At 57.9% G+C, this 111017-nt stretch carries 94 protein-coding genes and 1 tRNA gene; 43 read left to right on the forward strand and 52 right to left on the reverse strand.

All coding sequences use genetic code 11. The features are described 5' to 3' along the window. The first annotated feature begins 265 nt into the window (after positions 1-265). Positions 266-2209 carry a DUF3604 domain-containing protein gene (locus tag ACR0J2_RS21820; RefSeq protein ID WP_480813837.1) on the forward strand — a complete coding sequence of 648 codons (1944 nt, stop codon included), beginning with the start codon at positions 266-268 and terminating at the stop codon, positions 2207-2209. Positions 2210-2515: 306 nt separating this feature from the next. Here ACR0J2_RS21820 and ACR0J2_RS21825 read toward each other — a convergent pair whose 3' ends face one another. After that, positions 2516-3550, reverse strand: a complete 1035-nt coding sequence (locus tag ACR0J2_RS21825; RefSeq protein ID WP_321249202.1) for a LacI family DNA-binding transcriptional regulator — start codon at positions 3548-3550, stop codon at positions 2516-2518. Positions 3551-3757: 207 nt separating this feature from the next. On the opposite strand from ACR0J2_RS21825, the gene ACR0J2_RS21830 reads away from it, so the two are divergent. The 5 genes from ACR0J2_RS21830 (at position 3758) to ACR0J2_RS21850 (ending at position 11717) form a co-directional block, all read left to right on the forward strand. Continuing rightward, entirely contained in the window at positions 3758-5980 is a 2223-nt protein-coding gene (locus tag ACR0J2_RS21830; RefSeq protein WP_480813838.1) for a DUF1989 domain-containing protein, read from the forward strand. 36 nt (positions 5981-6016) lie between these two features. Next, positions 6017-6988, forward strand: a complete 972-nt coding sequence (locus ACR0J2_RS21835; RefSeq protein WP_170615789.1) for an ABC transporter substrate-binding protein — start codon at positions 6017-6019, stop codon at positions 6986-6988. A 65-nt stretch (positions 6989-7053) separates the two neighbouring features. Then, a complete protein-coding gene (locus tag ACR0J2_RS21840) occupies positions 7054-8103 on the forward strand; it encodes a quaternary amine ABC transporter ATP-binding protein (RefSeq protein WP_480813839.1) in 1050 nt (349 codons plus the stop codon). 10 nt (positions 8104-8113) lie between these two features. Then, positions 8114-9631: an ABC transporter permease gene (locus tag ACR0J2_RS21845; protein ID WP_480813840.1), complete on the forward strand. Its 1518-nt coding sequence runs from the start codon at positions 8114-8116 to the stop codon at positions 9629-9631. A 331-nt stretch (positions 9632-9962) separates the two neighbouring features. Further along, positions 9963-11717, forward strand: coding sequence for a caspase family protein (locus ACR0J2_RS21850; RefSeq protein ID WP_480813841.1), 1755 nt, complete (start codon positions 9963-9965; stop codon positions 11715-11717). A 109-nt stretch (positions 11718-11826) separates the two neighbouring features. Here the strand turns inward: ACR0J2_RS21850 and ACR0J2_RS21855 are convergent, their stop codons facing one another. From ACR0J2_RS21855 to rpsJ, 14 genes are all read right to left on the reverse strand, one after another. After that, on the reverse strand, positions 11827-12447 hold the full coding sequence (locus ACR0J2_RS21855; protein WP_480813842.1) for a 2OG-Fe(II) oxygenase family protein: 621 nt from the start codon (positions 12445-12447) through the stop codon (positions 11827-11829). Between the two features lie 51 nt (positions 12448-12498). Next, complete coding sequence (locus ACR0J2_RS21860; RefSeq protein ID WP_480813843.1) at positions 12499-13047, reverse strand: amino acid synthesis family protein; 549 nt, start codon at positions 13045-13047, stop codon at positions 12499-12501. Between the two features lie 159 nt (positions 13048-13206). Then, entirely contained in the window at positions 13207-13620 is a 414-nt protein-coding gene (gene rplP / locus ACR0J2_RS21865) for a 50S ribosomal protein L16 (RefSeq protein ID WP_170615802.1), read from the reverse strand. 12 nt (positions 13621-13632) lie between these two features. Further along, positions 13633-14343, reverse strand: a complete 711-nt coding sequence (gene rpsC / locus ACR0J2_RS21870) for a 30S ribosomal protein S3 (protein ID WP_008758042.1) — start codon at positions 14341-14343, stop codon at positions 13633-13635. Next, positions 14343-14723: a 50S ribosomal protein L22 gene (rplV, locus tag ACR0J2_RS21875; protein ID WP_039538267.1), complete on the reverse strand. Its 381-nt coding sequence runs from the start codon at positions 14721-14723 to the stop codon at positions 14343-14345. Before rplV ends, rpsC begins: the two co-directional genes overlap by 1 nt. A gap of 3 nt (positions 14724-14726) precedes the next feature. After that, positions 14727-15005, reverse strand: a complete 279-nt coding sequence (gene rpsS, locus ACR0J2_RS21880) for a 30S ribosomal protein S19 (RefSeq protein ID WP_005980699.1) — start codon at positions 15003-15005, stop codon at positions 14727-14729. A gap of 3 nt (positions 15006-15008) precedes the next feature. Continuing rightward, entirely contained in the window at positions 15009-15851 is an 843-nt protein-coding gene (gene rplB / locus ACR0J2_RS21885; protein WP_008757664.1) for a 50S ribosomal protein L2, read from the reverse strand. Between the two features lie 207 nt (positions 15852-16058). Next, positions 16059-16580, reverse strand: coding sequence for a hypothetical protein (locus ACR0J2_RS21890; RefSeq protein WP_480480352.1), 522 nt, complete (start codon positions 16578-16580; stop codon positions 16059-16061). Beyond that, positions 16580-18052: an HD domain-containing protein gene (locus ACR0J2_RS21895; protein ID WP_480813844.1), complete on the reverse strand. Its 1473-nt coding sequence runs from the start codon at positions 18050-18052 to the stop codon at positions 16580-16582. Before ACR0J2_RS21895 ends, ACR0J2_RS21890 begins: the two co-directional genes overlap by 1 nt. A 209-nt stretch (positions 18053-18261) precedes the next feature. After that, positions 18262-19296 carry a fatty acid desaturase gene (locus tag ACR0J2_RS21900; protein WP_480813845.1) on the reverse strand — a complete coding sequence of 345 codons (1035 nt, stop codon included), beginning with the start codon at positions 19294-19296 and terminating at the stop codon, positions 18262-18264. A 170-nt stretch (positions 19297-19466) separates the two neighbouring features. Further along, positions 19467-19763, reverse strand: coding sequence for a 50S ribosomal protein L23 (locus ACR0J2_RS21905; protein WP_170806952.1), 297 nt, complete (start codon positions 19761-19763; stop codon positions 19467-19469). Further along, entirely contained in the window at positions 19760-20377 is a 618-nt protein-coding gene (gene rplD, locus ACR0J2_RS21910) for a 50S ribosomal protein L4 (protein ID WP_170334382.1), read from the reverse strand. The genes ACR0J2_RS21905 and rplD overlap by 4 nt, the downstream gene beginning before the upstream one ends. Continuing rightward, the gene (gene rplC / locus ACR0J2_RS21915; protein ID WP_170682218.1) at positions 20374-21099 is read right to left on the reverse strand and encodes a 50S ribosomal protein L3; all 726 of its coding nucleotides are present in this window, start codon (positions 21097-21099) and stop codon (positions 20374-20376) included. Before rplC ends, rplD begins: the two co-directional genes overlap by 4 nt. A gap of 15 nt (positions 21100-21114) precedes the next feature. Further along, positions 21115-21429, reverse strand: coding sequence for a 30S ribosomal protein S10 (gene rpsJ / locus ACR0J2_RS21920; protein WP_008756422.1), 315 nt, complete (start codon positions 21427-21429; stop codon positions 21115-21117). Positions 21430-21706: 277 nt separating this feature from the next. Here rpsJ and ACR0J2_RS21925 point away from each other — a divergent pair, with 277 nt between their 5' ends. Then, positions 21707-23428: an amidohydrolase gene (locus ACR0J2_RS21925; RefSeq protein WP_480813846.1), complete on the forward strand. Its 1722-nt coding sequence runs from the start codon at positions 21707-21709 to the stop codon at positions 23426-23428. A gap of 196 nt (positions 23429-23624) precedes the next feature. Here the strand turns inward: ACR0J2_RS21925 and ACR0J2_RS21930 are convergent, their stop codons facing one another. Further along, a complete protein-coding gene (locus ACR0J2_RS21930) occupies positions 23625-24287 on the reverse strand; it encodes a hypothetical protein (RefSeq protein WP_480813847.1) in 663 nt (220 codons plus the stop codon). Between the two features lie 224 nt (positions 24288-24511). Here ACR0J2_RS21930 and ACR0J2_RS21935 point away from each other — a divergent pair, with 224 nt between their 5' ends. Further along, positions 24512-25354, forward strand: a complete 843-nt coding sequence (locus ACR0J2_RS21935; RefSeq protein WP_480813848.1) for a hypothetical protein — start codon at positions 24512-24514, stop codon at positions 25352-25354. Here the strand turns inward: ACR0J2_RS21935 and ACR0J2_RS21940 are convergent, their stop codons facing one another. The 9 genes from ACR0J2_RS21940 to ACR0J2_RS21980 are packed head-to-tail and all read right to left on the reverse strand — an operon-like array spanning position 25355 to position 40067. Continuing rightward, positions 25355-26557, reverse strand: coding sequence for an ABC transporter permease family protein (locus ACR0J2_RS21940; RefSeq protein ID WP_480813849.1), 1203 nt, complete (start codon positions 26555-26557; stop codon positions 25355-25357). Then, on the reverse strand, positions 26554-27306 hold the full coding sequence (locus ACR0J2_RS21945) for an ABC transporter ATP-binding protein (RefSeq protein ID WP_480813850.1): 753 nt from the start codon (positions 27304-27306) through the stop codon (positions 26554-26556). The genes ACR0J2_RS21940 and ACR0J2_RS21945 overlap by 4 nt, the downstream gene beginning before the upstream one ends. Before the next feature lie 3 nt (positions 27307-27309). Beyond that, positions 27310-29265: a vWA domain-containing protein gene (locus ACR0J2_RS21950; protein WP_480813851.1), complete on the reverse strand. Its 1956-nt coding sequence runs from the start codon at positions 29263-29265 to the stop codon at positions 27310-27312. Beyond that, positions 29262-30326, reverse strand: coding sequence for a hypothetical protein (locus ACR0J2_RS21955; protein WP_480813852.1), 1065 nt, complete (start codon positions 30324-30326; stop codon positions 29262-29264). The genes ACR0J2_RS21950 and ACR0J2_RS21955 overlap by 4 nt, the downstream gene beginning before the upstream one ends. Beyond that, complete coding sequence (locus tag ACR0J2_RS21960; protein WP_480813853.1) at positions 30323-33046, reverse strand: virulence factor SrfC family protein; 2724 nt, start codon at positions 33044-33046, stop codon at positions 30323-30325. The genes ACR0J2_RS21955 and ACR0J2_RS21960 overlap by 4 nt, the downstream gene beginning before the upstream one ends. Positions 33047-33073: 27 nt before the next feature. Beyond that, positions 33074-36226, reverse strand: coding sequence for a virulence factor SrfB (locus ACR0J2_RS21965; RefSeq protein WP_480813854.1), 3153 nt, complete (start codon positions 36224-36226; stop codon positions 33074-33076). Further along, on the reverse strand, positions 36226-37512 hold the full coding sequence (locus ACR0J2_RS21970) for a hypothetical protein (protein ID WP_480813855.1): 1287 nt from the start codon (positions 37510-37512) through the stop codon (positions 36226-36228). The genes ACR0J2_RS21965 and ACR0J2_RS21970 overlap by 1 nt, the downstream gene beginning before the upstream one ends. 9 nt (positions 37513-37521) lie before the next feature. Beyond that, positions 37522-39387 carry a S1C family serine protease gene (locus ACR0J2_RS21975; RefSeq protein WP_480813856.1) on the reverse strand — a complete coding sequence of 622 codons (1866 nt, stop codon included), beginning with the start codon at positions 39385-39387 and terminating at the stop codon, positions 37522-37524. After that, positions 39387-40067, reverse strand: coding sequence for a hypothetical protein (locus tag ACR0J2_RS21980; RefSeq protein ID WP_480813857.1), 681 nt, complete (start codon positions 40065-40067; stop codon positions 39387-39389). The genes ACR0J2_RS21975 and ACR0J2_RS21980 overlap by 1 nt, the downstream gene beginning before the upstream one ends. A 204-nt stretch (positions 40068-40271) precedes the next feature. On the opposite strand from ACR0J2_RS21980, the gene ACR0J2_RS21985 reads away from it, so the two are divergent. From ACR0J2_RS21985 to ACR0J2_RS22015, 7 genes are read left to right on the forward strand one after another with little or no spacing between them, the layout of a single operon-like run. Continuing rightward, positions 40272-41321, forward strand: coding sequence for a patatin-like phospholipase family protein (locus tag ACR0J2_RS21985; RefSeq protein WP_170806943.1), 1050 nt, complete (start codon positions 40272-40274; stop codon positions 41319-41321). A 55-nt stretch (positions 41322-41376) separates the two neighbouring features. Continuing rightward, positions 41377-42444, forward strand: a complete 1068-nt coding sequence (locus ACR0J2_RS21990; RefSeq protein ID WP_480813858.1) for a response regulator transcription factor — start codon at positions 41377-41379, stop codon at positions 42442-42444. Next, positions 42441-43850, forward strand: coding sequence for a sensor histidine kinase (locus tag ACR0J2_RS21995; RefSeq protein WP_480813859.1), 1410 nt, complete (start codon positions 42441-42443; stop codon positions 43848-43850). The genes ACR0J2_RS21990 and ACR0J2_RS21995 overlap by 4 nt, the downstream gene beginning before the upstream one ends. Positions 43851-43853: 3 nt before the next feature. Continuing rightward, positions 43854-44411, forward strand: coding sequence for a hypothetical protein (locus ACR0J2_RS22000; protein ID WP_480813860.1), 558 nt, complete (start codon positions 43854-43856; stop codon positions 44409-44411). Then, a complete protein-coding gene (locus tag ACR0J2_RS22005; protein WP_480813861.1) occupies positions 44408-46519 on the forward strand; it encodes a caspase family protein in 2112 nt (703 codons plus the stop codon). Before ACR0J2_RS22000 ends, ACR0J2_RS22005 begins: the two co-directional genes overlap by 4 nt. Continuing rightward, on the forward strand, positions 46509-47147 hold the full coding sequence (locus ACR0J2_RS22010) for a hypothetical protein (RefSeq protein ID WP_480813862.1): 639 nt from the start codon (positions 46509-46511) through the stop codon (positions 47145-47147). Before ACR0J2_RS22005 ends, ACR0J2_RS22010 begins: the two co-directional genes overlap by 11 nt. Continuing rightward, on the forward strand, positions 47144-50518 hold the full coding sequence (locus ACR0J2_RS22015) for a CHAT domain-containing tetratricopeptide repeat protein (protein WP_480813863.1): 3375 nt from the start codon (positions 47144-47146) through the stop codon (positions 50516-50518). Before ACR0J2_RS22010 ends, ACR0J2_RS22015 begins: the two co-directional genes overlap by 4 nt. A gap of 74 nt (positions 50519-50592) precedes the next feature. On the opposite strand, the gene ACR0J2_RS22020 is transcribed toward ACR0J2_RS22015, so the two are convergent. From ACR0J2_RS22020 to ACR0J2_RS22030, 3 genes are all read right to left on the reverse strand, one after another. Beyond that, a complete protein-coding gene (locus tag ACR0J2_RS22020) occupies positions 50593-52041 on the reverse strand; it encodes a peptidoglycan-binding domain-containing protein (protein WP_170682199.1) in 1449 nt (482 codons plus the stop codon). 214 nt (positions 52042-52255) lie between these two features. Next, complete coding sequence (locus tag ACR0J2_RS22025) at positions 52256-53542, reverse strand: peptidoglycan-binding domain-containing protein (protein ID WP_480813864.1); 1287 nt, start codon at positions 53540-53542, stop codon at positions 52256-52258. A 303-nt stretch (positions 53543-53845) separates the two neighbouring features. Beyond that, positions 53846-55381, reverse strand: a complete 1536-nt coding sequence (locus tag ACR0J2_RS22030; RefSeq protein WP_480813865.1) for a formylglycine-generating enzyme family protein — start codon at positions 55379-55381, stop codon at positions 53846-53848. Between the two features lie 238 nt (positions 55382-55619). Between ACR0J2_RS22030 and rfbC the strand changes: the two genes are divergently transcribed. The 4 genes from rfbC to rfbA are packed head-to-tail and all read left to right on the forward strand — an operon-like array spanning position 55620 to position 58952. Further along, positions 55620-56186, forward strand: a complete 567-nt coding sequence (rfbC, locus tag ACR0J2_RS22035; protein WP_170615854.1) for a dTDP-4-dehydrorhamnose 3,5-epimerase — start codon at positions 55620-55622, stop codon at positions 56184-56186. Then, positions 56183-57232, forward strand: coding sequence for a dTDP-glucose 4,6-dehydratase (rfbB, locus tag ACR0J2_RS22040; protein ID WP_321249115.1), 1050 nt, complete (start codon positions 56183-56185; stop codon positions 57230-57232). The genes rfbC and rfbB overlap by 4 nt, the downstream gene beginning before the upstream one ends. Next, the gene (gene rfbD, locus ACR0J2_RS22045) at positions 57229-58083 is read left to right on the forward strand and encodes a dTDP-4-dehydrorhamnose reductase (protein ID WP_170615858.1); all 855 of its coding nucleotides are present in this window, start codon (positions 57229-57231) and stop codon (positions 58081-58083) included. Before rfbB ends, rfbD begins: the two co-directional genes overlap by 4 nt. Beyond that, entirely contained in the window at positions 58080-58952 is an 873-nt protein-coding gene (gene rfbA / locus ACR0J2_RS22050) for a glucose-1-phosphate thymidylyltransferase RfbA (RefSeq protein WP_170615860.1), read from the forward strand. Before rfbD ends, rfbA begins: the two co-directional genes overlap by 4 nt. A gap of 60 nt (positions 58953-59012) precedes the next feature. Here the strand turns inward: rfbA and ACR0J2_RS22055 are convergent, their stop codons facing one another. Together ACR0J2_RS22055 and gph are read right to left on the reverse strand one after the other, a co-directional pair. Then, entirely contained in the window at positions 59013-59873 is an 861-nt protein-coding gene (locus ACR0J2_RS22055) for a DUF5672 family protein (protein ID WP_480813866.1), read from the reverse strand. A 536-nt stretch (positions 59874-60409) separates the two neighbouring features. Next, positions 60410-61084, reverse strand: a complete 675-nt coding sequence (gene gph, locus ACR0J2_RS22060; protein WP_480813867.1) for a phosphoglycolate phosphatase — start codon at positions 61082-61084, stop codon at positions 60410-60412. A gap of 223 nt (positions 61085-61307) precedes the next feature. On the opposite strand from gph, the gene hemP reads away from it, so the two are divergent. Together hemP and ACR0J2_RS22070 are read left to right on the forward strand one after the other, a co-directional pair. Continuing rightward, entirely contained in the window at positions 61308-61475 is a 168-nt protein-coding gene (hemP, locus tag ACR0J2_RS22065; protein WP_170615874.1) for a hemin uptake protein HemP, read from the forward strand. A gap of 74 nt (positions 61476-61549) precedes the next feature. Beyond that, positions 61550-61948: a hypothetical protein gene (locus ACR0J2_RS22070; RefSeq protein ID WP_480813868.1), complete on the forward strand. Its 399-nt coding sequence runs from the start codon at positions 61550-61552 to the stop codon at positions 61946-61948. 53 nt (positions 61949-62001) lie between these two features. Here the strand turns inward: ACR0J2_RS22070 and ACR0J2_RS22075 are convergent, their stop codons facing one another. The 8 genes from ACR0J2_RS22075 to ACR0J2_RS22110 all read right to left on the reverse strand — a co-directional run bounded on the left by ACR0J2_RS22075 (position 62002) and on the right by ACR0J2_RS22110 (position 72990). Further along, on the reverse strand, positions 62002-65064 hold the full coding sequence (locus ACR0J2_RS22075; RefSeq protein WP_480813869.1) for an aminotransferase class III-fold pyridoxal phosphate-dependent enzyme: 3063 nt from the start codon (positions 65062-65064) through the stop codon (positions 62002-62004). Between the two features lie 98 nt (positions 65065-65162). Then, positions 65163-66035, reverse strand: coding sequence for an NAD(P)-dependent oxidoreductase (locus ACR0J2_RS22080; protein ID WP_480813904.1), 873 nt, complete (start codon positions 66033-66035; stop codon positions 65163-65165). Between the two features lie 100 nt (positions 66036-66135). Next, positions 66136-66525, reverse strand: coding sequence for a Cu(I)-responsive transcriptional regulator (gene cueR / locus ACR0J2_RS22085; protein ID WP_170682189.1), 390 nt, complete (start codon positions 66523-66525; stop codon positions 66136-66138). Beyond that, positions 66522-69002, reverse strand: a complete 2481-nt coding sequence (locus ACR0J2_RS22090) for a heavy metal translocating P-type ATPase (RefSeq protein WP_480813870.1) — start codon at positions 69000-69002, stop codon at positions 66522-66524. The genes cueR and ACR0J2_RS22090 overlap by 4 nt, the downstream gene beginning before the upstream one ends. An 88-nt stretch (positions 69003-69090) precedes the next feature. Further along, positions 69091-69849, reverse strand: a complete 759-nt coding sequence (locus ACR0J2_RS22095) for an SDR family NAD(P)-dependent oxidoreductase (protein ID WP_480813871.1) — start codon at positions 69847-69849, stop codon at positions 69091-69093. Beyond that, positions 69846-70778 (reverse strand): SDR family oxidoreductase, encoded by a 933-nt coding sequence (locus ACR0J2_RS22100; RefSeq protein WP_480813872.1) that lies wholly within the window; start codon positions 70776-70778, stop codon positions 69846-69848. The genes ACR0J2_RS22095 and ACR0J2_RS22100 overlap by 4 nt, the downstream gene beginning before the upstream one ends. Continuing rightward, positions 70775-71677, reverse strand: a complete 903-nt coding sequence (locus ACR0J2_RS22105; protein ID WP_480813873.1) for a bile acid:sodium symporter family protein — start codon at positions 71675-71677, stop codon at positions 70775-70777. The genes ACR0J2_RS22100 and ACR0J2_RS22105 overlap by 4 nt, the downstream gene beginning before the upstream one ends. Continuing rightward, positions 71674-72990 (reverse strand): flavin-containing monooxygenase, encoded by a 1317-nt coding sequence (locus ACR0J2_RS22110; protein WP_480813874.1) that lies wholly within the window; start codon positions 72988-72990, stop codon positions 71674-71676. Before ACR0J2_RS22110 ends, ACR0J2_RS22105 begins: the two co-directional genes overlap by 4 nt. Positions 72991-73054: 64 nt before the next feature. On the opposite strand from ACR0J2_RS22110, the gene ACR0J2_RS22115 reads away from it, so the two are divergent. Then, on the forward strand, positions 73055-73717 hold the full coding sequence (locus tag ACR0J2_RS22115) for a TetR/AcrR family transcriptional regulator (protein WP_170615893.1): 663 nt from the start codon (positions 73055-73057) through the stop codon (positions 73715-73717). Between the two features lie 226 nt (positions 73718-73943). Here ACR0J2_RS22115 and ACR0J2_RS22120 read toward each other — a convergent pair whose 3' ends face one another. Together ACR0J2_RS22120 and ACR0J2_RS22125 are read right to left on the reverse strand one after the other, a co-directional pair. Then, entirely contained in the window at positions 73944-74564 is a 621-nt protein-coding gene (locus ACR0J2_RS22120; RefSeq protein WP_480813875.1) for a pyridoxamine 5'-phosphate oxidase family protein, read from the reverse strand. An 11-nt stretch (positions 74565-74575) separates the two neighbouring features. Then, positions 74576-75040, reverse strand: a complete 465-nt coding sequence (locus ACR0J2_RS22125) for a nuclear transport factor 2 family protein (RefSeq protein WP_480813876.1) — start codon at positions 75038-75040, stop codon at positions 74576-74578. A gap of 300 nt (positions 75041-75340) precedes the next feature. Between ACR0J2_RS22125 and ACR0J2_RS22130 the strand changes: the two genes are divergently transcribed. Further along, a complete protein-coding gene (locus ACR0J2_RS22130; protein ID WP_170824703.1) occupies positions 75341-75904 on the forward strand; it encodes a TetR/AcrR family transcriptional regulator in 564 nt (187 codons plus the stop codon). Positions 75905-76043: 139 nt separating this feature from the next. Next, positions 76044-77201 carry an acyl-CoA dehydrogenase family protein gene (locus tag ACR0J2_RS22135; protein WP_480813877.1) on the forward strand — a complete coding sequence of 386 codons (1158 nt, stop codon included), beginning with the start codon at positions 76044-76046 and terminating at the stop codon, positions 77199-77201. 103 nt (positions 77202-77304) lie between these two features. Here ACR0J2_RS22135 and ACR0J2_RS22140 read toward each other — a convergent pair whose 3' ends face one another. Both ACR0J2_RS22140 and ACR0J2_RS22145 read right to left on the reverse strand, forming a co-directional pair. After that, positions 77305-77829, reverse strand: coding sequence for a GNAT family N-acetyltransferase (locus ACR0J2_RS22140; RefSeq protein WP_480813878.1), 525 nt, complete (start codon positions 77827-77829; stop codon positions 77305-77307). A 30-nt stretch (positions 77830-77859) separates the two neighbouring features. After that, on the reverse strand, positions 77860-78756 hold the full coding sequence (locus ACR0J2_RS22145; protein ID WP_480813905.1) for a LysR substrate-binding domain-containing protein: 897 nt from the start codon (positions 78754-78756) through the stop codon (positions 77860-77862). A 97-nt stretch (positions 78757-78853) separates the two neighbouring features. Here ACR0J2_RS22145 and ACR0J2_RS22150 point away from each other — a divergent pair, with 97 nt between their 5' ends. Genes ACR0J2_RS22150 through ACR0J2_RS22165 form a run of 4 tightly spaced genes read left to right on the forward strand, consistent with a single transcriptional unit; the run spans position 78854 to position 84577 of the window. Beyond that, on the forward strand, positions 78854-80020 hold the full coding sequence (locus ACR0J2_RS22150) for a pyridoxal phosphate-dependent aminotransferase (RefSeq protein WP_480813879.1): 1167 nt from the start codon (positions 78854-78856) through the stop codon (positions 80018-80020). A gap of 22 nt (positions 80021-80042) precedes the next feature. Beyond that, a complete protein-coding gene (locus ACR0J2_RS22155) occupies positions 80043-82235 on the forward strand; it encodes a dehydrogenase E1 component subunit alpha/beta (protein ID WP_480813880.1) in 2193 nt (730 codons plus the stop codon). Continuing rightward, the gene (locus tag ACR0J2_RS22160) at positions 82232-83266 is read left to right on the forward strand and encodes an ACP S-malonyltransferase (protein ID WP_480813881.1); all 1035 of its coding nucleotides are present in this window, start codon (positions 82232-82234) and stop codon (positions 83264-83266) included. The genes ACR0J2_RS22155 and ACR0J2_RS22160 overlap by 4 nt, the downstream gene beginning before the upstream one ends. Before the next feature lie 39 nt (positions 83267-83305). After that, a complete protein-coding gene (locus tag ACR0J2_RS22165) occupies positions 83306-84577 on the forward strand; it encodes an NAD(P)/FAD-dependent oxidoreductase (RefSeq protein ID WP_480813882.1) in 1272 nt (423 codons plus the stop codon). A gap of 2 nt (positions 84578-84579) precedes the next feature. On the opposite strand, the gene ACR0J2_RS22170 is transcribed toward ACR0J2_RS22165, so the two are convergent. Continuing rightward, on the reverse strand, positions 84580-85281 hold the full coding sequence (locus ACR0J2_RS22170) for an SDR family oxidoreductase (RefSeq protein WP_480813883.1): 702 nt from the start codon (positions 85279-85281) through the stop codon (positions 84580-84582). A gap of 105 nt (positions 85282-85386) precedes the next feature. On the opposite strand from ACR0J2_RS22170, the gene ACR0J2_RS22175 reads away from it, so the two are divergent. After that, positions 85387-86238, forward strand: a complete 852-nt coding sequence (locus ACR0J2_RS22175; RefSeq protein ID WP_480813884.1) for a LysR substrate-binding domain-containing protein — start codon at positions 85387-85389, stop codon at positions 86236-86238. Here the strand turns inward: ACR0J2_RS22175 and ACR0J2_RS22180 are convergent. Continuing rightward, positions 86229-87131 (reverse strand): LysR family transcriptional regulator, encoded by a 903-nt coding sequence (locus ACR0J2_RS22180; protein WP_480813885.1) that lies wholly within the window; start codon positions 87129-87131, stop codon positions 86229-86231. The genes ACR0J2_RS22175 and ACR0J2_RS22180 overlap by 10 nt on opposite strands. Positions 87132-87205: 74 nt before the next feature. On the opposite strand from ACR0J2_RS22180, the gene ACR0J2_RS22185 reads away from it, so the two are divergent. From ACR0J2_RS22185 to ACR0J2_RS22205, 5 genes are all read left to right on the forward strand, one after another. Continuing rightward, complete coding sequence (locus tag ACR0J2_RS22185) at positions 87206-90418, forward strand: reductive dehalogenase (RefSeq protein WP_480813886.1); 3213 nt, start codon at positions 87206-87208, stop codon at positions 90416-90418. 128 nt (positions 90419-90546) lie between these two features. Next, positions 90547-91413: an FAD binding domain-containing protein gene (locus ACR0J2_RS22190; protein ID WP_480813887.1), complete on the forward strand. Its 867-nt coding sequence runs from the start codon at positions 90547-90549 to the stop codon at positions 91411-91413. Next, the gene (locus ACR0J2_RS22195) at positions 91410-91889 is read left to right on the forward strand and encodes a (2Fe-2S)-binding protein (RefSeq protein WP_170615926.1); all 480 of its coding nucleotides are present in this window, start codon (positions 91410-91412) and stop codon (positions 91887-91889) included. The genes ACR0J2_RS22190 and ACR0J2_RS22195 overlap by 4 nt, the downstream gene beginning before the upstream one ends. Beyond that, positions 91889-94144 carry a xanthine dehydrogenase family protein molybdopterin-binding subunit gene (locus tag ACR0J2_RS22200; protein ID WP_480813888.1) on the forward strand — a complete coding sequence of 752 codons (2256 nt, stop codon included), beginning with the start codon at positions 91889-91891 and terminating at the stop codon, positions 94142-94144. The genes ACR0J2_RS22195 and ACR0J2_RS22200 overlap by 1 nt, the downstream gene beginning before the upstream one ends. Next, on the forward strand, positions 94137-94382 hold the full coding sequence (locus ACR0J2_RS22205; protein ID WP_170615930.1) for a MoaD/ThiS family protein: 246 nt from the start codon (positions 94137-94139) through the stop codon (positions 94380-94382). Before ACR0J2_RS22200 ends, ACR0J2_RS22205 begins: the two co-directional genes overlap by 8 nt. Before the next feature lie 27 nt (positions 94383-94409). Here ACR0J2_RS22205 and ACR0J2_RS22210 read toward each other — a convergent pair whose 3' ends face one another. The 3 genes from ACR0J2_RS22210 to ACR0J2_RS22220 form a co-directional block, all read right to left on the reverse strand. Continuing rightward, positions 94410-95207, reverse strand: coding sequence for a hypothetical protein (locus ACR0J2_RS22210; RefSeq protein ID WP_480813889.1), 798 nt, complete (start codon positions 95205-95207; stop codon positions 94410-94412). Further along, a complete protein-coding gene (locus ACR0J2_RS22215; protein WP_480813890.1) occupies positions 95204-96319 on the reverse strand; it encodes a hypothetical protein in 1116 nt (371 codons plus the stop codon). The genes ACR0J2_RS22210 and ACR0J2_RS22215 overlap by 4 nt, the downstream gene beginning before the upstream one ends. A 318-nt stretch (positions 96320-96637) precedes the next feature. Next, positions 96638-97336 (reverse strand): lysophospholipid acyltransferase family protein, encoded by a 699-nt coding sequence (locus ACR0J2_RS22220; protein WP_480813891.1) that lies wholly within the window; start codon positions 97334-97336, stop codon positions 96638-96640. Positions 97337-97479: 143 nt separating this feature from the next. Between ACR0J2_RS22220 and ACR0J2_RS22225 the strand changes: the two genes are divergently transcribed. After that, positions 97480-97555, forward strand: a tRNA-Trp gene (locus tag ACR0J2_RS22225). Positions 97556-97625: 70 nt separating this feature from the next. On the opposite strand, the gene ACR0J2_RS22230 is transcribed toward ACR0J2_RS22225, so the two are convergent. Beyond that, a complete protein-coding gene (locus ACR0J2_RS22230) occupies positions 97626-98852 on the reverse strand; it encodes a tyrosine-type recombinase/integrase (protein WP_480813892.1) in 1227 nt (408 codons plus the stop codon). Further along, positions 98759-99112: a hypothetical protein gene (locus tag ACR0J2_RS22235; RefSeq protein ID WP_480813893.1), complete on the reverse strand. Its 354-nt coding sequence runs from the start codon at positions 99110-99112 to the stop codon at positions 98759-98761. Before ACR0J2_RS22235 ends, ACR0J2_RS22230 begins: the two co-directional genes overlap by 94 nt. 95 nt (positions 99113-99207) lie before the next feature. Between ACR0J2_RS22235 and ACR0J2_RS22240 the strand changes: the two genes are divergently transcribed. From ACR0J2_RS22240 to ACR0J2_RS22265, 6 genes are all read left to right on the forward strand, one after another. Further along, entirely contained in the window at positions 99208-99417 is a 210-nt protein-coding gene (locus ACR0J2_RS22240) for a helix-turn-helix domain-containing protein (protein WP_480813894.1), read from the forward strand. Between the two features lie 155 nt (positions 99418-99572). Beyond that, positions 99573-99725, forward strand: coding sequence for a hypothetical protein (locus tag ACR0J2_RS22245; protein ID WP_480813895.1), 153 nt, complete (start codon positions 99573-99575; stop codon positions 99723-99725). 112 nt (positions 99726-99837) lie between these two features. Next, the gene (locus ACR0J2_RS22250; protein WP_480813896.1) at positions 99838-100071 is read left to right on the forward strand and encodes a hypothetical protein; all 234 of its coding nucleotides are present in this window, start codon (positions 99838-99840) and stop codon (positions 100069-100071) included. A 3-nt stretch (positions 100072-100074) separates the two neighbouring features. Further along, on the forward strand, positions 100075-102372 hold the full coding sequence (locus tag ACR0J2_RS22255; protein WP_480813897.1) for a hypothetical protein: 2298 nt from the start codon (positions 100075-100077) through the stop codon (positions 102370-102372). Positions 102373-102899: 527 nt separating this feature from the next. Continuing rightward, positions 102900-103355 (forward strand): P27 family phage terminase small subunit, encoded by a 456-nt coding sequence (locus ACR0J2_RS22260; RefSeq protein WP_480813898.1) that lies wholly within the window; start codon positions 102900-102902, stop codon positions 103353-103355. A gap of 183 nt (positions 103356-103538) precedes the next feature. After that, positions 103539-103946 (forward strand): (R)-mandelonitrile lyase, encoded by a 408-nt coding sequence (locus tag ACR0J2_RS22265; protein ID WP_171175073.1) that lies wholly within the window; start codon positions 103539-103541, stop codon positions 103944-103946. Between the two features lie 258 nt (positions 103947-104204). Here the strand turns inward: ACR0J2_RS22265 and ACR0J2_RS22270 are convergent, their stop codons facing one another. Together ACR0J2_RS22270 and ACR0J2_RS22275 are read right to left on the reverse strand one after the other, a co-directional pair. Then, positions 104205-107348 (reverse strand): efflux RND transporter permease subunit, encoded by a 3144-nt coding sequence (locus ACR0J2_RS22270; protein WP_480813899.1) that lies wholly within the window; start codon positions 107346-107348, stop codon positions 104205-104207. Between the two features lie 12 nt (positions 107349-107360). Beyond that, complete coding sequence (locus ACR0J2_RS22275; protein WP_480813900.1) at positions 107361-108437, reverse strand: efflux RND transporter periplasmic adaptor subunit; 1077 nt, start codon at positions 108435-108437, stop codon at positions 107361-107363. A 171-nt stretch (positions 108438-108608) separates the two neighbouring features. On the opposite strand from ACR0J2_RS22275, the gene ACR0J2_RS22280 reads away from it, so the two are divergent. After that, complete coding sequence (locus tag ACR0J2_RS22280) at positions 108609-109250, forward strand: TetR/AcrR family transcriptional regulator (RefSeq protein WP_480813901.1); 642 nt, start codon at positions 108609-108611, stop codon at positions 109248-109250. Positions 109251-109900: 650 nt separating this feature from the next. Here ACR0J2_RS22280 and ACR0J2_RS22285 read toward each other — a convergent pair. Further along, positions 109901-110179 carry a hypothetical protein gene (locus tag ACR0J2_RS22285; protein WP_480813902.1) on the reverse strand — a complete coding sequence of 93 codons (279 nt, stop codon included), beginning with the start codon at positions 110177-110179 and terminating at the stop codon, positions 109901-109903. 63 nt (positions 110180-110242) lie between these two features. On the opposite strand from ACR0J2_RS22285, the gene ACR0J2_RS22290 reads away from it, so the two are divergent. Further along, the gene (locus ACR0J2_RS22290) at positions 110243-110917 is read left to right on the forward strand and encodes an SOS response-associated peptidase (protein ID WP_480813903.1); all 675 of its coding nucleotides are present in this window, start codon (positions 110243-110245) and stop codon (positions 110915-110917) included. Positions 110918-111017: the final 100 nt, after the last annotated feature.

Consider the following 111017-nt stretch of genomic DNA (forward strand, 5'->3'; position numbering starts at 1 on the left):
GAGCTTGCGGGCAGCAGAGCAGGCGAGATAGTCGCGCCCGACTGTCGCGAGCGGCCCTCCGCAGGTGCCGCAGAATGCAAGACCGGTCAGATGAGGCTGCTCAATTTGCTGAAACTTGTTTTGATGCCCACACAAAGGGCAGAACGGACCACGGCTCCCATAGTAGGCGCACATGTCTCACTATTAAATTTTGCTTGTCCTCCTTGACGGATCACTGCGCCAAATGCTGCCATGGGCAGGCATTCAGCTGGCCTGGGAGGCTCCAATGAGATTTTTTCTGACATCGACAGCAATTGTTTCTGTCGCATTATGTGCGACCTCTTCCAAAGCTCAGGAGTCCGCGCAAGGTGGGCAGGTCGGGGAGATGACCATATCGGTTGACGATATGCGCGAACCCGCGCCCGCAGATTTCTCGCCTTATGCCGGCCGCGACTTTCCGACTCGTCCCCTGTGGGGCGATACCCACCTGCACACGTCCAATTCGCTGGATGCGCGTGGATTTGGGGTCATCCTGAGCCCGGATGACGCTTATCGATTTGCACGGGGTGAGGAGGTCACGACATCACACGGCCTCCGCGTACAACTGTCTCGACCGCTCGACTGGCTTGTTGTTTCCGATCATTCGGATGCCATGGGGGCAATGAATGAAATCATTGCGGGAAACTCGACGCTGATGCGTGATCCAACGCTTCGAGACTGGAGCGAGCGACTTAATGCAGGTGGAGACGTTGCTCTCGGTGCGACTATGGAGGTCATTGAGACATTTGCCGGAATTACCGGGGAAGCCCTTCCCGAGGCTGTGTCGGATCGCAGGTTCGTGCAGTCCGTTTGGGACGAGTTCACGCAAACTGCCGATCATCACGATGACCCTGGTTCGTTTACTGCGTTCATCGGATACGAATGGACATCTACCGAAGCCGGCAACAACCTCCATCGCAACGTGATTTACCGTGATGATGCCATTCGCGCACGGCAAATGCTGCCCTTCACGACCGCAGAAACCTTTAATCCGGAAAAGCTGTGGGACTGGATGGAAACATATGAAATGGAAACCGGCGGTCGTGTTCTGGCCCTTGCCCACAACGGCAACGTTTCCAACGGCCTTATGTTTCCGGTCGAGACCAATCCGGAAACGGGTGAGCCTTTGACGGCGGACTACGCTGAACGGCGCGCGAAATGGGAGCCGATGTACGAGATCACCCAGATCAAGGGTGATGGGGAAACCCATCCGTTCCTAAGCCCGAACGATGAATTCGCGGACTATGAAACCTGGGATAAATCCAATCTTGGCCCGACGCCCAAAGAAGACTGGATGCTTCAGTACGAATATGCCCGCGAGGCTCTGAAGAACGGTCTCAAGCTGGAAGCGCAACTTGGCACCAATCCGTACAAATTCGGTGTCGTGGGTTCGACCGACAGCCATACCGCGTTGGCGACGGCGGAAGAGGACAACTTCTTTGGCAAGCACTCAGGCGTCGAGCCGGAGCCCGGTCGATGGCAGCATGTCGTAGGTGAATTTGACGCGTTGAGGATCCTCGGGTGGGAAATGGCAGCCTCTGGCTACGCGGCGGTTTGGGCCGAAGACAACACGCGCGAAGCCATATTCGACGCCATGGAGCGCAAAGAAGTTTATGGAACAACCGGTAGCCGCATAACGGTTCGTTTCTTTGGTGGCTGGGACTTCACAGAGGAGGACGCGCGATCACGTCTGCCTGCCGAAATAGGATATGACAAAGGCGTTCCCATGGGCGGCGACCTCTCTGAAGTGCCCGAGGGCGCGGATGCACCGACATTCCTTATTGCTGCTCTCAAGGACCCGTATTCCGGCAATCTCGACCGTGTTCAAGTTGTGAAGGGTTGGGTAAATGCCAACGGCGACACGGAAGAGCAGGTGTATGACGTGGCGTGGTCGGGAGACAGGCAACCGGATGCCGATGGCAATCTACCCGCAGTGGGTAGCACCGTGGATGTCGCAACGGGTACGTTCACCAACTCAATCGGTTCTCCGGAGCTGTTGACGGTTTGGAAGGATCCCGACTTCGATCCTTCATTGCGGGCATTCTACTACGTTCGTGTTTTGGAAATTCCAACGCCCAGGTGGACAGTTTACGATGCCGTTCGGTTCGGGGACGAACTGCCCGCAGATGTGCCTACCTCAACACAGGAGCGCGCGTACACTTCGCCAATCTGGTATACTCCAGAAGGCTGAGATGTCCGGCAACCGACTTTGACTGTGACCGAAGCCCCTTAGCTTCCAAGGCAGCGACACAAAGCGAAATCCGTCCTTTCAGGCGGTTACTTGGGGCTCGAAGTTGATTGTGGATTGAGCTGCTTTCGGCCAAGACGGTCAGACACAAAGACCGGAGGTGCGAGAAAGGCTCAATCAGCCTCTCTCGGTGGATTGTATCGCGTGTAGGAATAAGTCCAATGCCACCAACCTCGAACTTCGTCAGGTTTCGTATTCAGAGCGTTGCGGAGGCCAGCGAATGGGTATTCGCGGACGGTTTTTCGAAAGTCAGCCGTATTCGTCGAAAGCGCGCTTTCGAATCGTCGAACTTCTTTCAACCAGGTCTGCCTCTAACCTTTCAGGCTCAGGTCTCTCCTGAGTGGAAATCCAACGCGCCAATGCGATCGCTGCCCTTTCACCCATTGTTGAAACTGGAAGATGAACTGTTGTGATGGAAGGTACAGCCACGGCAGAGCTTGGCAGGTCATCCAGGCCCATTAAAGACACCTCGTCCGGGACACTGATGCCGTTGGATTGAAGACCAAACAAAACCCCTAGTGCCACAACGTCCGACAGACACAGGATCGCATCTGGTTTGACCGACCTGTTGACGATGCGTGCAGTAGCCTCGGCGCCGCCCCGGAGGCTTATTTCGGTTTCAACTGTCGTTATCTCGCCATCCCAATTCAGCTCGTGCAGCCCGGAAAGTCGGGCCTGTGTTCGGTCATTGTTGTGAACAGGGCCGTGAACAACTGCAATCCGCCGGTGTCCAAGCTTAATCAGATGCCGTAGGGCCAATTGTGCCGCGGCCTTGTTATCGTATCCAATCGTTGGAAAAGGGTTGGAGACGTCAAAGTATGATGTGACGATCGTGGGGATTCTTGTGCGCTCGATCAGGTCGTGAAATTCAGCGGCGTGTGTTGCGCCAGTAATGATCAGCCCTTCAGCCCCGATATCAACCAGCCCCTTCGCCTTTTCGGCTTCAACTTCCAGGTCTGACTCAGTTGTGGCTACGATCAGTGAAAGCCCATCTTGGGACAGTCTGCGTTCGAGCGCTGCAAGAAACCGAGCGAAAATGGCATTGTCCAACGTTGGTACCAGCGCACCCACGAAACGGGTCCGACCAGAGTTGATTGCTCTGGCGGCCGCGCTGGGGACGAATCGAAGATCCGCAATTGCTTTCTGAACTTTCTCCAGAGTTTCCTTTTTCACAACACCCGGTTCGTTCAGCACCCGGGATACGGTTGCGACCGATACGCCCGCTGCTTTCGCAACATCTCTGAGATTTGCGCGTTTTTTCAACGTCGGGTCTTTCTGTGTCACGTGGTATCGCGCCTATTTTTTCTACCTTCAACGAAAGTGTTGACATATGTAACTAGTTTCATCAACCTCTGTAACTAGTTTCATAAATGAGAATCCTACGGCAACATGCATGGTTCAGCTGTCCTACACGAGTTCACGAATGCCGGGTTTGTTAGCCCGGGACGCAGATTCCCGGGCTTTCCGAAGGCCTCGGGTGTCCGAGAATATGTGCTGGCGCCACGCGACGCGCACCGTGTTGAAGCCGCCGAGGGCGACCTGCTGTCATTTGAGGCGACATCGCAGGGTTATCCGCTGGACATTGTTGCGTTTGCCGATGGGAGGCCTGCACTTGCTCGACTGAAACTGCAAGCGAACGGAGCGGTTGATCAGGGTGCATTCAACAGCGACCCTTATACGGGTTGGATTGGTACAAATGGCGGAGATCCAAGGCAGGAAGTCGCGTGTTTCAGGCTAATGGCCTCATCAGAACCGCTGGTGTTGCGTGTCGAAAAACGCGTGACAGTTTGGTTGATCAGGCCAGCGCTCATTTCTGGCTTGGTTGAGGGAACCGATACCGGATGCGTTACGGTCTCCCATCAATGTGCAGCCTCAAACCAGCCTCAGCTGCCGCCACTTCTGGGAGATGTCCGGGACGAGTTTACTGTACCGAGAGGAACGGCGCTGGCTTACGAATTGAAAGCGGGCGAATTCGTTCAGATCATCGACGTGGAAGGGCAGCAGTGCTCGGACTTCATGGTGCTTCGTTCCGATGAGCTGCAACATGGAGTCGAATGGATGATCGACTCGACGGCGACGCGATCAATGGTGCGACGCGCCTATCCTGGCCCGGGGTTGCTGGACAAGTTCTACGATCGTGAGATGCGACCACTTCTCAATGTGGTGCAGGACACCTGTGGGCGCCACGACACTTTCGGTCTGGCCTGCACCGCCCGAGGTTATGAAGAGCGCGGCTTTCCCGGCCACGTGAACTGTTCCGATAACATGTCCAATGCGCTGGCGCCTTACGGTGTCGCGCGTCGTTCGGCCTGGCCCGCGATCAATTTTTTCTGGAACACATGGGTTGATCCGGCGACGCATCACATTCTGACCGAGGAGTCCTATTCCCGCCCCGGTGACTATGTCGCCATGCGCGCAATGGAGGACCTAGTGTGCGTTTCGACCGCTTGCCCGGACGACATTGACCCGATCAATGGCTGGAACCCGACGGATGTGCACGTCCGCATCTACCGCCCAAAAACGCCGATCCGCCGTGCGGTTGCCTATCGTGAAAAGGAAGATGCCCCGATGTCGATCAGTCAGGAATCCGCATTTCATGATCGGCTGGCCCCGTTGACCCAACAATTCGCGCCTGCACGTGATCTATGGGCACCAGTCAGCTTTCCGGCGCACGGCACCTTGGGTGAATACTGGGCCTGTCGTGAGGCCGTGACAGTTCAGGACATGAGCGGGTTGCGCAAATTCGATATTGTTGGCCCGGACGCCGAGAAACTGCTGCAGCAGGCAACAACTCGCAACGTGGCGAAGCTGCCGGTCTGGCGTGGGTCTTACACGTTGATGTGTGACGAAAGCGGCTCGGTTATCGATGACGGCACGCTTTTCCGTCTTGCGCCCGAAATCTTCCGTTGGTGCTGCGGATCCGAGGAAAGTGGTCGTTCGCTGCAGGCATTGGCGACGGATATGGGCCTGCAGGTTCGGGTGCACGCGATGCGGAACGCGATGCCAAACCTTGCCATTCAGGGGCCAAAATCCCGCGATTTACTGCGCAAGATTGCCTTCACTCAGCCACATGTGCCTTCGCTGGATCATCTGAAGTGGTTCGGGGTCACAATTGCCCGGCTCAATGATCGCGATGGTGCGCCATTCATGCTCTCACGCTCGGGTTATACCGGGGAACTGGGTTACGAAGTCTTCTGTTCCAAGACCGACGCGCTAGCGATCTGGGATGCGGTGATGGAGGCGGGTGAAGAGTTTGGGATCACACCCATGGGCTCTGCCGCACTGGACATCATCCGGATCGAAGCCGGATTGGCCGCGGCAAATGCCGAGTTTGCGCCGGGCGTCGACGCGTTCGAGGCCGGTTTGGACTTCGCGGTCGATCTGAACAAGGCGAGCTTTACGGGCAAATCTGCGCTTGAGCGAAACGCGCGAGAGCCGCGCCGCGTGCTCAAGGGATTGTTGATCGGGTGCGATGATGTGCCTGCTCATGGCGCTTCGGTCTTTGCTGGCGAACGGCAGGTGGGCGTGGTCACTTCGGCCATCCGATCACCGATGCTTGAACACGCGATCGCCATGGCGCGGCTGTCGGTCGAGCATGCCGAGAACGGCACGCAACTTGAAATTGGGCAACTCGACGGGCGGATGAAACGCCTGGGGGCAACGGTATCGGACATTCCATTCATAGACCCGCAACGCAAGCGGGCGCGCGTCTGATGGCGCATCCAACACAACGCAACGGGAGAATTTGATATGAAGAAACTGACAACACTCACGGCAACACTGGCTTTCGCCTTGGGTGCTACTTCAGCGTTGGCGCAAGACAAGGTCATGGTGGGCGAACCCAGCTGGCCCGGCGCCAAAATCATGAGCCGCGTCATCGGGCAGGTTATCGAAACGCGTTTGGGCGGAGAGGTCGGTTATGCGCCGGGAGCAAACGCCGTGATCTTTGCCGCAATGGATGGTGGGCGAGGGGACATTGATGTACACCCCGATGTCTGGTTGCCGAACCAGTCTTCCTTCACCGATGAATACGTCGACCAGAAAGGCACCGTCGCGCTGTCTTCAGGCAGCTATGAGGGCCGGGCGGGGATTTGTGTTCCCAACTACATGGTCGATGATCACAGCATCAAATCGATCTATGATCTGGCCACACCTATGGCCCAGGAATTGTTCGACTCTGACGGCGATGGCATGGGCGAAGTTTGGGTTGGCGCGTCGGGCTGGGCCTCAACCAACACCTTTAAGGTGCGTGTGCGCGACTATGGTATCGAAACGTTCCTGACTCCGACAACCGAAGATGAGACGGTGTTCTATTCCCGTCTCAAAGATCAAATCGACCAGAAAAAAGGCGCCGCTTTTTACTGCTACGCGCCACATTATGTGCACGCGCTGTATGATGTGACAATCCTTGAAGAACCCGCACACGACGCGGCCACATACAAGATGGTTCAGCCGGATCAGGACGCGGATTGGTACAACAAATCGCATGTCAGCACAGGCGAGCCTGTGAAAACCGTGACGGTTGCCCACTCCAAATCTCTGGAGCAGCGCAATCCAGCCGCAGCTTCTTTTCTGAGCAACATCAACATGAATGCCGATCAACTCAGCGGCCTGACCTACGAAGTTGTCGTTAAAGGGCGCGAAACGGATGAAGTTGTGGCCGAATGGATCGCCGCGAATGGCGATACCGTCGACGGCTGGCTGGGACTGAAAACCAACTGATACCCAGCGCCCCCAGCCAGGTTGTCGGGGGCACATTCTAAAAGCTAGACCAAGGTGGGGCCAGTATGACAGCGGATATCGCAATCGATGCACGCGGCGTGTGGAAAGTGTTCGGAGCACGCGCGCGGGACGCACTGAAGGCCATTCACAGTGAAGGGTTGAGCAAGGCCGAGGTGTTGGAGCGGTTCAACTGTGTTGTCGGCGTCGCTGATGCCAGCTTTGAGATCGAGCGCGGTGAGCTGTTTTGCGTCATGGGCCTGTCCGGGTCCGGTAAATCGACCCTTGTGCGCCACGTGAACCGTCTACTGGAACCTACCGACGGCCATATCTACCTGGACGGCGATGACGTGATGGGCCTGAACGACGACGGGCTTCGCGATTTGCGGAACCGCCGCGTCGCCATGGTGTTCCAGAACTTTGGCCTGATGCCCTACCGCACGGTGCGCGATAACGTGGCCATGCCTCTGGAAATTCGCGGTACGGGCAAGGCACGTCGCTGGGAAGAGGCAGATCGCGTTCTCGAACTGGTAGAGCTCAATGGCTGGGAAGACAAATACGCACATGAGTTGTCCGGTGGCATGCAGCAGCGTGTCGGCCTAGCCCGGGCGATCGCTGCAGACCCCGAAATCCTGCTGATGGACGAACCATTCTCGGCACTCGATCCGCTGATCAGGAAGCAATTGCAAGACCAGTTCATGGAACTCAGCCACAAGCTCAACAAGACCACGATGTTTATCACCCATGACCTTGATGAGGCGATCCGTATCGGCCACCGCATCGCGATCATGAAGGATGGGCGCATCGTTCAGATCGGCACGCCGGAAGAGATCATCCTCAATCCCGCTGACGATTATGTCGCCGATTTCGTCGCCGGGATTTCCAAGCTCAACATGATCTTTGCGCACTCGGTGATGAAACCGGTCGACGAATTCGAGGCCCATCACGGCGAAGTTCCCGATGACGCCAAAGAGGCCCATCCCGACATGGATCTGTCCGACCTGATGAACCTTTGTGTCGAAGGGCACGGAGTGGTCGCAGTCACCCAAGACGGCAAGACCGTGGGCGTGATCAACCGCGCAGGGCTTATCCGCGCCATTCAAAACAGTCAGGCCTAAGGGGACAACGATGAAACACGTTGATGCACAGCAGGTCAAACCCGAAACTGCCGACCGTCTGGAAGGTTTGATCGGTGATTTTGTCGGGCAAAGCCAAGCGTATTATCAAAAGACCTTTGCCTATATGATGCAGGCGCCGGGTTATCGGTTCACCCTGAACAAGGCTGCCGCCGTTCTCGGCCCGATCTGGTTCGGCGCGCGAGGTCTCTGGTCCTGGTTCCTGGGCTTTCTGGTGCTTGAAACACTGGCTTACATTCAAGTTGGCTTGGGTCTTTTCGGTGATCTGGGGCGGGAGTTTCGCGAACGGGCAGATCAGATCGAACAGACTCTGGCGCTGCGTCGACAGCAGATCGAGGCGGCGGAACAATCCGGCGCTGGGTCGCTGGATTCCCTAAAACGCGCGGCAGAGTCGCTGGAAGGCGCCCTGGCCGGAGCGCAGGAAGCCGCACAGAGCGCAGACTCCACCGGTATCACCTATCTGGCGGTCGGGCTTTTCCTGCTGCTAGCGGTCAAACTCCTCGCGGCGTCGTTGGCCAACTGGACGCTGGAAGGTCAGTTCGCGCGCTGGCGATCGGATTCCAGCGTGGCTCATGGATGGTCTGTGCCCCGGATGATCGTCGCGTCCGTGCTGACCCTGGTTGTCGTTGTTCTCTCTGCCATCAAGTTTGCGCAACCTGATGCGCTGTCTGTTCTAAAGACCTTTCCGACAAACCGGGATTGGCGGCTCAACGTGGGTGACGGCGTACAGGCCGTATTCGAGTGGACCAAAACAGCCGGACGCGGTTTCTTCGATGGGCTGACCTACGGAATGCGCACCCTTCTGGACTGGATCGAAGTGGTTCTGGTCGACACCCCTTGGCCGGTCGTGGGACTGGTCATAATCATGCTGGCTTACCTTTCCGCTGGCCCGCGCGTGGCAATTTTCACCGGTGCGGCATTGGCTTATCTCGGCCTGCTGGATTTCTGGGAGAAGGCGATGACAACTATTGCCCTGCTGGGAGCCGCTGCGTTGATCTCGATCACGCTGGGTATTCCGCTTGGCATTTACTGTGCACGCCGCCCCCGCGCGTTTGCCATCGTGCGGCCAATCCTGGACTTCATGCAATCGATGCCGTCCTTCGTGTATCTGATCCCAGTTGTCGCCTTCATCGGGTCCGGCAAACCTGCCGGAGTCGTTGCGACAATGATCTTTGGAAGCCCACCGGTGATCCGCTTTACCGTTCTGGGTCTGCAGCAAGTGCCGGACACCGTGCGCGAGGCTGCCCTCGCATTTGGCGCAACGCCGCGCTATCTGCTGTGGAAAGTAGATCTGCCGCTGGCGCACAAGACCATCATGGCTGGCGTCAACCAGACCATACTTATGTCACTTGCCATGGTCGTTGTTGCATCACTGATTGGTGCGAAAGGCCTGGGCGAAGATGTGCTGGAGGCTCTGCAATATGCTGCCGCTGGGCAAGGCATACTGGCGGGTCTGGCAATCCTCTTCTGTGCTCTCATTCTGGACCGCATTGTGGCAGGCAAGAAATGACCACGGCTTTCCGGTAGCACCGGTTTGGCTGCTTCCAGTTTTCGGATCTGGTGGTTCGGCATGTAGGAACAGTGATCGGTTCAGGCATTCACGGCAAGATGCTTGGTCATGTGAAAACGGACCGGTCACAGACGAGCGGCAAAATATTGATTTGTCGTTGATGTTTTCTGTTATTCGTCAAAACCAAAAGCCGTGAAATCCCTCTAAGTACCGCGTGCGCCAGCTTGACGTCGCGGGGCAGACCAGGGTGTGATAGAGTATACTCAGGTTAAAAAATCTGCTGTTACTTATGCTTAGATGCCAAACTCATCAATTCCGTCTCGGCTTGCGGATGGGTCTTTGCTTTTTCTGGGGCCTGGCACTTTGCCTGAGTATTGCGACATCAGCCGAGGCAAAGCGTGTGGCGCTTGTAATCGGCAACGCACAGTATGACCACGTTTCGGACATTCCCAACTCGGCCAATGACGCCAGGGACGTAGCCGCCGCGCTTGGGCGGATCGGGTTTGTTGTCACCGAAAAATACAACCTCGATTATCGAGAAATGCGGCTTACCCTTCGGGATTTTTCCGAGGAAACAGACGACGCAGATATGGTGCTGGTCTACTTTGCGGGCCACGGAATCGAAATCGACAATACAAACTATCTGATACCCACAAACGCGGAACTCAGAAGTGACAAGGATGTGGAGTTCGAGGCCATCCGGTTGGAGACATTGCTGAATTCAGTTTCAACGGCCAAGGGCCTGAAACTGGTTCTTGTGGACGCCTGCCGGAACAACCCGTTCGTGTCGCAAATGGTCCGAACCACGGCGACCCGGTCGATTGGCCGGGGATTGGGACGTATCGACCCGGGCGGCGTACTGGTCGGGTATTCCGCGCGCAGTGGGACGCTGGCATTGGATGGCGTGGGCCGCAACAGCCCTTACGCGCAGGCTTTGCTGGAGCATATCGAAGTGCCCGGTCTGGAATTGGGAAAGCTCTTCCGCAAAGTGCGGGACACAGTTTTTGACCTGACCGAGGGCTATCAGGAGCCGTTCACCTATGGCTCACTGCCCGGGCGCGACATCTTCCTTGTTCCTGCAGCAATCAAGGCTCCTTCAAGCGAATTAGAGCAAAGCACTGCGACCGCAGAACCCCTCCCTGTTGATGAGCGCGAAGACGCGGCTCAACGCGTCCTGCGCGAAGCACTGAAGCTGGAAGATGATAGTGTGAAGAAGGGCGCATTGGAAATGATCGCGCAACTCTATCCGAACACAAGGGCCGGACAGCACGCTGGCGAGGTCGCTGGCGCGATTGGCAATCAGGCTCAGCCAAAAACGAAGGCCTCGGATGACCAAAGGAATGCAGGCGACCTGTCCTTGATGTCGAAGAATACAGCCGACCAGGGGGGGCGGGAGAATGCGCAACAAGACATGGCGCTGGAAACCGAAACTGCGTTGAACTTAAGCCGAAGCGACTATCGAAGTATTCAGCGCGGTCTGAATGCTCTGGGCTATTCCGCCGGGCCAGTTGACGGGATATTCGGTGCGCGGTCTCGCACGGCGTTGCGTCGATTTCAGGGGCAAGGCGGTTCAGAGGGAACCGGATACCTGACCGAGAAAAGCTATGCTGTTCTGAAAAACATCGCGAAACCCGAACCGCCACTTGATAGCAATGTGCAGCCTGACAGCCGCGTTTCAGTGGCGTTGCCAAATCCCCGTGCCGAGGCGTCCAGCCCGCTGTATGGGGATTATGTCATCGATATCAGCCGACGGGCGAACCCCAATGGCAAAGACGCGGGTTCAGGCACAAAGCTGGTCTTGCGATTACACTACCGCAAGTCCGCCAACGGGTTTCAGTTGATCAGTGCTCAGGAATTCGCCAAGGGCGGAGCGTCGCGGCCCAAGAGCTATAGCGCATCGCTTTCTGATAGCGGTCAATTGCGCGTGTCCGGCCGCACGAATTACTTGTTCAAGAGTTCGATTGTTGTCGGATTCTCGATAAGTCAGAACCTGCCGCCAGATTTTTCGGCGGGAAGGTCGCTGAGCAGTACACAGGGCCGATTTGACAAAAACTGGTTTGTGGACGTCAGGATTACGAAAAGATAACGCTCATCATGGCTGGTCGACTTTATTGGCCTGCACTGTCGGAAGACGTATGCAACCGCAGTTGATACGCGGACGGGAAGGCTTTGCTGCCCCGCAATGACCTGGTTTGTTAATCCCAACGGTAATTGAAGCTGACGCTGATCCGTTCGTCCTCGGCCATGTTCATCGGAACCTCATGGCGCAGCCAGCTTTCCCACAGCAACACGTCCCCCACCTTCGGCTTTACATAGATGAACGGCTGCAACTCGCGCCGACCACCCTTGAGGCGCGTGGGGGCGGCCATCATGCGGCCGGACCGAGGGTCTTCTAGTTTCAGCGCGCTGGCGCCTTCTGGCATCGCGACGTAAGTTGTGCCTGAGATTACGCTGTGAGGGTGCAGGTGGCTGGAATGCATCCCGCCTTCGGGCAGGATGTTGATCCACAGATCCTCAAGCTTCAGTTCTCCTTCGCCCAGGTCAAACTCAAGATCCTTGGCAAACGCGGCCACGTGCTGATCCAGAACCTTGACCAGATCGGCAAATATTGGGAACCGCCATGGCAGATCGGTCAGGGAGGCGTAGCTGGTATAACCGGGATAGCCGTTTTCCTCACACCAGTCCTGTCCGGCCTCATCATCCTCGGCGATGACCAAGCAGGAATTTTCCAGCTCTTCCGGATCGATCTTCGGATCGAATTCAGAAAGGGCAGCGCGGTAGAGGCGGGTGACGAAGAGTGAATCAATCTGTGGCATGGGCCGGGCATAACCCAGCCCTTGCAGCAAGGCCAGTTAATGTTTCTGGGGTTACGTTTTAAGGGGCCCTTTGCCACAGCGCGGGATAGGGCGGCCACCATCCGCATAGGCAAGGCACAATACAATCTCGTCCGGTTTCGGCGCATCTGCTACATTCAGTGTCATCGTGTCGAAATGAGCGAAGGACCACGGGTTGTCCTTGTGTCCCAGCGGCAGATCGATCGCGCAACCTGGTGCACCCAGTTTTGCATTTGATGGGATCACAGCCTCGCCCCCGCCGGCCGCCGCGCGCATCGGGGCGCCAAGCTTGGGGTGAATCACAGCCCCGCCTTGTTCGAGATCTCCGTTTATGCCGACGATGGCCGCCTTGCCGTATGAAACCGGATCTCCGTCCAGCTGCCCAATTGCTTCGGCAGCCAGATCGGCACCAAGCGCTCCGCCGATCTCGAACAAGTCCGATAAGTCTTCTGAAAACTTGCCTGCCAGAGGGTTTTGAAAGACGGCCATAGCTGCCACGCGAACGATGGGCGGGCATGGCTGGCCCAGTTGATCTGTGGTAATCACTTCTTTGATAAGCACTTTCTTGCGCAACTGAACCATGGGAACCTCCGGCTAACTGACTGACAGCCTAGGGGTGCCTTCGTATTTCGTCGAATCCAATCACACGACCGCGAATGCAGTGCATCGTTGAAACAGAAAACCCCCGCCGGTGTCCCGGCGGGGGTCTTTTCAGTCACGAACGGGGTTGCCCCCAATCGCTTACCAGTCTTCGCGAACCACGACGCGGGTCTTGATCGGCAGCTTCATCGCGGCCAGGCGCAGGGCCTCGCGGGCGATGTCGTCATTGACGCCGTCGATCTCGAACATCACGCGACCGGGCTTGACCTTGCAAACCCAACGGTCGACGGAACCCTTACCTTTACCCATACGAACTTCGATCGGCTTTGCAGTGACCGGAGTGTCGGGGAAAATGCGGATCCAGACACGACCCTGACGCTTCATGTGACGCGTCATGGCACGACGTGCAGCTTCGATCTGGCGTGCAGTTACACGCTCAGGCTCGATGGCTTTCAGGCCGTAAGTGCCAAAGTTCAGATCAGAGCCGCCCTTGGCTTCGCCCTTGATCCGGCCTTTGTGCATCTTGCGGAATTTTGTACGCTTTGGTTGAAGCATATCTTTCCCTCCTTAGCGACGACCGCCACCAGCACCACGAGGTGCAGGGCCGTCCTGGAGTTCCTGTGCTTTACGGTCACGTGCCTGCGGATCGTGCTCCATAATCTCCCCTTTGAAGATCCAGACCTTGATCCCGATGATCCCGTAGGGGGTCATCGCTTCGGCATGTGCGTAATCGATGTCGGCACGCAGGGTGTGCAGAGGCACGCGGCCTTCGCGGTACCACTCGGTCCGTGCGATTTCGGCGCCGCCCAGACGACCTGCGACGTTCACCCGGATACCCAGGGCGCCCATGCGCATGGCATTCTGAACCGACCGCTTCATTGCGCGACGGAACGAAACACGACGTTCCAGCTGCTGAGCGATGGACTCGGCAACCAGCTGCGCGTCAAGCTCGGGCTTGCGCACTTCGACGATGTTCAGGTGCAATTCGCTGTCGGTCATACGTGCAAGCTTTTTGCGCAGAACTTCGATGTCTGCACCTTTCTTGCCGATGATGACACCAGGACGTGCTGTGTGGATCGTAACGCGGCACTTCTTGTGCGGACGTTCGATGATCACACGGGCAACACCGGCCTGCTTGCACTCTTTGTTGATGAACTCACGGATCTTGAGGTCTTCCAGCAGAAGATCACCGTAGTCCTTGGTGTCGGCGTACCAGCGGCTATCCCAGGTGCGGTTGACCTGCAGGCGCATGCCGATCGGATTTACTTTATGACCCATTAGGCTTGCTCCTCAACTTGACGCACCTTGATGGTGATCTCCGAGAACGGCTTCATGATCTTGCCGAAACGGCCACGGGCACGCGGGCGACCGCGCTTCATGACCAGGTTCTTGCCAACCCATGCTTCGGCGACGATCAGTTCGTCAACGTCCAGGTTGTGGTTGTTTTCGGCGTTCGCGATTGCGGACTGCAGGCACTTCTTGACGTCCTGCGCGACGCGCTTGTTCGAGAAAGTCAGGTCGGTCAGAGCCTTCTCAACTTTCTTGCCGCGGATCATTTGCGCAACCAGGTTCAGTTTCTGCGGGCTGGTACGAAGCATGCGCGTTTTCGCCATTGCTTCGTTTTCAGCCACGCGGCGGGGGTTCTTTTCCTTGCCCATGACTTACTTCCGCTTCGCTTTTTTGTCTGCGGCGTGGCCATAATAGGTACGGGTCGGCGAGTATTCACCGAACTTCTGACCGATCATGTCTTCCGAGACGTTTACCGGGATATGCTTCTGGCCGTTGTACACACCAAAGGTCAGACCCACGAACTGGGGCAGAATGGTGGAACGACGCGACCAGATCTTGATGACTTCGTTGCGGCCCGACTCGCGCGCTGCTTCGGCTTTTTTCAGCACATAAGCATCGACGAAAGGACCCTTCCAAACAGAGCGAGACATAGATTAACGTCCCTTCTTCTTGGCGTGCCGCGAGCGGATGATCAGCTTCTGGGACGCTTTGTTCTTGTTGCGGGTACGCTTACCCTTGGTGTCCTTACCCCACGGTGTAACCGGCGTACGGCCACCCGAGGTACGACCTTCACCACCACCGTGCGGGTGATCGATCGGGTTCATTGCAACACCACGAACCGACGGACGAACGCCCTTGTGGCGCATACGACCGGCTTTACCGAGGTTCTGGTTCGAGTTGTCGGGGTTGGACACGGCACCAACGGTGGCCATGCATTCCTGACGGACCATGCGAAGCTCGCCCGAGCTCAGACGGATCTGAGCGTAGCCGCCATCGCGACCAACGAACTGAGCGTAAGTACCGGCCGCACGTGCGATCTGACCACCTTTGCCAGGCTTCATCTCGATGTTGTGGACGATGGTACCAATGGGCATGCCCGAGAACGGCATTGCGTTGCCCGGCTTGATGTCAGCCTTGGCGGATGCCACGACTTTGTCACCAACAGCCAGACGCTGCGGAGCCAGGATATATGCCTGCTCGCCGTCTTCGTATTTTACCAGTGCGATGAATGCGGTCCGGTTCGGGTCATATTCGATCCGCTCGACGGTTGCCGCGACATCAAATTTGTTCCGTTTGAAGTCAACGATCCGGTAGAGACGCTTTGCGCCACCGCCGCGGCGGCGTGAAGTGATCCGTCCGGTGTTGTTCCGGCCGCCCGATTTGGTCAAACCCTCAGTGAGAGACTTGACCGGACGTCCTTTCCAAAGCTCCGAACGGTCGATCAGCACCAGCCCGCGCTGGCCCGGCGTCGTCGGCTTGTACGACTTGAGTGCCATGCTTTCTGTCTTCCGTTTAGCAAGTGCAGGGGATTTCCCTGCTATGTGATAGGCCCCCGTAGGTGCCAAGGGTATAGGGCCCCGAAGGTCCCCGGTTACAAATATCAGAGGCCCCGGAACGAATCCGAGGCCGTAAGATTGGGTGCGTGTAACAGGGTTGGGGGTGGGTGTCTATAGGGGAACTGATAGATCACCCACTATCCAACACTACGAATACAAAGCCTGCGGAATAGGGTTTGGAACATTAACGCTCGAGAGATCAGCCAGAAGCGACTTCGCGTTACCAACACGCAAATCTGTAGCCTTTTCCGGCTTACGTTGCGCTGTTTCACTCCAAGGGTCAGGATACCCCTCGTAAGCCAAGAAAACAGCAGTAGCGGCCAATTCCAGTTCAATTGAATCAGCCTTTGATGCAATAGTCGCGAGAGAACTCCGAGCGTCAGTACCTTCTAATTCTGGGGCCTCGTCGACTGTGTAAGTTGAATATGTGCCTCCCCAAGCTGCGTTGTCTTGGCGTTCATGCAAACTACCCAAGAGAGCACCAAACTTAGCAGAAGAAGCAAGTTGCTCGCTAAAAGGACCATAATGTTTATAAGAAAAGCGAAAGCTGTCATCGAGGCCAGTCGCAGCCAGCAAGTATGCTATTTTCTGAAGACGAGTACGGCCTACGATCTTGCCACCCGCATCCTGAATGATCTTCGCCACTTCTTGGATCTTAACATCGGACATCAGTTGATCTCCCCTTCAATGATATCTTGAATTACTTTTTGGGCTTCTTGGTCGGACTCATCATAATATGCGCGGTTAAGCTTATAGACTCTGAGAGAGTCCACAATCTCAGAACGCTGAATAATATCAATCAACTCGCCACCGTCTGTGCGAACATTGATTTGCTCGGTCTGTCCATTGCCACCGCTCGGTTTATACGGCTTTCGCTCAGCAACATCATTGATGATGCGCGGAGCGGCCCCTTTTTGCTTTTCTTGCCACTGTTGTAGCTTTAGGTACACAGAAGCGCAACATTTATCAATTTTGTCTACATCTTGATCAGCACCGGAGTTGTAGGGATCACATCTATGAGCAACCTCTGCCCGGATATCGAAACACTTGTAAAGTTTACGATTCAGCAGTCTTTCAGAAAACTTAGAAAGAACAGGGTCATCCGCTTCGCGCAAAAGATGAAGGGCACCCCAAACAACCGTATCATCCAAAGTCAAGGCTGTATCCACACTCTCAGGATCATAAGCAAACTTAACCAACGGATGGTTCGTAGGTAAGCCTGTCTTAGCGAGCGAACCGTCATTCACCAACTGCACCACACGAACCAGAATTTCTGCAAATAGCTTCTCTGCACCTCGAGTAGTCTTATGAAAATAAATTGTCGGGTATAGTTGGAACAGCCCCATTACGTAAGCTTCCGCTGCCTGTATGGCCTTCGGACCAATGACAAAAATTGGCATGGAACCAAGCTTTGTATCATCGATGCCCGTCGGAACATCAGCAATGTCTAGATTTGCAAGCAGCCAAGTCAGATCAATAGCCGAATGCTTGCTGCCGGTCATAAGTCGGTCTCGCTGCATATAATCCAAGCGATCTGCGTCAAATTGGCTGGAAACAACGGAATTATGAAGGGTGATTTGCCCTTCTTTCTTTATCATATTGGCGACATTCGATGCGAAACCCGACATTATCTCGGTATTCAAGATTTCTGCAATCTCGCCATTTCGAATAAGTTCATCACTCATCACTTCATGATCAGCCAACTTTAGATCAAGACGCTTTCCAACGGTCTCAAACGCATGACTGAACGGCCCATGCCCAACATCATGCACTAGCGCAGCAGCAAGCGCGATACCCTCCCGCGTTTGGTTGTACGGTGCCTTTTTACGAACGATTTTCATCAGCTCACGAGCAGTATGAAAAACGCCAACGCTATGTGCAAATCGAGTGTGAGTTGCGCCAGGGTAAACGAGTTCAGAAAAGCCAAGTTGCTTAACCCTACGCAGCCTTTGAAACGGCTGGCTTTGAAGGAGCCGCCAAACTACCCTTTCGAGCTCCTCACTTGTATCAAATTCGATCAGATCATGTACCGGATCTCTAACTCTTTGAATCGGGTCTTTCACGTTTCTAGTCGCCAATTTGTTCTCTTTTTGTTCTATACACTTTTCACTCAAAGTCAAGCCTACAAGCTCAACAAACATTCACAAGCCAAAGTTGTGCGACAAACTGATTCACACTCAGCTGCGGAATAGCACAAAAAAAACCCCCGCTTTCGCGGGGGCTTTTATCTCTCTCCAAAGACGGGTTCGATCAGAAACCGGAGGACACGACGATGGTGTTACCTATTTCCAGGGTCACACAGGCTATCTTAAGTCTTTCCGCTTGCCCAACTGTCCGCGGTAACTACCGCTCACCCATACAACGCCCGCGCCTCGGCAAAGGACAACAGGCGACGGCTTTTCTCATCCCACAAATGCAGGCGCGCGTTGGCGAGGCTCTCACGGATGGACATCCGGTTGCTATTTGCCAGTTCATCATGGTCGCGCAGCACTTCGGTCAGGCGGTAGAACGGGATGCGGCTGTACAGGTGGTGGACGTGGTGGATGCCAATATTGGCCGTGAACCACTGCAATATGGATGGCAGGATGTAATGCGAACTGCCGTGCAGGGCGGCCTCGTGCAATTGCCAGTCCTTGTCGGGATCCCACTGCGTCTCTTCAAACTGGTGCTGAACGTAAAAAAGCCAAACGCCAGCCGCAGCGGCAACCAGCGTTGACGGCAGAAAGATCAGCACCATCGGCATCAGGCCACCAAAATAGTAGATCGCCCCCAGCACGGTCAGAATGGCAAGGTTTGTCACCATCGCGCTGACCCAGAATTTCGGAATTCCTGTCAGGCCTAGCGGCAGGCGGTTCTGGAACAGGAACAGGTAGCCGGGGCCAAAGCCGAACAAAGTGACCGGATGACGATACACGCGGTACCAAAACTGGCTCATCGGCTTCAGTGCGCGGTATTCGTCCACCGTCAGCGTATGGACGTCGCCCATCCCGCGCTTGTCCAGATTACCGGAAGAGTTGTGATGCGTGGAATGCGTACGACGCCAGACGTCATAGGGCGTCAGGGTCAGCACACCGATCCCCCGCCCGACCCAGTCACTGACCGTCCGGTTCGTGAAAAACGCCCCGTGCCCACAATCATGCTGTATGGCAAACAGGCGCAGCAGGAACGCCGCATTCATAACCGAGATTGCAAAGGCCAGCCAGTAGCTGACAGACAAAGACGCCCACGCCAACGCCCAAAGCGCGATGAAAGGGATTATGGTGGCTCCAAGCTCGAACCAACTGCGCGGCTGGCTCGGTTCCCGATATTTTGCCAGTGTCGACACCCAATCCCGCGCAACGGTCATATCCGGGTTGTCCCGGGTCGAGAAAGAGGATTGGGTCATGCGCCTGCCATATCTTTTGTTTGTTGCATCCCAGATAGACGACCCTACCGGCATAGCAATCCATTTCTTGTCGAGACGCTGGGTATGACGCTCAATTTTTGGTGTCGCCACCTAAAGAAAAACCCCCGCTTTCGCGGGGATCTTATTGGTTTGTCCAAAGACAGTTCCGATCAGAGACCGGTTGAGATGTCGATGGTGTTGCCCTCTTCCAGGGTCACGTATGCTTTCTTGACGTCTTTCCGACGGCCCAACTGGCCACGGAACCGCTTGACCTTGCCTTTGGTCACGGTGGTGTTTACCGCCTTGACCTTCACACCAAACAGCGCCTCGACGGCCTCTTTGATCTGCGGTTTGTTGCTGTCGATCGCCACTTCAAAGACAACCGCGCCGTTTTCGGACGCCATGGTCGACTTTTCGGTGATGATCGGCTTGCGGATCACGTCGTAGTGTTCTGCCTTCGCGCTCATTTCAGACGAGCCTCCAGTGCTTCGACAGCCGCTTTGGTGAGCACTAGGGTGTCACGCTTGAGGATGTCATAAACGTTTGCACCCATCGACGGCAGGATATCCAGACCTTCGATGTTGCGCGACGCCTTCAGGAACCCTTCGTTCACGGTCGCACCGTCGATGACCAGAGCGCGTTTCCAGCCCAGGTTTGCAACCTGTTTGGCCAGTGCGGCGGTCTTGCCTTCGGCTTCGGCGTTCTCGATCACAACCAGTTCACCTGCCTTGGCTTTGGCCGACAGAGCGTGGCGCAGGCCAAGCTTGCGGAACTTTTTCGGCAGGTCGTGGCCGTGCGAACGAGGGGTCGGGCCCTTGTAGATACCACCCTTGCGGAAGATCGGCGCGTTGCGGTCACCATGGCGTGCGCCACCGGTGCCCTTCTGGCGATAGATCTTCTTGGTCGAGTAGCTGGTTTCCGAGCGGGTCTTCACCTTGTGGGTGCCGGCCTGCGCGTTGTTGCGCTGCCAACGGACCACACGGTGCAGGATGTCCGCGCGCGGCTCCAGGCCGAACAGGTCTGCATCCAGCTCGATGTTGCCGGCTTTGCCGCCGTCCAGTTTGATTACATCAAGTTTCATGCTTCACCACCTTCCGCGGGAGCTTCTTCCGCAGGTGCTTCGGTTGCAGCCGATTTCACAGCAGCCGGGAAAGGCAGGCCTTCCGGTGCTTTCTTCTTGACGGCGTCCTTGACGGTGACCCAGCCCGATTTCGGTCCGGGAACGGCGCCTTTGATGAAGACCAGACCACGGTCGGCGTCGGTTTTGACGACTTCCAGGTTCTGGGTGGTAACACGGGCAGCACCCATGTGACCGGCCATCTTCTTGCCTTTGAACACCTTGCCCGGGTCCTGACACTGACCGGTCGAACCGTGCGAACGGTGGCTGATCGAAACACCGTGCGAGGCGCGCAGACCACCGAAGTTGTGGCGCTTCATCGCACCGGCAAAGCCTTTACCGATCGAGGTACCCGAAACGTCAACCTTCTGACCTGCCAGGAAGTGTTCTGCCGAAATCTCGGCACCTACTTCGATCAGGCCATCTTCAGAGACGCGGAACTCGGCCAGCTTACGCTTGGGCTCGACCTTGGCAGCGGCATAGTGACCGCGCATGGCTTTCGAGGTGCGTTTTGCCTTGGCAGCACCTGCGCCCAGCTGAACGGCGGTGTAGCCGTCTTTGTCAGCGGTACGCTGTGCAACGACCTGCAGGTTGTCCAGGTGAAGAACGGTCACAGGGATCTGCTTGCCGTCTTCCATGAACAGGCGGGTCATGCCAACTTTTTTTGCGATAATACCAGAGCGCATTCTCATACCCTCCGATTACGACTGCAGCTTGATCTCGACGTCCACACCAGCAGCCAGGTCGAGCTTCATCAGCGCGTCCACGGTCTGGGGGGTCGGATCAACGATGTCGAGCAGGCGCTTGTGCGTGCGGATCTCGAACTGGTCGCGGGATTTCTTGTCAACGTGAGGGCCACGGAGAACCGTGAACTTCTCAATCTTGTTCGGCAGCGGGATCGGGCCGCGCACGTTCGCGCCGGTCCGCTTGGCAGTGTTGACGATCTCTTGCGTGCTGGCATCCAGAACGCGATAGTCAAATGCCTTCAGCCGAATACGGATGTTTTGGCTTTGCATATTAACAGCCTTTTATCAGGCGTTGAGGTTGAGAGGAGGACAGACGCGCATCGCCAACCCTCATCGAACCCAAAAGGCGGGAATCACCCCGCCTTGATGTTCTTGTCGAGAACTCGCGCGATCTACAGGGGTGTGAGGAGTTTGGCAAGGGGGAATTGATATCGGCTTGGCTATGGCCTTACCCACTCCGTTGCATGACAGCAGTCAGCCGAAAAGGTCGTTTTTTGGGATTGGTACACTATGATCATTTTCGAATTGTTCGTTTGGAGAGGTTGCAATGACTAAACTACTTGTTTCGGCTATCGCCATTTTTGCCAGTACATCCCCCGCATTCGCACAGTCCAATCGAAGTAACCCAACTGCCGATTACGCTCTGATCAACGGAGAGATCCATACGATGGATGCAAGCAGAAGCGTTGCAACCGCCGTGGGAATAGAAGGCGATGAAATCGTCTATGTGGGCGATGCGGCTGGATTGAAGGACGTCATCGGCATCGGTACCGAAGTCATCGACCTCAAGGGTAGAATGGCCCTTCCGGGTTTCGTTGATGGGCATATACATGCGGCCGCAGGCGGGTTGATCATGCTTGGCGTGGATCTGCAGACAGATGACAAGGACGAGCTGTTTTCCCGTATTCGCCAGGAAGCCGAAACCAACGACAACGACATAATTCTGGGCTACGGGGTCCGTTTCAACCCATGGACAGACGGAAATCCGACGGCCGCCATGCTCGATGAAATTGAACCTGACCGACCTGTGTTTTTGTGGGCAATCGACGGCCACGCGGCTTGGGTGAATTCCAAGGCGTTGGAAATGGCCGGTGTCGACAAGGACACGCCTGACACAGCGCCGGGTTTTTCGTTTTTTGAACGTGACACCGACGGCAACCCAACCGGGTGGATCGTCGAGGTGCCAGCCCAGATGCAGGTTCTGACATCGCTGATAGACATCAACCCCGAGTTCTTGGCGGACGGTGTTTCGAACTGGCTACAGCGCTTCGCTGCTGCCGGGATCACCGCAGTTCATGACCACGGCATTCAGGGGATGAGCCAGGAAGAAGGCTTTCAGATGATGGCCGATTTCGAGAAAAACGGAGATCTGCCAATACGCTTCATCGGCTCATTCTACTGGAACGACGGGACGATTGACCCCCTTCCCGGCACACAGGAGCTCAGCGACAAGTTCGACTCCGAATTGGTCAAGGCTCGCTATCTGAAGATCAATATTGATGGTGGGGACGACAAATGGAATGCGCTCTATGTGGATCCATATGCCGACAAACCCGAACTTGAGGTCGACCCGATTATTCCGATCAGATTGGTCAAAGACGCGGTGATCCGCGCCGACGCCGCAGGCTTCAACGTCACGTGTCACTGCTTTGGAGATCTGGCGGTACGAACTCTTCTGGACGCCATTGAAGCCGCAATCGAAGTGAACCCTGACCGTGAACGTGCACACAAGATAACGCATGGCACCCTGGTTCATCCCGAGGATTACGCCCGGTTCGGAGAGCTGGGCGTAATATATGACACGACCGGCGCGTGGATGACCTTTGACCCGCTCATGCAGTCCATTTCAACGTCCAGACTGGGTGAAGAGCGCGTGCAGGCGATGTTTCCGGTGAACAGGGTCGCGGACGAGGGTGGCATATTCTCATTCGGTTCGGACTGGCCTGTGTCCGGGTACGTATCCGAGTATCGTCCGCTTGCAGCCATTGAGGCAGGGGTAACACGCCAATTGCGCGGTCGCGCGGATGTTCCGCCGCTGGGCGGAGAAGAGGCCAAAATACCACTGCAACTGGCATTGGAAGCACATACGATCAACGCCGCAAAAGGTATGGCAATGGACGGCGAGATCGGAAGCCTCGAAGTCGGAAAGAAGGCCGATATTGTAGTGCTTGGGGAAAACCTGTTCGAAGTCGAACCATCAGCCATCTCGGATGTCGAAGTTGTCTACACGATCATGGGTGGCGCACTGACGCACCAGAAATCGGATTGAACCGGAGACTTCCTGAACTGCCTGAATTTCGACGACACGTCGCGGGTCGCCCCATTTGGGGCGGATGCTTCAGCTTGACGATGTGCCGAGTTCAAGCCCGGACTGTCTTTGGTCTTCGGAGAAATTCTGCCAAACGCGGGTGCCGACAGCGTGACCATCATCGCGCTTGGCGACGCACGAAAACTATCCTCAAACTTCAAGCCGGCGCACGTTCGAACCCGACCGTGGCCTCGCCTCCGGTTTCGGGCTGCAAGGTCTCGCAACTCGCCTTGCCGTTTTCCGCCAGGGCGCAACTGATCTGGCGCTGATGGATGTAGCCGTTGTCCTGGCAGGCAAGATTTCCAGGCTCGATCAGGTTCAGCTGACCTTGCGCGAATTGCGCCTGAACCGGGCCTTCGCATGTGATCCCGTCGTTCGACCGCATGACCTGCTTGCCGTTGCCATTGGTGTCGAAACACATCTGCCAGTCCCGATAGGTGCGGATTTCACCGGAATCGACGTCACGGGTGCGATAGGTGGTGTCCAGCGTCCAGCAGCCGTAAAGCATTTCCAGATCCGCCTCGTTCCACCCCTCATCGTGCAGCGGTCCGGTGGCATCGGGCGGGGCCTTGACGCATTGCAGCGCGGCCAGTTCTCTCTCCAACTGAAAGATACGGCGTTCCAACTCCAGACCGGCTGCTTTCGACACACTCAGTTGCTCCTGCGCGACCAGTTGCGTTTGCGGCTTACAGCCCGTCAGGTCCCGCAGTATCGGGATCTGCAAGGCACATGCCTGCAGGATCAGTGCCGCAGAAACACCGGCGAGGCCGACGATGCCGACACTGGCAATCATGACTGGCAGGGTTGATCTGACCGGCATATTCCTTAGCGATACCCAATAATTATCTCAAAACTCTTCTGGCAGAGTTGCGGATATTAGGCCGTTGGTCAATCCGCCCCTTGCCTGAGCAGAATGACAGTTTTCGTTATTTTGCGGGGCGGGGAAGTCGGATAAACTGAAACCTGTATTGGTGGAGTTGGGTCGTGACTGTTTTGAGCCGTCTATATCGAATTTGGTTTGTCTTGTTTCTTTTTGCCGGCACTATGGCCCACGCCCAGCATCAGGGGCACAACACAACCCGCAGCGTATTGTGGTTCAACGCGATGCCCGATTACAGCCCCGAGGTTGTATCGCGGCACCGTCAGCAAATGGCCCAGTTCCTCGATCAGTATCGCGAAGGCAAGGTTTTCAATGTCACATACGAACGGAGCCTGCAGGGTGGTGGCCTGGCGGCGGCTTTGCGGGGCGGGCAATACGATATTCTGATCCTGGACACAGCTAATCAACGCAAACGGATGAATGCTGAAGACGTGCAGGCCCTGCAGCAGTTTTACGGGGCAGGGCGTCGAACGCTGATGCTGGACGGGTCTTTCGCGATCCGGAATATCAATCATAACCCGACCACGAAGTTTCCGGGCCGGAACGGATCAAGCGGGGCCATTCTGATCAATCAGCTGTCGGCGCTGGCCGAGCGGGGCGGCGGCGTTCTGATCGGGACGGACCATAATATCTGGCAGGTCAACGCCAACGCGGCGCTGGGCGCACTGGTGCCGGGCGCGCGCTTCAAGGGGACCACCAACCCGTCAACGGACGGCGACTTCATCGGCACAACGCTGATCGGTGGGCGCGAGTCTGTGAAGGCGCTGGATTTGCTGCGGCATTGGGAATCCGTGCCCAATCAGGGTGAGGCCCCGGTCGGCACGTTTCAAGATTTCAGCGGGCAGCAGATCGTGCTGTATTCGCTTGTCGAAACAGCTGACAAACCCGGTGGCGGGCGCAAGCGGCCTTATATCTCGGCCAGCTATTACCCCGGCGACAACCGTATCCCGATCGACAGCGACGAAGAGATTTTCGACAACCTGCCTACACACAAAAGCGGCAGTTGATCAGGTCGCTCCTTCGCGCAGCACTTCAGCGGGGTCCACACGCGCAGCACTGCGAGCCGCAAAAAAGGCGGCGGCCATCACAAAGACCAGTGTCAGAACGATGATGACCAGGCTTTGAAGCAACCCCAGAACGACAAGGCCGTTTTCTTCGGTCAGGCCGCTGTCAAACAAGCGCTCGGCCAGATTGCCCGCGATCCAGAACAGTAAGAAACTGACCAGCAAGCCGATCAATCCGCTGACAAATGCCTGAACGACGGGAAACATCCACAGCCTGCGCGGGCCGATCCCCAACAACGCCAACGAGGCGAGGGTCTGACGCTTACGCGCGACCTCACCCCAGAACCCGAAAACCAGCGCGGCGGCCAGACCCAGACTGGCAACCCCGGCTGTCAGCAGCAGTGCCAGATTCAGATTGCGTCCCAGGCTGAGGACGCCGCTGACCTCGGCCGTGCGGGCTTCGGTCTGCACGCCAAACCGCTGTTCCAGCCTTGATTGCAAGGCCGCCAGTTCGGTGATGTCGCGGGCAAAGACGCGCATTCCTTCGAATTCGGGCTTGCGTGCAGCGATGTCGCGCCCTTCGGTTATTCCATGTTCGGGCAGGGCGTATTCGTCATAAAAGGCTTCGACCAGATCCAGCACCTCGATATTGGCCAGAACGGACCGGCCGGACAGCGCGGAATCCGGAAGGATCACGACAAGTTCCAGCGGCAGCATCAGTTGCCGCTTCCGTTCTGTTGCCTGCGTGAAAATCTGCACCGTGTCGCCAACGGAGAACTCGAGCTGACGTGCCAGACTGGCGCTGAGGACTACCTGGTCTGCGCCCAGTTCAAGGTCCTTTGGCAAGGTCGGGTCGCCTGTGCCCGACGGAACCAGAACAGCGTCTCGCTTGGCGACGGCCCCTTCCTTTCGGACATTGACGAAATCAAAGATCGACCGGGTTTTTGCCGTGGCAAAGGCCGTCTGTTCCCAGCCCGCCACCTCGGCTACGTCGCTTTCAACAAACGCGCTGTTTCCGGTGGTTTCGATCCGCAAGGTCGCCGGGTCGTTCAACAGCCGCCCGATCAGCGCGTCATAAACCCCGTTCTTGACGCCGAAGACCACCATGAGCGGCACCAGGACCCCGGCAAGAATTGCGACATTGCAGATCAAATGTACGCGTTGGCGCAACAGGTCGCGCAGGGCCAGCTCGATCATCAATCTCATGCCGCGTCCCCCGCTGTCGCCACGCCGGTCTGGCCGTGTAGTTGGCTGACGACGTTGGACTGGCTCGCCGGATCCACCAGTCCAAGGGCGATCCGGCGGAGCGAAAACTGGTCCAGAAGGTCCAGATCATGGGACGAGATGATTACACCGGCCCCGCCCGAAATGGCCATATCGATCAGCAACCCCATCGCGGTCGAGGCCGCCCCGGGGTCCAGCGCTGCGGTGGGTTCGTCCGCGATCACAAAGGCAGGGCGATGCGCCAGCGCACGGCAGATGGCAACACGCTGACGCTGACCGATGGACAACGCGCCGGGATAGAGCGCGGAAATTTCCGAGATCCCCAATCGCTGCAGCAACTCGCTGCACCATCCCGGATCATCCATACCGACAATCTTTTGCGACAGCGCAACATTGTCAGCCACGGTCAGAAACGGCAAAAGGCCGCCGCTTTGTGGAACGAACCCAAACATCGTCCCGCGAATTTCCGCGGGCGACATGCTGGGATTGTTCCAGATGCCGCCAAAATCCAGACCGTCCTCACCAACCCCGATCAGAAATTTCTTCGCCGTTGATGGACGCCGCAGCAACCCGAGTGTCTCAAGCAACAGGGTCTTGCCCGTGCCACTGGGGCCGGTCAGGCCTATCGCTTCTCCTGAAGTCAGGCTTAGGCCCGGAACATCCAGCGTAAACCGACGTTCCTGATCGCTCAGGCTGACCGAGACACCTTCAAGAAGCAGTTGAGCCGACACCGGTCAGGGCAACACGTCAAAGGGCATGGCAAAGACATGCTCGCCGTCAGGCGCGCCCTCGTAAAGTGCAGTCCAGACGGTGCTGTCAAACAGCCACTTCCGATATTGGGTCAGTTTCTGGCGCATGCCATCGATCACGCTGCGGCGGAACATGGCGCTTTCGGCCCAGCGTTGCTCGCTCATGCCCAGAACCTGGCTTTGATAGGGCAGACGGTCCAGAAACTCCATCGCGCCGCCCAGCGTGTCGGCGTTTGCGTTGACCAGCAGGTCCGGGTTCTGCGCCATATCCGCGATCAGGCCCCGAACCTGCGAGAAGAAATCAAGCGACTGTTCCGAGCTTTGCGCGGTTTCGCCAAAGCGCACTAGGTTGTCCAGAAACTCGGCCATGCTGGCCATCTCGTTCTTGGTCACCAGCAGGCGCGGTTCGATGGCAAGCCGGTCGGGTGCTTCGACAGCGCGATTGGACAGCCAGCCCTTGATCACGTCAGGGGCTTGCGTGCCTTTCTGCTCGCCCAGCCAGGCCAGTTGCATGGCGCGGCCCAGTTCGACCAGGCCCTCGCCGGCCTCTTCCGGGTTGAGCACCGTTTTTTCGCCCCGGACGATACGGACATGATCGGTCAGTGCGGTCACCAGCCGGGTGACGACGCCTTCGAATGCCTGTTCCGAGCCGCCTTCGATAGGGAAATAGTACTCCCGTCCGGCAAAGCGCGAAAGCTCACGGTATTTGGCGGCGGCATAAGCGTGATTGCCCTGCCCGTTGGGGGTTTTGAGGTGCAGCGTCATGACGACGATATTGCGGCCTTCGGCGTCTTTCTGCAGTTCGACGGTTCCGATCTCGGACCGAGCGTTCGGATCCCGCGGGTCCTTCGGCCCGGCGTCGGTCACAAGAATGACATAGCGCGCATCGATCTTGTCGCCGTCGCCCTTGGACAATTCCCAATCAATCGTATCAATCGCATCCTCAACGCCCGCAAGGCTGTCTTCGTTGAAACCGGGCGAATTGGCGCGGGCCACATAGGTTGCCTCGCCAATCGCAGACAAAACCGGGCTTTGATCCTGACGCCGTTCCACATCCATCAGAGTTTTGGTGCGGTATTCCAGCTCTGGCACAGCTTTGGTGTTGTCGCGAAATCCGATCACTCCGAAATTGACCAGCTTGCCGATTTCTGTGCCCTCAATCTGGCGCACTGTGTTTTGCAGAACGCGCTGTGTGGCCGCGATGTAAGGTTCCATCGACTGTGTCGTGTCCAGAACAAAGACGATGCCCACATCAAAGGCCGCGGGATCGCCCTGCAGTTCCTGTGCGCCAGCCGTATCCTCTTGTTTCGGGACCGAGGCCACCTGCATCAGCAGGACCTCGTCATATGTCAACGGATGCAACGCCTCGGTGAAATCGAGGATCGGCATCAGATACAGTTCGTCGCGGATATTGACGAATTCCTGTGGTTCGACCGAGACGACACCATTCTGACCGTCAACAACACCGGCCGAGGCTTCGGCGACCAGACGCTCCTGCACATCGCGCAGCGCTTCGTGGTTCATCAGCCAATCCAGGTTCTGCTGCGTGTCGAATAGCAATTGGCGGCTGCGACCGGCGGAATTGGTAAAGGCGCCGACAATGTTCTGCTTCCAGGGTACGGTGCCGGGCTCCTGCACCCATCCTTCGGGCGCGATATTCGGGCTTGGGCCGACCTCAAGCCAACCGTCTTGCCGTGCAAAGACATAAAGCGGCTGAAAGGCCGGATAGGTCGATTGCGCAGGGCCGTTTGCCGACGGGTGAAGTGTGGTGCCCGGGCGGGTCAGGACCCGCTCATAGATGGTTTGAGTTCCTTCAAGTAGCAGGGGTTTGCGTTGCTGTGCCTCCGCACCAGCCGCCCCGAACGCCCAGAGCAATGCAAAGAGGGCAACGAACCGGAGTATCAGGGCAGGGTGCATGGTTTTCAGGATCCTCTGGGTCACTGGCAATAATCTTCAAACGCGCTTTTCGACAGGGAATCGGACTTGATCCGCAGACGTGTACAGACCGCTGCCAGGCGATCCGCTGCTTCCTGGGAGCCGGCCTTGACGGCCCTGTCGTAATACTCAGCCGCCAGGGACGGCTTATCAGGGAATGTCAGGCCGATCTGACCTTCGATAACGTCATCCGTGACGCCGCTGTCGTAAATCGAGCCGAACAGGGCAAGCGCCTGGGCATCTCCGGCAAGGGCCGCTTTTTCGACAAGACCCAGTGCGTCATCGGCCGACAAACTGCCACCGCATTCGCGCATTTTGCCTGCCACCGCGTCGAAACCTTGCGACGAGAGTTCGGCAAGCTGAGACATGGCGCAGGCATTCTGTACCGGGTCCGGTTCAGGTTCGGGCGCGGGTTCCGGCTCAGTCACTTCGACCGGGTCATCTTCCGGCGTGGTGCCCGGCATCAGGAACAGATAGGCCAGCGCGCCAAGGACCGCTGCAACCACGACCCCGCCAATAATCAATCCGGTCTTGCTGGATTTTCCTTCGGATTCTTCCTCTGACGTATCTGACGGGGCGACGCTGCCCTTGCCTTCCAGATTGCTGTCAGGTGACTTTGCGTCCCCATCATCGCCCACGTCGACACCACTCTCGGCATCGTCGGTCTGCGGTTGCGCCACCATTACGGTTGGTGCTTTGGCTTCGGGTGCCGTGCCGGTGCCGCCGATGCCGCCAATGACGGCCTCGTCCGGGCCTGCATTGATATCGTCAGGCCAATAGGTGTCCCAACTGCCGCCACCCACTTCGATCCGAACGGGTGTATCTTCTTCGATGTGGTTTACAACCTCGGGTCCGACGACCAGTCGCAGCGAGTCGCCGCCCTGTTCGGCGATGCGCGCCGGGATACTCGCTCGGTTCGGCTGCCAGCCATCCGCGCCCAGCCATTTCTGCTGATAGCTGTTGAACACCGCGACGCTGACCGGATCATCATCAGCGGTCGCACCGGATATGGTGATTTCGGCAAAGCCACCGCGAGGATGTTTGGGATCTGGTTTGATCTCGATCACGAGGGTTGCTCCGCGTTGACTGTCAGCTCGTTGAGGACGCCGCCCAGTTTGATGTTCTGTTCAATATTTACCGTGCCGGCATCACCGTCCTTGGCGTTTTCTACAAACAGCGCGTCCAATGCGAATACCCAATCCGTCCAGGTATCTGTCGCGGCTGCGCGCGGCACTTCCGGCAGGCTTTCGGCAGTATCTGCGCCCTTGTGTTTTTCGAACGCTTTCCTGCTGGCCCCTTCGCCAAGATCAATGTCCAGACCCTGTCCATTAAACATGTCGCGGGCGCCAAGCGTAGTGACAAAATTATTAATTCGTTCCGAGCAGACAATGGCGGCAGACGGCGCCTGCTTGTCGACGGTCAGGCTGTAAGAAATGCTTCGCAGCAGTTCCATAATGCCGCTCTGGACATTGGTGCGCGAGAAACCGTGCACCATTTCATTCACCAGATCGCCGGCTTTTTCCGGCGTCAGTTGGAATATGGCCAGCCGTTCTTCATCCTCACGGAACCGGTTCAGGCCCTCGACCCAGACGGAAATCGCGGTATCTGCCTGAAAGGTTTCGGGCGTCATGGTGCGGATTGATTTTGTCTTTGGCTTGTCATCCTCGGCCTCGGCAGTTTCAGGCGGGGCTGCATTGGCCTGCGAGGTCGGGGCCGATGGTCTGGCCGGTGCGCCGGGACGTAACGGTGCGCCGGGGCGCGCCGGGCTTGGTGCGCTGGTCGCGGCGGCAGGCGTTACTGCGGCAGGTTTGTGCGCTTCGTTCGCAACCGCGTTCGTGATGCGGATTGACGACGGCACCCGCGAAATCCGGTCCTGCACCGCATCCTGATCCACCGACAACGCATTCAGGAAGGCACCGAACCGGTGGTTGGACAAGGTCAGTTCAAGACTGTCGATGATACCGGCGGCGGCCAGTCTCTTTTCCTCGATCCGTTTTTCGACGTCATCGGAGATGTAGAACTGGGCCAGTTCCTGATACAGGTTGGCTGCGACCGCTTCGACCTGATTGCTGATCTGGCGCAATTTGCTTTCGGGTTTGCAGACTTTCGTCAGTTCTTCGATCAGATAGCTGACACCACCATCGTTCAGGCCCAGGGCCGCTTCCCATGCCCGTTCGGGATCCTTGAAGTGCTTTTGCACCGGTTCCGCCTGAAGGCAGCCCGCCTTGAGTTCGGCCAGGCGGTTGACCTTGTCGGGGATGATCTCGACCTCGCGCTCATCCTCGTATTTGATCAGCGCTTCGATCGGATAATAGGGGTTTCGCAACCAGTAGCAGTTGGTGAACGGTTCGGTCCCGGCCCATTTGTGAACCCAAGACGTTGGCACCTTGCCGAACCCTTTCAGCAAGGACGCATCCATGCGCCGCTCGAACCGCTCGTAATCCTCGGCGCCCGAGGCGCTGTCGATCAGGTGTTTGTCGAACTTGGTCATCACGAAGAACAGAATACAGTCGTTCTTGGCCCGTTCATCCGGGGTCGCGCCGTGGGTCAGCTCGATCCACTGCTCGACCAGTCCCGGCAAGCTGAGCGTTTCCATGTTGCTGTCAGGCACACACAGCAGCATCGAGGTGATTTCCTGGTTCGAAACGTAGCGGTCGAACAGATAGGCCACCTTGCCGCGCAACAGCATGTTGGTCACGGCTTCTTCGGGATTGCGAAGGGTGACTGACAGCGGTGCCTCAAACCGGTTGCGGGCACCGGGAAAGTCCAGCAGATCGGTTTCGGCAAACAGGGGTGATGGCTGTTCTTCCATCGGAAAGACCAGTTCCGCCGCCAGCGCGGTTGTCACCGCCCGGTTCAGCTGACCGTTTTGCCCGGCGGCGGTCTGGATATTCAGCATGTCCTCGCCCTCCGGTCCAAACAGACCCGACAGGGTGTTGACGTCGATGATTGAGGTCTCGCGCGGCTGCAGCGAATCCAGCGAGGCGTAGATCACCTCGGCATGGTTGATCGTCGCCAGCGCTTTAGACAGTTTGATGTACAGGTTGGTCAGCGGCTCGTACCCGCCCCACAGAATTGACAGGAACTGACCCCGGTCTTCAGGTGTCAGGCGCGGTGCCAGTTCGGCCGCTTCGTCCCAGAATCCGCCAAGATTGAAGGCGTATGACGATTTGCTGACCCATTTCTGGACGTAATCGGCAATCTCGTAGACTTCTTCATAGTCGATCCCGCCGGTGGGTGCTGGCTGCGCCTTGCCTGAATGGGCCGAAAAATGAGCCCCCAGCAATTCCGGTGTCGGCGGCTCTTCGGACAGGTCGCCATCCTCGTAGAAGCTGTTGATCAGGGTGCGTGCGATGTCAGCCTCGGTCAGCAGGTTGAGCTGGATCGGATACCCGTCCGGCGTCGGGGCCTTGGTCATGGTGAACCGCGTCACCAGCCCGGTGGACTCGCCGTCGCCTGCCGGATTCACCTGGCTGATATAGTCAAGCTTGCCGCCCGGGCCGTTGAAATCGGCCACCAGACGCCCCTCGTTCGGGCGAGCCAGAACCGAGACCAGAAAGGACTTGCCGGCTTGCGAGGGGCCAAAGACACTGACGCTCATCTTGGTTTGCGAAGCGCGCCCCAGTCGTTCGGCCCGCCTTGCAGCTTTGCGCAGAACCTTGGGCAGATGGGCGACGCGGCCCTCGACGGTCTGCGCGTTCTCGGGATCATTGATCCATTCCAGCGCGGCGCGGGACAAGCGGGCGACATCGGTGCAGCGGTTGGTAAGGGCGTCTTGTTGGCTCATATCATCGTCTCACATCTTCAAACCGGATCAGACCTGGAACACGCCAGTGTCAATCCAGTATTCATCTTCGAACCCAAGGGTGTGCAGGCGCAGTATGACATCACTTGATTTCATCGCGCCGCCTTCGCCGTCTTCGACCTGATCGATCTCGAAGGCCTCGCGCATGGATTCCCGGCGCAGCTTGTCTTCGCTGGTTTCCCCATCGCTGTCGTCAAAGTCCGTCTTGCGCAGTTCGACCCGGATCGGCAGCGGGCGCGACTGGTTGCCGGTATCCGCAAAATCCAGCCGGAACAGCGGCGTGGTTGTCCAGCGGTCCAACGGTAACTGCCGCGATCCGATATAGACTGGCGAATAGAGGTTCACGGTCGCGGTGTCATTGCTGGACCCATCCGTGTCCAGATCGACATCCGAGAACAGGATGCGTTCGTCCGGGATCTGGCCGTTGATGTCCATCTCACCGACAAACCGCGCGGTCGAGCGCATCTGGAACGCGCCGGTCGTGACCTTGAAATTCGGGATACGGTTTTCCGAAAGAGCAATCAGCATACCGCCGACCGCAACGGTCGATTTCGGATCGCCGATCTTTTGCGAAACCGGATCCCGGAACGGGTACCAGCGCCCGGTCTTGTACTGGTGCATCGATATCAGCCGGTGCGGTGACACAACCAACATTTCCTCCACGATCGAGCGGATGGCCGGCAGGCGCGAGGGCCGTCCGGTCAGCAGCACAACGTCAACGCCCAGATGATCGATCACCTCGCACATGTTGCCCAGAACACGCTGGAACACCTCGCGGCTGATCGCGTCCACATCTTCGCGCGAGCTGGTCAGGACCAGATCGGCCAGCCTCCAGTCGCGTGCACCAAGGGCAGCCGCCGCGTCTTCGACATATGACAGGATGTCAGAGCCGACTTCGCGGCCGCCATTCGCATCGGGTGTCGGTTCGGTTGTTGGTGCTTCCGCTACCTCTTCTTCACCGTCAGGCCGATCTTCGGGATCAACCGGCTCGGGCATACCCAGAATGCGGGCCACAGGGAGGTCAAACCGGTCGAACTCTTCCGAGGTTTCGCAGTGGGCCAGAGTTGCCTCGGCCAGTGGCACAAGCACGCGCAGCGAGAATTGCCGGCGTCGCTGAACGGCCTGCTGATCCTGCCCGCCGATGTCGCCGCCGAACAGCTCGCGCAGCTTCTCGGCCACGTAGACGCCGCCTGCAGCTTCGATGGATTCCTGAATGCGCGGAATGATGATGGCGCTGACCACTCGGTGAACCAGGTCATCACCCGCGATGCGGAACCCCTCGCGGAACGTCTGTTCGGGGTGCAGAACCCGGTTGGCTTCATTCCGGTAGGTGGTGATCATCAGGTCGGTTGTGCCACCACCCACATCAATGCTGGCCAGTCTCAACGACGGCTCCTCGGCCCCCGACGGGGACATGCGGGGCTTGCCCTTGAGGTTGATGAACGTATCGATGCGCCCGTCGAATTTCTGTGTCAGCTCGCTGTAAAGGTAAACAAGCTGGGTACACGACGCTTCGTCCCAGTCCACCATCACCTCGGGCTTGGTCGAATAGGGCTTCTGAGCGCTGTCCAAACCCAATTGCTGCCAGATCAGGCCAAGCGCACCTTGCGTGCGCGAACGGATGATGGCCTGTTCCTTGATCGGTGTGGCGGTTGGCAGGCTCAGGATGATGCGGTTCAGACGGCGTGGCAGATCCGATTGCGCCCGGCGGGATCGCCCGGCGGGATCGTTGATCTGGATCAGCGCGTGCGCAATGATCTCGCCCATCATGAACCCGAACAGCGAACTGCGCGAGAAGCGTGGCCGGATGGCCGGAGTGCTGGGTGTCTCGCCCCGGCGGCGCAGGCGTTGTTCTTCCTCATACCTGACCTGCTTCATCACGTCGCCCGCCTCATTGAGGTGGCGCATGGCAGATCGCACCGCCTTGGGCAGGTTGTTTGGGTCCATGTGATTGTGGAACCGCCAGTCCTGCTGCACGGCGGCGCTGTCCCATAGGTATCGTTTCGGTGACGACAGACCGGACAGGGTTTCCGTCCCTTCCTCGCCCTGAACCAGCCGCACGGCCTCGGGGCCGATGCGCACGAAGCTGGGCCACAGGAACGCGTTGCGCCGTCCCGAACGACTGGCATAGCGATCATCGCCGAACCGGACATCGGAAAACTCGACCCGGCTGGGGAACAGACCGCTGTAGTAGAATTCCGGCTTGCTGAGATCGCGGATTTCCAGCGGGAAGGACCGCGCCAGATCGACACGTGTTTCACCCGGAAACTGCTCGATCAGAATGCCGCAGGTACGGCTGTTGCCGACGTCCAGAACCAGATCGACATTCACCGGTGTAACAGCGTCCCGCTCGCTGACGGTATTGGCAAAACGGACGGTCGGCGGGTTCGCGGTATTCTGTACGACCTGCAGATAAGCCAGGTATCGTGCCCAATGTTCGAACCGGTGCGGCAGGTCCTCTTCCGCGAAACGGCGTCCGGGCCGTTCAGCGCGCTTGAAGTTGATGAACAGTTCCTTAAGCCACTCCGACACCCAGCGCTGATGATCCAGCATGTTGCCGTCTTCGTCCGTTTCGGGACGGCGCAGGAACCATCTCATGTCGTTGGGTTCGGTCACCAGTTTGAAATCGCGGGCCTTTTCGGCATCCGATTTCTCAGGCGCGACGTAATTCATGTCCTGCTGATGATCCACCAACGTGGTGTCCAGCGCGATCTGGATCCTGTGGGTATGCCCGGTTTCGGCGTCCGGTTCGGCCAGTTCGACGGTTCGCATACGCGCCCAGCTGGACGGGCCGGGGTCGAACTGCAATTCACCGGCATGGCCGCGCTGGCTTTTCTGACGCAGGAAAGGCACCGGCACCCATTTGTCCAGAAACGGGTCCAGCGCCGCAGTTGGCCGAACCGAATATTCGTCGTCATCGTCTCGCCGCGCGTCCAGGATTTCGGCGTCGCGCGTGTCATCGCCGGACAGCGGGAACAGGGTCAGAATGTTCTCACCATCCTGCTCGCCCGTGACCCTTTCAATATATCGCAGAGGGCGCATTTCGAGCTTGGAAATGTCAAAGCCGAAATCCAGCATTTGAATTCCCGAAAACGGAATCAGAGTGATTTCTTCGCGCAAATTCGCGAGTTTGCGAATTTGTGGTTTCCGATCCCTGAGCATCAGTTTCCCTTTCCAACTTCGTATTGTTTGGTCCATGCGGGTTGGCCGCTTGTGACGGAACCATTGAATATTTTGGTCTCGACCCCGTCCTTGATACGCAATCGGAAGGATTGCGTGGTGCTTTGGCCGTGGGGGTCAAACAACGAGACTGCGATATTGTACGGTCCATTGGCCGGGGCGTCGAAATACATGCTTTCGATTGCGTTGGGCACGGCCGTACGAATGTCGTGATTACCGCCGATATCCAGGTTGCCACCGCAAGCCGCGCGGTTGTCGTAATTGATGATCTGATTGCCCGGGCACCGCACATCCATATGTAAGTCCGCAACCGAGTCCCACAGCAACGAAATCGTCAGTTTTCCTTCGCGTGCACCGCGTTCAGCCAGTCTTTCGCTGTCGATATCCGGAACCAGTTGCGCCCGGTCTTTCGGGTCGGGGATCGGCGCTGTTGCCTTGTCAGGCTGACAGGCGCGGTCGGCAATGCCGATGTCTTTCTCGAGGCTGGCGATCCGGTCGCGCAGCCAAAGTGTTCTGCGTTCTTCTTCGGATGCCTCCACACCCGGCGGCGGGCAGTAACTGGGCAAACCCGGAATGCGCAGGGCGCAGGCTTCGACCATCAGATACAGGATGGCTGCGATCATCAGCATCAGCAGCAGCCAGCCAAACCACATCAGCCACCAGAGGTTTAACGGACCACGATCAGCCGCCGTGGCCTGCGCTTCTCCGGCGGATGCCGGTGCCGCTGCAGCACTGGCCGCAGCAACCGCTGCCGCCTTTTCCGTGGCTTTCTTCTGTGCTCTTGCAGCCCCCTCCTTGCCACTCAGGTCGCCTGCAACCGCGGCCTGATTGTCCGAGATCCAGGCCCAGTTCAACAGCACGGGCTGACGTGTTTCGCCATCCGTCAGCACGTAGACGCAATCGTCATCGGGATAACGTGTTGCGTTGGTCAGGGCTTCGCCAAGCCGCTGCTGGTCTGGGTCGTTGCTGTCCAGCAGGGATTGGCCCAATTCGCGGATGTCCGACAACAGGCCCTGAAGGTCCGCGTCGATGGCGGCGCGCTCCTCCTCTTCGAATGTGTCCAGCCTGTGGGGTTTGCCGCCCGTCACGGCATACCAGTCGAACCGATCCCCGTACTGGGTCGCCACTGGTTCGGCAAACAGGGCTGCGTGACGTTCGCCCAATTTGTCCCGAATCGTGCCCGAGATCAGTTCGAATGACCGCTGCGGTGCCGTTCCCAGTGGGGAAAGCCCTTGCGTCGACGTATTTGCGAGGAAAGCTTCAAACATCGTTGCGGCTCACTCGGATTTGGGCGTCAGCGCCGGCAGTTTCGGAAGCGCGTTGGTTTCCGGGGCGGGGCTTTCAGGTGCCGCCCCCGACGCCTGTGCGGTTTCCGGCGGCAGCGGGCGCTGAACCTGCGGGGCGCAGGTTTGTGTCACAACGGCGGGAAGCGCGCCTGTGTCGGCAAGAAAACGCATCAGGTCGCCGGTAGACAGCGCGAAATTCAGGCTGCGCATCGGGCCGACTTTGACAAAGGTATTCACGCCAACCAACCGGCCGCACATATCAACCAGCGGACCGCCCGAATTACCCTTGGAAATCGGCGCTGAATGCACAACCACTTTGGTTTGCGGTGGCAGTGTCTGTTCGGCCGATACAGTGCCGTCTGTGACCGCCAATTCCGGAACGGCGGTTCTGTCACCGGACCGGAGTTGTTGGAAATTCGCGTCACTTTGCAGCAGATCACCCGGGTAGCCCGCGGCGATAACGGATTGCAGGCGCAGCGATTCCGCGGAATCCAGCACGTTGAACGAAGGCTGTTGTGCGCCTTGAACACGCAGCAGCGCAAAATCGCCACCCGTGGACTGGAACGGGCCAAATGTCTTGAGAACCTGCGCTTCTCTCAATGAACCGAGCGCATTGTTGGTTACATAAATCGTCGCACCAGGAGATGCGATAACGTGGTGATTGGTGACCAGAAGGTCCGGACCCACAAAGAAACCTGTCCCGCTGCCCAACCCTTCGGGCGACGGGGCGAGGACCATGGCAGTCCGCTCCTCGATATAGGCAAGCAGCGATTTGGTGTCCTTGGGGTTATCGGAATCCTGAATTTTCACGCGCTCCGGATTGGGGGGCAGAATAGAGGTTCTGTCAGCGGGGCGCACTGCGCCGGGTATGTCGGCGCGGTCATTCGGATCGGGCGGCAGCAACCCTTCGATCGTGCGACCGTTGGGCATCAGCAAGGTGCCATCCGCTTCGCAAACCGCGCCATCCAGCGCAAACTGCAGGTCTGCCAGACGCTGTTCCAGCGATTTGTTGGTGCTAAGAACCGCCGCAAGTGCCGCCTCGTCAGTGACCGCGCGGTCTTTGGTAAGGTCCGGGAAAATGCGATTTCCGGGGATCAGCAGCCAGATCAGGACGCCGCCGGCCAGCAGAAGCAGCAACAGCAACGGCAGCCAGGCCCAAAGCGGCACCCGCTGCGGTGTTGCCGGTGCCTGAGAAGGCGGAGGCGGCGGTGTTGGATCGGCCGTTGCGGCTGCTGCTGCGACCGGAGCCGCCGTGGCTGCCGCTGCTGTCGCTGCCGCCGCGTCTGGCGCAGGAGTTGCCGCGGCAACAGCCTGTTTCTGCGCGGCCATTTCCTGCGCTTCGCCTGACGACAAAGGCGGTGCAGAAGGCAGGGGAAGAAAACGCCCCAGAGTTTGTGCATAGTGTTTCGCGCGTGTTTCGGTTTCGCGGCTGGCTCCGGCGGGCAACATGCCCCAGTTGATGATGACCGGTGTTCCGTCCACGGACCAGACATCGTTCATGTCAGGGATATGAAGGGCGCTGCCAATCAGGCTTCCGGTCTGCTCGTTGCCCAAGGCGGCCTGAAGTGGCGCCAGCCTGCGGGTCAGCTCCTGCCCCAGCGCGTTCTGCGCGGCGTCATCCAGACGATTGAACGGCGTCGCATTTCCCTTGATGTCGGTATACCACGACACCGACGGAGCCACCTGATCGTTTCCCCGGCTGAGCAGCGGTTCGGCAAATAGGTGCGCCGTTTCCTCACCCCCATGCGCGGTGAGCGCGTCCAGCAGAGCCGGATAGGCCTCAATCGCAAGCTCGTCTCCAGCCTCAAGGCACTGGCCCAGTTCGATTTGCGTCTTAGTCAGAAAGTGTTCAGCCATCAGTTGCCCCTTGCGGGTCGGCGGAATTCGACGGTTGTCGAACTGCCGACTTCTGGTTGCGTCACGACACAGCTGGCCGTGCCGGATTCATTCAGTTTACAGCTGCTGCTCAGGCGGTAGATGTATCCGCCGTCGCTGCATTGCAGGTTGCCGGGTTCGTCGATAATCAGCGATCCATCAGCTGCGAACGCGCCGGTCACCGGTCCGGCGCAGCTGTTGCCGTTATCGGCACGCATTTCTTCGCGCCCATTGCCACTGGCGTCGAAACACATGGTCCACTGGTTGTAATCAGTCTTCACGCCGGTCCGTCTGTTGGTGGTCACAAACCGGGAATCCAGTTCCCAGCACCCTTCCAGCAATCCGATACGCTGATTGTCCCAGTCCTGAGGGTCGATCTTGTCGGGTACGGGGGCCAAATCGGGCAGCGCGGCCTGTTGCGGTGCCTTGGGCTCACACTGCAACAATGCAAGCTCGCGTTCGTGCCGCAAAATGCGATCGACCAGTTCCTGGTTTTGTCGTTCGAGTGCCGCCAGCCTCTGTTCAGCCTGCTCGGCCTTGTTGACAGGGCACCAATCCAGCCAGGTTCCTGCGACCCGATCATTTGCGCCGCATGCAGGAACAAGCGCGGCGGCAGACCAGGCAACAATCGCGATCAACACACCAGTCGTCAAAAATGCCAACACAGCCCGAAACAAAAGAAAAATAGCCCCCTACAAATTGAAGATAAGTAAACGTGACTCATAACTCATGGTCAACGCAAATCTCAGAATTTGGCCAGTTACAGAACTTGTCACACAGCCGCGCTTACAAAAGCTGTCATTTCAAACTTCTAACCGCACAGCCTACCATTTTAGGCAATGGTAAAATCGTCCGGAGAGTTCGAGATGTTTGACTTTGAAAACACAGCAGGACCAGTTACCGAAAGTTCACTGTTGTCCGTTTCCGGAGGCGGTTTGCTGGGCGTTATCCCGGCCGCCATGTTGCTGCGTATCGAGGCCCTGGGGAAAGAGAAATATGGCCCCCATTATCGCCTGTCCGACAGCTTCGATTCCGTATCCGGATCCTCGACCGGGGCAGTGATTGCCGCCGGCGTCGCGCTGGGCCTTTCCGCTCGGGATATCGCGGATTTTTATTTGCAGGATGTGCCGCGCGGTTTCAAACGGCGCAAGCGGGCTGTACCGCTCTTGCAGGACATCTTCGACGGTGATCTGCTGCACAGCTTCTTCGAACAGCGCACGCAGGGGCGGCTGCTGGACCGCAACGATCTGGAATGCGACCTGACATTGCTGGCCAAAGACCTGCAGCGCGGGAATTCGATCGCGTTTACAACGATTGACTACGGTGTGGACCGCGTATTGTCCGCCGAAATCCGATGCGAAAAACTGCCTCTGTCCGACCTCTTGCGCGCCAGCACTGCAGCCCCCGGTCTGTTCTCGCCGGTATCCATGACATTGCGCGGCGTGGGCGAGACCCGTCTGGTGGATGGCGGCTTTAGCCTGTTCAATGATCCGTCTTACCTGCTGACCCGCCTGACCCGGGCTCGTGGTGTGCAGCGCATTGCGCTCACCTCGCTGGGTACGGGCAGTTCGCGCCCTGTTTATTCGGGCAATTCTCTGACAGACAAAGTGTCAGTCTTCAGAGCCTTCCGCGGCCTCTTCGGCCTGATCAAGGATGGCGAGGCGCTGTCTCGGGAGCTGATGCGTGATATGGCAGACATGTTAGGTTCGGGATTGCAGCACACCCATTACGACATGAGCCTGACCCGCGACACCTTCGATGCGCTTGGTTTTGAACTTGAGCCCGGTGAACTGCGCAACATGCGTAAAATCGCGGATTTTTCGGGGAAGGAAAGGCTTTTTGAAGCAGCGCAACTGTTGGCCGAAGCAACGATTGTTGAGCCTCTGCCGTTGGTTGGAAACCTGCAGGCAGCCTAGGGAATTGACAGTTCAAATCATATCGTCCCCAATCGGAGAAAACGGATAGTACATCATGAATACTGTAGATGTTTCATATTTGGACGGTGTTCCGGAAAAGAAAGCTTCACGCATTGCCATTCTGGATGCGCAAAAGCTGATCATCGGCGACGAGGGTGCGACAGTCACTGTTCTGGACGTTGAAACCCTGACGGATGACCAGGCGAATGAGCGTCTGACACAGGTTGCACAGAACGCGGCACGGGTTCTGGTTCTTTTTTCTCTGTCCCACGGGGTCAGTTTTCGCAATCGCCGGGACGAGCTGATTGCGCTTGGCGCGGACGACGTCATGTCGGCCACCGGGGCGGATGATGAGTTCCTGACACGGGTGCAGGCGCTTCGGCATCAGGCGCAGCCTCCGCGCGTACTGATTGTGGAAGATGAAGAGGAAATCGGAGACTGGGCGGTGGATGTCCTGCGCGAGGCCGGTATGGACGCCATGCGTGTACGCACCCTGAAGGATGCGCAGAACAGGTTCGAAGCCGGACCGGTTGACGCGCTGGTCGTGGACCGGGGCCTGCCGGATGGGGACGGGCTGACCTTCATCTCGCGTCTGCGTAACCTCGGCATCCGAATTCCGGCCCTGTTGTTCACCGCACTGGATTCCATCGAGGAACGTATCCGCGGGCTCGAGACCGCGCGGGCAGATGACTACATCTGCAAGCCGGTTCACGAGGGCGAGTTGCGCGCGCGCGTTCAGGTGCTATTGCGTCCCTTGGTTTCGGAAGAAACGATGGTGTTTGGTCCGCTTGAGATCAGCCGTAAGGACAGGATCGTCCGGTGGCGCGGCGCGCGTGTCGAACTGCGGCCGAAAGAATGCGAAATGCTGATCTACCTGGCCGAGCGCGACGGCCTACCGATCCCCAAGCGGATGATCTATCTGGACGTTTGGCAAAAGACGTTCATGGATGTCGGCTCGAACCCGGTGACGGCGGCCCGGCACCGGCTGGTGCGCGATTTCAAGTCCGCTCTGGATTCGCGCGGCGAGACGTACCCGGAATTCCTGGAAACCGATGGGGATGCCTATGTTTTCCGGTCCGAGGCATTGCTGCGCATTCCCTCTGATGAAAGCCCGGATCAGTGATCCACCTGATCGGAGAAAACCCGAAACTGTCCCGCATGGTAACGGGACAAGGGCTGTTTTACGCGGCGCTTGGTGTTTTCCTGACATTGGCGGCAATATTCTGTCTGTCCGTATTCTCGGCGGCAGACAGGGCGGACCGGCAGACCCTAAAAAGCGTCGAAGCGCAGATGCTGCGTATTCTCGAAGACAGTGGCGTCAGTGGGCTGGCCACCGCGTTCGATCGGTCACGCAACATAGTTCTGCCGGGCACCGACCGGCTGGAACTGGCGATCTGGCAGATCAGCGGAGATCGCAGGCGCGTTCTGCTGGAAACAACACCGGGCGCAGCCAGCGCCCTTGAGCACGGGCAGGGACGTGCGTCGCTGGATGGGGCCGATTTTGAAACCAGATCGGTTGATGTTGCTGCGGCCTCACAGGACTGGGCGCTGCCCGTTGGGGATGTGGCGCTTGTCTTTGGAATTGAATCACCCAGTTTCGAAACCCAACGCGCACGTTGGCTGGCGCTCGCCATTGCCGGTGTCTCACTTGTCGTGTGCGGTTTGATGATCCTGTTGCAGATCGCCCATTGGCAACGGTACCGACGCAGTCTGCAACGGGTGAACCGGTTGCTTGAGCGGTATTCTTCGGGCGAGACCGGCATTCGGTTTGAAGATGAAACGCCCGCGCCGGAATTGCGCGAGCTGGGTCGCCAGTTGAACGAAGCGCTGCCCAAGATTGACGGGCTGTTCGCAGATTTGCGTGCCCTGTCCGCCCATCTGGCGCATGAGTTGCGGACACCGCTTCAGAATATTCGCAGCGGCATGCGGAAGCTGCTGAATGCACAAAACGCGCAGGACAGGCAGATTCACGCACAGCGTATCGACATGGGAATAGATGCCGCTGACGCCCGCCTGCAATCCATCATGCAATTGTTCCGGCTTCAGGCCGATGCGGATATCCGGCTGGAACCTGACGTCCCGTTGGGGGATCTGCTGGAAGACCTTGTTTACGATTTCGAAGAAGACCTGCAGGCAAACGGGCGAAGTCTGGTTCAGCACATAGACAAGTCGCTACGTGTCACCGGCAACTCGCATCTTCTGGAACTCATGCTGTCGAACCTCTTGTCCAACGCCGTAAAATACGCTGCCGCAAACGGCGAAATCCGGGTCGAGTTGACCCGGGATGCGACACGGTTCGACCTCAAGATTTCCAATACCGGGGCCTTGTCGCAAGGCTTTACCGAGCATGCGTTCGAGCGTTTCGCGCAAGGTGCCGAGCATTCCGGTATTACCGGGTATGGGTTGGGTCTGGGGTTGGTGAAAGCGATTGTGCAGAAACATCGTTTTTCGGCCAGCCTGGCGGAAGATGCAGGCGGCGGGCGGGTCGTTGCATCGGTATCCGGCGCGGCATCGGGCGGGGGAGGGTAGGCCATGATGAAGGCAAAAGTGTTTTCAGCCTTTCTTGTGATCGTCCTGCCAACGGGAATGCAGGCACAACCAGACAGTGCGGCAGCCCGGGTCTCTGCCGGTCTGGTTCTTGCCGACTGGGCCGTATCAACTGAGAACGCACCCCTGTTGCTGACCGCGCTCGAGATTGTTTTCGCACACGCCCCCAAAGGCGAAACCGCAACGCAACTGCAAAACCGCTATCAGGCCGAGGCGCGGTTTTTGATGCGAGGGGACAAAGAGCTGGGTGAGCGGCTTGATCGTTTGATTAGCAATACCTCGCCTGAATCTTTGCGAAACATGGTTTGGATTGTCCCAGGCGGCAGTCGGTTCGCCCTCCCACAGGGGCAGGGTGTTGCGTCCTTTGCTTCCGCATCAGGCGTGTCAGCGCGGCAGGTGTTTGGTCCGTCGGGGGCGTCCTGCCGACGTGAGGCGCAGAACTGGAACTGTGTGCCTGCAGACCTGCAAGGTCAGCTACAAATCAATCACGTGCCGGGTGGTCCTAACTGGGTCGTCATTGAGACCCGGCCTGTAGAGCCATGATCCGCGTTTTTCTGATAGTAGCTTGCCTTCTGTCGGCAGGTGCGGCCGTCGCTAATCCCGACCGCAAAGCGCTGTTGATTGGCGTGATGAATTACACTGCTGATCTGGCCCGTCTGGGTGGGGCCCTGACCGGACCGGGCCCGGACGTGGCGCTGATGACGCAGGTTTTTGCTGGCAAGGGTGTTCCAATAGAAAAGATTTCAGTGCTGTCGGATTCTCCGGAACTGACTGAAACCGAAGGTGTTTCTATCGAAACTCCAACGCGCGCCAATATTCTGGCCGCGCTGGATCGGTTGGCGGCAGAGGCGCAGGCGGGCGACAAGATAGCGATCTACATGGCGGGCCACGGTGCGCAGATTGCGTCCGGTTCGGACACATCCGAGGTGGACGGGCTGGATGAGGTTTTCTTGCCCTCGGATTTTGCATTTGATGCCGATGACGCGCCGGTCAATGTTGTCCGGGACGATGAGATCGGGGCCAGAATAGACCGGATGATCGCCGCCGGGGCGAATGTGTGGCTGATTGCGGATACCTGTCATTCCGGCAGCTTTCGGCGGGGTGAGACAGCCGTTGCCCGCTTTGTCGATCTGAGGCCCGACAAGACAGTCAGCCCGGTTGCCGAACCACTCGTGGACCTGTCGAAAGCCAGTACTCTCGCACCCGGTCACTTTACCGGCTTCTATGCCGCCGAGGCTGGATCATTGGCCTACGAGTTGAAACCGCCGGGTTCGCCAACGGTTCATGGTCTGATGACATGGGCGCTGGCCAGTGCGTTGCGAAGTGCCGAAGCCCCCACATATTCAGAACTGGCCAGACAGGTTTCCGCGACGCTCTGGGATATTGGCTGGGGGCGTGCAGATCCGCGGTTTGAGGGGGCTTTGGGTACAAAGCCCATGCTTTCTGAGGGTGCCGGAGAGCCGAACCGGTTTGCCGTTTTCATCTCGGACCTCGTTGTTGTCGAGGCTGGTGTCATCGATGGCGTTACGACAGATACGGTGTTTTCAGTCGAGGACAGCGATGGTGCCTTGCTGTTCGATGTGTCGCCAACCGAAGTGACGCTGACCCAAGCCACCGCCCCGCTTCCGGAAACCACCCGCGCCACACTGGATGAGAAGATCAAAGCCGAGGGTCTGGACCCCGAACAGTTCCGAATGCGCTGGCTTCAGCACCGCGCGCCCCGCCTGGCCGCAAAGGTTTCTTCGCGCCCGACAGATCTTTCGCTGGCAGTAGGGCTGTCGCTGCTATCTGCTGGATCGCAATTTGAGGAGCAGATTGCTCAGATGATCTCGGACCTGCAGCCACGGTTGCGCCTTGATCAGAACGATCCGGACATTCAAATCGTCGCCGATAAGGACCGGCTGGTGCTGCACCCCGTTCCCGACGGTGCGCGCGATGCGCTGTCTGTTCCGTTTGATGCGACCCAATTGCCTCTGCTGGAGCAGATGTTGCAGCAGGCCGCAAAGTCGCGCGCGTTGATCTCGGTTGCGGCGATATTGCAGACCAGCCCCTTGTCGCACGGGATCACCGCCAGTGCCCGTCGCATCCCCGGTGAAGCAGACGAAGAATTTGTATGTCAGGAGGCTTTGGCGGTTCAGGTTGAGCCGAAGTTCGCACCTCAGGGCATCCTGCAGGTTGGCCACTGTGACACAGTGTTGGTCTCCGTTCACAATCGCAATCCCTGGCCGGTTGATCTGACGCCCCTTTATGTCGCGCCGGACAATAAGGTGTATTTCCTGTCGGGATACAGGGATGCCGAAAAAGGCGGCTGGCGCATAGGGGCAGGAGAGACCGATACCCTGCGCTATACCGAAGCCACGCGTGGGCCGGATGGGGCAGTGCTGGCTACTGGTCAGATGCATGTTTTGATCCTGGCCGAACGCGGCATGCCCGGGTCGGACCCGGTCGATTTTCGTTATTTACAAGACGAACGCGCGCCACCCACAACACGGTCTGCGCCCGCCAACTCGTTATCCTCGCTTTTGACCGATGCCGGATTCGGGCTGGCCAAAACCCGTTCCGTCGGTGAAACTGTAATAAAGCAAAGCGGTGCCGTTATTATTCCGCTGAAAACCGTTGCAGAGGTGGGGGCCGAACGCGGTGCGCAGTAAAATCAACATTGCGGTTCTGACTGTTTTGAGCCTGATGTTCCTTGGTCAGGGTGGATCGGCCGAGGCGGCCGACCTGCGCAAAAGCGCCCTGGTTGTGGCAGAATGGGCCGTTGAGGCAAACGAACCGCAGGCCCTTGCCAGCAGTCTGGCTGTGTTGCTTGAGGAAGGCGGCACTCTGGACCCGGACGATCCGTTCTCGGTCTTGCCTTTGGCCGACGCGCTGCGTGACATGCCCGGAGGAGCGGATTTGCTGGGCACTGTTCTCGAAACCGGATCCCGGGGTCAGCTTGGTGGCGCCGCCCGTCTGGACCTGCTGCTTGCGCCCGGACAAACTCATGAAACGGACGTTTTTCTTGTCGGCTCGGAAGTAACGTGGATTGAGGCTCGCTTGTGGCGCGGGTCAGGTGGGGCTGATATCGACGTTGAACTCGTGGGCTCGGACGGAACCAGCATCGCCGCAGACATCAGCCCGCAGACTGGCATCGAAGGGATTGCGGCGCTGGTGGATGTCTGGATCGACAGTTGCGTCAACGCGACGTTGCGGATCACGAATGCCGGCGGCAGTCAGGGGCGCGTCGCGTTGTTTGTTCCACAGTCGCCCCATCAGGATTGCGAGGCGCCGGGTTGATCGGCATCCGCCTGCCCGGCGCTGTTTTCGCGCTATTGCTGGCTCTGGCCCTGCCGGTCGTCGCCCAGAACCAGAACTCTGCCGAATTGGAAGCGCTGCAAAACCGAGCCGGTCAGGCCTTCGTTGCACAGGATCATGCCACGGTCCGGGAACTTGTCAGGCAGATGGAACCCATGATCGACCGGGGCCTGCGCACCGAAGGACGGAACGGGGTCGCGCAATATGGGATACTAGGAGAAATCCTGTTCGGCATCGGCGACAGGGAAGACGCATTGCGCGCCTACACCAAATCGGTCGACGCAGCCCGGATTGAGGGTCTGTGGCTTCAGCGAGACGGGCTGTATGTCCGCTATGAATACGGAAGTCTTCTGCAACTGCTCGGACACCACGAAAAAGCGCTGAGTGTCAGCTCAGAGCTGCTGCGGGATCTTGAACAACTGGGTTTGTTAAACAGCGCTGCAGGTTTGGATACCGGTATTCTGGTTGGCGCAATTCTTCTGGATACAAACCAGCTGGATGGCGCCCGGCAAATGTTTGAAAACATGGTCGGGATCGCGCGGGAACACGACACGGAAGGCCGCAAGCTGCAAGTGGCATTGAACGGTTTGGCCAATACCCTGAACGCGATGGAAGCCTATGAAGCAGCGCTTGAACCTACACGTGAAGCGTCTGAACTGGGCAAAAGATTAAACGCGGTTGACAGCGAGTCCCACCTTTACGCGCGGCTGCGATACGGAATTGCGCTGGAGCGTGTTGGCAGACTGGATGAGGCGCGATCCGTTACTGAGGACGTTCTTGCCTCGGCGCAGGGCAAACTGCCTCAGGGGCACGAGATTATTCAATGGGCGCGCCGAACGCTGGAGGATATCGAACGCGCGGAGGGGCGGAAGTTCGCAGCCCGCGAGTTGAACCGGCAAATTGCGGATGATGCCTTGTCCAGCGAGGATCCTGCTCAGCGTCTTGCTGCGCTGCTGGCGCTGGCCGGACATGATTTGGCGAATCTCGAGTTCGAGAGTTATGAGGCCAAAATGATGGCGGCGCTTGAACTGATCGTCTCGGATCCGGGTGCGGTCCCTGAACGGCAGCAGGCCCAAGTCTATTTCGCAGTGGCCGATCACCTGGTGAATTTCCGCCAGAACTTCAAAGGGGCCAAGCCGCTATATGCCCGATCCATCGATATCCTGACGCGTGAACTGGGACCGGATCACCGTGAAACCCTGCAAGTCCAGGCCCGCAGGTTGCAGGCCAAGGACAAGGAAATTCAGGCCAATGTCGCCTTGGGCCGGCCCAAGGAGGAGCTTGCGTTCTGGGATGGAACAGAGGCGGGAAAGAAACCCACGGCCTCTGATCTGGAAATGCTGCGCCGACTGGCCGCCGCAGAGGAGGCGCAAGGCACGCGGCTTGAGGCTTATGCATCACAACTCAACTATGCCTTTTTCCTGCAAGAAGCCGGACAAATTGAAACCGCGCTGGCAGTCATAAGAAACCAGATCGAAAAGCGGGAAGGAGAACAGCGGACGGGTTCCATACCCGATCTGGACATCAACTACCGATTGGTGGACGCGCATGGGTCGGCACTGCTCAAAGGCGGGCAATTCTCTGCTGCGGCAGCCGTCTTCCAGAATGGAACAGTCGACCTGTTGAACTATCTGCGCGGGTTTCAATGGCTGGAAGGGATAGCGGGCGGGGCAAAAGTATACCTGATTGGCCAGGTGTATGGTGAGTTGTTCGCCTCATCAGCGCTCAAGGCTGCCGAAACCGGCAGTGAGCAGGAGAAGAACCTCTATGTTCAGATGGCCTTTGAGGCCATGCAACTGGCGGGTTACGGCCCCGCCTCTGTCGCTGTGGCCCGTGCGGCGATCCGGGACAAGGCGCAAAACCCCGATCTGGTTCAACTTGCGGCGCAATGGCAGAAAGCGACTTTGGCCCAGCGGGTCGGGAACGATGTTCAGAATTCGGATCTGGACCGTCTGCGGTCCCGGATGTCGGCACAGTTTTCCGAGTACTTCGAATGGCAAATCCCTGCGCCGCTGACGATGGGCCATATCCAGCGCGAGGTAATCGCGCCGGATGAGGCTGTGATCATGATCCTGACAGCCACAACCCAGAGCGCGCATAAGAAAGGGATCAAAGGGCTGGTTCTTGCCGTGACCCGGGACGGCGCGGCGATGGTTGAATTGCCTCAGAAGTGGAACGTTCTGGTGCAGGACATACTTGATCTCCAGCGTACGCTTGACCCGAAGTCGCCAGAGCATATGGCCCAATTGCGGGCGCCGCTTGCCAACGTGCAGGGCGCGTCGGGCGCCGCAGCGACGCGGTATGCCGCCCCGTTTGCTTTCGATGCCGCAGAACGACTGCACAAGACGTTTTTCGGATCGCCGGAAATAGCTGATCTGATTGGTTCCAAGTCGACCTGGACGTTGGTCCCCTACGGTGAAACGCTGAGCATACCTTTCGCGGCCCTGATCGTGGATGACCCGGGCCGACATTTGCAGGACCGTCGCACCGCAAGGGACCTGCGCGAAATACGCTGGTTGGGGCATGAGCGCGCGCTGCGGGTTGTGCCGTCCGTCGCGGCCCTTGAAAACCTGCGAAAACGTCCCCGGGTCCCCGAGCAACCAGCCTCCAGGCTGGCATATGTCGGATTTGGCGACCCTGCGTTTCAGGGGGCGGAACTGGCGGCCTTGCCTCAGACAGACATCGTTATGCGCGGATCGATCTCGCAACGAGCAACCGCAGTACGCGCGCTTCCGCGTTTGCCGGGCACCCGGCGCGAAGTTGAAACGCTGGCAGGGTTGTTCGGAGAGACCCGCAGCGACATTCGGTTGGGTTCCTCAGCAAGCGAAGCGGAAATCGTTGCGCTCAACAACCAAGGCAAACTGGCGCAGGCGCAAATTCTGCATTTTGCAACGCATGGGTTGTTGTCGGGCGCGTTCGAGGGATTGGCCGAACCCGCATTGGCGCTGACGCCAGATGGGACTGCCCCGGCGCAAGGAAGTTTCACCGGCGATGGCCTGTTGACCGCCTCCGAGGCCGCGCAGCTCGATATTGGCGCTGACTGGGTCATTCTGTCGGCCTGCGACACAGCAGGGGAAGATTCCATCGGCGGCGAAGGTCTGGGGGGGTTGGTTCAGGGCTTTTTCTCGGCTGGCGCGCGCAATATGCTTGTCTCGCATTGGCGCGTAGATGATCGCGCCGCCGAGGCGCTGATTACCCGCACCGTGACCGCCTCGCAAAATCAGATCAGCAAGGCCGAGTCGCTGAGGCAGGCGATGAAAGCTCTTTTTGACGACCCGAGCCGCGATCAGACCCAGCTGCCCAATTCCCACCCGTCGATCTGGGCCCCGTTCCTGATGATTGGCGCGGGCTGACAGATGACCTGCGCCACAAAAGAGAACGGGCCACCTGATCAGGCGGCCCGTTTGCTTTTTCTGGCAGTTGTAGCTTAGTCCTTGGGCGTCAGCAGCGGCAGCGTATTTGCAACCGGAACCACCCTGGGCAGGCTTTGCCCGTTGTTTCCTGCACGCTGGTTCTGTACCTGCAGTGCAGAACGGATGACCTGAACCCGTTCGGTTGTCGTGCTGGGGACGAAAACAGGCGTTGCACCGCTTTCCAGCGAATCCATCGCATTCACATACCACGGAACCGCTGCCGCGGGAGTCGCCGGTACACCGAACCCTTCACGCAGGTGGTGCCCAATCAGCTCTCCGTAAGGAGCCTGACCCGCAGCCATCATTGTCAATGCGCCAGCCAGGGCCATTTCGGCATCATCCAGACGATAACCGATGCCCAGGCAGATCTGGCCATAGACGCCCATTGTTGCGGCGTCGCTCAGACCCAACTGGGTGGCGGTCGATTGCACCGCCGGCATGACCTGTGCCTGATCCGTTGTGGGCAGACCGGACATGACGTCGGAATACCCACCCGCAATCTGGCTGCACAGCTCCGTCATCTCGTTTTCGGACACCGCGTATTGCGATGCGAGCGATCCACCTTGCGTGATGGCAAATCCACGTGCTTCGCAGAACTTTTCGCTGAGTGCCTGGTTCGGATCTGTCATGTTCGACGCCTGAACCACACCGCCCTGAATGCGCGTTGTCTGGTCAACCAGTTCACACCGCGCAGCGGCGGATACAGTGGGCTGACCAACCGGCTTCAGGGGCTTGAGCTTTGGCACCGTGCCGCCATTGCCGATAACCTGACCGCCACCCTGCTGGGGCTGGTCGGGAATGACCGCCTGCGGGACCTGCTGGCGTGGTACCTGGTTCAGGGGCTGCGCAGCTGCGGCCTGAGTGCCATTGTTGGCCCACGGGTCAACAATGCCGTTGTTGTTGGTGCCATAATTGGGAGTATTTGCACCGTAGTTCGGCCCGGCATTGTCGCCATAACGTGCGGCATAATTGGGGTCACGACCGATGTTCAGCAATCCGCGCGGGCCTTCAGCAGCCATCGTGCGGGGATAAGCGCCACCGGCACCTGACTGATACTGACGCCATCCGTTGACCAGGTTCTGACGTTCCCAATCCGAAAGCTGGCCGGTCTGGGGGTATCCCATGTAACCCTGGTAATCACGGATCGCAGCACGGCTGCGGTTTCCCATTACGCCGTCGACCGTTCCCGCGTTCCAGCCGAAGCCGTTCAGCGCGCTCTGAACCTCACGGTTTTGCTGCCGTTGGGCAGAATTCACCGTCGAGCGGCGCGTGGTCGTCGTTTGGCTGCGTTTTTTGTTTTTGTTGCAGTTGATTGCGCCTGTAGCGCACCCAAGGATCACAGCGGCACCGCCGCCGATAATCACATCTGCCAGATCTGCACTTGCGCGGCTGACGCCCGTGGTAATCATCAGGGAGACCAGCAATGCGCCGCCGACGGATTTATTTAAAATATGACGTGGCATCTTTAAGTCACCTCCTTACCCAAAATCTATATCGCTATTCTTACTTAAACATGTGATTCAGTGCATGTTACAAAAAATGTCACCTGTTTGCACCCATACAATTGAGCATTGAAAACAAATAATTTTAGGACGCCGAGGGTGGGTATGGCGCCCTAAAACTTCGACAATTCAGGCGTAATGACCCTTAATGTCGAAACAGTATCTCGATAAATCGTCAATTACCTGCCGACCATTGGGCATTTACGGGAACACCGTGAAGTGCAGCCTGCGTTTCCGCGATTTGCATTGCCTTTCGGATTACGCTGATGCGATCCTGTGTGGCGCTGGCCATGAACACTGCCGGCGCACCATTTTCCAGTGCCGTCATCGCGTTCGCATACCACTCGACCGACGCCTTCGGAGCTTCGGCGGTGCCGAAACCTTCCCGCAGGTGATGGCCAACCAGTTCGCCATATGCAGCGTGGCCGGATGCGGTCAGTGAAAGGGCACCGGCCAGCGCCATCTCGGCGTCGTCCATGCGATACCCCATTCCCGTGCAGATCTCGCCATAGTCCCGGGCAATCTGGGGCATATTCAGCCCAAGCGTAGCATTCGCATTCCGCGCGCTGTCCAGGGTGGACTGCACCGGCGTTCCGGGAAGAGCACTGATTGTGCCCGAGAATGTGGCTTTGATGTGATTGCAGATTTCCGTCATTTCGGTTTCGGAAACCGCGAAATGGGACTGCGAGGACTGTCCCAAAGTAATGACAAGTCCGCGTGCCTCGCACAGTTTTTCACTCAGCGCCTGATGGTGATCGGTCACATTGTCCGCGTGGATCAGCCCGCCCTGGATTTTCGAGGTGGCACCCACCAGTTCGCAGCGCCCGGCCACAGATTTGACGGGTGTTCCTATGCGTTTGGGCAGTTCGCCGACGATGGGTGGCGGGGATGGATTGTTCGGATCGACAATGCCACCGTCTAAGGGTTGTGGCGATGGGTAGGGCTGCGGTTGCTGCCCGTCGTAATGCCCGGCGTAGCTGGGGTTGCGTTCAACCTTAAGCAGGCCACGGGGGCCTTCGGCGGCCATCAGTCGTGGATATGCGTTGCCCGCGCCTGCCTGATACTTGCGCCATGCGTTGATCAATGTATCCCGTTCCCACTGGGAAAGGCGTCCGTTGGCAGGATCACCCATGAAGTACTGATAGTCGCGAATGGCTGCGCGGCTCCGGCGGCCCAATACACCGTCAGCGTTTCCGACCGGAAAGCCGAATGTGTTCAAGGCGTTCTGCACGTCGCGGTTTTGTTGACGTTCTTCCTCGCTTAGAACGGGCGTTGGGACCGGCTTTTTGCCGGGAGGTCTTGGTTTGTTTCTTGGGCAGATGTTTGGATTGGCGAGACATAACAGCATCGCTGTACCGATCACTTCCTTCGCGCCTGCGTTTGCGCGTTCAACCGATGCTGTCATCATCATGGATGCGGCCAATGCGCCGCCCAGCGTGTGTTTGAAAATACTGCGTGCCATTGTCGACCCCCTAAGCAAAAAACTATCTGGGACCAACGCTAGCCAGTGCCGTTCAAAATAGCCCGTTACAAAAAATGTTATCGCTCAGGATCGGGGGGAAGTTCGAGTTTTGCGGTTTCTTTTCAAGGAGTTGGCTTTAGTCTTCGGTTTTTTGGCCTCAAGTCTGACCCATAGCGCAAACATGCATTAGGGCACCAAGGGACGGAGCGTGCCCGGATTTTTGCCCGAAACAGCTTTTTGTCATTCAGATTTACGGGGGCCGCTCAGCCAAATGAATGGGTCCACAAACCGCACAGGTTCACCCTACTGAATAGCGATCAGCAGCAGTTGATCTTTCTCCATGTCCGGTTCTTCAAGATAAAGCCCCATATCCGTCCAGAACCGGTTGAGCATTGCCAAAAGCTGCGCCTGTTCCGCCTGGGCCAGATCCTGCGTCAGCCCTTCATAGGCGCGTTCACGGATTTCTGTTTCAACGTCGGAACCCAAGGTCTCAAGCGTTGCCCGGTAAGACAGCAAGTACGTATCCCGGCTTGCCCGCAAGGCATCCAGCCGGTCGAGGTTCAGGTTCAATGTCTGCATCAGTTGGGTGCGTTGATTGCCGACCGTGACCTTAATCGTGTCCAGCAGGCGCAGGCTGTCCCGTTCCAGTTGCTGAATTTCGCGGCTGCCTTCGATCAAGGTCTCCACGAAAGCTGCCCCGCTCAGAAGTGTGGATTTTGCGGCTTGAAACAGGGATTCCGCCGCCTGTTCCCGCGCGATGCGAAATTCCAGCTGAAGATCGCCCAAGGCAGATTTGCGGCGGGGGTCCACTTCCTCTTCCAGCAGCGCGTTCAGGGTCGCCAGTGGGTCAGATTGCTCTTCCGAGGACCGATCAGCCTCTTGCGTCCAGCCATCACGGATCGCGTCATAGCGGTCTTCGGATACCACGGCGGCACTGATGACCAGCCTGACACCAAAGTATTCGCCGGCCAGAGCCTGTCCATTCAGGCTGCTGTACATCGGGTATTCATTACGGCGCGCGGTGTAGATTTGCGCGTCTTCCTGATCGACCGAACCGCCACGCGTGACCAGTCCGCCAGACTGGCCGTGACTGCGCCCGATGGCATTCAGGCGGAACGGTTCAAGCATCAACTCCTCAACATTGCCATAGATATCCAGAAGGCCCAGCGGGTTGGGTTTCCGTCGCGCTCCGATGATGCTGAGCTTGGTGCTCCCGCTGCCAGGCGCCAGATAGGCGGCGTAATCGGACAATGTCCCTTCGGAAAAGAACCTGCGGGCGGCAAAAACCGAGGCGTCGGCTTTGGCGCCACCACGGGCGGCATATTCCCATTCAGGTTCGGTCGGCAGCCGTAGAAAGCCGGTGCGGTCACCCTGCCGGGGCAGGCTGTCGCGGGCGTTCTGCATCAGCCATTCGGAATAGGCGCGCGAGAGATCAACGGCTTCGAACCAACTTAATCCGCCTTTGGCCCGGGCTTCGACCGGTTTGAAGCCGCCGTCGCAATTCATGTTGATGGCGCGGTACTGAGCCTCATTCAATTCGTACCGGGCAATATAATAGTAGCTGACACTGTTTTCGGGGTCGTCGAATGCCCCGCGCAGATAGGTGGGCTTGAGGTAGTCCGAAAAAGCGGTATCGGCGTCAGACTGCCCCATACGAAAGGGTCGGTCCGACAACGGGCGGGCGATATCGACCGGCACGTTGACTTTCTGAAAGGCCATGCCACCGCCACAAGGCATCGGCAAGACCAGATCCGCAGGGCCGTGCAACTGGCTGGAAGGATCGATCAGAATGGGGGGCCATGGGGCGTCGCTTGCCCAAGCCGAAGACAGCCAAGCCATGAAAAAACACAGGCTCAGTCGAGCAGATACGGGCAAAATCGGAACTCCCCAAAATTCTGTAACCACCCTGCATCGGGCAGGAGACAGTTTTGCACAGATGAAACAGATTGCAACTGAGGCCGTCCGGTTGTTCTTGCCGAAATCACGTTCGCGTGGTGGTAATTCCACATCAGGCGGGTTAGAGGGTGGGCAACCGACAAACCGAACATTTGCGATTGAAACGGCAGGAAGTTTTTTGATGCAGATAGAAGATACTTCGTTAGAAGGTGTGAAAATCCTTACACCAGCACGCTTTGGCGACAACCGTGGCTTCTTTTCCGAAAGCTGGAACCGGAAGCGCATGGAGGATGCAGGGCTGAACTTCGAGTTTGTTCAGGACAATCATTCGGTATCTGCAACGGTGGGAACGCTGCGCGGGCTGCATATGCAAACACCGCCTCACGCGCAGGACAAGCTGGTGCGCTGTGGGCGCGGACGGTTGTTTGATGTGGCCGTCGATATTCGCAAGGGCAGCCCGACCTATGGGAAATGGGTGGGCGTCGAACTGAGTGCCGAGAACGGCAAGCAACTGCTGATCCCGGCCGGGTTTTTGCATGGTTTCGTCACCCGTGAGCCGGACACGGAGATCGTCTACAAGTGTTCGGACTACTACGCCCCGGACTGCGACCGCTCGGTCCGGTTCGACGATGCCGATATCGGTATCGACTGGGAGCTGGAAATTGATCCTGTGTTGAGCGCCAAGGATGAAGCGGCCGTGACACTGGCGGCTTTGGACAATCCGTTTGTATATGAAGGTCAGAAATGAAAATTCTCGTGACCGGCGGGGCCGGGTTCATTGGATCCGCAGTAGTACGTCAAGCCATTCGTGACGGGCACAGCGTCGTCAATCTTGACGCGCTGACATACGCGGCGTGTCTTGAAAACGTGGCCAGTGTGACCAACCACCCCAATTACAGTTTTGTGCAGGCCGATATTCGTGACCGCGCAGCCTTGGACAAGGTGTTTGCAGAACATGAGCCGGACGCGGTCATGCATCTGGCGGCGGAAAGCCATGTTGACCGGTCGATCGACGGGCCGGGCGATTTCATCGAAACCAACATCACGGGCACCTATCAGATGCTCGAAGCTGCAAGAGCATACTGGACACGTATGGGGCAGCCCGAGGCGTTCCGGTTTCACCACATCTCGACGGATGAGGTTTATGGCTCGCTGCCCGCCGACCCGCAGGTTCAGTTCACCGAAGAGACGTCCTACGATCCCCGATCGCCCTATTCCGCTTCGAAAGCGGCAAGCGACCACCTTGTTCGCGCCTGGGCCGAAACATACGGCCTGCCGGTCGTGCTGACCAATTGTTCGAACAATTACGGGCCGTTCCATTTTCCTGAAAAGCTGATCCCCGTGATCATCCTCAATGCTCTGGCGGGCAAGCCGCTGCCGATCTACGGGGATGGTTCGAACATCCGTGACTGGCTGTACGTGGAAGATCACGCGGATGCGCTTCTGCTGGTCGTGCAAAAGGGGCAGGTTGGCCGTACCTACAACATCGGTGGCGAAAACGAGCGCACCAATCTGGAACTGGTCAAAACCCTTTGCGAAATCCTTGACCGCAAACGTCCAAAGGACAGCGGGTCTTACGCAGATCAGATCACCTTTGTAACCGATCGTCCCGGCCATGACGCACGGTATGCCATAGACCCGACCCGCATTCGCAATGAGTTGGGTTGGAGCCCGTCCGTAACCGTCGAGGAAGGGCTGGAAAAAACCGTCCAGTGGTATCTGGACAATGAAGACTGGTGGCGCGCGCTGCAAAACCGCGACGGTGTTGGTCAGCGACTGGGGACGGGAAAATGATCCTTGTCTTTGGAAAAACCGGGCAGGTCGCCCAGGAAATCGCTCTGAATGCGGGCCAGCGCGAGATCGTGTTTCTTGGCCGCGATGCAGCGGATTTGACCAACCCGGAACAGTGCCAGGCCGCCATCGAAACGCACCGGCCGCAAGCGGTGATCAATGCCGCAGCCTATACCGCCGTGGATCGGGCTGAAGATGAGGCCGAGACAGCAATGGCCGTCAACGGCACGACGGTTGGGGCCATTGCCCGGACCTGTTCCGCGCTGGGCATTCCGTTGGTGCATATTTCGACCGATTACGTATTTGACGGCTCGGGTGAGGCCCCGCACCGGCCGGAAGATGCCACGCACCCGATCAACACCTATGGCCGCACAAAGCTGGCTGGTGAAACGGCGATCCGGGCGAGCACCTGCCGCCATGCCATAATGCGCACCTCGTGGGTGTTCTCGGCCCATGGCAACAACTTTGTCAAAACCATGCTGCGCCTGTCTGAAACCCGGGATGCGCTGAACGTTGTAGACGATCAGATTGGCGGTCCGACCCCGGCTGCGGACATCGCGCGGGCCTGCCTGCATCTGGCCGACCGCCTGATGGCTGGTGAGATGGACAGCGCAACCCTGCATTTTGGCGGTTCACCGGACGTCAGCTGGGCCGGATTTGCGCGCGAGATTTTCTCGCAAGCCGGTCGGTCCGTGACTGTTACGGGTATTCCGACCTCTGACTATCCTACTCCGGCCAAACGGCCCCTGAATTCGCGAATGGACTGCAGCAGCCTGTCTGCCTGCGGTCTGGAACGCCCCGATTGGCGGGCCGGCCTGCGCGACGTATTGAACAGCAAAGAGATTTCATCATGACGAACCGTAAAGGTATCATTCTGGCCGGCGGCTCGGGCACCCGTCTGTACCCGATCACGATGGGTGTGTCCAAACAGCTTCTGCCGATCTACGACAAGCCGATGATCTATTATCCGTTGTCGGTACTGATGCTGACGGGAATCCGCGAGATCTGCATCATCACCACGCCCCAGGATCAGGACCAGTTTCAGCGCACGCTGGGGGATGGCAGCCAGTGGGGTCTGGAACTGACCTACATCACCCAGCCGTCGCCGGACGGTCTGGCGCAAGCCTATCTGCTGGCCGAAGAGTTTCTGAACGGCGCGCCGTCGGCGATGGTGCTGGGGGACAACATCTTCTTTGGCCATGGTCTGCCGACCCAACTGCAAAAGGCCGATGCGCAAAGCACAGGCGGAACTGTTTTTGGTTATCGCGTGGCCGACCCGGAACGTTATGGCGTGGTTGGCTTTGATGCGACCGGCGCAGTGCAGAGCATCGTTGAAAAGCCCAAAGTGCCACCGTCGAACTATGCCGTGACGGGACTTTATTTTCTGGACGGTACGGCGCCAGAGCGTGCGCGGCAGGTCAAGCCGTCGGAACGCGGAGAACTTGAAATTACGTCCCTGCTTGAGACGTACCTGGACGATGGAACATTGCGCGTCAGGCAGATGGGGCGCGGTTATGCCTGGCTGGACACCGGCACACATGCGTCATTGCTTGAGGCCGGAAACTTCGTGCACACACTATCGAACCGGCAAGGTCAGCAGGTCGGGTGCCCGGAAGAGATTGCGTTCGAACACGGCTGGATTTCGCAGGAGCAGCTTCTGAAACGCGCGGAATTGTTCCGGAAAACGGCATACGGAAGATACCTGCGCAACCTGGTGGACTAGTCCCACCGGGTTCCGATCCGCGGTTTTTTTTTGAGACTGCTGAATATTGCGCAGGCCGGATTACCTGTCGGCGCTGAAATACTCGTCCGGAAAATATTTGCGCCAGAACGTGCTGCCGTATCTTTGGAAAGCGTGGCAGCCAAATGGCAGCTTCCCGTCGTTGCATTCCAGCAGATATTCCGGGGCCGCCTCAAACGCGAACCGCGACGCCTGCATCGGAGTGGGAATTGTAAACCCGCTGAAATAACGCGGCACCAGGCTGGTCCAGATTACATCCTCGTTCACGCCGGGTTTTACGGGAATAATTGTTTTTCCGAACAGACGAAGCACCTGGTTTGCCAGGGCCACGGCACCAACCTTGTTGGCTATTCTGACGGCACCTGCGCAAGTCAGGAAAAGCGTCTCATGCGTCACCCTGCGGCAATCGCTGATCTTGCGAAGGGACAATCCACCGTTCAGTTCACCGGTGAAGTCATACGGCAGGTTTGGCTGGCTGTACCCGTCAAAAACCGGCGCTCCGACAAAGGAATATCCATGCGCGGTCCAGGAATCGAGATGATCCTGAATGATCAGACAATCGACCTGGCAAATCAGGATGTAGGAAAAATCAGCAAATTGGTCATAAAACTCCTGACTGATCATCAGTTGGTTGTACGAGTCGATGCTGACAAAATGGGAATCGGACAGGCAAAGGGACCGCGCTGTTCCTTCCGTTTCCCGCAGGACGTTTTTTGTGACCGTGTTTTCTAGGTAATCGCACAGGGCGTCTGGCCCCAGAATGGTGACATCGTGTGACTTCAGTATCCTGACATTGTGCAGAAGGGCCGCCATTTCCGTGTTCGTCAGTTCCCGGTGAACGGGCACGACAACGTTGCAGCAGCCAGAAGTGTTTTCTGCGTCTGAACTGTGCGGCACTTTCATGAATTCGCCCCTTCATAGGCCAACTATTTGTAATCTTGCAATATTAGCTGGCCGATACAGGATTCAGCCAAACTGTCAGGTTGAGCGAAATTTTCTTCGTTTCTGCTCTCAATCTAACAGCACCGCAATTGATTGCCAACGATACTCAGCGCTTGTCCTGCCGTGACAGGTGATGCTGACGCCATGAACCTCAGGTTGTCTTGTAACCCCGTGGCACATTCATGATTTGGGCTGAGGTGTCAATCCGATCTTTGCCCCCGGGATGCATCCGGCCAATCCAGTGGGGCAATCCAGGCCAGATACACTCAAGTATCTGCGGCATTGGCCACCAATCCTCGAGCCGCATTCTGTCAGGAAAATCGGTGTTCATGGGCGTGAAAACTGGGTCCTACGGGAATCCCCCAATATCGCTGTCAGCCGCGAATCGTTAATTATGTATTTCAGATACCGGGTCTAAACAGACCAAACCACTTTTCCCCCAAGAAGGGGCTGGCTACTTACCCCCTCGGCCGGCCCCTTACCCCTTTCAGGCAAGTTTACAGATCTCCGGCCTGACCAGTCGCCAACCGCGCGACAAGCGCGGGCAGTTCCAATGCGTCGTTGTACACGACATCATGGTGAATGTCCGAAATGGCCGATTTCCGGTAACCATTGGTGAAAAGCAAAAAAGGCACTTGCGCGCGGCGCGCCGTTTCAGCGTCAACCTCGCTGTCTCCGACAAACAGCCGCGGCCCTGTGTTGGGCAGGGCTTCGAAGCAGGCATTAAGATGGGCCGGATTGGGCTTGCGTATGCTCAAGGTATCGCCGCCGAAAACAGCATCGAAGAAACCTGACATTCCCTGCGCTTCCAGGATGTGCCGGGCGGGCCGTTCTGGTTTGTTGGTGCATACACCCATCGCACAGCCCATTTCGCTGAGCGCATGCAGCGCCTGGATCATGCCGGGATACGCAACGGTGTGGACGCTGCTGGCGGCGTTGTAGTGGGCCAGGGTTCTCTGCGTCAGGTCGGAATGCTGTTCAAGCGGAAGGCCGCAATGGTGGATGACCCGCTCGACCAGTTTGGGAAGGCCGTTTCCCACGAATTGCCGGATAGTGTTCTGTTCCAACGGTCGATGACCGACATCATCCAGCATTCGGTTTGCCGCCGCCGCAATGTCGGCGAGGCTGTCGAGCAGGGTTCCATCCAGATCGAATACAAGGGTTGCAGTCACAAATATGTCCACCGGTATCAATGCGTTCCAAGACCTACCCGGTGTCCCGGCCCGACGCAATCAAACAGTTATGCGGAAATGTGAAGGCACATGCTTGACAAACCTGAGTAAAATAATCAGATTAAGGCGCAGACAGTCAGCCAACCCGGCTCCGGGTCAGCCAGATCGTTGAAAAACGCAATCAGATCAAGGCGATTTGCCAAAACCTATCCGGAGTTGCCCGATGAACATGCAGAACCCGAATCCAAGCCAGGCCTATGCCGTTTCCATGTTGCCAGCTCATAAGGCGGAAGACCTGACCAAGGGTGGAAATCTGGCTCATATCGAGTTGGGGGACCAACTGTACACGCTGCGCATCACCCGTGCCGGCAAGCTGATCCTCACGAAATGAGAGCGCAGTCCTCGCGCGGCGGGGCAACGGTTGGACATTTGGCGGATCTGAGCCCTGTCGAGGCAGGAGCCGTCATGTATCTGCGGCTGTGGGGAAACGGTGCCAACGGCCGCGCTGATGCCGCAAGCGATTTTGAAATCGCTTTGGGTAATGATCACGGTCGCGCCGCAATGCTGACCTTGGACAGGTTGTGCTCGCTGTGCGCCAACCATGGGCGCCGACCTCTGATACGCCACGGTTTGAACTGCGCATGCCTGGGTGCGGACGAAAACTGCTTTGCGCAGATGATTGCTGCCGCATCCGAAGGGGCGCGAGAGGATGCGATGATGATGGCCTCGCTTATCATCAGGCCGGATTTTGCACCGGCGCTTGTCTGTCTGTCCGAAGAATTTGGGCTGGCGCTGCGCCGAATGACCATCTCGGCTCCGTTGCCCAACACGGGGCATCATACCCCGGCAGCTACTTTACATTGAAAGAGACCGAATGATGAGAGAACCCCGCGCTGCGCAGCGGGGTTCTTCTGAATTCAGCAGCAACTGCAACCAACATGGTGGTCGTGATCGCAGACTGGGGTGGGTGCATAATCACCCACTTCGCTCAGAACGCTTCTCAAGGCCCAAAGGATCATGTCCACGTCTTCAGCCTCGATCGTCAGCGGCGGGCGAATCTTCAGGATATTGTCCTTTGGACCCTCGCTTCCGATCAGAATGCGATGATCCCGCATCCGGTTCTTGACGAACTTGCAGATCTCGGTTCCTTCCGATCCGTCAGGGTTGATCAGTTCGACGCCCAGAAACAGACCCATCCCGCGTACATCCCCGACGCAGCCGAAATCGGCCTCAATCCCGCGCAGGCCGTCCATCAGGCGTACACCCATTTTCCGGGCATTGTCCTGCAATCCCTCGTCGTCGACGATGTCCAGCACCTCTTTGCCAATCCGGCAGGACAGGGTCGAACCGCCGAAAGTCGAAAAGAACTCGATGCCATTGTCGAAGCTGTTCGCGATTTCCTTGGTCGTGACCAGAACGCCCAACGGATGGCCATTGCCGATGGGTTTGCCCATGACAACGATGTCGGGCAGTGCCCCTTGATGTTCAAAGCCGAAATAATACTCGCCCAGCCGGCCAAGGCCGGTCTGCACTTCGTCCGCAATGCAAACGCCACCTGCGGCCCGAATTTTTTCGTAAACGGCCGGAAGATAGCCCTTGGGTGGAATGATCTGGCCGCCGACCGATGGGAAGGTTTCCGCGATGAAGCCCGCAACCCCATGTCCTTTGGCCTTCAATGCAGCAATCGCGGGGTCCACCAAGTCTGCGAACTTCGCGGCACGGTCGGAATCGTCACGTCGGAATGAACCTCGATAGTCGTCGGCCACTTCGACCAGTTCGACCCAATCCGCCTGCCCCACACCGCCAGGCTTGTTGAACTTGTAGGCCGAGATCGCCACAGCCGCATTGGTGTTGCCGTGGTAGCCGTGATCCGGCGTTACGATCCCTTTTGCCCCCGTGTGCGCCCGCGCCAGCCGCAAGGCCAGTTCGTTCGCCTCGGTCCCCGAGTTCACGAAGAAGCAGACCTCGAGGTGATCCGGCAGTTTCGACAGAATCTTGTCGGCAAATGCCGTTTGAGCCGGGTGAAGATAGCGCGTGTTCGAGTTCATCCGCTTCAGTTGGTCCGCTGCGACCGCCTGAATGCGGGGATGTGCATGACCCACGTGGGGGACATTGTTATAGGCGTCCAGATAGGGGCGACCCCACTCGTCGAACAGATGATGCCTCCAGCCACGGACCAGCATGACCGGATCGTCATAGGTCAGCGACAGGTTGCCACCGAAATGGTCCTGGCGCCCGCGCAGGATCGCCTGTTTGTCGGTCGGGCGATAAAACACCTTGTCGTCCGGCAGGTTCAGTATTGCCGCAGGGTTAGGGCAGACTGCGTGCCACAGGTACATCTCGTCCGGGTCGCCGACACCGGGCCAGTCCGCCTCCATCCCGGCGGTGGTCAGGGCCAGCTGGAAATGCACATGAGGGGCCCAGCCTCCATTCTGACTGGCATCCCCGAGGCGGGCAAAGGCCGCGCCCTGTGCGACGGGATCGCCCGGCTTCAGCCGCGCACAGACCTCGGGGTCCAGGTGACCATATAAGGTATAGAACGGATCGCCTTCGGGGGTTTCATGATGCAGGATCACAACGCCGCCGTAATCCAGATGGGCATCGCGGTTCTCGACCACTTCAACACGTCCGCTCATCGGGGCATACAGCACGGCTCCGGCGGGCGCGAAGACATCAACGGCCAGATGAACAGTCCGCCGGTCCGAGGCCTTCCAAGGTCCCTTACGGAAACCCGGCTCAGCATAGATCAGGCGCGGCTCGTTGTAATACCCCAGCCACAGGCCATCGCCGAACTCGGCGCCCACGCGGGCGGCCTCTTCCAGAGGCATATGGAACGGGTTCTGCGGCCATGTCGAATTTTCAACCGAAAGCGATCCCATCGGCACATCCGCCAGATCCTGCCCGAACATCTGTGCAAACTGGCCGCGGTGGTCGGACAGATAGGCGTGGATACGCTCGGCCCCGTCCGTGACCGGCAGCCCGCAGGCCGCGCGCAGGCGGGCGGGCATCAGACTGCCATTGACGGATGTGTTCTCTAGGATCCGCCAGGCCGGAGCCTGCGAGATGGTGACATAGGGATCATCCGGGTTTTCAGCCGCCATCAGAGTTGAATTCACGACAGACACCGCAAGACGCATCCGCAGCAACGGCCAGATCAGGTCGACTTCGTCGGTGCGCAGCGGGTTGGCGGCGTGATAGCCACGCACCAGCGCCGTCAGGGCGCGTTCAGGCCTGGGATGATCCAGAACAATATAGGCCCCGGCAATTGCGAGGTCACAGATACGCGGCGCTGCACACATGTCGCCCAGATCAATCAGGCCCGAGATCTTTTGGCGTTGTCCAAGCTCTCCCTCAACAAGAATGTTGTAATCGTTTGCGTCATTATGGATGGCCTGCCTGGGCATTGCGGCCAACCTGCCGGATACCTCATGGAACCTGTCACAGATTTCGGTCAGCAACGCGCGTCGGTTGGGATCCGAAACAACCTCAAGCCTGCCGGAAATCCACCTAGCCTGAGTCAGATCCCATTTGAAGTTCTCCCTGCTCAGCCCTGAATGGTCGAACTTTTCCAGAGCACGGTCCGTCGCTCCAAGAACACGGCCCAACTTCATGATCAGCTCGTCGGTTTTGGGCGCGGCCTTGGCGTAGCACTGGCCCGGCAGACGCTCCAACAACCAAGCAAGTCTCGGCTGACCCTGATCGTCAGGGATTTCGGGCAGCAATCCACCGGTCAGGTCCGGGATGACCGCCGGGAACGGCAGGCCGGGGGCTTCGGATGAGATATGGCGCAATGCCTGAACCTGCAGGTCCACAAACTCGGCCTCACACCCGGCCCGCATCACCTTGAGAACGTAGTCCCGTCCGTTGGTGGCTTCGGCCAGAAAATTCAGATCGTATTCGCCGTCCAGCCGGGTCAGCCTCGCTTCGATCCCCCAGGTCGCACGCAGCGCGTCCGCCCAGAATTGCGTCAGATCATTCATGCGCTTTGTGTCCTTTCCCAAAGCCGATCTCTTTTTTGTGCCCAGATATTTCGGGGGTGAATTTCCGCTTGTGGCCAAATGGGTTAGCCGCCTTGCCTTCAGTCCAGCGCGCGCAAGCGTTTGATCAAGGAAGAGGTGTCCCAGCGCCCGCCGCCCAGTTTCTGAACGTCCTTGTAGAACTGATCAACCAATGCCGTCAGTGGCAGCGACGCGCCGTTCCTGTTGGCCTCGTCCAGACAAATACCCAGATCTTTCCGCATCCAGTCCACCGCGAACCCGTAGTCGAAATGATCGTCCAGCATCGTTTCATGCCGGTTTTCCATCTGCCAGCTTCCGGCGGCACCCTGACTGATCACCTCGATCACGGCACGGCCGTCCAACCCGGCTTTTTCGGCAAAGTGCAGGGCTTCGCTGAGACCCTGCACAACACCGGCGATGGCGATCTGGTTGCTCATCTTCGTCAACTGGCCCGCGCCACTGTCGCCGATGCGGCGGCATATCTTCGAATAGACCTGCATGACCGGCTCGGCCTTGTCATAGGCGTTTTGCGCACCGCCGCACATGATGGACAGAACGCCGTTCTCTGCGCCCGACTGGCCACCCGAAATGGGCGCGTCCACAAAGGCAAATCCCCTATCAACCGCAACCGAGGCAAGCTCTTGCGTCACTTTGGCGGATACCGTGGTGTGATCGACAAAGACGGCACCTTGCGACATGCCATCAAAAGCGCCGTTCTCGCCGGTACAGATCGCGCGCAGGTCGTCATCATTGCCCACACAGGCAAAGACCAGTTCCGCGCCTTGCACGGCCTCAGCCGGGGTTCCCGCCATTGCGCCGCCGTGCTGATCAACCCAGGCCTTGGCCCGTTTTGCGGTGCGGTTGTAAACGGTGACGTCATGCCCTGCTGTCTGCAGGTGACCAGCCATGGGATAACCCATGACACCAAGACCTAAGAACGCGAGTTTTGCCATCAGATGATCCTCCCAGCTGACCGGCCCTGCATCCGTCTGGTGGCGGGCCGGAATGTTCAGCAGAGACAAAGCAAAGCTGCGGGCAAAGGGCAACCCCGTGTCAGCTTTTGCGGCTCAGATCGCTGAGGATTGGACAGTCGGGCCGATTGTCTCCGGCGCAGGCGTCAATCAGGTGGCTTAGCGTGTCACGCATGGCGTTGAGATCCGCAATCTTGATTTCGATCTGCGCCAGGTGATCGCGCGCGACCTTTTTGACATCAGCACTGGCGCGGGTTTCATCTTCGTAAAGGGCCAGCAGTGTCCTGCAATCCCCGATCGTAAAGCCCAACGCGCGGGCGCGACCCAGAAAGATCAGCTTGTGCACGTCCTGTTCGCGAAACCTGCGATAGCCGTTGTCATCACGCATGGGCCTGATCAGTCCGATATCCTCGTAATACCGGATGGTTTTGGCGGGCAGCCCGGTCTGGCTGGCAACGTCTCCGATATTCATGGTGTCACCGATTGGGTTGTTGGGATTGCAGAGGGTACGGGCGCGCTGACGCTCACTCGCCGCAAACGCAGTGCGTTGGTCACAACAAAGACGCTGGACAAGGCCATCGCCCCCGCCGCGAGCGCCGGGGACAGCAGCGGCCCGCCAAACGGAAACAAAACGCCTGCGGCGACGGGGATCAGCAGCGTGTTATAGCCAAAGGCCCAGCCGAGGTTCTGGCGGATGTTGCGCATAGTCCGGCGGCTGATTTCCAAGGCGTTCACGACGCCCCGCAGATCGCCGGACATCAAAACGACGTCTGCCGTCTCGATTGCCACATCCGTTCCCGTACCAATGGCAAGGCCGATATCTGCAGCAGCCAGCGCCGGCGCATCGTTGATCCCGTCGCCAACAAAGGCCACCACGCCAAGACTGTCCTGCAGTTCGGTGATCGCGGAAAGTTTTCCGTCGGGCAGAACATCGGCGACGACATGGTCAATGCCCAACTCATCGGCCAGCGCCTGCGCGGTGCGGGCGTTGTCGCCAGTGATCATTGCAAGGTTCAGCCCCATATCGCGAAGCTGCGCCAACGCTTCTTTTGTTCCCGGCTTGACCGGATCGGATACGGCAAGCAAGGCCGCTGCCGCGCCGTCAATGGCAACATACAAGGGCGTGGCCCCCGATGCCGCGCGCCTGTCCGCCTCGGCCCTAAGATCGTCAATGTATATTCCGTTTTGCATCATCAGCTTCGCTGAACCGATCATGACGTCCTGTCCTTCGACCTCGGCGCGTACGCCAAGCCCGGTCATCGATTCAAACCCGGACAGCTCAGGCAAATCCGGTGGACCGGCCCGCGTGATCGCAGTGGCAATTGGATGTTCGGACCGGGCCTCAAGCGCGGCTGCAAGCCGCAGCACTTTTTCAGGCTCAAATCCGTTGGCCGGGATAATGCCGTCAAGCTCGGGCCGGCCCAGCGTCAGCGTTCCGGTTTTGTCAAAAGCAATGACGTGCGCCTGCTGCAATTGCTGCAAGGCATCACCTTTGCGGAACAGAACACCCAATTCGGCCGCGCGCCCTGTGCCGACCATGATTGAGGTCGGCGTTGCCAGCCCCATCGCGCAGGGGCAGGCTATGATCAGCACCGAAACGCCCGCAACCAGCGCCAGGGGCAGTGCGGGTTCGGGGCCAAAAACAAGCCACAGCGCGATTGTAAGCATTGCCACCGCAATGACCACAGGAACGAAAAAATAGGTTATGCGGTCGACAAGACCCTGAATTGGCAGTTTAGCGCCCTGCGCCTTTTCAACCATCTGTATGACCTGGGCCAGCACGGTGTCCGCCCCCACGCGTATGGCGCGGACGCGCAGCGCACCGGTGCCGTTGACCGTGCCGCCGACCACTGTGTCTCCGGCGGACTTCCCGACCGGCACCGGTTCGCCGGTGATCATGCTTTCGTCCAGATACGACGTGCCGTCCAGCACTTCGGCGTCCACCGGAACGCGCTCGCCCGGGCGGATTTGCAGGATGTCGTCCACCACAATGTCTGCGACGGGCAGGTCTGCGACCATGCCGTCCCTTTCAACCCGCGCCGTTTTGGGTTGCAAACCAATCAGCCTGCGGATAGCGGCACCTGTTCGACCCTTGGCGCGCGCTTCCAGCAGGCGTCCCAAAAGGATCAGCACGATGATGACGGCGGCTGCTTCGAAATAAACATTCGCCGTTCCTTGCGGCAGTATTCCGGGCGCAAAGGTGGCGATGACCGAATAAAGAAAAGCCGCGCCTGTGCCGAGAGCAACCAGCGCATTCATATCGGGCGCGCCACGCAGCAGGGAAGGAACGCCTTTGGCATAGAAAATACGACCAGGGCCAATCAGCAGAACCGCGGTCAGAAGAAACTGAATCATGTGGCTGGTTTGCGCGCCGATATTTGCCTGCACCCAATGATGGAAGGCAGGGACCATGTGCCCGCCCATCTCAAGCACAAAAACCGGTAACGCCAGAACCGCCGCCAGCAGGGTCGAGCGACGGAGGACGTTCAACTCGTCCGATTTATCGGCGGGCGTGGAATCAGGCGCATTCCCCTGGTCGACATGCGCGGTATACCCGATTCCGTCCGACACCTGCGCCAGTGCCTCGGGGGTCGTCGTCCCTAGGAGGTAGGAAACCAGTGCTGTCTGGGTCGCCAGGTTGACCTGCGCATCAATGACACCGGGGCTGGCCAGTAAGGCCCGTTCAATCCGGGACACGCATGAGGCGCAACTCATCCCCTCGATTCTCAGCGTCGCTTGCTGGGTTGCAGCCGGGTATCCAGCGCTGTCCAACGCCTCAATCAACGATGCCAAGGGGCCTTCAATTGCGACCTGTGCCGTTTCCGTTGCGAAATTGACAGAAGCGTCAGTGACGCCGGAAACACCCCGCAGCGCCGCTTCCACACGTCCGACACAGGAAGCGCATCCCATGCCCGTGATCGTGAGTTGCAGTGTTTTCAGTTCAGCCATCCGACTCGTCCCGACATAAGTTCTTCCCTGCACATGGGGGTTCCAGTCACGGGAAGGTCAAGGGGTTCGACTGGTTTTTTGTCCGAATTCAGGATCCGCGTATGTTCCGTTCCATCAGTCGCTGATACAGGCGCGGTGACAAACTGTTGAGCCACCACGCAAGGCGCGCAACACGCCCGACCGGGATCATGGGCTTGGACCTGTCCAACCCCCGCAGGATGACCTCGGCGGCATTTTCGGGGCTCATGGCGTCCATTTCATCGGATGCCGAGCCGGGACGCGCCATTCCATCTGCCTGCGTTTCGGCATTGCCGGGATTGGTGGAAACAAAGGACGGCGCGGCAATATGCACTCTGACGCCGTGCGGCCCCTCTTCGGATCGAAGCGATTTAAAAAACCCTTCAAGCGCATGTTTCGAGGCAGCATAGGCCGTCCGGTGATAAAGCGGCGCGAAGCCTGCGACCGACGAGATCGCCAGATGCGTGCCCTGCGTTTTGCGAAGCTCCGGAAGAAACGCGCGCGCCATTGCGACGGCTGCGAAATAGTTGATCTCGAACAGTTTGCGATGGCTGGTGTCGTCGGAAACGTCAAACCCGCGAATCTGGGTGACACCTGCGTTGTAGATGACCAGATCGATGCCATCGCTGGATTTGATGGTCTCAAGGACCGCTTCCTGCAACTGCTCGGGTTTCGTCAGGTCGCACCCGATCGGAAGCTGTGTTGGGGTCGCCGTAAGATCTGAAACATTCAGATCCAGCAGGACAACACGCCAGCCCCGCCGCTGAAGCCCCGCCGACAAGGCCCGGCCCAGCCCACCTGCGCCGCCGGATATCACCGCCGTTTTCATAGCCCCGCCCATCCTTTCCACAGCGCGAATACCTCGGCGCTGGTCTTTTCCGGGGTGTATCCGAAATCGGTTTTCAGCGCAGTGTTGTCCAGCACCGGGCGGTACTGCAGAAATCGCACCTGTTCCGGTCCGTATCGCGACAGGCCAAGGGGGCGGGCAAGGCTCAGGACTGATCGGATCGCCCATGCAGGCAGGCGCAAAACAGGTTTGTTCAGGAGGTGCGCCAGTTCTGTTATTCCCAGCGCTCCGTCGCCTGCCACGTTGAAGATGCCGGCCGGTCCACCTGTCGCTGCACGTTTCAGTATACGCGCCAGATCGCGGGTCCAGATGAAGACAAAGGGACTGTCACTGCCGGACACCGCCAGCAGGCGTGGTTTGTGAAACAGCGCCGTAATCTGATTGTCCGTGCCTTCCCCCAGTACAGTGCCCACGCGCAGGACCACCTGCTCAAGCTGCGGCGCACGTTGACGGGCCTCGGCCAGCATCTCCTCGACCTGCCGTTTGTGGTCGGCATAGGGAAATTCGGCATTGCCACGCAGCGGATCCTTTTCGCGTAGCGGGACGCGGTTATCCGGGTGATAGCCGTAGGCAGCGCCCGACGACGTGACGACCAGCCGCCGAACGCCATTGGAAATTGCAGCGTTCAACACGTTTTTTGTGCCTGTGACATCCACATCAAACGCTTTCTGGCGGCCCATTCCGGGCGGTGGTGTCACAATCGAGGCCAGATGAACGATGACTTCCGGCTTCACTTTCGCGATCACACGTGCTGCTTCTTCGGTGGTTACGTCCAGATGCAGAAACGCGGTGTCTTCAGGCAGGTCGGACGGTCGGTTCAGGTCTGTGGCAAATACAGCAAGGTCTTTGACTTCGGTCAGAAGGGCGCGCCCGACTGTTCCGGCGGCACCGGTAATCAGGATGCGGGTCATCGGGCCGCCTCGGTCCGGGCCATGGCAGTTGCCAGCGCAATCCCCGAGATCGCGTGCCAGATGCCCCAGAAGGCTGCCACAACGGCCATGCCGCCCAATCCGTTGAAGAACGCGAATATCAGGACCAGCCCGAGGCCGGAATTCTGAATACCGGTTTCGATCGTTATGGCACGGCGGTCATAGGGGGACAGCCGGGTCAGAGTGGCCACAACCCAACCGCCCCCCAAAGCCAGCGCGTTGTGAATGATCACAAGCCCGGCGACGGCTCCGGCAAAGCTCAGGAAAAAGTCCCAGTTGGCCGCCAGAGCAAGAATGATGAACGCAACGAAGATGCCCATGGACAGGTACTGCAGCGGTGTCCGCAACCGCGCGGTCAGATCCGGCCGGCGCTGGTTCAGGACCATGCCAAGCACCAGAGGCAGGATCAGCATCAGCCCCACGATGATCGCAATCTGCCAGGGGTCGATTGCCGTTCTTTGAAGGATTTCGCGGGTCGGTGGATAAAGCCCGCCCCAAAACGCAATGTTGAACGGGGTCATTGCGATTGCCCCGATCGTGGCGAATGCAGTCATCGATACGGACAGGGCGGCATTGCCGCCAGCACGATGCGTTATGAAGTTAGAAATATTGCCGCCGGGGCAGGCTGCGACAAGGATCAACCCGAGAGCAATCGAAGGACGCGGGGCCGCCAGCCAGACCAGTACAAACGTCAGCGCAGGCAGCACCACGAATTGTGAGGTCAGCCCCACGATCACAGGCTTGGGCGCCCGGCGCAGGCGGTTGAAATCCTGCGGGGTGAGGTCGATTGCAATCGAAAACATCACGATTGCAAGAATGCCATTCAGCAAAGTCAGAGAGGCAGGGCTGAAGTTCAGGGTAATTTCATCGATGCCGGTCATGGGGCGGCTTTCCTGAACTTGTCGATCCAGCCGGTGACCGCTTTGCGGTAGGTCGCCTTGTCCACGTAATACGCCATGCGGGCGAGGTTGAGGTAGTTCATGCCCCCGGTGGCGCGCTCATAGGATTTTTGTTTTGTGGTTTTCAGTTCGGCCGCCGCGGTGCAGCCGCTCTGAATACCTTTTATATAGCGCGCCACCATCTCGGCTTGCTCGTGGCGTCCCTGCCAGCCCAGACCGGTCGCTTCGATCATGCCCAGAACAAACAGGTCGTCGCGGTCCGGGTGCATGGCGTTGAGGTAAAGATGCGGCGCATCGCCCTGCCAGTTCAGCAGGTCCGGGTCGATGAACGGGTAATGCAGTTTGTACCCGGTCGCGGCGAGGATCATATCATAGTCTTCGCTGCCACCATCTGTGAAATGCACAGTTTTGCCGTCGATCTGCTGAATGTCGGGCCGAACGCGCAGATCTCCGTGACCCGCGTGGTACAGCACCAGTGAGTTCACGATAGGATGGCTCTCGTACAGTCTGTAGTCCGGTTTGGGAAAGCCGTATTTCTGCGGATCCCCGACGAACCACCCAAGGATCAGGCTGTCGATATTGCGCTTCAGCCACATGGGCAGGCGGATCATTCCGCCCATCGTATCAGCTGGCTTCCCAAACACGTATTTTGGAACGAAATAGTACCCGCGCCGCATCGACAGATCGCAGCGCACGGCATGGTGAATGGCGTCCACCGCAATGTCGCAACCCGAGTTTCCTGCGCCCACGATCAGCACGCGTTTGCCATCGAACTGTTGGGGATACCGGTATTGCGAGGCGTGGATTAGTTCGCCTTCAAAGGTGCCTGCGAACTGCGGCATGTTAGGTTCGGACAGAGTGCCGTTGGCGATCAGAACACCGGCAAACTCGGCCTCATGTTCCCCGTCCTGATCCCGCCAGCAAACGCGCCAGCCATCGCCGGGTGCGCCCAACGGCCTGGCTTCTGTTACCTCGGCATTGAATGTGAAGAACTTGCGCAGATCGAAGTGATCAGCAAAGGCGCGAAAATAATCCCGCATTGCCCGATGCGACGGATATTCGGCGACCCCATCCTCCATCGGGAAGTCGGTAAATTCCGTCATCCGCTTTGACGAGATCAGGTGGGCAGTCTCATACATGGTTGATCTGGGGGCATCAATGTCCCACAGACCACCGACATCCGAATGCAGCTCGAACCCCTGAAATGGAATACCTTGTTCCTTTAGCACCTTGGCCGCAGCCAACCCCATCGGGCCCGCCCCGATCAGGGCGAATGCCTCGCGCTTTACTGACATGAACTCTCCCCTGTTCGCACGGCTTAAGTTGAACGATCGTACAAAATAAGGCAAGATGATTTTCATGACCGCCAAAGTGACTGAAATAAAACGACAAAGGGCACCATCGAAACGATCGCTGCAGACCCGGGCGCGCATTCTGGACGCGGCCGAGGCGCTGTTTGCCGATCGCGGATTCGAAGGGGCGTCGATCAGGGACATCGCGGCCAAAGCCGGTGTGCAGGTCGGGTTGGTGCATCACCACGGAGGCGGCAAGGAAGAGTTGTTTCACAAGACCGTTGCGCGTCGCGCGGATGAACTGGCCCAAATCCGGCTGGACGCCCTGAACGCGTTGAAAGAAGCTGGTCAGCCAACACTGCGCGGTGTTCTGGACTGCTTCATTCGGCCTTACATTACGTTAGCCGAAACGGGCGGAGCGGGATGGATGGCCTATGGGCGTCTGGTGGCGCATGTGTCTGTGGACCCGCGCTGGCGCGCCATCGCGGCGGAATGCTTCGACCCAACGGCGCGGCGTTTCATTGCGGAAATCGCTGCGCTGTACCCGAAGGTTGATGCCGCTTTGCTGGCCAGCGGGCAGGTGTATTCGGTGTCCTCAGTTCTGGCGCATCTCAACAGTGCATGGCGGGTGGATGCCTTGTCAGAAGGCGGACAACTTGCCGGGACCGACGAACTGATCGATTTTTGCGCGGCAGGGATCGAAGCGCTTGTTCGATCCGCAAACCCCTAGACGGTTCGGCATTACCTGGTTTCAAACTGTATCAGCAGAAGCGAATTATACGCCGCGGGCGGAGACGTTCGAACCGCTTCGGGCGAGGCAAAGAACCCAAATGAAATTACTGCCAGTGAAAAAACGATGCCAGCTAACAGCGCGCTGGCCAAATTCATTGTTGATCGCATCATTCGGGTAATTCCTTGTTCTAATTCAAGGGTAAGGAGCGTTGTTGACGTCGTGTTCAGGATCGCCCTGCCAATTGCTGCCTGAGCTTTTCGTTTTCGGCCTGAAGCTGCGCCAGTTGCTGGCCAAGCGAATTCAGGTGAGGCCGAAGCTCGGCCTCGGTGAAACGAGGGTTGATGTGGCGGGGGCAGTTCCAGTCCAAGGCCTCGACCTTGATGATCACTGCGCGCTCGGCGGGGGCTTCGGCGTTGTCAGGGTAAAGCCTGGCGGCTGCGGCTTCGCCTTCGGTGAATTCGACCCGTCCCAGAATCTTCAGACGGCGCTGATTGGCATAATCCATCAGGATCAGGGCAATCCGGTCGTTGCCGTCCAAATTCCCGCGTGAAATGTACTGTTTGTTGCCTGAAAAATCAGCGTATCCAAGGGTTTGCGGCCCAAGCACTTTCAGGAACCCGACCGGACCGCCGCGGAATTGAACATAGGGCCAACCGGTCTCGGATACAGTGGACTGATAAAAGCTGTCGCGGGCCTGAATGAATGCCTTTTCAGCCTCTCCGATCAGGTGTCCTTTTTGCGGACCGCTGTCCAGGAACTTGGCATAGCTTCGCGCCGAACCCATCCTCTCCTGATGGGCGCGAACGGCGGGGGTGAAGGTCAGTTCGGAAAACGCGCGTGGCATGGGCTGTCCTTTCAAAGACCCAGATCAGACAGGCCGGGATGGTCGTCGGGGCGCTGTCCTGCGGGCCAGTGGAACATGCGTTGTTCTGCGGTGATCGGCAGATCATTCAGCGACGTGTGGCGCGAGGCCATTCGGCCGTCTTCAGCAAATTCCCAGTTTTCGTTGCCATATGACCGGAACCACTGACCGCTGTCGTCGTGCCATTCATAAGCATACCGTACAGCGATGCGATTGTCGCGATAGGTCCATAATTCCTTGATCAAGCGGTAATCAAGCTCCTTGGCCCATTTTCGTGTCAGAAACGCGTGAATCTCGGCGTGGCCGCTCAGGAACTCGGCGCGGTTTCTCCAGCGGCTGTCTTCCGTGTAGGCGGGCGTTACGACGTCCGGGTCGCGGCTGTTCCAGGCGTTTTCCGCCATGCGCACTTTCCGGGTGGCCGTTTCATGCGTGAAGGGCGGCAAAGGGGGGCGGTTCATATTACAGGCTTTCAGGTTAAGGCGGCCGTGATCAGCGCCAGAGTCAGAAGAAAGGGAACGTACTGCGGTGAAAACAGGCTGGCACGGCGTCGCATCGGTGAAATCCTTTGGTGTACAGATCGGTCAATCTTGATGATAAGATGTACAGATCGGTACACGTTTTCAAGTCCCTTTTTTGAAAATATTCGACTTCACCCTCCTGGCTTTGGTAATAGCGTTGCAAAACAATATGTTAATTGTTGTCATTGAAGCCTCGTTAGAAAGTGTATATGTACTGATCAGTACAATCAGGAGCTAGGAATGCGCCCCAACAAACGTGATGAACTTGTCCGCAAGGCCTTGGAGGTTTTCTACAGGGACGGTTTTCATGCCACCGGAATGGACAAGCTGGTGGTTGAAACAGGCGTATCCAAAACATCGATGTACAAGCATTTCCGCACCAAGGAGGAGTTGATCCTTGCGGCATTGCGCCTGCGAGATGAAAACTTCCGAAACTGGTTCATCCGAAGGATTGAAGACCTTTCCGAAACGCCCGCCGGTCAGCTGATCGCCAGTTTCGATGTGCTGAAGGAATGGTTCGAGGAAGACAAATACCGCGGCTGCATGTTCATCAAGGCCGGGGCTGAGTACCAGGAAAAAGACCACCCGATCCACGTTCAGGCGGCCGAGCACAAGCGGTTGCTTCTGGACTACATGACCGATCTGTGCCGCAAGGCCGGGGTTCGTGATCCTGAAAGTCTGGGGTGCCAGCTGCTGCTTTTGCAGGAGGGCGCGATTGTGACGGCGGTTCTTCTAAAAAAATGCGACCCTGCGCAGGATGCAAAGGAGGCGGCGCAGGTTCTGCTGAACCACGCACTGACATGACCGGATTTGATGAGCAGGTCAGACGCCAGACCGCGCAAAGGAACGTCGCGTAGCAAGGGTTGAGAACGCGGCGTCACCCGGATTGGAAGAATCCGGGGCCGGGGATAGCATCGGACTATCAAAGACCGGAGAATACGATATGTCGCTTTTCACTTCGACCGCCGCATGGGTCACCGACGAACACCGGATGTTTGCCGAAATGGCCGGCCGGTTCATGGATGATGCGCTTGTCCCGAGCATTGATCGCTGGGTCGATCAGGGGATCGTTGATCGCGCGTTCTGGACGAAAGCGGGCGAAACCGGCTTGATGGCGGGCTCGATTGACGAGGCTTACGGCGGCGTCGGCGGCGGCATGGGGTTCGACTCGGTCACGCTGTACGAACAGGCTTCACGAGGCGACGCCGGATGGGGATTTGGGATTCAGTCCATCGTAACCCATTACATCACCAGCTATGGCAGCGAAGATCAGAAACAGAAATGGCTGCCAAAACTGGCCAGCGGCGAGATGGTCGGCGCCATTGCCATGACCGAGCCGGGAACCGGGTCAGACCTGCAGGCGGTGCGAACCACGGCTGAGAAGGATGGTAATTCCTACCGAATCAACGGATCCAAGATATTCATCACCAATGGCCAGACCGCCGATCTTGTCATTGTGGTGGCCAAGACCGATAAATCGCAGGGGTCCAAAGGGGTGTCCCTGATTGCGGTCGAAACCGACGGCGCGGAAGGGTTTCGCCGGGGCCGCAACCTGAAGAAACTGGGTATGAAGGCCAACGACACGGCCGAGCTGTTTTTTGAAGACGTCAAGGTTCCGATGACGAACCTGATCGGCCCGGAAGAGGGGCAGGGCTTTTATCAGTTGATGAAGCAGCTGCCCTGGGAACGACTGACCATCGGCATCATGGCGCTGGGCGCGATTGACTTCGCTATCGCGGAAACGGTGAAATATACACAGGAACGAAAAGCCTTTGGCCAACGCGTGATGGATTTTCAGAACACGCGATTCAAGCTGGCCGAATGCAAGACCAAGGCCGAGGTTCTGCGCAGCTTTGTGAATGACTGTATCGGAAAGCTTGAAGCGGGCGAACTGGATGCGGCCACGGCGTCAATGGTGAAGTACTGGGGCTCCGAGGTTCAGAACGAGGTCATGCATGAATGCCTGCAACTGTTCGGTGGGTACGGATTCATGATGGAGTATCCGATTGCCCGCCTTTATGCGGATGCGCGTGTTCAGATGATCTACGGCGGGACAAATGAGGTGATGAAGGAACTCATCGCCCGTTCACTGGACGTCTGACTCCGGAACGCTCCCGCCAGTCGTCAATGTTCCTTGCGGAACACCTCCTCCTGTTGGGCCGCGCAGCACGCCGGGGCGCGCTGCGTTCGTGACAGCAGATGGGTCAGCCCCACAAAGCGGGGTTCATCCACGGATCTGGCAGGCGCAGAACGCCAGACGCCTTTGTCTGGTTCCGGTTGATGTGCAGGGACTGCCACGCCGGGGCCCATTCCGTTGGAATGGGATAGGGCGTGGTTACCCGGTCTTCCGCAAGAAACCCAAAACGGCTGTAATACTGCGGATCACCAAGCACATAGACCTGCAGATGCCCGAGTGTCTGAAGCTTGCTGATGCCTGCGTTGACCAGCCGTGTGCCGATCCCCTGTCGCTGAAGGTCCGATGAAACGGCAAGCGGCCCCAATAGGGCCCCCGGTGTCGGGTCGTTCTCCGTCCGGCAGGTGGTGAAAAGGACATGGGCCACCAGCCGATCACCGATGAATCCACCCAATGACAGGATATCCTGTTCCAGCGTCAGAAGTTCCGCGACCAGCGGTGTCAGATCTTCGTCCGGGAACGCATCAGGGTACAATTCCAGAATCTGCGCCCGATCCGATGCGCCCGTTTCGCGAATGGTGATCTTGTCGTCCAATTCGGCCTCCTTTGACAGCGGTCCCGCCGCTTAATCCGGTGGTGTTGCGACCTGCCCCTCAAGCCAGGCGCGGAAAGAAACAAGCGGTGTTGCGGCAGGTCGGTGCTGCGGCCACACTAGGTAATAGTCACCCAGGCTGACCGGCGGACCCTGCCAGGCCAGAGACAGCCTGCCTTTCCTGAGATCCTCGGCAACCAGATAGCTGGGAAGCAGTGCAACACCCAGCCTGTGGATTGTGGCCTGAATCATGGTTGAGAACTGATCGAACATCATGCCGGTCAGGCCTTTGACGGGGTGTCCCTGTATCGCGAACCATTGCTCCCACGCGTCGGGGCGGGTTTCGATGTGCAGCAACGGGGCCGACGTCAACCATTCAATACTGCCAAGACTCTTTGGCAGAAGATCCGGGGCGCAGACAGGCAGAATGTCTTCCCGCATGATGGGCAGGTAATTGACGCCGGGCCAGTCCCGTTGTCCGAAATGGATGGCGGCATCGAAATGCTCGGTCTGGAAGTCAAACGGTCTGAGGCGGGTATTCAGGTTCACGGTCACTTCGGGGTGACGGCGTGCAAAATCCTGAAGCCGGGGGGCCAGCCAATGCATGCCAAACGCGGGCAGAATGGACAGGCTCAGCGATCCGCCCGTCGGGTTTGCCTTGAGCTTGAGAGAGGCCTGCGCAAGCTGATGCAGTGCGGTTCGGGCAATCTGGACATATTCCTTGGCAGCCGGTGTCAGATGCAGGCGCATCTGGGTGCGCTGGATCAGTTCGACGCCCAGCTGCTCCTCCATGGTCTTGAGCTGACGGCTGATCGCACTTTGCGTCAGCGACAGTTCCTCGGCCGCTGCCGAGGCGCTGCCGAGGCGATCAACCGCTTCCAGCGCCAGCAACGACGGGATCGAAGGCAGAAAACGGCGCGGCGCAATCATATAACGAATCCTCATACCTTTCGGATGGAATATCACTGGCATTGCGAAGGCGCTAGCCCGATACAGGGCAGGCTGATGGGTAACGGGAATCTGGCAAATGGGCAGTCTAGAAACAGTGGCCGAGTTTAACCGGGCCGAGCGGCTCGACGGGATAGAGCTTTCGGAAATCGTTCAGATCTCCGAACATGCGGCGCGTCTTCGGGCCGAGGGCGTGGATGTGATCGCGCTCAGCACCGGAGAACCCGACTTTCCCACGCCGCCGCACGTGGTCGAGGCCGCGCATCTTGCTGCTATTCAGGGTCAGACGCGATACCCGGCCACGGGGGGAACACCGGCCCTGCGTGCGGCGATTGCAGGCCAAGCGGGGGTCGGACCCGCGAATGTCATCGTGTCGACAGGTGCCAAGCAGGTTTTGTCTGGCGCGCTGATGGCGACCCTGAACCCGGGCGACGAAGTTATCACCGCGGCGCCGTTCTGGACCAGCTATGCAGACATGGTCAGGCTAGCGGGCGGTGTGCCTGTGGTGCCGGAGTGTCCAAAACAGCAAGGTTTCAAACTCTTGCCCGCACAGTTGGAGGCGGCGATCACGCCGCGCACGCGCTGGCTGCTGCTCAATACGCCGTCAAACCCGACGGGAGCAGTCTATTCCAAGGCGGAATTGCAGGCTTTGGGCGCGGTGTTGCAACGTCATCCGCAGGTCTGGGTCATTGCTGACGAGATTTATCAGCATCTGTCCTATGTGCCGTTTTCCCCGTTTGTCGAGGCCTTGCCCGAGCTTGCGCACCGGACGCTGACTGTAAACGGCGTGTCCAAAGCCTATTCGATGACCGGTTGGAGGATCGGCTGGGGTATTGGGCCTGAACCCTTGATCAAGGCGATGATCGCGGTGCAGGGGCAGATCACTTCGGGTGCGTGTTCGGTCGCGCAGGCTGCGGCTTTGGCTGCGATTACCGGACCGCAGGATTTGTTGGCGGACCGGCGCACCGAAATGCAGGCGCGCCGTGATCTGGTGGTCCGTGGTCTGAATGGGGCGGGGATGAAATGTGCGGTACCGGACGGGGCTTTTTATGTTTTCCCCGAAACTCCACCTAAAATGCCGGTCGATCACGAGTTTTGCCGTTACCTGCTGGACGAAGCGGGTGTGGCGCTGGTGCCGGGGCGGGCCTTCGGGATGCCGGGGCATCTGCGGCTTTCTTTTGCTTATGCCACCGAAAGCCTGCAACAAGGGCTAAGCCGCATTGCGGCCGCCGTCGAAAAGATTTGAATTCAAAGACCGGGGAATTGCAATGGACCGCGCCCAGATCGTTCACGACAACTTCCTGAACCGAGTCGCCCGTCGCGACTTGCCCGAAGGCGCACCGCCGCGTCCGGGGCTAAGCGGGCCCGAGGCTGTCTCGCTCTACCGATCGCAGGTTCTCAGCCGAGCGCTGGACCGGACAAGCCGGGCGATGCAGAAGGCCGGCCAAGGGTTTTATACCATTGGTTCTTCAGGGCACGAAGGCATGGCGGCCGTGGCCCACGCGCTTCGGCCGACCGACATTGCCTTTTTGCACTACCGCGATGCCGCGTTTCAGATCGCGCGGGCGGAACAGGTCCCTGGTCAGCAGATCGCCTGGGACATGCTTCTCAGCTTTGCCTGCTCGAAAGAGGATCCGACGTCAGGCGGCCGGCACAAGGTGTTGGGATCCCGGGCGCTGATGATACCGCCGCAGACCTCGACCATTGCCAGTCATTTGCCCAAGGCCGTGGGCGCGGCCTACTCGCTGGGTGCCGCCCGGCGTCATGACCCCGAGCATCGGGACCTGCCCGCAGACGGGATCGCCATGTGTTCCTTCGGTGATGCGTCGGCCAATCACTCGACTGCACAGGGTGCAATCAACACGGCCGGCTGGACCAGCGTGCAGTCAACGCCGCTGCCCTTGTTGTTTGTCTGCGAGGACAACGGCATCGGTATTTCGGTGAAGACGCCAAAAGGCTGGATTCAGGCCTCGATGGAGCATCGGCCGGGCATCAAGTACTTTCAGGCCAACGGGCTGGATATTTTCGAGACCTATGCCGTGGCAAAGGAAGCAGCCGAATATGTCCGGACGCGCCGCAAGCCCGCTTTCCTGCATCTGAAAACGGTTCGTCTTTATGGCCATGCGGGGGCGGATGTGCCGACAACCTATCTCAGCAAGTCCGAGGTCGAGGCGGATGAAGCCAACGATCCCTTGCTGCATACCGTTCGCCTGCTGGATCAGGCCGGGGCCATGACGCCGGACGAGGCATTGAAAATCTATAACCAGACCTGCGCCCGTACTGACCGGATCGCCACCGAGGCAGCGACCCGCCCGCATCTGGCCAGCGCCGAAGACGTTGTGGCCAGCCTGGTCCCACCAAAACGCGTCTGCAAACCCACAAACGGCCCCAGCGCCGGTGCGCGATCCACGACGTTTGGCGGCGACATGCGGGCAATGGATGAACCGCAACCGATGAGCCGCCTGATCAACTGGGCGCTGACCGATCTGATGCTGGAACATCGCGAGATCGTCTGCATGGGCGAAGATGTCGGGCGCAAGGGCGGTGTCTATGGCGTGACACAGAAGCTGCAGCAACGGTTCGGGCCGGATCGGGTCATCGACACCCTTCTGGACGAGCAATCCATCCTGGGGCTGGCGATCGGTATGGGGCATAACGGGTTCATTCCGATCCCGGAAATTCAGTTCCTCGCCTACCTGCACAACGCCGAGGATCAGATCCGGGGCGAGGCGGCGACTCTGCCGTTTTTCTCGAACGGGCAGTTCTCGAACCCGATGGTTCTGCGGATTGCGGGCCTTGGATACCAGAAAGGCTTTGGGGGGCATTTCCACAATGACAATTCGCTGGCCGTGTTGCGGGACATTCCGGGTGTGATCATTGCCTGCCCGTCGAACGGAGCGGATGCCGCGAAAATGTTGCGCGAGTGCGCCCGTCTGGCCCGGGAAGAGCAACGGGTGGTGGTGTTCCTGGAACCCATCGCGCTTTATCCAATGCGGGATCTGCATGCACCGCAGGATGGCGGTTGGATGACGACCTATCCTTCGCCCGACCAGAGAATTGCGTTGGGGGACGTGGGCGTGCATGGCGAAGGAACCGATCTTGCGATCGTGACCTATGGCAACGGATGTTACCTGTCGCGGCAGGCTTTGCCGGATCTGGAGGCCGCAGGGCTGAGCGTGCGTGTCATCGATATGCGCTGGCTGGCCCCCCTGCCGGAAGACGCGTTGCGGCAGGCTACCAAACCGTGCCGGCATGTGTTGATCGTGGATGAATGCCGCAGGACCGGCAGCCAGTCCGAGGCGCTGATGACGTTCTTTTGCGAAGAAAGTGACGGGATACCAACCGCCCGCGTCGTGGCCGAAGATTGTTTCATAGCGACGGGCCCCGCCTATGCTGCGCCGCTGCCGTCCAAAGATCGTATCATCGCTTCTGCACTGAAGCTGACCGGAGTGCAGCCATGACCCGAACCGCCGTTGTGATCTGCCCCGGACGGGGTACCTATAACAAGCCCGAACTGGGTTATCTGCACCGACACCATTCGGATCGGATGAACATGTTCGCCGTGTTTGATGCCATTCGCGCCGAAGCGGGTCAGGAAGGTGCCACGGCGCTGGATGGCGCTCAGCGCTACACGGTCGGCAAGTACTCCAGAGGCGATGTGGCCTCACCCCTGATTTATGCGGCGTCGCTTGCGGATGCTCAGTCGCTTTCGGACGATATCGAAATTGTGGCCGTAACCGGCAATTCGATGGGGTGGTATATCGCCCTGGCCGCCGCGCGCGCGTTGAGTACGCAGGATGGGTTCCGGGTGGTTAACACGATGGGAACCCTCATGCAGGAACAGCTGATTGGCGGTCAGCTGGTGTATCCGTTTGTGGGTGACGATTGGGTGAACGATCCTGCGCGGAAGGCTGAGTTGCTGGCGGATGTGGCGAGAATTGATGCGTTGAACGGACACGCTCTGGCACTCTCCATTGATCTGGGTGGGATGCTTGTGCTGGCGGGTAACCAAAACGGGCTGAAAGCGTTTGAGCAGCCGCAGCCGGTTGTGCAGGAACGGTTTCCTATGCGACTGGCAAATCACGCGGCGTTCCATACCGGGCTTCAGGCACCGGTTGCAGCCAGGGGCCGTGCCCTGCTTGGCCAGGAACTGTTCGCTCAGCCGGATCTGCCGCTGATTGACGGACGCGGCAAGATCTGGTGGCCCGGTGCAACCGACACAGAGGCGCTTTGGGACTACACGCTGGGGCATCAGGTCACGGAAACCTATGACTTTTCACGTGCGGTGCAGACCGCCGCGCGCGAGTTTGCCCCCGATCTGTTCATTGTCACCGGGCCGGGCGCAACGCTTGGTGGCGCGGTCGCGCAATCACTGGTTCTGGCAAATTGGCAGGGCATGGCCGACAAGGCTGCGTTTCAGGCCCGACAGGAGGCAGAGCCCCTTTTGATTGCCATGGGTCGCGACGATCAGAGAATGCTGGTAACCGGCTGATACACCGATGAGGACTGGTGCGAATCCGAGGGCGTCGAGTTGAGCGATCATGAAAAGCCATTGTGGCTGAATACCAGCCGCGAGCATGTGGACAGCACCCGGCTGACTGCCGATCTGACCGTGGATCTGGCGATAATCGGCGGGGGGTACACCGGCTGTTCCGCTGCCCTGACGGCCGCCAAAGCAGGCGCATCGGTCTGTCTGCTCGAGGCGCAGGAGATCGGGCACGGCGGATCGGGGCGCAATGTGGGGCTGGCCAATGCGGGCCTATGGCTGGCCCCTGACGACATCCGCGCACATCTCGGTAAGGCGGAAGGCGACCGGTTGATTGACCTGTTGGCCGGGGCTCCGGACGAAGTCTTTCGCCTGATCGGGCAACACGGAATTGACTGTGCGCCGGTCAGGAACGGGACATTGCATTGCGCACATTCCCCGGCAGGCAATCAGGACCTTGCGAAACGCCATGCGCAGCTCCGCGCATCCGGCGCTCCGGTCGAGCTGTTGACTGCCGAGGAAACCAGCAGACGTACCGGCAGTTCCGCGTTTCACGGTGCGCTTTTTGATCCCCGGGCGGGAACCATCCAGCCGCTGTCTTATGTTCAGGGGCTTGCCCGGGCCGCAATCGCGGCCGGGGCGCGAGTGTTCACGAACAGCCCCGTACGATCCGTGACACAGAACGAGGGCGGCTGGTCACTGATCACGGAAGGCGGAGTTGTTCGGGCCAAGGCGCTCATTCAGGCGACAAACGCCTATCACTGCGACCTGCAGGAAACCGCGCCTGCCTACGTGCCGGTCTACTACTTCCAATATGCAACGCAGCCTTTGCCGGATGGTGTGCGCGACACCATCCTGGCGGGTGGCGAAGGGTGCTGGGACACCGGCCTGATCATGACATCCTTCAGAATGGATGCCGATGGGCGCTTTATCATCGGCGCGATGGGGGATCTGGGTCACGCCGGGCGGTGGGTCCATTCCGGGTGGGTGCGCCGCAAGATGGCCGAGCTTTATCCGCAACTGGCGGACCAACCGCTGACAGATGGCTGGCATGGGCGAATTGCAATGACATCGGATCACATCCCGAAAATCACTCGGCTTGGACCGCGCGCCTTGTCCGCACACGGCTTTTCCGGGCGTGGTATCGGGCCGGGAACCGTGTTTGGGCGTCTCATGGCCGAAAGCCTTCTGGTGGATGATCCGTCAGTGCTGCCAGTACAGCCCGTGGATGCGCATCGTGAAGGCTGGACAGGATTGCGACGCGCCTTTTTTGAAACAGGCGCGGCATTGACGCATCTGGTGAAGGCACGGTTCTGAGGTCAGACGGATCGCGTGATGCCACCGTCGACGCGAATGTTCTGACCCGTGATGTACCCGCCTCCTTCGGATGCCAGCAGGGCAACGACGGACGCGATCTCAGCATAGCTGCGACCGTACCTTCCCATGGGTATGCGCGCCCGGAATTCCTCTTTCTCGGGCAAGCTGTCGATAAAGCCGGGCAGGACGTTGTTCATGCGGATGTTGTCTGCTGCGTAATTGTCCGAAAACAGTTTTGTAAAGGCCGCCAGCCCAGCCCGGAACACGCCTGAGGTCGGAAACACCGGATCCGGTTCGAATGCGGCGAAGGTCGAGATATTGATGATCGATCCGCCGCCCTGCGTCTGCATGATTGGTGTGACCAGCCGTGTCGGGCGGACGGCATTCATGAAATAGACGTCCATTCCGGTGTGCCAGTCCTCGTCCGTCAGTTCCAGAACAGGCGCGCGTGGTCCGTGTCCGGCGGAATTGACCAGCACGTCAATGCGGCCCCATTGCGCCATGGACGTATCAACCAGCCTTTGCAGATCTTCATTGGACTGGTTCGATCCGGTAACGCCGACGCCGCCCAACTCATCCGCCAGCGCCTCGCCCTTGCCGGATGAGGACAGGATGCCGACCTTGAAGCCATCCGCCGCCAGCCGACGGGCCGCATCCGCCCCCATGCCGCTGCCGCCTGCCGTGATCAGAGCCACTTTTACCATTTCTTCTCTCCGATTGAATGTCTGGATTGAATGTGGAGGTTGCGGCCGGGTTTGACCAATCAGTTCTTCTGCCATAAAACAGTAGAAAATCTACTGGTTATTGCAATGGCCGCTCTACCTCCGTTGAATGCATTGCGGGCTTTTGAAGCTTCGGCACGACACCTGAACTTTCGACGCGCCGCTGATGAACTGGGCGTTACACAAGGCGCGGTCGCGCAGCAGGTGCGCGGGTTGGAGGCGCGGTTGGCGGAAAAACTGTTCGACCGCATGCCACGCGGGTTGCGCCTTACTGAAGCGGGGCGGCGGTTTCACGCACCGCTGCAACGGGCCTTCCAGCTTATCGAAGAGGCCGTCGATGACCTGGCCGGCACAAGGCAGATCACCATTTCGGTTACACCCAGCTTCGCGTCGAAATGGCTGGTCCCGCGCCTGAACACATTCACGGACCTGCACCCCGACATCTCGGTTCAGGTAGACGCCCGCGAGCGGCTGGCAGACTTCCGGGCCGACAATGTAGATATCGCCGTCAGGCAGGGTCGCGCACCTTTCGGGCCCGGGCTGATCGTAACACCCCTGTTTTCGACCGAGTTCGTTGCCGTTTGCAGTCCGGGCCTGGCAGGGAATGTGCGGGCTGCGCGTGATCTTCTGGGCCAGGTCCTGCTGAACGATACGCACGGACTCTGGCCGCTTTTTCTTGAGCGTGTCGGAGTAACCGGCAAACCCCGGATGATGAGTTTCAGCCAGACCAGCCTTGCCATCGATGCGGCGATGTCGGGGCAGGGGATCGCGCTAGCAAACGCACCGCTGGTAGAGAGGGAACTGGAATCCGGTCGTCTTGTGCAAGCACTGCCGGATGTTCTGATCGGGGATCTGGGATTTCACGTCGTGGCACCTGCCAATCCACGACAGCCAGAACTGGTCGGGTTGGTTCGCGACTGGCTGTTGTCTCAGACCTGAAGCCTTGCCGCGACCGCTTCGATCCGGTTTCGCAGCCACCGATGCGCGGGGTCGTTGGTCGATCGTTGGTGCCAGACCATGTAGATCGAAACCGGGTCGCAGTTGAACGGAAGCGGCGCGCAATCAAGCGAAGACAACGGCCCCTGCTTCATCAGCGCCGTGTCGGTCGAGATCAGATCGCTGCCTTTCACGAAAGATGGAATAGCGTTGAAATGCGGCAGGGCCACGGTGGGTGGCCTGATCTGCGACTGATCAACGCCGCGCATCACCGCGCGCGAACTGCGCCCATCGGCAAACCGCACTTCGACATGTTCCGCCTGACAATAGCTGGGCCAACTGTCCGGAGGCGTTCGCATCGCGCCGTCATAGAAAATCATCAGCGGGCTGGTGATCAACAGCTTCTGAATGATGTCCGGCCCGTCCGGCGGCAGCGGCGTCAGCATCAGTTGGCACCTGTCACCGCGCAGCAGGTCGGGGTCGGGAACACCTGACGGAATAAAACCAAGTTCAACGCGAATGCCGTCCGCGCGGCTGGCGCGCAGCAGCTCGGGAAAGATCAGCTCGCGCGGCATGTCGTTGGTGGCGATCCCGAACGCCATTTCTTCGGACAAGGGATCGAATGGGCGCTCGTGGGTCAGGGCCCGCATATCGTCGAGCAGCGTCTGAACCGGCTCTTTCAGGGACAAGGCGCGCTCGGTCGGGGTCAGGCCCTGACCTGAACGAATGAACAGCGGATCGTTCAACACCAGTCTCAGCTTCGCCAGTGTATGACTGATTGCAGATTGCGTAACGCCAAGCCGGTCGGCCGCCTTCGAGACCGAGCTTTCCTCGAGTATTGTCAGGAAGATGCGCAGCACCTTGCCATCCAAATCAGTAAAATCAGTTTTGCTCATACAATCTATGATTATTCATGAATGGATTTGCTGTCCACGGCAGGATAGGCAGCTTTCAGATCAGGAGGCGCGAAATGGGAATACGCTTTTTCTCGGACAAGAACCGACCCGTCCACATGGGGGCTTACCCAATGGAGCGGTTGGTTCGGCAGGACAACCTTCCGGATCTGTCGCTTGTGCCGCCGATGAAAGAGCTCAGCTTTCACCGCCCCGACCAGCCTGAAAGCATCGTAAACGCGATGGGCGAATTTCAGGCCATGATGGATGCTATCCGTGACGGGTTCGTGAACCCCGCGATGGCTGGAATCCCGGACAGCCCGTCGGAGCGTGCCAATCATCTGAAGGCGTTTGGTTATTTCAATGATGCCTCGATGATCGGATGCGGACCGCTGCCGGCTGAGGCGCTGTTGCCCGAACCCCGGAGAAACCGAGATATCGACCGGCTGGCCCACGCCCTGAGAACGCGCCAGACCAAGACGCTGGCCTCGGGCATCGATGTGATCATGGCGGATCTGAAGGAAAGCATGGAGGCGGAGACCGGCTCGATAGACACCCACCGACACGCGATTGTTTTCCTGTACGAACATCATCGCGACCCGGACGCGGATGAGCCGGGGACAGAGTGGATCAGGGATGCACAGGACCATCGTGCCTGCCTTTTGGCGACCGAAAACGCGGTGGTGATTGCCAACTATATCCGATTGCTCGGGTTCGATGCGCGGGCGCACACGGTCATGTCGTCCGAGGTGGATCTGAACAGGCTGGCCGTTGCCGCGGGGCTGGTCACGGCCGAGGGCGGCGCGCTTGTCGCCCCCTGGCTTGGCAAACGGTTCGGGTTGGCCGCAATCACCGCCGAGATGGAGATCGCCCATGACAAGCCCCTGAAGCCCATGGCGCAGCAGCCGTGGTTCAAAACTCAGGGTCCCGCGTGGTGGTTGGGTGCAGGTTTCGCCAAAAGTGCGCTGAACCGTGACCTCTATGCCAAGCGGCGCTATGTGGATGGCGCGCATCCGTTCGAAAAGCTGACGCGTGTCGACGATCCAACCACATACATTGACGAGGAAAACGTGGCCCGTGTGCCGAAACGGGCGGACATGTTTGCCCGCGCGCAATTCGGAGATATGGGCAAGCCCCTTCAAGACGCGGCCAAAGGCGGGCACTACGTCCGCAAATCCGCGCCCAGCTTCGCACAAAGGCGCGCGCTGGGTGCCTTCGTTCTGTTGCAGGATGGCGACAGCGCCGACGGGTGCAAGCCAACAGATGCGCAGCGGAACGCCGCGAACATCAAGGCGGCGTCCTACTTTCTGGGGGTTGATGCGGTCGGTCTCAGTCGGTGCCCGGACTGGGCCTGGTATTCCCACGACGCAACCGGCGAAGCCATCGATCCGCCCCATGATCAGGCCGTCAGCATGATCATTGATCAGGGGTATGAGACGATGGAAGGCGCCAGCGGTGACGATTGGATCAGCGTCGCCCAGTCCATGCGTGCGTATCTTAGATTTTCCTTACTGGGCGGAGTGATTGCCCAGCAAATCCGCAATCTGGGCTACAAGGCCAAGGCGCATACGGTCATGGATGGCGAAGTGCTGCAGCCACCACTGCTGTTGCTGTCCGGGTTGGGCGAAGTCAGCCGCATTGGCGAGGTGATCCTGAACCCCTATCTGGGGCCGCGTCTGAAATCGGGCGTGGTAACGACAGATATGCCGATGAGCCACGACAAGCCCATCGACTTTGGCCTGCAAAGCTTTTGCGAGTCGTGCAACAAATGCGCGCGCGAGTGCCCCTCGGGGGCGATCACTGCCGGACCGAAACTGATGTTCAACGGCTATGAAATCTGGAAGTCCGACAGCCAGAAATGCGCCACCTATCGGATCACGACACCGGGCGGGTCCATGTGCGGGCGGTGCATGAAAACCTGCCCTTGGAACCTTGAAGGCCTGTTCAGCGAACGCCCTTTCCGCTGGGCAGCGATGAACATCCCATCCGCCGCACCCGTGTTGGCGCGATTGGACGACGCGGTCGGAAATGGCGGTTTGAACGACACCAAGAAATGGTGGTGGGATATCGAGTTGCAGGCGGACGGGGCCTATCGCCCTTCGACCCATCCCCTGAACCGGCGTGACCTGCAAAAGGATCTGGACCTGAAATACGAGGATCAGACGCTGGCCGTCTACCCGGCTTACCTGGCCCCGCACCCATGGCCCTATCCGTTCGCGATGGACCGCGAGGCCGGGATCGCCGCCTATGAGGCTCTGGTTTCGGCAGACGAGTACAAGGCGCGCAAAGCTGCCGGGGATATGAGCGTGGTTCACCGCTATCAGATCGCCGGAGACGCACCGGTGATGCGGGTTGAACTGACCAGGGTCGACAAGTTGTCTTCTGATGTCACGAAATACGAATTCTCGGCCATGGATGGTGCGCCGTTGCCGGACTGGACTGCCGGCGCACATCTGGATGTATTGGTCGCCCCGGAATTTCTGCGTCAGTATTCCATGTCGGGCGATCCTGCTGACCGGACTACGTATCAGATCGGCGTCCTGCGCGAAGATGAAGGGCGCGGCGGTTCGGCGCTGTTGCACCGTATCTTCGGCAAGGGGCGCAAGGTATTCATTTCAAAACCCATCAATCACTTTGAACTGGATGAGACTGCCAGCAAGACGTTCCTGATGGGCGGCGGTATCGGCATCACCCCGATGATTGCCTTTGCGCACAGGCTTCACGCGCTGGGCAGAGACTTCGAGCTGCACTATTCCGCCAGTACGCGGGCGGACGCTGGTTACCTGCAGGACCTTGCCGCAGCGCCCTGGGGCGATCATGTGCACTACCATTTTTCAGACGAAAACACCCGGGCCGATCTGGATGTCATCCTGTCTGATTATCAGGAAGGATGGCACGTTTATACCTGCGGTCCGGATCGATATATGGACGGCGTGATACAAGCGGCAGAACGACAGGGTTTTCCCGAAGACGCCCGGCATCTGGAGTATTTCTCGGTTCCCGAGCAACCCGAATACGAAAACCATCCGTTCATTCTGAAGCTAGCAAAGTCAGGCAGGGAGCTGACCGTCCCATCGGACAAGGATGCCGCGCAGGTTCTGAATGAGGCGGGAATTCATGTGGATGTGAAATGCGCCGACGGCATTTGCGGGGTCTGCAAATGCGGGGTTATCTCGGGCGAAATTGAGCATCGTGATTTTGTGTTGTCGAACCGGCAGCGCGAAGGAGCTATCATTTTATGCCAAAGCCGCGCCGCGAATGCGGATGGCGTGATCGAGATTGACCTCTGACAATTGTTCAAAAACGACTTTGGGAAACCTAAATTTTGGTCGTTCCGGCCATGGACGCCACCTGGTTGCTGCACTAACGTCCCGTTCAAACCCCAGTTAATCCTGATCCACAGGTGCGAGGTAAACAAATGGACTATCACAGCCCCAACAGTTTCGAAGAAGCTTCGGCGCTGGCAGCGAATGCAACGGGAACGACCCGGTTTCTTGCAGGCGGCACCGACGTACTGGTGCAATTGCGTTCGGAACTGGTGACCCCCGATACACTGATCGACGTGAAAAAAATCAACGGGGTGCGGGACATCACCCGTAACGCCGATGGCAGCTGGACCCTTGGCGTCGCCGCCAGCGGTGCCGAAATGAGCGAGCACCCCGAGCTTGGCCGCGACTGGCCCGGCGTGGTCGAGGCAATGGATCTGATTGGCTCGACCCAGGTTCAGGGACGCGCGACTTTGACGGGCAACCTGTGCAACGGCTCGCCTGCGGCTGATTCCGTGCCGGCCATGGTAGCGGCCGGTGTCACGGTGACCGTGACCGGTCCTGACGGCACGCGGGAGGTCGCGGTTGAAGATATTCCTGTCGGCCCCGGAAAGACCTCGCTGACCAAGGGCGAGTTGATTTCCGCGGTGCACATTCCGGCGCGGGGAGACAACGGTGGAGACGCATATCTGCGCTTCATTCCACGTACCGAGATGGACATCGCCGTCGTCGGCGTCGGCGTGAACCTGCGCCTGGATGGTGATAAGATCACCGAGGCGCGTGTTTCGCTGGGTGCGGTGGCCCCGACCGTTCTGCTGGTCGAAGACTGCGCCAAGGCCATCATCGGCACCACTCTGGACGACGCCGCGCTTGATGCACTGGCTGCGGCTGCATCCGCGGCCTGTAATCCGATCAACGACAAACGCGGCACAATCGAATTCCGCACCGAAGTTTCGGGTGTTCTGGCAAAGCGCGCCGCGAAAATCGCCTATGCCCGCGCGAAGGGAGAGCAAGCATGAGCAAGTTACACGTATCCACCACCGTTAACGGTGACGCGGTTGAATACCTGTGTGATCCCCGCGAAACCCTGCTGGACTGCCTGCGTGACAAGCTGAACCTGACCGGCGCCAAAGAAGGCTGCGGCACCGGCGATTGCGGCGCGTGTTCAGTTACGGTTGACGGCCGTCTTGTATGCTCGTGCCTGATGCTGGGTGTCGAGGCGGAAGGTAAGCAGATCGAAACCGTCGAAGGTATCGCGGATGGCGATGTTCTGCACCCGCTGCAGAAGAAATTCATCGAATACGCCGCCCTGCAATGTGGCATCTGCACGCCGGGTATTCTGGTTGCGGCGAAGTCCCTGCTGGAAAAGAACCCGAACCCGACCGAGGAGGAGACCCGGTACTGGCTGGCGGGCAACCTGTGCCGCTGCACGGGATATGACAAGATCATTCGTGCCGTGATGGATACGGCAGCTGAAATGCGGGAGGCTTCGTAATGGCACTCGACGATCGGAAATCCGAATTCAATTTCGTGGGTACCCGTCCTGACCGGCCGGATGGTCTGGATAAGGTGACGGGCCGGGCCCGGTTTGGCGCCGATGCTTATGCGCCCGGGATGTTGCACGGCGCGATCCTGCGTTCCCCTCATGCGCATGCCCGGATCGTGAAGATCGACGCATCGAAGGCCGAGGCGCTGAAGGACGTCAAAGCCGTTGTGACCCGGGCCGATTTCGCGGATGTGCCCTTCAAGCCCGGTTTGGAAGGCGAATTCTGGAGCGTGCTGGAAAACGTCATGGCGGGTGAAAAGGCCCTCTATGATGGTCACGCTGTTGCGGCGGTTGCGGCCACGTCGGCTTTGGCTGCCCGCGATGCGCTCAAGCTGATCGAGGTAGAGTACGAAGTGCTGCCCCACGTCACGGATGTGGACAAGGCGATGGCCCCTGATGCGCCGGTAATCCGCGAAGGGGCTGCGGACTATTCCGTGCCCGAAGGGATGCACCCCAACGTCGTGCGCTATCACGAAAGCGGCCATGGCGACGTCGAGGCCGGGTTTGCCGAGGCGGATCTGATCCTGGAAGACAGTTTTGTGACTGAGGCAACGCATCAGGGCTATATCGAACCGCACGCCTGCCTTGGATCTCTGGGCAGTGACGGCAAGGGTGAGCTGTGGTGCTGCACGCAAGGCCATTGGTACGCGCAGAAATACTGCGCCACGCTGGTAGGCATTGAAACGGCGCAACTGCGGGTGACCGCCTCGGAAATCGGTGGTGGCTTTGGTGGCAAGACCACCGTGTTCATCGAACCGGTTGCACTGGCGCTGAGCCGCAAGGCCAACCGGCCTGTTAAGATCGTGATGAGCCGCTCTGAAGTATTCCGTGCTACCGGACCGACCTCGTCCGCGTCGATGGATATCAAAATCGGCATGAAAAAGGACGGCACGATCACAGCGGCCGAAGGTATCTTCCGACTGCAGGGCGGTGCCTTTCCGGGAGCGCCCGGGGATATGACCGCCATGTGCGCTTTTGCGCCCTACAACCTGACCAATGTTCGTCAGGTGGGCTATGACGTTCTGGCCAACCGTCCGAAACAAGCCGCTTATCGCGCGCCCGGCGCGCCCATGGGGGCCTTTGCGGTGGAATCCGTGCTGGATGAGCTGTGCAAAAAGCTGGGGCTGGATCCGGTGGACGTGCGTCTGAAGAACGCGGCGCACGAAGGCACCAAAGCCAGTTATGGCCCGACTTACGAACGTATCGGTCTGGTCGAAACACTTGAGGCGGCCAAGGCCCATCCCCACTATTCGGCACCGCTGAAACCGGGGCAGGGGCGCGGCATTTCGTGCGGGTTCTGGTTCAATCACGGTGGTGAAACCAGCGTCTCGCTTGCGCTGTCCGAGGACGGCTCGGCCCAGGTTATGGTCGGCACACCTGACATCGGTGGCTCGCGTGCGTCGATGGCCCTGATGGCGGCCGAAGTGCTGGGTATCCCATACGAGAACATTCGTGTCACCGTCGCGGATACGGCGACGCTGGGCTACAATGACGTAAGCCACGGCTCGCGCGTGACCTATGCCAGCGGACTGGCGACCATCAAGGCAGCCAGAAACGCTGTGGAACGTCTGTGTGAACGCGCGGCGGCCAAATGGGGTATCCCGGTCGATGCGGTGAAATGGGAAAACGGCTGTGCCGTGCCTTCGGGTCCGAACGCAGGCGATTTCGACCCAATGCCGCTGGCTGATATCACAGCCGATATGGGTGCGACCGGTGGCCCGATCTCGGGGCATTTCGAAGCCACTCCGGAAGGGGCGGGTGTGTCATTCGGCACCCATATCGTCGATGCCGAGGTCGATCCGGAAACCGGCAAAACCGCGATCACCCGCTATACGGTCATTCAGGATGCCGGTAAGGCCATCCACCCGACTTACGTGGAAGGTCAGTATCAGGGCGGTGCCGCGCAAGGCATCGGCTGGGCGCTGAATGAGGAGTATATCTACGGCGACGATGGCCGGCTGCAGAACTCGATTTTCCTCGACTATCGCATTCCTGTCGCCAGTGACCTGCCGATGATCGACACGGTGATCGTCGAAGTGCCCAACCCCGGCCACCCGTTCGGTGTGCGCGGCGTGGGCGAGACCGGCATCGTGCCGCCGCTGGCGGCCATCGCCAACGCTGTCTCCAATGCGGCGGGCGTGCGGATGAAGCAACTGCCTATGTCGCCGCCCCGCATTCTGGCGGCGCTCAAGGACAATGGTTGAGGTCCACCTCTGGTCCGGCCTCCGGTCTCTGACCGGGGGCCAGCAGGTGGTCGAGGTGCAGGCCAAAACCACCGGCGAGCTGCTGCGCGAACTTGTTCGCGCGCATCCGCAATTGCAGGCACCGATTGATGCCGGAGTATCAATTGCCATCGATGGCCGTGTTATCGCCTCGGGACTGACCGAACCGATCCCGGAAGGCAGCGAGATTTACCTGATGCAACGCCTGCGTGGCGGCTGAGCGAGGTTGACCCGGAAGGGGCAACGATCAGTTCACTAAGTCTTCGGCTATTTGATCCACGGCGGTTTGCAGAGAGTCGCGTCGATATTGCGTGCTGTCGGCGAAGGCGTCGAAACGGGCCGAGGCCCTCAGAATTTGAACGCCGTCCCGTGGGGTGATATCGAAACTGATCGAAGAGATAATGCAGTTTCCCAGCAAGGCGCGGATTTCAATACAGATTCTGCGTGCCTTTTCGAACACTTCCGCGCGGTTGCCCAGAGTGTTGTGAAGATTGTGGCCACCAATCAGCCGCACCCGGGCCGAGATGAGTTCGCCGTTCTTGACGACTGACGGATCGCCGGTTTCGTAATCCGGGACATATTGCAGGTTTCCGATGATCCTGACGGTTCCATCCCGTGAAAGCGTGGCGTTGGATTTGGAAACATTACATTTTGTTCCCAGGTTGCCCAGTACTTCGAAACAGTATCCCGCCAGAGTTTGCGGCGCGCGTGCATGGGCATAAAGTTCCTGAAAATCCGGCTCTGGCAGGGTTTCTCCGGGCTTCAGCAAAGCCTCAAACGGCATTTCCAGCTTGTATGACACATAGCGGCCTGTGGTCAGGTCCGTGGGGTTGAATGCTGCGTTCAGCTTCTTGTTGTTGCGAAGCCAGGCAACAAGTGGTGGGCCTTCGGCAAGTTCACCCACGGTTTCAAACGCCGCGTCGTCGCCGGACTGCGCCTGTGAAACCGCGCGGCTGATTTGATAGCCCCAGTACATCGTCGGCAGATACCAAACCGCAAGTAGGGCGAGGATCGACAGAGTCAGGGCCGTACCTATCAGTTTCATTGCCGGGAAACCTCCTGCGGCGCGGGTTCAAGCAGCGCAAGGTCACCACCGACCGCGGCGGTCAGCAGCATGATATGCGTGTCCTCAAACGTGTCATCTCCGATCAGCGTAAAGTCGTTTTCCGAGACATAGACATCACGTCCTGCCATGCCGCGATATTCGATTGGCTGGTCCGGCAGGTCGCCCACCAGGACATGGGCCGCACTGTGGGGGGCTGTTACATTGGTGTCCGCAGGCACACCCATGACCTGCCGGTACCATGCGTCAAACGCGCGATAGCCGGTGTTGAAGCTGTAAATCTGGTTCGTGTACAGATCATTGCCGTTTTCCGCCTTGGCCTGCGCGGGCCAATGCGCCTGTGGCCTTCGCCATGGTGCAACCATGCAAGGCCCCGGGGCATCATTCGCGCCAAATTCAAAGTTCGTTACAAAGTCGCTGATCCTGATTGCCTCGAACGGCACGTCCTGTTCAGGCGCCACAAGACCCGAGTTCTCGCCGATCATCGCGACATGCGACAGGGTGACTCCCCTGGCTAGTTGCAGGTTCCAGATCACGTTCTGGCGGAAGCTTTGCAGCACCAGATAGACGGGTGCCGACGTGTCCGTGACAAACACGTCCACGGCGAACATCCGTCCCTGCGCCCGGGATCCGGTCTGAAAGTGTTTTTTCGAAACCTGCACACCTTCGATATGGTCGATCAGCGCATTCGCGATGGCCCGGTTCGAGAACACATGGGTCGTTGTCGGCAGCGTGCCGGTCTCCATGCGCACGTTATAGACAACATCATTCGGCTGCGGTCTTTTGAAGGTGCATTCGGAATTGACGGCAAAAGGGATCAGCACGTTGGGCGGCGCGTCCTGCCCTGCCGGATCAAAGCCCGTCGCCACATCCAACACGGTCAATTGTTCCCGGTCCGCAGTTGCCAGACCCGGGCTGGGAATGCTCCAGCCTTGATCGGTGATCTGGCGAACGTCCTGCACAGGCTTGGGTTGTGGCTGTGAGGCCGACTGGTTGTCCGGGGCTGCTGCTTGCGACAGTTTCCACTCGTCGAACATCATCAGGGCGTAAAACCCGCCAATTCCGGCCATGGCCGCCAATATGGCCCAGATCATCGCGTTGCGGAGATTATGACCCTTCGGCGCCGATTCACTGGGTGTAAATTCGGTTTGGATTTGCGCTGGCGGAGGGGTGCCGTGTTTCTGCTGAATGCGTTGTATTCGTTCTGAAAAATCTTGCTTTTGTTTTGAATCGGTCATGGTGTCGTATCTCGTGATTCGGCACCGACGTTAATTGAAAATTTCAACCGCCGCGAGAATGCGTAACGGTGAAACATGCCGTTCAAAATGACTGTTGCAGGAAGACAAATCAACTACACCTTGTTTGAAGCAGTTGCAGTCGGGTTGCTTTGGCTGGATTTGATGCTTGGTTTGTTAACTCTGCCAGGGTTCACGCCCGACCATCCGGTCCGCTTCAGCAGTGAGATCGTTCATGTGGTGCTCAAGGCTTTGCCTGAGCGTTTCGATCTGTTCTTCACTGGCCTTGCGGGGGACGGTTTCGGTCCATTCCCGGCACAGGAAAACGCCCTGATTGCGCCAGGGGCGGGGCAGAAGCATGCGGTCCCACGTTCCGGCCTCGCGCCCATAGCGGGTAGAAAAAGTAATGCCAAATACCCGCTTGCCCGAGGTGCGCGCCCAAACCAGCGGCACGGTCGACAACACCCGTTCGGGTCCGCGCGGACCGTCGGCGGCAATGCCAATCGAAATGCCCTGCTTGATCATCCCCAGCACCTCGCGCGACAAGGCGACGTGGCGTTTCCGGCTGGTCATGGCGATCGAGTCCATTCCGAACAGCTTTTGCACACGGCCCACCATGCTGCCGGCGCGCGCGGCCGACGTGATGGTGCAAACCCGTCCCTTGTCCAGTGGGAACAGATAGGGGGATTGCGTCAGCCGCTGGTGCCACAACACAACGATCACCGGCTCACCCTGTTCCACCAGTTTGTCCATTTCCTCAAACCCGAGGCGCTGCCAGCTTGTGTTGCGATGAACCATCCGGATGTAGCTGGCGATCCGCCGCGCCGCCCAGTTGAGAACGGCTTCGCTGTCTGCGATTTTCTTGCGGAGGCTCACGTATTGTATCCTTTTGCTGACCAGACCTTGTCTTAAAGAACTGCGCGTTCTGTGCAACTTGTTTGTCCCCGGGGTGATCTGACGATGAATCGCAAAAAGCCTCTTGAGTCCGCCGCGCGGCTGGCATATCTGGGTCGCACCACAGGGGTATAGCTCAGTTGGTAGAGCGACGGTCTCCAAAACCGTAGGTCGCGGGTTCGAACCCTGCTGCCCCTGCCATTAAAATCAACGACTTACACAAAATCGAACACACCTTTATTCGAAATTGTCGTACATCCGTTGGACATTTTCACAACAAACCCTTCAAAGCAGCACCCGCCAAGTTCCGGTCCTGTTCTTCATCTGTTGTAATGTATCGGTTAGTCGATTCGTAACTGGCGTGACCTGCACGGCGTTGGATTGCCGCATAGTCTTTAGTCAGTTTTGCCATCTGGGTGATGTTGTAATGACGGGTGCCGTGGATTGGCAAAACGTCTCTTGATACCCTGGCGCGATCTCGAATCTTACCCGCCAGCTTGCTTACATCACTCATGTTCAAAATCTGCCCAACAGGATCACAAAGAACCAGATCATTATTCGCCCATGCCGACCCCGCCGCTAGTTGCCATTGCCGCACTTCAACCATGTGCTTGCGAAGAAGATCAACGGTGGCAGGTTCGATGGAAATGGATCTAAGACCCGCTTCCGTTTTCGGGGATTTAAAGACGGTGGACGCCTTACCCTTTGGTTGCGATGCCGCCTGTCTAACTGTGATCCGTCCGGCGATAAGATCGACGTCTTGCCACCTTAAACCGAACAATTCGCCCCGACGCAAACCAGTGTGCGCGGCGAGTCTTAGGATAAAACCCACTAGACCATGAATTGCCTTGGACTGATCCGCTTCCGCGATTATCGCCTGTAATTCATCTAGGGTAGGGGCGCGTTTGGTTCTGTTGGACGCCGTTACCATCTCCATGCCCAAAGTCGGCGGGCGTTCAATCTCACCCTTTTTCCACATGTGAGTGAAGAATGTTTTCAAGCACACTTGGTAATGATGGATAGTCCTTGGACTTGGTATTCGACCGCTTGGAGTTTCGCCCCGGCACAATTGGGCAAGGGCGCGGTCTATGTCGGCGGTGGTGATCTGTTTGTAAGGTTTGGGACCGATCAGGTTGCCCCAAGCGGTCGCCTTTTCGCGGTACCCTACGGCGGTCTTTTCGGTGATCTTACCAACCGCCAAGCGATCCTCGATCCAGCGTAACCAACGCGCCTCAAGACTCTCTTTACCAGTGCCAATCTTTAGTCTCTCAACATGAACCTTGTGGGCAATCGCCTCGTGTTCTGTTTTGAACGTTTTGGAGGATGTTGCACGTTTACCGTCTTTGGTTCGACCAACATCCCATCGAACTGTCCAACCTCTTTTGTTGTGGTGGATGGATGCCACTATCCCGCCCTCCGGTGATACGCCACTCGGCAGGTCGTGGAACAGGTTTTTGCCGGTCTTTTGGCGATCATTTTCTTTCCGCAGTTCAAGCACAGGTAGGATTTGTGACCAGCCGCGTAAGCCTCGGCAAGTTCGTGAACCTGTTCCAGATCATCGTTGTAAAAGTTCGGGTGAACCTGCAATTCGCCCATATCGAACCATGCGCGCCACTGCGCTTGTTTGGGATCATTGAACCCTTTGGTCAGGTAGTTTTCCAACTCAGTTGGATCGCCTGTCGCATCCCCTTCACCTTGCCATAACTGGTCGATGAACTTGGTCACGATCTTTGGCGTGTCGTTGTCCTTTACTATCATTGTTGTAACACCTAAGGATCTTATTAACTGTTGCGTTTTAGGGTAGTGGTTGTAACATTAAAACCCATCCTTTCGTGTTTCAAGGAGAGTTTTAGATGTCTCGACCCAAACGGGCGAACATGCGTCCACTAAACGAGTTAGCCGAGGTGTTCGGTGTCACCCGCAATACGATCTATAAGGCGTATGAACGTGGTCAAATCGGCGGCGTCATTCCATTAGGGCGAATGCTGTACATTAAGGAAGAAGCGTTTCAGTATCACGCTGAAAACGGATATGGACGTGACGTCCCGAATTGGATTGAATAATTAAAATATCTGGAAAACAATTAATCCAATTGGAGGGAAGTTTTATTTAATTCCAACGGTTATTAATTTTTATAGGGATTTAGTCTTAAAAAACTGTTTGTAATGACGAAAAATGGTCGTTTACCGTTGTGGTGTTAACAACAGGAGATTGAACAATGCCTACCAAAAACAATGAATCATTAATCGCTTGTACTGCCTCTAATGAATTCAAGAAGGAAGTTCGTATTCGTGCGGCACAGGTTGAAAAGACGGTGTCGAAATACATCAAAGGTCTAATTGAAAAAGATCTTGAAGAGGCAAAAAAATAAGGGGTGCCAAATCGCCAAATCCGGACACCCCCCCAAAAAAAACAAATAGTGGACAACTACAGGGTAAAGGATCGGCGGTTCGGTGTCTCCAGATTTTTGGAGAGTAGAACCAGTGAAAAAACGTAAATTCAAGATACGGCAACCTACCGATTTTGAACTATCCCTTAGTCCAGAAACGGTAAAGGTCGTTCAGTACGACAACGGAGATGTAGAACACATCGGCGCAGGTGCGTTCGTTTCGCAAGAATGGCAACCGAAAACCAGACAGGCAGAACCGGAACCGGAAGAAAGGCGTCCACGTCAATATGACACTGGTGAAGTAGATAAAATGCCTTGGGATGCATGACCGATGGTTGATTACGTAAATCTAGAAAAACAAACGAAGTCGCTCGCCCTCAATAATATTCCGCAGGAATTGAGACCCTATAATCAATGGGGCGTCTGTTTGCTGAAAGGCGAAGAACCGAAGCGACCTTACAATCCAGTGACGGGAAAACCGATAGACGTCACTAGCCCGGCGACTTGGGCAACTTGGGAAGAATGTTGGAAAGCAGTCGTAAACGGACCTTGGGGCGCACTTGGTTTTATCCTGAGTAAAGACGATCCTTTCGCCGGGATAGACCTGGACCGAACACTGGCAACCGACACGCCAGAAGAGGTTCGTAATGCGCACAACGAAATAATGCAGGTAACGGCAAGCACATATTGGGAATACAGCCAATCGGGTCTTGGGTACCGTGGTCTGTTGAAAACCAGATTGAACTTCGGCGGTCGCAAAAGCAGCGAACACCAGATGGAAGTTTATGACCAAGAACGGTTCTTGATCCTGACAGGCGGGATAAAGCTGAATAACCCCATCGTAGAAGACGAGGGAGACTGGCTGAACTACATCGTCGCCAAGCTACCAGCCAAGGTCGAAGGCAACATGCCAGACTTCAAAGACAACGCCACCGAACAGGACATAATTCAACGATTGGAGAACCTGTCAAACTGGCGCGGGTCCAAGGCACAAGTCTTGTTTGATGAAGGATATCCAGACGACGACACCCGAAGTGAACACGATCAAAGTTTATTGGATTTCCTGTTACAGGTGACGGAAGACAAGAACCTGATAGTCGACGTGTTCATGTCGGCGCGTGGCATCGACCACCAACGTATTCACAGCAAAAGAACCAGTGAGGAGCATTTCCGCAAATACGTCTGGAAGAGCATGGAGAACCAGTGGCGTTATCGCGAGGGTAGAAAGGCAGAGGTACTGGAAAGCGTCCGGAACTTCGTCCCGCCAAACCCACAAGTCGCGGAGGTACATCAATTGACCGCCAGACAAACGACGGGCATCCCAGAATTAGACGCTCAAGTAATGGAGGTGCTGAATACTGTGCCTGCGGAGAGTTCGCTTCTGCCGTTGTCCGACCACATCCGTCATAGGTCCATCGCCGTCGCAGGTTTCGATCAACCGATAATGGCACTCATGGCTAGTGTTCAAACCCACGGCATTGCAATGGCACGCAACTTCCGTCTGGAGAACTTGGCACCGACCTTCAACATGTTCTACATCGCTGAAAGTGGCGGGGCAAAAGACCAGATATTGGAAACACCTAAGGACGCCCTAGTGGACGCTGGACTTGGGCAACGGATTGCCGGGGAACCAAAGTCAGGCGCTGGGCTCGTTAATAACCTCGTCCATCAATATCCCGTGCGGATTTACTTCGTGGATGAAGCGGGGGATTGGTTGCGAAAGGTTCAGGCGCAGGATACCACCAATGTCAGCGCTCCGTTCAAGCATATCTCAGGTCGAGTTCGGCGCATCGTTTTTCCTGGCGATTACAGCGACACCACTCAAGCCAAAGATCCAGCCCATTATCCGGCAATATCTCTCTGCGCGGTAAGCACGCTGGAACAGCTGGGCGACCTGTTCGAGACAAAAAACGTCCGCGACGGGTTCGTGCAGCGCATGACGTTTGTACCGTCCCTGACGCCAGCCGAGAGTTTTCCGGATGTTCACAAAAGTGTCCTCTACAATATACCTGAAAATATCGCGAGCACACTTAGGGCGCTGGCTAGTGACAGCGAGGGAAACATCGTAGCCCATGAGATCATTGACCGACCCGAAATGGTTGTGATGCAAGTCGACAAAGACGCCCAAGATTATCTGGACGATATGACCAAAACGGAATTAGCCAAGCGCCGGGCTTCCCCACAATTCCAGTCGCGGGATTTCAATACCAACGAGAAGTTGGAAAGTCGGTACAGGGAGAGTGCCAAGCGGTTTGCAATGATACTCGCCCGCAGTTGTGGACGTATCAATATTACCCTAGCCGATTTGATGTGGGGTCTGGCAGTGACAAAGATGTCAGCCCTAACCTACCTCAATCTGGTTGGTGCAGCGGCAGAGTTTGGCGATGCGAAGGAGATGGAAACCAAGGTCTACCAGAAGATCGAAACCCTTCTCGCCAGACCGTCTTTCGGCTGGACCTTTACACCGGGAGACCGACCCTACATCAAACGGACCGATTTGAAACGGCAACTAGGTGACCAAAGAACCAAGGACTACGTCGACAAGATGGTCAAAGATGGCGCCCTCGAAGTTATGGAAAGCCGTGCTTCCAACGGCAAAAAGGTCGAGTATTACCGAAAACCTGAGTAGTAGGTAAGTAGGTGCCAAGTAAGTAATGATATTACCAACTTAAAAATTTATTAAAAATAATAGTTTATATAATAAATAGGTAAATAGGTATAATATATACCCCTTGGTATTCTCCAGCCCGCCCCGGCAGGGGGTACCCCCACCTATTTGACCTACTTACCTACTTGTCTACGTACGAACGTAGGTATTCTAGGATTTGGGCGCTTTAATCCAATGTGCTTGGAAAATCGACTTTAGTTGCGTCGTCGACCGTTGCATACCTAACCACCTTGAGCCGAGGCCGGTTATTGTGGGAAGTAGGGTATTGGGTGGGTTCAGACGACCAAGCCTAAGTTAAGGCTCACTCATCGAGAAGGGAGGGGTAGGAGCAAAAACAAGAGCCACGTGCTCTGACCGTGCCTCCATAGATTTGAAAGTGAAAACCGAAAAATCAAAACCGAAAATAGTCTCGAGCAGCGACCACTTCAGCTCGCCAACTGTGCTCGTATCAGTTTCCACTCAAACAACTGAGGAAAGGGTAAAACTAGATGAGTAATGTTTTTGGTTTTAGCGATGATCAAGAGGAACGTTCAAACGCCAATACGGTTTTTGAAGCAGGGAGACCGCTTCCTAGCCCTGTTTACGAAGAGTATGCTCGGGTTCAACTTCAAATTCCCTACCGCTACAGAGGCAAACGCAACATCATCAATCTTTGTGTTCAGTACGCACGTATCGTACACCAGCTGGATGATGTATCTGCTCTACTTGCACGGTCAGGTTTTACCACGGTCACTAATTCCGGAAGCGTGAAAGTTCATCCATTGGTTCAAGCCCAGTTGCAGTTGATTAAGCAGCTGCAATCTCTGGCGACATCACTTCGACTGAATATTTACGAAGACAATGCCAAATTGACATTGGCTGAAAACAAAAACAAAGCCGTCAGAGAAGCCCAAGCAACAGATGCACACGGTCTATTGGCACTCGGACCAAAACAGATCAATTGACTTCCAGTTCGACCAGTCGCGGGCGAAACGGTCTGCAAACGACATCGGGAAACGTCTGCTATGACGTACAGTCAGGACATCTAACAAAATCATCTCAGATGACCGCGTTGACCCGCCGCGCCTCTGGGTTTGAACTCGGAACTCTGCTAAGTCCCCAAGAGCAGCGCAACAAAGGTGCACATCATGAAAATCCATCGAGCCGGGGACCGACCTTCACAATTTCCCGGCAATGAGTATTTCACCGGTACGGTCCGCTTTGATCCCGTTGTGACCGGGAATGATCCCTCCCCGGTTAAGATCCTTGCGGTGACTTTTGAGCCCGGTTCACGGACAGCCTGGCACACGCACCCTGCCGGTCAAACGCTTCATGTTTTGTCTGGCTTGGGCCTGGCTGGGTCTGAAGGGCAGCCAGTGCGTCTGTTGCGCCCCGGCGATACGGTGTGGTTCGCGCCAGGAGAGCGGCATTGGCACGGCGCGTCGCCAGACTGCGCGATGACCCATCTGGCTGTGCAGACGTCTGTCGACGGCAAGACTGCGGATTGGATGGAGCATGTCTCAGACGAGGACTATAGCGCAGCGCGCGCGGAATGAAGCGAGTCAGACGGGTCGTTCGTTCACCACTTTCACCGCACGTCCGTTTTGTTCGCAGAGCAGTCAATCCGGCCATCTTCAACGGACGACCGCTCTGAGCCCAAACGTACCATTGCTGCGGTCTGTACCAAGGTCGCCAACGCGCAGAAACCAGACTTTGCAAAGTTCAGCGTGCGGCCCATAGCAGAAATTGAACCTTGCCTCGAACAACTGCGGCTTTGAAATATACCAACTCGCAAGGAGAAGTAGTCTCGATCCTCATTCTGCCACAAGCGCAACAATAGCTTCTTGAGGCTGGGAATGCTGGTTGTTTGCCTCAAGCGGTTTGTCGAACTTTCCACGATACACCAGCGCGAACACGGGTGGGGTGAAATAAAAGGATACGACAGTCGACAACAGAACCCCTCCGGCGATGGCCACGGCGAATGGCGGCCAAAATGCTCCTCCAGCTATGATCAGGGGTAGGAAGCCGCCAAAGGTTGTGATCGTGGTCGAGATGATGTGCCGACTTGAACCAGTCACAACGCGCGCCATGGCCGCTCGGTCGCCTTGGCTTGCGTCAACGTCTTGTTGCAACCCGGTTAGAATTATGATCGCCGCGTTGATCGAAACTCCAATCGAGCCGATAACTCCGATGATCGCCGTTATTCCGAACGGGAATTGCATAACTGCCAGCGATAGCATTGAAAGGCCTGCAGACAACACGCACACGACCAAGGTCACGAGCGTCAGTCGGAACGAGTTAAAGGTCAGAACGATGGTCGCGATGGAGAGTGTGACAATCAAACCGACAGAGGCAAGCAGATTGCCCACGGTGTTGGATCGGGCATCACTGTCGCCGCCCAAGGACATCGAATAGCCTTGCGGCAACACAAATCCGGACGCATCAAGCGCCTCTAGTACGTCCTGCAACGCCTCTTCGGGTAAAACACCGGGGACGATAAACGCTTGAATAGTGTTTTCGCGCACGCCATCCGTTCTGGTTATTACGCTCTCCGCTGGTTCGATCACCGGTCTGGCGAGTTCCGACAACGGCACAGCGGGGAAAACACTAGTGGCGGATATGGCGGCGGCATTGGGCAGCAGGATGGGCATACTGACAATGGCGCTTAGATCTGAGCGTACCTCGTCACTTAGACGAACTCGTACCGGCAACTGTTCAGTCCCTTCGATCAATGATCCACCGGTAATGCCAACAAGCGCTGCGTCCAGCTGACCCGCTATATCCGCCACATCCAGCCCCAGCAGACGGGCTTTGACCTCATCAATCTCGAACCGGATTTGGGGGTTGCCGCCGTTCACGCTGGCGCGCGCCTGCGTCACCAGATCGAGATTGGCCATAACTGAACGGACCTCGTCGCCCAGATTACGCAAAATCGTGATGTCCTGCCCTTGAATTTTGACTTCAACCGGCGCGGCGACCGGAGGGCCCTGCACAAGACTGCGAACGATGATCTGTGCGTCAGGAAAGTCGGTATCCAGACGGCTCTGCAACGCTCCGACAAGGCGGGCCGCATCGTCGGCCGTGTCGGTCGTGATCATGGCCTGTGCAAAACCGGGCTCGCGTGAACGGTTGCCAACGATGTTGTAGTAAAATGCCGGACCGGATTCTCCGACCGTCCAATAGACACTTTCGACGCCATCATCTGCCAGCAGCATCTCATCGATCTGGCGGGCGGTTGCTTCGGTGGTGGCAATTGATGTTCCACCCGGCATGTCGACTTCGATATAGAATTGGTTGCGGTCGACGCCCGGGAAGAATTGCGCGGTCAACGTTGGAAAGGCCGCAAAGCCAAGCACGGGCAAGATCAATGCCAAGGCGATGGATCGCACCGGATTAGCGACTGACAATCGAATTGAGGCCTCGAACACTCGGGCAAGCGACGGGATGCTGATACCGCGGCTCAGCATTCCTGCGTTGGGGCGGTCGGAAAGTACCCAGCCCGCAATCGCCGGGGTCACCGTCAAAGCGACAACTAGTGACCAGACAAGCATAAGCACCACGGCGATAGCGATGGCACCAACAAAGTCGCCGGCGGGGCCAGGCAGCAATATCATCGGCGTGAAGGCAAGCGCTGTTGTGACAGTCGACGCCAGCAAAGGCGCGGCCAACCGGCGCACAGCATCTCGCACGGCTGAAAGTCTCTCCATCCCATCCTGCAGACGGCGTCGAATTTCATCGGTCATCACGATGGCTGCGTCAACGAGCAGACCTAGGGCAACAATCAGACCCGTCACGGACATCTGATGAATTGGCAATCCAATCATGTTCATCGTCGCCAGAGTTGCCAATGAAACAACTGGCAAAACCAAAGCCACAATCGCGGCCGCCCGAACCCCCAACGTGACAAACAAAACTGCCACGACCAGGGCCACGCCAATGGCCATGTTGACCCCAACCTCTGACAAACGATCCGTTGTGTACTGGCTTTGATCAAACAGCAGTATTTCCTGCATACCCAAAGGTACCGATGCCGCGCCAGCTTCAAGCTCATCCCGTAGAAAACCTGTCCAGCGATCGATCTGCACGCCGTCCTGCGCCAGAATTCCGACCAAAACAGAGGGCTTTCCGTTTGCAAACGCGATTGAGGACTGCGGTTCGCGTGCGCCCCGGTCTACGCTAGCAATATCTCCGAGCTTCACCACGGCACCGCCTGCGTTTTCACGCAAGACGATGCTTCGAATGCGATCCAAACTCTCAATTTCTCCGCTGACGCCTATGGTCAGGTCGACATCGGATTGCAGCCGCCCAGACTGAACCTTTCCATCTGCTTCGGCGATCCGCTGAGAAATCTCGGCAGCGCCAAGCCCAAGTGCAGCGGCTTTGTCCATATCAACACTTACGAGCACCTCTTCCTCTGGTTGACCGAAATAGTCGACGGCTCGTGTCGCAGGTATCGCGCGCAATCTGTCACCCAATGCTTCGGCATGACGAGACAGCAAAGTTAACGGGAAGTCGGGGTCCTTGGCCGCAACTGCAATGACAGCGGAATAGGCAGCAATACCCTCGGCATCGAATTCCGGTGGCAATACTCCTGCCGGGAAGTTCTGGCGCGCATCTTCAACGGCGTCCCGAGCTTCGGCCCAAACCTGCTCAATGGTGGCTTCGTCTAGCGTTTCCAGCAATTCAACAGAAACGACCGACACGCCCGAGCGGGAGACAGAACTGATCTCATCCACCTCGGCGATCTTTCGCAGTTCTTCTTCGATTTCTGCGGTAACCAGTGCTTCAACCCGTTCGGGGTCTGCGCCTGGAAACTGCGTGGTTACAGTTGCGAAGAGGTTGGTGATCGTGGGGTCTTCCTGTCGCCCAAGCGATAGGAACGAAGACAGGCCTGCAGATACAAGCACCAAAATGATGAGGGCAACCAACCGAGGGTGGCGAAAGGTAAGGGTTTCCATCAGATCGCTCCGTTACTCGCCAGTGTTGAAGGCGACGCGCTGACCAACGCTGACCCGCTGCGGCCCCTGATCGATCAGGACGGTGCCTTCCGGAAACGCGCCACGCACGAAGACGCGGTCATCTTCGGCATGCAGCACTTCGACCGTCGCCAGGCGTACAGTCTTTTGCGCGTCGGCAACCAGCAGTGTCCATTGCCCGCGCGTTCCTTCCTTCAGCGATGTTGTCGGCACCCAGGTTCCCGCACTTTGGACAGGATCGAGTACATGCACACGTGCGGTTTGTCCGAAAGCAACGTCGGGAGCGTTTTTCAGATCGAACAGCGCAGTGCGGGTTCGGGTCACTGCGTCAATATCGGGCCGCAAGGTTGCAAGCTCAGCCCGGTAGCTTTTAGCTGATATTTCGATCTCAACATCAGTCAGAAGCGCCGGATCAACATCGAGAGGAATACCGATCCGAACCTGCGGCGACACGACCTCGACCATACCCAATACCAGCTCGCCCGAGCGCAGAGTTTCGCCGCCGTCCACGTGTCGCGCGGTTATTTGACCGGCGAATGGGGCCTCTATACTGGATTTCTCGATCCGAACGGTCACATCGCGCAAGGCCGCATCCAGTTCGTCAATTCTGGACAACAATTCATCTTGCTGAGAAACGGCCTCGTCCAAACGGGCTTGACTGGTAAAGCCTTGTTCAATGAGTTTCGCGTTTCGCTCAACCGTCTTTCTTGCAAATTCAAGCTGGGCTGCAATGGCATCACGTGATGCTGTCAGACGGTCGCGTTCGACCTCCAGCAATGCGATGTCCAGTGTCGCAAGAAGTTGACCCTTGGCAACCTTGTCACCCTCATCCACCAGAATTTGATCCAGCGTCCCGTTTAATTCGAAAGAGATATCTGCCGAACGCTGAGGTTCAACTTGCCCGATGAACACACGGTCGACTGTGTAAGCGTTCTCAGACGTGATCGGCGTCACGGACACCGGGGTCACAGCGGCGGCATCCGGTGCGGTTACAGCGTCCGCTCTACGGGTGAGCTCGGATGCGCCAAAGTAAACGGCGGCCGCTGCAACGGCTATAAAACTGACGGTCACTCCCAGACGCACAGTGCCGCGTAACACACGTGCAAATAGGCTCGGTTTGGCCGCTTCAGTAGATGAATTTGCAGGATTCGGCATTTGGGGACCTCATCAAGTTAGTGTCTCTAACATATGTTAGAAGTTCTCACTTTGACAAGAGATACGTGATCTGGCACATGTTGGATCATGAGCAGCATCGAAAAAAATCATCCGACAAACAGACAAACGGCTGGCAGTTCCGTCAGCAAGAAAGCCTATCATCACGGCGATCTCCGCGCTGCACTGATCGAAGCAACCCGACAGTTGGTTGAAGAAAAAGGTCCGGACAGTTTTTCTGTATCCGAGGCGTGCAGACGCGCGGGCGTTTCAACCGCGGCACCTTACAAGCACTTCAAAGACAAGACAGAAATGCTGGTCGCCACTGTCCTTGAAGGAATGGATCGGCACCGAGACAAAATGCTTGCTGCGCTCGAAGGCGTTCCTGAAGGATCACCCGAGCGCATTACTGCCATAGGGATGGAGTATATTGCCTTCGCACTAAACGAGCCCGGGATTTTTAGACTGAAATTCGGCGGCTTCACAGACCGCATCGCGGACCCGCGGCTGGAGGAGGGCGGCCAGCAAAGTTTCGGGATTCTTTTGACTGAGGTTGCAAAATGTCTCGGTGAACCGGGAGTCACAGACGAAGTTCGCCGCCGCGGTTTTTTATTGTGGAGTTTTGTGCACGGGCTGTCCTTCATTCTACATGACAAAGGGCTTGCCGAGAAAGGCGAAGAGTTCGATCTTCATACCCTTCTTGAGGACGTTTCGGAAAGAATGCTGAGTTGATCGTTCTCAGGCCAAGACGAACTCAACCAACCACTGATCGCAGGTGGTCTAAGCCACTATCACGCCTACACCTAAACGATTGCTCTGGTTCACATAGAAGACATTTTGGAAAGCGCCGCGAATGTCCGCTTCGGGTTGAGCCAGTATTGCAGGTTAAGGTATCGGCAGGAGCTTTGTTCCAAAGCCTCGGTTTACGCTATCTCGCGACCGAGCTCTGATACCACGTTAGTCGGAAAGGGATGGGTGCGACGCGCCGAACTCATACCCCCTCTTGGAAATCGTTATCCCCCTCAAGGCGCGCCGCACCTGTTTGGTATTGGCCCAGCTTGTTGGTACTGTGTCTGCGACAAGAAAATAATGGGTCTACGGGAAACCCCCAATTTCGGAAACATGAATCGGGGAGTAGTGTTTATGTAGCGGAACACTTTACCCACTCCGTAACACCCCCAAATGAGGGGCTGGCTAAGACCCCCTCGTCCAGCCCCTCACACCACCCATCACTTTCTATTCATTTGTGACAGGCAGTATTGGTTGTCCCTGGCTGTGTTGAGCAAGTGCATCCTGTTTGCCGCTCTACGTACACTCACTATTTTTGGGGAATAGGAGGCAAACTGACAAATGAATTGTGCTGGTGACGTAAAGAAACACCGTCAATTCTGTTCCGACCACCCAGGAAGCTTTTCTGGCGCAGGTACATAGTGACGCTCCAGCCATTCCTTGAAGACAGACCAATAGTCTTGCGGTTTTGCAGTGTACCGGCGTGAGTGCAGGTCCGCGATTGTGATTTCCAATTGTCGCCACCATTGCAGTTTGAGCTTAAGCCCATGCGTCTTTGCCCATGCGCGCAAGGCGGCTTCCCAATCGTCTACGCGACGGGATTCAATTTCATTGTGAAGGTCGGGAGGGATTCGGTTGGGCCAGTTCTGCATGGTGAACGAATAGCGAACATCGACTGCTTGTCCAAATGAAAATTCGCACTTACCGTAGCTCGCATGTGCAATCTGTACTCCAACACGATCCCCGCCGCAGCGATGCGCCAACTGTTTGATGTCACCGTTGAACGCGACAGGCTTGGGAATGCCGAACCGCTCACCGCCATTTATCCAAAACACATGGCACCAGTCGTTAGAAAGGCCGATGATGGCGTGCGTGAGCTGGTCCCGCTGAGCTGGGGTTTTCGAACCACGAAGAAGTCAAAGAAAACCGGCGCTGTCATCCAACCAGGCGCATGGAACAACGCGCGGGATGACAAGGTCCGTTCAAGCGGACTTTGGAAAGGAAGTTTTGAACATCGGCGTTGCCTGGTGCCTGCCAGTTCCTTTTGCGAGGCCAAGGGCCGCAACCCGGCAACGTACTATTGGTTTGCCCTGAAAGGCGATGAGGACCGCCCACCGTTTGCCTTTGCGGGTATGTGGCAGACGTCGCGATACGAGGGCAAGGAAGGCCCCGAGGCCGTCGAGGCGTACACAGTGATTACGACAACAGCGAATGAGATTGTGAAACCGATACACCCTCAGCGAATGCCGGTGATCCTACAACCCAGTTACTATGAGCAATGGATGGATGGCAACCTTGACGACGCATTTGAGCTTTTACAGCCGTACGACGCCGGCGGAATGCAAGTCGTACTTAGCGGTGAGGGTGAAAAATCCGATCCAGTCGGATGACTGCTCTGAGCCCAAAGCCGACATCAGTTAAGGTGAATACCCCCGTCGATCACGACAGTTTGCCCAGTAATTGTATGGCTCTTACAAAACAACAGTGCCT

The sequence above is a fragment of the Ruegeria sp. CG4 genome, from assembly GCF_056537185.1.

Bases quoted from the DNA above. Each gene is read 5' to 3' on its own strand.
- ACR0J2_RS21960 (WP_480813853.1), bottom strand. From the start codon at position 33,046: ATGAGCCAACAAGACGCCCTTACCAACCGCTGCACCGATGTCGCCCGC.
- ACR0J2_RS22115 (WP_170615893.1), top strand. From the start codon at position 73,055: ATGACCGCCAAAGTGACTGAAATAAAACGACAAAGGGCACCATCGAAA.
- ACR0J2_RS22280 (WP_480813901.1), top strand. From the start codon at position 108,609: ATGAGCAGCATCGAAAAAAATCATCCGACAAACAGACAAACGGCTGGC.
- ACR0J2_RS21975 (WP_480813856.1), bottom strand. From the start codon at position 39,387: ATGGCTGAACACTTTCTGACTAAGACGCAAATCGAACTGGGCCAGTGC.
- ACR0J2_RS22095 (WP_480813871.1), bottom strand. From the start codon at position 69,849: ATGAAAACGGCGGTGATATCCGGCGGCGCAGGTGGGCTGGGCCGGGCC.
- ACR0J2_RS22185 (WP_480813886.1), top strand. From the start codon at position 87,206: ATGGGAATACGCTTTTTCTCGGACAAGAACCGACCCGTCCACATGGGG.
- ACR0J2_RS22175 (WP_480813884.1), top strand. From the start codon at position 85,387: ATGGCCGCTCTACCTCCGTTGAATGCATTGCGGGCTTTTGAAGCTTCG.
- ACR0J2_RS22100 (WP_480813872.1), bottom strand. From the start codon at position 70,778: ATGACCCGCATCCTGATTACCGGTGCCGCCGGAACAGTCGGGCGCGCC.
- ACR0J2_RS21835 (WP_170615789.1), top strand. From the start codon at position 6,017: ATGAAGAAACTGACAACACTCACGGCAACACTGGCTTTCGCCTTGGGT.
- cueR (WP_170682189.1), bottom strand. From the start codon at position 66,525: ATGAATATCGGAGACGTTGCCAGCCAGACCGGGCTGCCCGCCAAAACC.
- ACR0J2_RS22160 (WP_480813881.1), top strand. From the start codon at position 82,232: ATGACCCGAACCGCCGTTGTGATCTGCCCCGGACGGGGTACCTATAAC.
- ACR0J2_RS21860 (WP_480813843.1), bottom strand. From the start codon at position 13,047: ATGGTTCAGTTGCGCAAGAAAGTGCTTATCAAAGAAGTGATTACCACA.
- rplC (WP_170682218.1), bottom strand. From the start codon at position 21,099: ATGCGCTCTGGTATTATCGCAAAAAAAGTTGGCATGACCCGCCTGTTC.
- rpsS (WP_005980699.1), bottom strand. From the start codon at position 15,005: ATGTCTCGCTCTGTTTGGAAGGGTCCTTTCGTCGATGCTTATGTGCTG.
- ACR0J2_RS21900 (WP_480813845.1), bottom strand. From the start codon at position 19,296: ATGACCCAATCCTCTTTCTCGACCCGGGACAACCCGGATATGACCGTT.
- ACR0J2_RS22080 (WP_480813904.1), bottom strand. From the start codon at position 66,035: ATGGCAAAACTCGCGTTCTTAGGTCTTGGTGTCATGGGTTATCCCATG.
- ACR0J2_RS21925 (WP_480813846.1), top strand. From the start codon at position 21,707: ATGACTAAACTACTTGTTTCGGCTATCGCCATTTTTGCCAGTACATCC.
- ACR0J2_RS22285 (WP_480813902.1), bottom strand. From the start codon at position 110,179: ATGCAGAACTGGCCCAACCGAATCCCTCCCGACCTTCACAATGAAATT.
- ACR0J2_RS21840 (WP_480813839.1), top strand. From the start codon at position 7,054: ATGACAGCGGATATCGCAATCGATGCACGCGGCGTGTGGAAAGTGTTC.
- ACR0J2_RS22155 (WP_480813880.1), top strand. From the start codon at position 80,043: ATGGACCGCGCCCAGATCGTTCACGACAACTTCCTGAACCGAGTCGCC.
- rplD (WP_170334382.1), bottom strand. From the start codon at position 20,377: ATGAAACTTGATGTAATCAAACTGGACGGCGGCAAAGCCGGCAACATC.
- ACR0J2_RS22255 (WP_480813897.1), top strand. From the start codon at position 100,075: ATGGTTGATTACGTAAATCTAGAAAAACAAACGAAGTCGCTCGCCCTC.
- rpsJ (WP_008756422.1), bottom strand. From the start codon at position 21,429: ATGCAAAGCCAAAACATCCGTATTCGGCTGAAGGCATTTGACTATCGC.
- rfbA (WP_170615860.1), top strand. From the start codon at position 58,080: ATGACGAACCGTAAAGGTATCATTCTGGCCGGCGGCTCGGGCACCCGT.
- hemP (WP_170615874.1), top strand. From the start codon at position 61,308: ATGAACATGCAGAACCCGAATCCAAGCCAGGCCTATGCCGTTTCCATG.
- ACR0J2_RS21990 (WP_480813858.1), top strand. From the start codon at position 41,377: ATGAATACTGTAGATGTTTCATATTTGGACGGTGTTCCGGAAAAGAAA.
- ACR0J2_RS21905 (WP_170806952.1), bottom strand. From the start codon at position 19,763: ATGAGCGCGAAGGCAGAACACTACGACGTGATCCGCAAGCCGATCATC.
- rfbB (WP_321249115.1), top strand. From the start codon at position 56,183: ATGAAAATTCTCGTGACCGGCGGGGCCGGGTTCATTGGATCCGCAGTA.
- ACR0J2_RS21970 (WP_480813855.1), bottom strand. From the start codon at position 37,512: ATGTTTGAAGCTTTCCTCGCAAATACGTCGACGCAAGGGCTTTCCCCA.
- rpsC (WP_008758042.1), bottom strand. From the start codon at position 14,343: ATGGGTCATAAAGTAAATCCGATCGGCATGCGCCTGCAGGTCAACCGC.
- ACR0J2_RS22105 (WP_480813873.1), bottom strand. From the start codon at position 71,677: ATGACCGGCATCGATGAAATTACCCTGAACTTCAGCCCTGCCTCTCTG.
- ACR0J2_RS22145 (WP_480813905.1), bottom strand. From the start codon at position 78,756: ATGATTGCGCCGCGCCGTTTTCTGCCTTCGATCCCGTCGTTGCTGGCG.
- ACR0J2_RS22020 (WP_170682199.1), bottom strand. From the start codon at position 52,041: ATGCCACGTCATATTTTAAATAAATCCGTCGGCGGCGCATTGCTGGTC.
- ACR0J2_RS22130 (WP_170824703.1), top strand. From the start codon at position 75,341: ATGCGCCCCAACAAACGTGATGAACTTGTCCGCAAGGCCTTGGAGGTT.
- ACR0J2_RS21855 (WP_480813842.1), bottom strand. From the start codon at position 12,447: ATGCCACAGATTGATTCACTCTTCGTCACCCGCCTCTACCGCGCTGCC.
- ACR0J2_RS22120 (WP_480813875.1), bottom strand. From the start codon at position 74,564: ATGCCACGCGCGTTTTCCGAACTGACCTTCACCCCCGCCGTTCGCGCC.
- ACR0J2_RS22270 (WP_480813899.1), bottom strand. From the start codon at position 107,348: ATGGAAACCCTTACCTTTCGCCACCCTCGGTTGGTTGCCCTCATCATT.
- ACR0J2_RS22235 (WP_480813893.1), bottom strand. From the start codon at position 99,112: ATGATAGTAAAGGACAACGACACGCCAAAGATCGTGACCAAGTTCATC.
- rfbD (WP_170615858.1), top strand. From the start codon at position 57,229: ATGATCCTTGTCTTTGGAAAAACCGGGCAGGTCGCCCAGGAAATCGCT.
- ACR0J2_RS22290 (WP_480813903.1), top strand. From the start codon at position 110,243: ATGTGCAATCTGTACTCCAACACGATCCCCGCCGCAGCGATGCGCCAA.
- ACR0J2_RS22190 (WP_480813887.1), top strand. From the start codon at position 90,547: ATGGACTATCACAGCCCCAACAGTTTCGAAGAAGCTTCGGCGCTGGCA.
- ACR0J2_RS22215 (WP_480813890.1), bottom strand. From the start codon at position 96,319: ATGATCTGGGCCATATTGGCGGCCATGGCCGGAATTGGCGGGTTTTAC.
- ACR0J2_RS22090 (WP_480813870.1), bottom strand. From the start codon at position 69,002: ATGGCTGAACTGAAAACACTGCAACTCACGATCACGGGCATGGGATGC.
- ACR0J2_RS22195 (WP_170615926.1), top strand. From the start codon at position 91,410: ATGAGCAAGTTACACGTATCCACCACCGTTAACGGTGACGCGGTTGAA.
- ACR0J2_RS22000 (WP_480813860.1), top strand. From the start codon at position 43,854: ATGATGAAGGCAAAAGTGTTTTCAGCCTTTCTTGTGATCGTCCTGCCA.
- ACR0J2_RS21940 (WP_480813849.1), bottom strand. From the start codon at position 26,557: ATGAGATTGATGATCGAGCTGGCCCTGCGCGACCTGTTGCGCCAACGC.
- ACR0J2_RS22150 (WP_480813879.1), top strand. From the start codon at position 78,854: ATGGGCAGTCTAGAAACAGTGGCCGAGTTTAACCGGGCCGAGCGGCTC.
- ACR0J2_RS22110 (WP_480813874.1), bottom strand. From the start codon at position 72,990: ATGTCAGTAAAGCGCGAGGCATTCGCCCTGATCGGGGCGGGCCCGATG.
- ACR0J2_RS22030 (WP_480813865.1), bottom strand. From the start codon at position 55,381: ATGGCTTGGCTGTCTTCGGCTTGGGCAAGCGACGCCCCATGGCCCCCC.
- ACR0J2_RS21930 (WP_480813847.1), bottom strand. From the start codon at position 24,287: ATGCCGGTCAGATCAACCCTGCCAGTCATGATTGCCAGTGTCGGCATC.
- ACR0J2_RS22200 (WP_480813888.1), top strand. From the start codon at position 91,889: ATGGCACTCGACGATCGGAAATCCGAATTCAATTTCGTGGGTACCCGT.
- ACR0J2_RS22210 (WP_480813889.1), bottom strand. From the start codon at position 95,207: ATGAAACTGATAGGTACGGCCCTGACTCTGTCGATCCTCGCCCTACTT.
- ACR0J2_RS22265 (WP_171175073.1), top strand. From the start codon at position 103,539: ATGAAAATCCATCGAGCCGGGGACCGACCTTCACAATTTCCCGGCAAT.
- ACR0J2_RS22170 (WP_480813883.1), bottom strand. From the start codon at position 85,281: ATGGTAAAAGTGGCTCTGATCACGGCAGGCGGCAGCGGCATGGGGGCG.
- ACR0J2_RS22135 (WP_480813877.1), top strand. From the start codon at position 76,044: ATGTCGCTTTTCACTTCGACCGCCGCATGGGTCACCGACGAACACCGG.
- ACR0J2_RS22125 (WP_480813876.1), bottom strand. From the start codon at position 75,040: ATGAACCGCCCCCCTTTGCCGCCCTTCACGCATGAAACGGCCACCCGG.
- rplB (WP_008757664.1), bottom strand. From the start codon at position 15,851: ATGGCACTCAAGTCGTACAAGCCGACGACGCCGGGCCAGCGCGGGCTG.
- ACR0J2_RS21935 (WP_480813848.1), top strand. From the start codon at position 24,512: ATGGCCCACGCCCAGCATCAGGGGCACAACACAACCCGCAGCGTATTG.
- ACR0J2_RS22245 (WP_480813895.1), top strand. From the start codon at position 99,573: ATGCCTACCAAAAACAATGAATCATTAATCGCTTGTACTGCCTCTAAT.
- ACR0J2_RS22260 (WP_480813898.1), top strand. From the start codon at position 102,900: ATGAGTAATGTTTTTGGTTTTAGCGATGATCAAGAGGAACGTTCAAAC.
- ACR0J2_RS22025 (WP_480813864.1), bottom strand. From the start codon at position 53,542: ATGGCACGCAGTATTTTCAAACACACGCTGGGCGGCGCATTGGCCGCA.
- ACR0J2_RS22055 (WP_480813866.1), bottom strand. From the start codon at position 59,873: ATGAAAGTGCCGCACAGTTCAGACGCAGAAAACACTTCTGGCTGCTGC.
- ACR0J2_RS21850 (WP_480813841.1), top strand. From the start codon at position 9,963: ATGGGTCTTTGCTTTTTCTGGGGCCTGGCACTTTGCCTGAGTATTGCG.
- ACR0J2_RS22205 (WP_170615930.1), top strand. From the start codon at position 94,137: ATGGTTGAGGTCCACCTCTGGTCCGGCCTCCGGTCTCTGACCGGGGGC.
- rplP (WP_170615802.1), bottom strand. From the start codon at position 13,620: ATGCTTCAACCAAAGCGTACAAAATTCCGCAAGATGCACAAAGGCCGG.
- ACR0J2_RS21965 (WP_480813854.1), bottom strand. From the start codon at position 36,226: ATGCTCAGGGATCGGAAACCACAAATTCGCAAACTCGCGAATTTGCGC.
- rplV (WP_039538267.1), bottom strand. From the start codon at position 14,723: ATGGGCAAGGAAAAGAACCCCCGCCGCGTGGCTGAAAACGAAGCAATG.
- ACR0J2_RS22070 (WP_480813868.1), top strand. From the start codon at position 61,550: ATGTATCTGCGGCTGTGGGGAAACGGTGCCAACGGCCGCGCTGATGCC.
- rfbC (WP_170615854.1), top strand. From the start codon at position 55,620: ATGCAGATAGAAGATACTTCGTTAGAAGGTGTGAAAATCCTTACACCA.
- ACR0J2_RS21845 (WP_480813840.1), top strand. From the start codon at position 8,114: ATGAAACACGTTGATGCACAGCAGGTCAAACCCGAAACTGCCGACCGT.
- ACR0J2_RS21890 (WP_480480352.1), bottom strand. From the start codon at position 16,580: ATGTCCGATGTTAAGATCCAAGAAGTGGCGAAGATCATTCAGGATGCG.
- ACR0J2_RS22180 (WP_480813885.1), bottom strand. From the start codon at position 87,131: ATGAGCAAAACTGATTTTACTGATTTGGATGGCAAGGTGCTGCGCATC.
- ACR0J2_RS21985 (WP_170806943.1), top strand. From the start codon at position 40,272: ATGTTTGACTTTGAAAACACAGCAGGACCAGTTACCGAAAGTTCACTG.
- ACR0J2_RS22240 (WP_480813894.1), top strand. From the start codon at position 99,208: ATGTCTCGACCCAAACGGGCGAACATGCGTCCACTAAACGAGTTAGCC.
- ACR0J2_RS21820 (WP_480813837.1), top strand. From the start codon at position 266: ATGAGATTTTTTCTGACATCGACAGCAATTGTTTCTGTCGCATTATGT.
- ACR0J2_RS22005 (WP_480813861.1), top strand. From the start codon at position 44,408: ATGATCCGCGTTTTTCTGATAGTAGCTTGCCTTCTGTCGGCAGGTGCG.
- ACR0J2_RS21895 (WP_480813844.1), bottom strand. From the start codon at position 18,052: ATGTTTGTTGAGCTTGTAGGCTTGACTTTGAGTGAAAAGTGTATAGAA.
- ACR0J2_RS22075 (WP_480813869.1), bottom strand. From the start codon at position 65,064: ATGAATGATCTGACGCAATTCTGGGCGGACGCGCTGCGTGCGACCTGG.